Source organism: Rhodococcus sp. SG20037 (assembly GCF_031763325.1).
Taxonomy (GTDB): Bacteria; Actinomycetota; Actinomycetes; order Mycobacteriales; family Mycobacteriaceae; genus Rhodococcus_F; species Rhodococcus_F qingshengii.
In genome coordinates, this window is the sequence record NZ_CP134497.1 from 4,812,896 (window position 1) to 4,928,238 (window position 115,343).

115 protein-coding genes and 1 riboswitch (2 of these 116 running past the window's edge) are annotated in these 115,343 nt (G+C 62.9%); of the genes, 61 read left to right on the forward strand and 54 right to left on the reverse strand.

Annotation, left to right across the window (positions count from 1 at the left end; genetic code table 11):
• The 3 genes from RHP72_RS21960 to RHP72_RS21970 all read right to left on the reverse strand — a co-directional run.
• Positions 1-2,331, reverse strand: partial view of a cation-translocating P-type ATPase gene (locus RHP72_RS21960; protein WP_003940410.1) — the 5' portion only. The gene continues 174 nt to the left of window position 1, outside the view; only the first 2,331 of its 2,505 coding nucleotides appear in the window; its start codon is at positions 2,329-2,331; the stop codon falls past the left edge of the window.
• A 76-nt stretch (positions 2,332-2,407) separates the two neighbouring features.
• Positions 2,408-3,523: an MBL fold metallo-hydrolase gene (locus tag RHP72_RS21965; protein WP_007727770.1), complete on the reverse strand. Its 1,116-nt coding sequence runs from the start codon at positions 3,521-3,523 to the stop codon at positions 2,408-2,410.
• Positions 3,524-3,585: 62 nt separating this feature from the next.
• Positions 3,586-4,317 (reverse strand): enoyl-CoA hydratase, encoded by a 732-nt coding sequence (locus RHP72_RS21970; RefSeq protein ID WP_003940192.1) that lies wholly within the window; start codon positions 4,315-4,317, stop codon positions 3,586-3,588.
• Positions 4,318-4,429: 112 nt separating this feature from the next.
• Between RHP72_RS21970 and RHP72_RS21975 the strand changes: the two genes are divergently transcribed.
• Positions 4,430-5,533 carry an NAD(P)-binding domain-containing protein gene (locus RHP72_RS21975; protein WP_054188849.1) on the forward strand — a complete coding sequence of 368 codons (1,104 nt, stop codon included), beginning with the start codon at positions 4,430-4,432 and terminating at the stop codon, positions 5,531-5,533.
• Positions 5,530-6,972, forward strand: a complete 1,443-nt coding sequence (locus tag RHP72_RS21980) for a phospholipase D-like domain-containing protein (protein ID WP_161120147.1) — start codon at positions 5,530-5,532, stop codon at positions 6,970-6,972. Before RHP72_RS21975 ends, RHP72_RS21980 begins: the two co-directional genes overlap by 4 nt.
• 4 nt (positions 6,973-6,976) lie before the next feature.
• Here the strand turns inward: RHP72_RS21980 and RHP72_RS21985 are convergent, their stop codons facing one another.
• Positions 6,977-7,486, reverse strand: coding sequence for a hypothetical protein (locus RHP72_RS21985; protein ID WP_042451123.1), 510 nt, complete (start codon positions 7,484-7,486; stop codon positions 6,977-6,979).
• A 378-nt stretch (positions 7,487-7,864) separates the two neighbouring features.
• Between RHP72_RS21985 and RHP72_RS21990 the strand changes: the two genes are divergently transcribed.
• From RHP72_RS21990 to RHP72_RS22015, 6 genes are all read left to right on the forward strand, one after another.
• Entirely contained in the window at positions 7,865-10,711 is a 2,847-nt protein-coding gene (locus RHP72_RS21990) for an ATP-binding protein (RefSeq protein ID WP_311093799.1), read from the forward strand.
• Positions 10,708-11,124, forward strand: coding sequence for a roadblock/LC7 domain-containing protein (locus tag RHP72_RS21995; RefSeq protein WP_003940329.1), 417 nt, complete (start codon positions 10,708-10,710; stop codon positions 11,122-11,124). The genes RHP72_RS21990 and RHP72_RS21995 overlap by 4 nt, the downstream gene beginning before the upstream one ends.
• Before the next feature lie 5 nt (positions 11,125-11,129).
• On the forward strand, positions 11,130-11,504 hold the full coding sequence (locus RHP72_RS22000; protein ID WP_007727785.1) for a DUF742 domain-containing protein: 375 nt from the start codon (positions 11,130-11,132) through the stop codon (positions 11,502-11,504).
• On the forward strand, positions 11,485-12,072 hold the full coding sequence (locus RHP72_RS22005; RefSeq protein WP_003940118.1) for an ATP/GTP-binding protein: 588 nt from the start codon (positions 11,485-11,487) through the stop codon (positions 12,070-12,072). The genes RHP72_RS22000 and RHP72_RS22005 overlap by 20 nt, the downstream gene beginning before the upstream one ends.
• A gap of 40 nt (positions 12,073-12,112) precedes the next feature.
• Positions 12,113-12,907, forward strand: a complete 795-nt coding sequence (locus tag RHP72_RS22010; RefSeq protein WP_003939865.1) for an MHYT domain-containing protein — start codon at positions 12,113-12,115, stop codon at positions 12,905-12,907.
• Between the two features lie 63 nt (positions 12,908-12,970).
• Positions 12,971-13,507 carry an AAA family ATPase gene (locus RHP72_RS22015; RefSeq protein WP_054781217.1) on the forward strand — a complete coding sequence of 179 codons (537 nt, stop codon included), beginning with the start codon at positions 12,971-12,973 and terminating at the stop codon, positions 13,505-13,507.
• Between the two features lie 12 nt (positions 13,508-13,519).
• Here the strand turns inward: RHP72_RS22015 and RHP72_RS22020 are convergent, their stop codons facing one another.
• Together RHP72_RS22020 and RHP72_RS22025 are read right to left on the reverse strand one after the other, a co-directional pair.
• Positions 13,520-13,978 (reverse strand): GNAT family N-acetyltransferase, encoded by a 459-nt coding sequence (locus RHP72_RS22020; protein WP_007727787.1) that lies wholly within the window; start codon positions 13,976-13,978, stop codon positions 13,520-13,522.
• 56 nt (positions 13,979-14,034) lie between these two features.
• Entirely contained in the window at positions 14,035-14,661 is a 627-nt protein-coding gene (locus RHP72_RS22025; RefSeq protein WP_007727793.1) for a helix-turn-helix domain-containing protein, read from the reverse strand.
• Between the two features lie 33 nt (positions 14,662-14,694).
• On the opposite strand from RHP72_RS22025, the gene RHP72_RS22030 reads away from it, so the two are divergent.
• Positions 14,695-15,723 (forward strand): NAD(P)/FAD-dependent oxidoreductase, encoded by a 1,029-nt coding sequence (locus tag RHP72_RS22030; protein ID WP_397517594.1) that lies wholly within the window; start codon positions 14,695-14,697, stop codon positions 15,721-15,723.
• A gap of 9 nt (positions 15,724-15,732) precedes the next feature.
• Here RHP72_RS22030 and RHP72_RS22035 read toward each other — a convergent pair whose 3' ends face one another.
• The 3 genes from RHP72_RS22035 to ctaD are packed head-to-tail and all read right to left on the reverse strand — an operon-like array spanning position 15,733 to position 18,481.
• Positions 15,733-16,152, reverse strand: coding sequence for a DUF5313 family protein (locus tag RHP72_RS22035; RefSeq protein WP_042451127.1), 420 nt, complete (start codon positions 16,150-16,152; stop codon positions 15,733-15,735).
• A gap of 55 nt (positions 16,153-16,207) precedes the next feature.
• Positions 16,208-16,681: a MarR family winged helix-turn-helix transcriptional regulator gene (locus RHP72_RS22040; RefSeq protein ID WP_003939892.1), complete on the reverse strand. Its 474-nt coding sequence runs from the start codon at positions 16,679-16,681 to the stop codon at positions 16,208-16,210.
• 45 nt (positions 16,682-16,726) lie between these two features.
• The gene (gene ctaD / locus RHP72_RS22045) at positions 16,727-18,481 is read right to left on the reverse strand and encodes a cytochrome c oxidase subunit I (RefSeq protein ID WP_311093801.1); all 1,755 of its coding nucleotides are present in this window, start codon (positions 18,479-18,481) and stop codon (positions 16,727-16,729) included.
• Positions 18,482-18,683: 202 nt separating this feature from the next.
• Between ctaD and RHP72_RS22050 the strand changes: the two genes are divergently transcribed.
• A complete protein-coding gene (locus RHP72_RS22050) occupies positions 18,684-19,835 on the forward strand; it encodes an NADH:flavin oxidoreductase (RefSeq protein ID WP_007733403.1) in 1,152 nt (383 codons plus the stop codon).
• A gap of 64 nt (positions 19,836-19,899) precedes the next feature.
• Here RHP72_RS22050 and RHP72_RS22055 read toward each other — a convergent pair whose 3' ends face one another.
• Entirely contained in the window at positions 19,900-20,748 is an 849-nt protein-coding gene (locus RHP72_RS22055; RefSeq protein WP_037128502.1) for an aldo/keto reductase, read from the reverse strand.
• Positions 20,749-20,878: 130 nt separating this feature from the next.
• Between RHP72_RS22055 and RHP72_RS22060 the strand changes: the two genes are divergently transcribed.
• From RHP72_RS22060 to RHP72_RS22070, 3 genes are all read left to right on the forward strand, one after another.
• A complete protein-coding gene (locus tag RHP72_RS22060) occupies positions 20,879-21,475 on the forward strand; it encodes a class I SAM-dependent methyltransferase (RefSeq protein WP_064687575.1) in 597 nt (198 codons plus the stop codon).
• Between the two features lie 66 nt (positions 21,476-21,541).
• Positions 21,542-23,173, forward strand: coding sequence for an ABC-F family ATP-binding cassette domain-containing protein (locus tag RHP72_RS22065; protein WP_030535395.1), 1,632 nt, complete (start codon positions 21,542-21,544; stop codon positions 23,171-23,173).
• A 145-nt stretch (positions 23,174-23,318) separates the two neighbouring features.
• Positions 23,319-24,158, forward strand: coding sequence for an aldo/keto reductase (locus tag RHP72_RS22070; RefSeq protein ID WP_054827330.1), 840 nt, complete (start codon positions 23,319-23,321; stop codon positions 24,156-24,158).
• A gap of 12 nt (positions 24,159-24,170) precedes the next feature.
• On the opposite strand, the gene RHP72_RS22075 is transcribed toward RHP72_RS22070, so the two are convergent.
• The 3 genes from RHP72_RS22075 to RHP72_RS22085 all read right to left on the reverse strand — a co-directional run bounded on the left by RHP72_RS22075 (position 24,171) and on the right by RHP72_RS22085 (position 25,651).
• A complete protein-coding gene (locus RHP72_RS22075) occupies positions 24,171-24,746 on the reverse strand; it encodes a TetR/AcrR family transcriptional regulator (RefSeq protein ID WP_054827331.1) in 576 nt (191 codons plus the stop codon).
• The gene (locus RHP72_RS22080; RefSeq protein WP_021332241.1) at positions 24,747-25,160 is read right to left on the reverse strand and encodes a VOC family protein; all 414 of its coding nucleotides are present in this window, start codon (positions 25,158-25,160) and stop codon (positions 24,747-24,749) included.
• A 74-nt stretch (positions 25,161-25,234) separates the two neighbouring features.
• On the reverse strand, positions 25,235-25,651 hold the full coding sequence (locus RHP72_RS22085) for a hypothetical protein (RefSeq protein ID WP_083056918.1): 417 nt from the start codon (positions 25,649-25,651) through the stop codon (positions 25,235-25,237).
• Between the two features lie 109 nt (positions 25,652-25,760).
• Here RHP72_RS22085 and RHP72_RS22090 point away from each other — a divergent pair, with 109 nt between their 5' ends.
• The 6 genes from RHP72_RS22090 (at position 25,761) to RHP72_RS22115 (ending at position 31,371) form a co-directional block, all read left to right on the forward strand.
• Positions 25,761-26,084, forward strand: a complete 324-nt coding sequence (locus RHP72_RS22090; RefSeq protein WP_003940147.1) for a helix-turn-helix transcriptional regulator — start codon at positions 25,761-25,763, stop codon at positions 26,082-26,084.
• The gene (locus RHP72_RS22095; RefSeq protein ID WP_003939943.1) at positions 26,077-26,622 is read left to right on the forward strand and encodes a hypothetical protein; all 546 of its coding nucleotides are present in this window, start codon (positions 26,077-26,079) and stop codon (positions 26,620-26,622) included. Before RHP72_RS22090 ends, RHP72_RS22095 begins: the two co-directional genes overlap by 8 nt.
• Positions 26,623-26,665: 43 nt before the next feature.
• Complete coding sequence (locus tag RHP72_RS22100) at positions 26,666-27,562, forward strand: ABC transporter ATP-binding protein (protein ID WP_003939757.1); 897 nt, start codon at positions 26,666-26,668, stop codon at positions 27,560-27,562.
• Positions 27,559-28,752: an ABC transporter permease gene (locus RHP72_RS22105; RefSeq protein ID WP_007733417.1), complete on the forward strand. Its 1,194-nt coding sequence runs from the start codon at positions 27,559-27,561 to the stop codon at positions 28,750-28,752. Before RHP72_RS22100 ends, RHP72_RS22105 begins: the two co-directional genes overlap by 4 nt.
• A 94-nt stretch (positions 28,753-28,846) precedes the next feature.
• Positions 28,847-30,334, forward strand: coding sequence for a carboxyl transferase domain-containing protein (locus RHP72_RS22110; RefSeq protein ID WP_151098115.1), 1,488 nt, complete (start codon positions 28,847-28,849; stop codon positions 30,332-30,334).
• Positions 30,331-31,371: a hypothetical protein gene (locus RHP72_RS22115; RefSeq protein ID WP_020908745.1), complete on the forward strand. Its 1,041-nt coding sequence runs from the start codon at positions 30,331-30,333 to the stop codon at positions 31,369-31,371. Before RHP72_RS22110 ends, RHP72_RS22115 begins: the two co-directional genes overlap by 4 nt.
• Here RHP72_RS22115 and RHP72_RS22120 read toward each other — a convergent pair.
• Positions 31,360-32,631, reverse strand: coding sequence for an MFS transporter (locus RHP72_RS22120; RefSeq protein ID WP_311093802.1), 1,272 nt, complete (start codon positions 32,629-32,631; stop codon positions 31,360-31,362). The genes RHP72_RS22115 and RHP72_RS22120 overlap by 12 nt on opposite strands.
• A 178-nt stretch (positions 32,632-32,809) precedes the next feature.
• On the opposite strand from RHP72_RS22120, the gene RHP72_RS22125 reads away from it, so the two are divergent.
• The 3 genes from RHP72_RS22125 (at position 32,810) to RHP72_RS22135 (ending at position 36,476) form a co-directional block, all read left to right on the forward strand.
• Positions 32,810-34,726, forward strand: a complete 1,917-nt coding sequence (locus RHP72_RS22125; RefSeq protein WP_003940009.1) for a propionyl-CoA synthetase — start codon at positions 32,810-32,812, stop codon at positions 34,724-34,726.
• 93 nt (positions 34,727-34,819) lie between these two features.
• Positions 34,820-35,665 (forward strand): mycofactocin-coupled SDR family oxidoreductase, encoded by an 846-nt coding sequence (locus tag RHP72_RS22130; RefSeq protein WP_020970454.1) that lies wholly within the window; start codon positions 34,820-34,822, stop codon positions 35,663-35,665.
• 301 nt (positions 35,666-35,966) lie between these two features.
• On the forward strand, positions 35,967-36,476 hold the full coding sequence (locus RHP72_RS22135; RefSeq protein ID WP_223304422.1) for a hypothetical protein: 510 nt from the start codon (positions 35,967-35,969) through the stop codon (positions 36,474-36,476).
• A 7-nt stretch (positions 36,477-36,483) separates the two neighbouring features.
• On the opposite strand, the gene RHP72_RS22140 is transcribed toward RHP72_RS22135, so the two are convergent.
• A complete protein-coding gene (locus tag RHP72_RS22140; RefSeq protein ID WP_311093803.1) occupies positions 36,484-36,870 on the reverse strand; it encodes a DUF1304 domain-containing protein in 387 nt (128 codons plus the stop codon).
• Between the two features lie 87 nt (positions 36,871-36,957).
• Between RHP72_RS22140 and RHP72_RS22145 the strand changes: the two genes are divergently transcribed.
• Both RHP72_RS22145 and RHP72_RS22150 read left to right on the forward strand, forming a co-directional pair.
• Positions 36,958-37,542, forward strand: a complete 585-nt coding sequence (locus tag RHP72_RS22145; RefSeq protein WP_311093804.1) for a TetR/AcrR family transcriptional regulator — start codon at positions 36,958-36,960, stop codon at positions 37,540-37,542.
• Between the two features lie 57 nt (positions 37,543-37,599).
• Positions 37,600-38,220 (forward strand): GNAT family N-acetyltransferase, encoded by a 621-nt coding sequence (locus RHP72_RS22150; protein ID WP_063316060.1) that lies wholly within the window; start codon positions 37,600-37,602, stop codon positions 38,218-38,220.
• On the opposite strand, the gene RHP72_RS22155 is transcribed toward RHP72_RS22150, so the two are convergent.
• Entirely contained in the window at positions 38,178-38,768 is a 591-nt protein-coding gene (locus RHP72_RS22155) for a TetR/AcrR family transcriptional regulator (protein ID WP_007733425.1), read from the reverse strand. The genes RHP72_RS22150 and RHP72_RS22155 overlap by 43 nt on opposite strands.
• A 113-nt stretch (positions 38,769-38,881) precedes the next feature.
• On the opposite strand from RHP72_RS22155, the gene RHP72_RS22160 reads away from it, so the two are divergent.
• The 3 genes from RHP72_RS22160 (at position 38,882) to RHP72_RS22170 (ending at position 41,226) form a co-directional block, all read left to right on the forward strand.
• A complete protein-coding gene (locus RHP72_RS22160) occupies positions 38,882-40,120 on the forward strand; it encodes an MFS transporter (RefSeq protein ID WP_003940229.1) in 1,239 nt (412 codons plus the stop codon).
• Between the two features lie 134 nt (positions 40,121-40,254).
• On the forward strand, positions 40,255-40,701 hold the full coding sequence (locus tag RHP72_RS22165) for a hypothetical protein (protein WP_021332236.1): 447 nt from the start codon (positions 40,255-40,257) through the stop codon (positions 40,699-40,701).
• A 156-nt stretch (positions 40,702-40,857) separates the two neighbouring features.
• Positions 40,858-41,226 (forward strand): VOC family protein, encoded by a 369-nt coding sequence (locus RHP72_RS22170; protein ID WP_003939994.1) that lies wholly within the window; start codon positions 40,858-40,860, stop codon positions 41,224-41,226.
• Positions 41,227-41,230: 4 nt separating this feature from the next.
• On the opposite strand, the gene RHP72_RS22175 is transcribed toward RHP72_RS22170, so the two are convergent.
• Both RHP72_RS22175 and RHP72_RS22180 read right to left on the reverse strand, forming a co-directional pair.
• On the reverse strand, positions 41,231-42,577 hold the full coding sequence (locus tag RHP72_RS22175; protein WP_064113356.1) for a deoxyribodipyrimidine photo-lyase: 1,347 nt from the start codon (positions 42,575-42,577) through the stop codon (positions 41,231-41,233).
• A gap of 10 nt (positions 42,578-42,587) precedes the next feature.
• Entirely contained in the window at positions 42,588-43,175 is a 588-nt protein-coding gene (locus tag RHP72_RS22180) for a TetR/AcrR family transcriptional regulator (protein WP_064073988.1), read from the reverse strand.
• Between the two features lie 76 nt (positions 43,176-43,251).
• Between RHP72_RS22180 and RHP72_RS22185 the strand changes: the two genes are divergently transcribed.
• Entirely contained in the window at positions 43,252-43,629 is a 378-nt protein-coding gene (locus tag RHP72_RS22185; RefSeq protein ID WP_030535385.1) for a DUF952 domain-containing protein, read from the forward strand.
• Here the strand turns inward: RHP72_RS22185 and RHP72_RS22190 are convergent.
• On the reverse strand, positions 43,626-44,621 hold the full coding sequence (locus tag RHP72_RS22190; protein ID WP_030535384.1) for a hypothetical protein: 996 nt from the start codon (positions 44,619-44,621) through the stop codon (positions 43,626-43,628). The two genes, RHP72_RS22185 and RHP72_RS22190, sit on opposite strands and share 4 nt — an antisense overlap.
• 89 nt (positions 44,622-44,710) lie before the next feature.
• On the opposite strand from RHP72_RS22190, the gene RHP72_RS22195 reads away from it, so the two are divergent.
• From RHP72_RS22195 to RHP72_RS22205, 3 genes are read left to right on the forward strand one after another with little or no spacing between them, the layout of a single operon-like run.
• Entirely contained in the window at positions 44,711-45,286 is a 576-nt protein-coding gene (locus tag RHP72_RS22195; protein ID WP_003939888.1) for a TetR/AcrR family transcriptional regulator, read from the forward strand.
• Positions 45,287-45,326: 40 nt separating this feature from the next.
• The gene (locus tag RHP72_RS22200; protein WP_003939853.1) at positions 45,327-46,031 is read left to right on the forward strand and encodes a response regulator transcription factor; all 705 of its coding nucleotides are present in this window, start codon (positions 45,327-45,329) and stop codon (positions 46,029-46,031) included.
• On the forward strand, positions 46,028-47,371 hold the full coding sequence (locus RHP72_RS22205) for a sensor histidine kinase KdpD (RefSeq protein ID WP_003939972.1): 1,344 nt from the start codon (positions 46,028-46,030) through the stop codon (positions 47,369-47,371). The genes RHP72_RS22200 and RHP72_RS22205 overlap by 4 nt, the downstream gene beginning before the upstream one ends.
• A gap of 4 nt (positions 47,372-47,375) precedes the next feature.
• Here RHP72_RS22205 and RHP72_RS22210 read toward each other — a convergent pair whose 3' ends face one another.
• The gene (locus tag RHP72_RS22210; protein ID WP_311093806.1) at positions 47,376-49,652 is read right to left on the reverse strand and encodes a bifunctional SulP family inorganic anion transporter/carbonic anhydrase; all 2,277 of its coding nucleotides are present in this window, start codon (positions 49,650-49,652) and stop codon (positions 47,376-47,378) included.
• A 324-nt stretch (positions 49,653-49,976) separates the two neighbouring features.
• Here RHP72_RS22210 and mgrA point away from each other — a divergent pair, with 324 nt between their 5' ends.
• The gene (gene mgrA / locus RHP72_RS22215; protein ID WP_042451484.1) at positions 49,977-51,008 is read left to right on the forward strand and encodes an L-glyceraldehyde 3-phosphate reductase; all 1,032 of its coding nucleotides are present in this window, start codon (positions 49,977-49,979) and stop codon (positions 51,006-51,008) included.
• Between the two features lie 13 nt (positions 51,009-51,021).
• Here mgrA and ppk2 read toward each other — a convergent pair whose 3' ends face one another.
• The gene (ppk2, locus tag RHP72_RS22220) at positions 51,022-51,987 is read right to left on the reverse strand and encodes a polyphosphate kinase 2 (protein WP_311093807.1); all 966 of its coding nucleotides are present in this window, start codon (positions 51,985-51,987) and stop codon (positions 51,022-51,024) included.
• Positions 51,988-52,197: 210 nt separating this feature from the next.
• On the opposite strand from ppk2, the gene RHP72_RS22225 reads away from it, so the two are divergent.
• Positions 52,198-54,615, forward strand: coding sequence for a lysylphosphatidylglycerol synthase transmembrane domain-containing protein (locus tag RHP72_RS22225; protein WP_283376153.1), 2,418 nt, complete (start codon positions 52,198-52,200; stop codon positions 54,613-54,615).
• Between the two features lie 9 nt (positions 54,616-54,624).
• On the opposite strand, the gene RHP72_RS22230 is transcribed toward RHP72_RS22225, so the two are convergent.
• Entirely contained in the window at positions 54,625-54,915 is a 291-nt protein-coding gene (locus RHP72_RS22230) for a hypothetical protein (protein ID WP_204855470.1), read from the reverse strand.
• Between the two features lie 11 nt (positions 54,916-54,926).
• A complete protein-coding gene (locus RHP72_RS22235; RefSeq protein WP_230587458.1) occupies positions 54,927-55,151 on the reverse strand; it encodes a flavin reductase in 225 nt (74 codons plus the stop codon).
• A 192-nt stretch (positions 55,152-55,343) separates the two neighbouring features.
• On the opposite strand from RHP72_RS22235, the gene RHP72_RS22240 reads away from it, so the two are divergent.
• Positions 55,344-56,555 (forward strand): low temperature requirement protein A, encoded by a 1,212-nt coding sequence (locus RHP72_RS22240; RefSeq protein ID WP_193595030.1) that lies wholly within the window; start codon positions 55,344-55,346, stop codon positions 56,553-56,555.
• Between the two features lie 10 nt (positions 56,556-56,565).
• Here RHP72_RS22240 and RHP72_RS22245 read toward each other — a convergent pair whose 3' ends face one another.
• From RHP72_RS22245 to RHP72_RS22275, 7 genes are all read right to left on the reverse strand, one after another.
• Positions 56,566-57,804 carry a helix-turn-helix domain-containing protein gene (locus RHP72_RS22245; RefSeq protein ID WP_054781783.1) on the reverse strand — a complete coding sequence of 413 codons (1,239 nt, stop codon included), beginning with the start codon at positions 57,802-57,804 and terminating at the stop codon, positions 56,566-56,568.
• A 106-nt stretch (positions 57,805-57,910) separates the two neighbouring features.
• The gene (lpdA, locus tag RHP72_RS22250; protein WP_311093808.1) at positions 57,911-59,308 is read right to left on the reverse strand and encodes a dihydrolipoyl dehydrogenase; all 1,398 of its coding nucleotides are present in this window, start codon (positions 59,306-59,308) and stop codon (positions 57,911-57,913) included.
• Positions 59,309-59,314: 6 nt separating this feature from the next.
• Positions 59,315-60,832 (reverse strand): 2-oxo acid dehydrogenase subunit E2, encoded by a 1,518-nt coding sequence (locus RHP72_RS22255; protein ID WP_283376151.1) that lies wholly within the window; start codon positions 60,830-60,832, stop codon positions 59,315-59,317.
• Positions 60,833-60,834: 2 nt separating this feature from the next.
• Entirely contained in the window at positions 60,835-61,884 is a 1,050-nt protein-coding gene (locus RHP72_RS22260; RefSeq protein ID WP_283376150.1) for an alpha-ketoacid dehydrogenase subunit beta, read from the reverse strand.
• A 10-nt stretch (positions 61,885-61,894) separates the two neighbouring features.
• Positions 61,895-62,818, reverse strand: coding sequence for a thiamine pyrophosphate-dependent dehydrogenase E1 component subunit alpha (locus tag RHP72_RS22265; RefSeq protein ID WP_051649553.1), 924 nt, complete (start codon positions 62,816-62,818; stop codon positions 61,895-61,897).
• Between the two features lie 236 nt (positions 62,819-63,054).
• Positions 63,055-63,516 (reverse strand): hypothetical protein, encoded by a 462-nt coding sequence (locus tag RHP72_RS22270; RefSeq protein WP_003940038.1) that lies wholly within the window; start codon positions 63,514-63,516, stop codon positions 63,055-63,057.
• Between the two features lie 63 nt (positions 63,517-63,579).
• Positions 63,580-64,146, reverse strand: coding sequence for a hypothetical protein (locus tag RHP72_RS22275; protein ID WP_283376149.1), 567 nt, complete (start codon positions 64,144-64,146; stop codon positions 63,580-63,582).
• Positions 64,147-64,399: 253 nt separating this feature from the next.
• On the opposite strand from RHP72_RS22275, the gene RHP72_RS22280 reads away from it, so the two are divergent.
• The 4 genes from RHP72_RS22280 to RHP72_RS22295 are packed head-to-tail and all read left to right on the forward strand — an operon-like array spanning position 64,400 to position 67,576.
• Positions 64,400-65,056, forward strand: coding sequence for a hypothetical protein (locus tag RHP72_RS22280; RefSeq protein WP_003939689.1), 657 nt, complete (start codon positions 64,400-64,402; stop codon positions 65,054-65,056).
• Positions 65,049-65,612 (forward strand): hypothetical protein, encoded by a 564-nt coding sequence (locus RHP72_RS22285; protein WP_054781865.1) that lies wholly within the window; start codon positions 65,049-65,051, stop codon positions 65,610-65,612. The genes RHP72_RS22280 and RHP72_RS22285 overlap by 8 nt, the downstream gene beginning before the upstream one ends.
• Before the next feature lie 12 nt (positions 65,613-65,624).
• A complete protein-coding gene (locus RHP72_RS22290; protein ID WP_003939990.1) occupies positions 65,625-66,302 on the forward strand; it encodes a response regulator transcription factor in 678 nt (225 codons plus the stop codon).
• The gene (locus RHP72_RS22295) at positions 66,299-67,576 is read left to right on the forward strand and encodes a HAMP domain-containing sensor histidine kinase (RefSeq protein WP_311093809.1); all 1,278 of its coding nucleotides are present in this window, start codon (positions 66,299-66,301) and stop codon (positions 67,574-67,576) included. Before RHP72_RS22290 ends, RHP72_RS22295 begins: the two co-directional genes overlap by 4 nt.
• Positions 67,577-67,643: 67 nt before the next feature.
• On the opposite strand, the gene RHP72_RS22300 is transcribed toward RHP72_RS22295, so the two are convergent.
• From RHP72_RS22300 to RHP72_RS22310, 3 genes are all read right to left on the reverse strand, one after another.
• The gene (locus RHP72_RS22300) at positions 67,644-69,359 is read right to left on the reverse strand and encodes a glycerol-3-phosphate dehydrogenase/oxidase (RefSeq protein WP_007733473.1); all 1,716 of its coding nucleotides are present in this window, start codon (positions 69,357-69,359) and stop codon (positions 67,644-67,646) included.
• Positions 69,360-69,407: 48 nt separating this feature from the next.
• Positions 69,408-70,916 (reverse strand): glycerol kinase GlpK, encoded by a 1,509-nt coding sequence (gene glpK / locus RHP72_RS22305; RefSeq protein WP_007733474.1) that lies wholly within the window; start codon positions 70,914-70,916, stop codon positions 69,408-69,410.
• 64 nt (positions 70,917-70,980) lie between these two features.
• A complete protein-coding gene (locus RHP72_RS22310) occupies positions 70,981-71,808 on the reverse strand; it encodes an MIP/aquaporin family protein (protein WP_003940085.1) in 828 nt (275 codons plus the stop codon).
• Positions 71,809-72,047: 239 nt separating this feature from the next.
• On the opposite strand from RHP72_RS22310, the gene RHP72_RS22315 reads away from it, so the two are divergent.
• Entirely contained in the window at positions 72,048-73,031 is a 984-nt protein-coding gene (locus RHP72_RS22315; RefSeq protein WP_007733475.1) for a sugar-binding transcriptional regulator, read from the forward strand.
• Here RHP72_RS22315 and RHP72_RS22320 read toward each other — a convergent pair.
• Positions 72,966-73,769, reverse strand: a complete 804-nt coding sequence (locus RHP72_RS22320; RefSeq protein ID WP_007733476.1) for a TetR/AcrR family transcriptional regulator — start codon at positions 73,767-73,769, stop codon at positions 72,966-72,968. The two genes, RHP72_RS22315 and RHP72_RS22320, sit on opposite strands and share 66 nt — an antisense overlap.
• A gap of 93 nt (positions 73,770-73,862) precedes the next feature.
• On the opposite strand from RHP72_RS22320, the gene RHP72_RS22325 reads away from it, so the two are divergent.
• Complete coding sequence (locus RHP72_RS22325; protein WP_058037822.1) at positions 73,863-74,816, forward strand: ATP-binding cassette domain-containing protein; 954 nt, start codon at positions 73,863-73,865, stop codon at positions 74,814-74,816.
• Positions 74,813-75,574, forward strand: coding sequence for an ABC transporter permease (locus RHP72_RS22330; protein WP_162113728.1), 762 nt, complete (start codon positions 74,813-74,815; stop codon positions 75,572-75,574). Before RHP72_RS22325 ends, RHP72_RS22330 begins: the two co-directional genes overlap by 4 nt.
• Before the next feature lie 92 nt (positions 75,575-75,666).
• On the opposite strand, the gene RHP72_RS22335 is transcribed toward RHP72_RS22330, so the two are convergent.
• The 5 genes from RHP72_RS22335 to pdxH all read right to left on the reverse strand — a co-directional run bounded on the left by RHP72_RS22335 (position 75,667) and on the right by pdxH (position 80,721).
• Positions 75,667-76,029: an FKBP-type peptidyl-prolyl cis-trans isomerase gene (locus RHP72_RS22335; RefSeq protein WP_003940440.1), complete on the reverse strand. Its 363-nt coding sequence runs from the start codon at positions 76,027-76,029 to the stop codon at positions 75,667-75,669.
• A 70-nt stretch (positions 76,030-76,099) separates the two neighbouring features.
• Positions 76,100-77,398 (reverse strand): citrate synthase, encoded by a 1,299-nt coding sequence (locus tag RHP72_RS22340; RefSeq protein ID WP_003940509.1) that lies wholly within the window; start codon positions 77,396-77,398, stop codon positions 76,100-76,102.
• A 358-nt stretch (positions 77,399-77,756) separates the two neighbouring features.
• On the reverse strand, positions 77,757-78,704 hold the full coding sequence (locus RHP72_RS22345; protein ID WP_042921680.1) for an aldose 1-epimerase family protein: 948 nt from the start codon (positions 78,702-78,704) through the stop codon (positions 77,757-77,759).
• Positions 78,705-78,745: 41 nt separating this feature from the next.
• The gene (locus tag RHP72_RS22350) at positions 78,746-80,011 is read right to left on the reverse strand and encodes an MFS transporter (protein WP_021332219.1); all 1,266 of its coding nucleotides are present in this window, start codon (positions 80,009-80,011) and stop codon (positions 78,746-78,748) included.
• Positions 80,008-80,721: a pyridoxamine 5'-phosphate oxidase gene (pdxH, locus tag RHP72_RS22355; protein ID WP_007733483.1), complete on the reverse strand. Its 714-nt coding sequence runs from the start codon at positions 80,719-80,721 to the stop codon at positions 80,008-80,010. Before pdxH ends, RHP72_RS22350 begins: the two co-directional genes overlap by 4 nt.
• 244 nt (positions 80,722-80,965) lie before the next feature.
• Between pdxH and RHP72_RS22360 the strand changes: the two genes are divergently transcribed.
• From RHP72_RS22360 to RHP72_RS22375, 4 genes are all read left to right on the forward strand, one after another.
• Entirely contained in the window at positions 80,966-82,093 is a 1,128-nt protein-coding gene (locus RHP72_RS22360) for a citrate synthase 2 (protein WP_003940025.1), read from the forward strand.
• A 63-nt stretch (positions 82,094-82,156) separates the two neighbouring features.
• On the forward strand, positions 82,157-83,278 hold the full coding sequence (serC, locus tag RHP72_RS22365; protein WP_007733484.1) for a phosphoserine transaminase: 1,122 nt from the start codon (positions 82,157-82,159) through the stop codon (positions 83,276-83,278).
• Positions 83,279-83,478: 200 nt separating this feature from the next.
• Positions 83,479-84,420: a septation protein SepH gene (sepH, locus tag RHP72_RS22370; RefSeq protein ID WP_311093810.1), complete on the forward strand. Its 942-nt coding sequence runs from the start codon at positions 83,479-83,481 to the stop codon at positions 84,418-84,420.
• A gap of 52 nt (positions 84,421-84,472) precedes the next feature.
• Positions 84,473-85,258, forward strand: a complete 786-nt coding sequence (locus RHP72_RS22375; protein ID WP_042451221.1) for a DUF6928 family protein — start codon at positions 84,473-84,475, stop codon at positions 85,256-85,258.
• 20 nt (positions 85,259-85,278) lie between these two features.
• On the opposite strand, the gene RHP72_RS22380 is transcribed toward RHP72_RS22375, so the two are convergent.
• Genes RHP72_RS22380 through RHP72_RS22390 form a run of 3 tightly spaced genes read right to left on the reverse strand, consistent with a single transcriptional unit; the run spans position 85,279 to position 86,981 of the window.
• Positions 85,279-85,539 (reverse strand): DUF2537 domain-containing protein, encoded by a 261-nt coding sequence (locus tag RHP72_RS22380; protein ID WP_003940569.1) that lies wholly within the window; start codon positions 85,537-85,539, stop codon positions 85,279-85,281.
• The gene (locus RHP72_RS22385; RefSeq protein WP_003939731.1) at positions 85,536-86,342 is read right to left on the reverse strand and encodes an RNA methyltransferase; all 807 of its coding nucleotides are present in this window, start codon (positions 86,340-86,342) and stop codon (positions 85,536-85,538) included. Before RHP72_RS22385 ends, RHP72_RS22380 begins: the two co-directional genes overlap by 4 nt.
• 48 nt (positions 86,343-86,390) lie before the next feature.
• Positions 86,391-86,981, reverse strand: coding sequence for a TetR family transcriptional regulator C-terminal domain-containing protein (locus RHP72_RS22390; protein WP_311093811.1), 591 nt, complete (start codon positions 86,979-86,981; stop codon positions 86,391-86,393).
• A gap of 70 nt (positions 86,982-87,051) precedes the next feature.
• Between RHP72_RS22390 and RHP72_RS22395 the strand changes: the two genes are divergently transcribed.
• Positions 87,052-87,600 carry a hypothetical protein gene (locus RHP72_RS22395; protein WP_003940103.1) on the forward strand — a complete coding sequence of 183 codons (549 nt, stop codon included), beginning with the start codon at positions 87,052-87,054 and terminating at the stop codon, positions 87,598-87,600.
• Here RHP72_RS22395 and RHP72_RS22400 read toward each other — a convergent pair.
• The 3 genes from RHP72_RS22400 to RHP72_RS22410 all read right to left on the reverse strand — a co-directional run bounded on the left by RHP72_RS22400 (position 87,584) and on the right by RHP72_RS22410 (position 90,947).
• A complete protein-coding gene (locus RHP72_RS22400) occupies positions 87,584-88,891 on the reverse strand; it encodes an MFS transporter (protein WP_007733487.1) in 1,308 nt (435 codons plus the stop codon). The genes RHP72_RS22395 and RHP72_RS22400 overlap by 17 nt on opposite strands.
• A gap of 104 nt (positions 88,892-88,995) precedes the next feature.
• Positions 88,996-89,427, reverse strand: a complete 432-nt coding sequence (locus RHP72_RS22405; protein WP_003939901.1) for a MarR family winged helix-turn-helix transcriptional regulator — start codon at positions 89,425-89,427, stop codon at positions 88,996-88,998.
• Between the two features lie 65 nt (positions 89,428-89,492).
• Positions 89,493-90,947 (reverse strand): NCS2 family permease, encoded by a 1,455-nt coding sequence (locus tag RHP72_RS22410; protein ID WP_003940242.1) that lies wholly within the window; start codon positions 90,945-90,947, stop codon positions 89,493-89,495.
• Positions 90,948-91,049: 102 nt separating this feature from the next.
• Here RHP72_RS22410 and RHP72_RS22415 point away from each other — a divergent pair, with 102 nt between their 5' ends.
• Positions 91,050-91,307, forward strand: a complete 258-nt coding sequence (locus tag RHP72_RS22415; protein WP_007733492.1) for a DUF2530 domain-containing protein — start codon at positions 91,050-91,052, stop codon at positions 91,305-91,307.
• A 90-nt stretch (positions 91,308-91,397) separates the two neighbouring features.
• A complete protein-coding gene (locus RHP72_RS22420) occupies positions 91,398-92,438 on the forward strand; it encodes an iron-siderophore ABC transporter substrate-binding protein (RefSeq protein ID WP_058037819.1) in 1,041 nt (346 codons plus the stop codon).
• Here RHP72_RS22420 and RHP72_RS22425 read toward each other — a convergent pair.
• From RHP72_RS22425 to RHP72_RS22435, 3 genes are all read right to left on the reverse strand, one after another.
• Positions 92,428-92,979, reverse strand: a complete 552-nt coding sequence (locus tag RHP72_RS22425; RefSeq protein WP_042921691.1) for a phosphatase PAP2 family protein — start codon at positions 92,977-92,979, stop codon at positions 92,428-92,430. The genes RHP72_RS22420 and RHP72_RS22425 overlap by 11 nt on opposite strands.
• Before the next feature lie 6 nt (positions 92,980-92,985).
• The gene (locus RHP72_RS22430; RefSeq protein WP_311093814.1) at positions 92,986-95,658 is read right to left on the reverse strand and encodes a sacsin N-terminal ATP-binding-like domain-containing protein; all 2,673 of its coding nucleotides are present in this window, start codon (positions 95,656-95,658) and stop codon (positions 92,986-92,988) included.
• Positions 95,659-95,726: 68 nt separating this feature from the next.
• Positions 95,727-96,548 carry a DUF3027 domain-containing protein gene (locus RHP72_RS22435; RefSeq protein ID WP_030535360.1) on the reverse strand — a complete coding sequence of 274 codons (822 nt, stop codon included), beginning with the start codon at positions 96,546-96,548 and terminating at the stop codon, positions 95,727-95,729.
• A 38-nt stretch (positions 96,549-96,586) separates the two neighbouring features.
• Here RHP72_RS22435 and RHP72_RS22440 point away from each other — a divergent pair, with 38 nt between their 5' ends.
• The 3 genes from RHP72_RS22440 (at position 96,587) to RHP72_RS22450 (ending at position 99,675) form a co-directional block, all read left to right on the forward strand.
• Positions 96,587-97,417, forward strand: a complete 831-nt coding sequence (locus tag RHP72_RS22440) for a glutaminyl-peptide cyclotransferase (RefSeq protein ID WP_311093815.1) — start codon at positions 96,587-96,589, stop codon at positions 97,415-97,417.
• Positions 97,418-97,486: 69 nt separating this feature from the next.
• Positions 97,487-99,181 carry an MFS transporter gene (locus RHP72_RS22445; protein WP_223304424.1) on the forward strand — a complete coding sequence of 565 codons (1,695 nt, stop codon included), beginning with the start codon at positions 97,487-97,489 and terminating at the stop codon, positions 99,179-99,181.
• A 26-nt stretch (positions 99,182-99,207) separates the two neighbouring features.
• Positions 99,208-99,675: a DUF2771 domain-containing protein gene (locus RHP72_RS22450; protein ID WP_223304425.1), complete on the forward strand. Its 468-nt coding sequence runs from the start codon at positions 99,208-99,210 to the stop codon at positions 99,673-99,675.
• An 88-nt stretch (positions 99,676-99,763) separates the two neighbouring features.
• Here the strand turns inward: RHP72_RS22450 and RHP72_RS22455 are convergent, their stop codons facing one another.
• Positions 99,764-100,177 (reverse strand): cold-shock protein, encoded by a 414-nt coding sequence (locus RHP72_RS22455; RefSeq protein ID WP_007733502.1) that lies wholly within the window; start codon positions 100,175-100,177, stop codon positions 99,764-99,766.
• 215 nt (positions 100,178-100,392) lie between these two features.
• Between RHP72_RS22455 and RHP72_RS22460 the strand changes: the two genes are divergently transcribed.
• Positions 100,393-100,620, forward strand: a complete 228-nt coding sequence (locus tag RHP72_RS22460; RefSeq protein ID WP_003940194.1) for a hypothetical protein — start codon at positions 100,393-100,395, stop codon at positions 100,618-100,620.
• Positions 100,621-100,653: 33 nt separating this feature from the next.
• Positions 100,654-101,043: a YccF domain-containing protein gene (locus RHP72_RS22465; protein ID WP_003939919.1), complete on the forward strand. Its 390-nt coding sequence runs from the start codon at positions 100,654-100,656 to the stop codon at positions 101,041-101,043.
• Between the two features lie 94 nt (positions 101,044-101,137).
• Here RHP72_RS22465 and RHP72_RS22470 read toward each other — a convergent pair whose 3' ends face one another.
• Positions 101,138-102,535 (reverse strand): YncE family protein, encoded by a 1,398-nt coding sequence (locus tag RHP72_RS22470; protein ID WP_058226123.1) that lies wholly within the window; start codon positions 102,533-102,535, stop codon positions 101,138-101,140.
• 383 nt (positions 102,536-102,918) lie between these two features.
• A riboswitch (cyclic di-AMP (ydaO/yuaA leader) is annotated at positions 102,919-103,139 on the forward strand.
• Between the two features lie 8 nt (positions 103,140-103,147).
• Here RHP72_RS22470 and RHP72_RS22475 point away from each other — a divergent pair.
• Entirely contained in the window at positions 103,148-103,711 is a 564-nt protein-coding gene (locus tag RHP72_RS22475) for a transglycosylase family protein (RefSeq protein WP_003939675.1), read from the forward strand.
• 83 nt (positions 103,712-103,794) lie between these two features.
• Here RHP72_RS22475 and RHP72_RS22480 read toward each other — a convergent pair whose 3' ends face one another.
• Entirely contained in the window at positions 103,795-103,983 is a 189-nt protein-coding gene (locus tag RHP72_RS22480) for a hypothetical protein (protein ID WP_019744939.1), read from the reverse strand.
• Between the two features lie 60 nt (positions 103,984-104,043).
• Between RHP72_RS22480 and RHP72_RS22485 the strand changes: the two genes are divergently transcribed.
• Together RHP72_RS22485 and RHP72_RS22490 are read left to right on the forward strand one after the other, a co-directional pair.
• The gene (locus tag RHP72_RS22485) at positions 104,044-106,368 is read left to right on the forward strand and encodes a helicase-associated domain-containing protein (protein WP_030535357.1); all 2,325 of its coding nucleotides are present in this window, start codon (positions 104,044-104,046) and stop codon (positions 106,366-106,368) included.
• A gap of 87 nt (positions 106,369-106,455) precedes the next feature.
• Entirely contained in the window at positions 106,456-106,581 is a 126-nt protein-coding gene (locus tag RHP72_RS22490; protein ID WP_007733507.1) for a hypothetical protein, read from the forward strand.
• A gap of 424 nt (positions 106,582-107,005) precedes the next feature.
• On the opposite strand, the gene RHP72_RS22495 is transcribed toward RHP72_RS22490, so the two are convergent.
• Positions 107,006-107,656: a TetR/AcrR family transcriptional regulator gene (locus RHP72_RS22495; protein WP_003940633.1), complete on the reverse strand. Its 651-nt coding sequence runs from the start codon at positions 107,654-107,656 to the stop codon at positions 107,006-107,008.
• Between the two features lie 54 nt (positions 107,657-107,710).
• Positions 107,711-108,022, reverse strand: a complete 312-nt coding sequence (locus tag RHP72_RS22500) for a hypothetical protein (protein ID WP_166502550.1) — start codon at positions 108,020-108,022, stop codon at positions 107,711-107,713.
• A 215-nt stretch (positions 108,023-108,237) separates the two neighbouring features.
• Between RHP72_RS22500 and RHP72_RS22505 the strand changes: the two genes are divergently transcribed.
• The 5 genes from RHP72_RS22505 (at position 108,238) to RHP72_RS22525 (ending at position 115,260) form a co-directional block, all read left to right on the forward strand.
• Positions 108,238-109,431: an LLM class flavin-dependent oxidoreductase gene (locus RHP72_RS22505; RefSeq protein WP_064074070.1), complete on the forward strand. Its 1,194-nt coding sequence runs from the start codon at positions 108,238-108,240 to the stop codon at positions 109,429-109,431.
• Positions 109,428-110,504: an alcohol dehydrogenase catalytic domain-containing protein gene (locus tag RHP72_RS22510; RefSeq protein ID WP_311093816.1), complete on the forward strand. Its 1,077-nt coding sequence runs from the start codon at positions 109,428-109,430 to the stop codon at positions 110,502-110,504. The genes RHP72_RS22505 and RHP72_RS22510 overlap by 4 nt, the downstream gene beginning before the upstream one ends.
• Before the next feature lie 180 nt (positions 110,505-110,684).
• On the forward strand, positions 110,685-112,343 hold the full coding sequence (locus RHP72_RS22515; protein ID WP_003940219.1) for a DNA repair helicase XPB: 1,659 nt from the start codon (positions 110,685-110,687) through the stop codon (positions 112,341-112,343).
• A 102-nt stretch (positions 112,344-112,445) separates the two neighbouring features.
• Positions 112,446-114,524, forward strand: a complete 2,079-nt coding sequence (locus tag RHP72_RS22520) for a peptidase (protein ID WP_311093817.1) — start codon at positions 112,446-112,448, stop codon at positions 114,522-114,524.
• Between the two features lie 73 nt (positions 114,525-114,597).
• The gene (locus tag RHP72_RS22525; RefSeq protein WP_007733514.1) at positions 114,598-115,260 is read left to right on the forward strand and encodes a DUF3239 domain-containing protein; all 663 of its coding nucleotides are present in this window, start codon (positions 114,598-114,600) and stop codon (positions 115,258-115,260) included.
• A 9-nt stretch (positions 115,261-115,269) separates the two neighbouring features.
• Here the strand turns inward: RHP72_RS22525 and RHP72_RS22530 are convergent, their stop codons facing one another.
• Positions 115,270-115,343 carry the 3' end of an LLM class F420-dependent oxidoreductase gene (locus tag RHP72_RS22530; RefSeq protein WP_063315901.1) on the reverse strand. 913 nt of this gene lie beyond the right edge of the window, so only the last 74 of its 987 coding nucleotides appear in the window; its start codon lies beyond the right edge, outside the window; it ends in the stop codon at positions 115,270-115,272.

Genomic DNA, 115,343 nt, shown 5'->3' on the forward strand with positions numbered 1-115,343 from the left:
TTTGAAGAACTCACGGGTGAACGGCAGCGCGAACAGGATGAGGTATCCGGCCACCGACCCGCCGATCAGAACGAGCTTCCACCAGACGTACGGCCGAGCCACGACGGCCAGAACCCACACGGCGATCATGATCAACGTGATGAGCGCACTGGTTCCGGCCTGGATCTTCTGGGTTTCCGTCTGGTCCGGGCCTTGGTAAGCCAATACGTAGGAGATGAACGTGGTGATGCCGATGATCAGGCCCGACGGCAACGCCAGACGCATCACGCGCGAGACGAAACCGGTTCGCGCGCGCTCGTTGTTGGGTGCCAGAGACAAGATGAAGGCCGGGATACCGATCGTGAACCACGCTGCGATCGTGACGTGGCGGGGCAGGAACGGGTACGGCAGCGGTTCGAAGTCGAAGACCTGGGACAGGACGCCGGTGATGCCGATCAGGAACGCAAGCACCACCGAGTAGACGGTCTTGGTCAGGAACAGATTCGACACACGCTCGATGTTGCCGATCACTCGGCGGCCTTCCGCGACGACGTACGGGAGCGTCGCGAACTTGTTGTCCAGCAGCACGATCTGGGCCACGGCTCGGGTAGCCGGGCTGCCCGACCCCATCGAGACTCCGATGTCGGCGTCCTTGAGTGCGAGCACGTCGTTGACGCCGTCACCGGTCATCGCGACGGTATGTCCGCGAGACTGCAAGGCCGCGACCATTTCCCGCTTCTGATCCGGTCGCACTCGACCGAACGTCGTTGCTCCGTCGAGAGTGTCCGCCAGCTTTTCCTGATCGCTGGGCAGCTCTCGCGCGTCGATGGGGCGGTCGCCGCCTTCGAGTCCGAGGGATCCGGCAACGGCGCCGACGGAAACCGCGTTGTCGCCGGAAATGACCTTGACCGCGACCTTCTGGCTGGCGAAGTACTCCAACGTCTCCTGGGCGTCCGGGCGCACTTTCTGCTCGAGCACGACCAGAGCTTCGGGGGTGACGGTGCCAGGGGCGTCGGCGTCGTCGACAGGGAGGTCGCTGCTGCCGAGCATGAGGACACGAAGTCCGCTCGAACCCACTTCCTCGGCCTTGCGGGCCATTTCCGAGTCGGGATCGAGCAGCACGTCCGGGGCACCGAGTACCCAGTTGCCGTGACTGCCGTACGACTGGCCGCTCCACTTCTTCGCCGAGGAGAACGGCGCCACCGCTGTCGCTTCGCCCCACCCGGAGTCGTCGGAGAGAGACTCGCGAATCGCCAGGACACTCGCGTTGGGGCGAGGATCGGACGCGGCCATCGCGCTCAACGCGGACTTGACCGCAGTCTCCCCCGATCCACCCGGTGCGACGTCGACCTCGGACAGCCGCATACCGTTCTCGGTCAGCGTTCCGGTCTTGTCCGCGCACACCACGTCGACACGAGCCAGACCCTCGATCGCCGGCAACTCCTGAACGAGGCACTGGCGCTTGCCCAACCGGATCACACCGACCGCAAATGCAATGGACGTCATGAGCACAAGGCCTTCGGGAACCATCGGAACCAGAGCTGCCACCATGCCGTTGAGTGCCGGTCGGATCGGCAGGCCGATCGTGAAGAGCTGATTGAAGATGATCAGCGCACCCGCCGGAATCATCAGGTAGGTGATGAACTTCAGGATCTTGTCGATGCCGCTACGCAGTTCGGAATGCACGAGGGTGAACTTGCTCGCCTCTTCGGCCAGCTTGGCCGCGTATGCATCGCCGCCGACCTTGGTGGCGCGGTATGCACCGCTGCCCGCGGCAACAAAACTGCCCGACAACACTTGCTGGCCACTCGCCTTGTGAACCGGATCGGCCTCACCGGTGAGCAGCGATTCGTCGACCTCGAGTGCGGCCGAACTGACCACCTCACCGTCGACGACTATCTGGTCACCGGATCCGAGTTCGATAATGTCGTCGAGCACAACATCTTTGGGCGCCATCGCCACGGCGACGCCGTCACGCCTGACCATGGGCTTGGCCTGACTCACGATGGCCAGAGCGTCGAGCGTGCGCTTGGCGCGGATCTCCTGGATGATGCCGATACCGCTGTTCGCGATGATCAGCAGTCCGAACATGCCGTCGATGATCGAACCCGTCGCGAGCACGATCACCAACAACACGGTCAGGATCGCGTTGATGCGAGTGAAGACGTTGCCGCGAATGATGTCCTTGACCGAGCGGGACGCCCGGTCCGGTACATCGTTGGTTTGTCCCGACGCGATCCGGGCCGCAACCTGATCGGCGGTCAGACCGCGGGCGACGTCGACGTCGTCCGGCAATCGCTCAGGCGCTACCGCCACTGCTGTCTCTTCTGAACTGGTGTGCTCGTGAGCCATGGTCAAAGATTACGCACCCGGAGCAACTAATCAGGGTGCGACTCGACAGGCAACCACGTCCGCGACACTTCGCCGCTCAGCCCAGCGGTATCCACCACTTCGACGGCGGTGTCGGTGACAACGCGTCGATCCTGCCGCCCGGCATCGGGACCGACACTGTTGTGCCCGCATCTGCAGCCGACTCGTCGAGGCGAATGATCGGCTCCGACCACGAGTGAAACGCGAGGTTGAACGTCGCCCAGTGAATCGGGACGAAGACACCGCGCGACCCGTCGCCCTTGTTGAGGTCGATGTGCGTCTGCACTGCCTCTTCCGGATTCATGTGGATGTCCGGCCAGCGCACGTCGTACGCACCGACGGGGAGAAGCGTCAGATCGAAAGGCCCATAGGTTTCACCCAGCTGTTCGAAACGCGATGTGTATCCGCTGTCACCACCGAAGAAGACCCGGTGCTTCGGCCCGGCGAATACCCACGACGCCCACTGCGTCGTGTTCCGGACGAGGCCACGACCGGAGAAGTGACGAGCCTCCGTGCACGTGAGGACCAGGTCGTCGATTTTTGTCGACTCGTCCCAGTCCAATTCCACGATCCGGTTCTCGGGCACCTTCCAGTGCCGCAGGTGAGCCCCGATACCGATCGGCACGACGAACGGAGCGGTCTGTGTACGAGTCAGGGTCTTGACCGTAGCCATGTCGAGATGGTCGTAGTGATCGTGAGAGATGACTATCGCATCCACTGCAGGCAGTTCGGTCAAAGCCACCGGAGTGGGGTGCATGCGCGCGGGACCTACTGTGGCCGAGGGTGATACGCGTTCACTCCACACCGGATCGGCGAGAACGCGGTAGCCGTCGACCTCGACGAGAACGCTCGAATGGCCGTACCACGTCACCGCCGCGTCGCCGGCTGCCGCCGGTGCCAGCGGAGTGGCCAACGGAATCGGCCGACGCGGCCGACCCGTCGACCCTCGCGTGGCCATCGACTTGAACATTCCGACATCGGTGCCCGGAACCAGTGTGCTGCTGGGCTCCGAGTTGTGGAACTGGCGGTCCCGGTATCGCGGGGACATCGCCGCATACGGTTGCACCGTGTTTCGCGAGGCCCCGATCTGCGTCGGGATGCCCCATGCGGCTCGCGCCACCCACCCCGTCGCCGCGGCAACAGCAGCAACTCCGAGAACCGTCGTCTTCTTCATTCAGACGAGCGTAGCCACTATCTGCCCTGCGTGCCCGGCGCCTGTTTTCCCTGCAACCAGCTTTACTTACCCTTGAATACGGGAGGGCGGTTCTCGATGCGGGCAGCGCGGGCTTCCTGGACGTCCTCGCTGAGCCAGGCGGCGTGAAGCGCGTCGAGCTGCTCGGGAGACTGCTCCTCCATGGTGCCGTCGTCGTTGAGAACCATCTTCATGTGCCGCAACGACAGCGGTGCGAGATTCGCGATGCGGTGTGCCCATTCCTGAGCGTCGTCGAGGGTTCCGATTTTGTTGGCGAGGCCGCGAGTGAAGGCTTCTTCGGCGCCGATCTGTTCGATGCCGAGCAAAATGGTGCGCGCGGGACCGCCGCCGACCAGCGACGCGAGCCGACGCATCGTCCACTTGTCCACCGAGACACCGAGGGTGGCGGCCGGGATTCCGAAGCGAGCGCTCGGCGCTACGACGCGAAGATCCGACGCGATGGCCAGTTGCGTGCCCGCGCCGATGGCCGGACCGTTGACGGCAGCGATGACGGGGATGGGCGCCGTGTCGATAGAGCGAAGCATCTCGAACAGGCGATCGGTGAAGCCCTCCATGTAGACGTCGCCGGAAAGGTCCGCGCCTGCACAGAACGCCGATCCCTCACCGGTGATGACGACGACGTGCGCGTGCTCGGCTACCGCCGCGTTCATCGCGTCCCGTATTGCGATGCAGAGTTCCGCGCTGAGCGCATTACGACGCTCGTGACGCTGCAACTCGATGGTCACGACGTTGCCGTCACGGGAGAACCCGATCATGTCCGCTCACTTTCGTTTCTGGAAGGCTCGACACAGGGATGTTCCGAGGCGCCGATACCGTCCGCATACTTCTCTGCAGCTAAGTTCTGTACATCAGGAGGTTAGATTACCGATGAGTACAGACGACCTTGCCGCACAGCAACCACACCCGGTTGACGTGGTGGTGATCGGCGCCGGACAGGCCGGACTCTCCGCCGCGTACTACCTGCGCAAGTTCGGAATCGAGCCCGAATCGGGGTTCGTGGTGCTCGATCATGCGTCGGGGCCGGGCGGGGCGTGGCAGTTCCGTTGGCCGAGCCTGACACTGAGCACCGTCAACGGCGTCCATGACCTCCCGGGAATGTCCTTCGCGGAAACCACCGGTACAGACGCCGAACAGGTGCCTGCATCGGTGGCGGTCCCCCACTACTTCGAACTGTACGAAAAGCAATTCGAACTTCCCGTCCACCGCCCGGTACACACGCGAGTGGTGTGTCCGAGGGAAGAGCGCCTGCGGATCGAGACCGACCGGGGAGTATTCGCGGCGCGAGGCTTGATCAACGCGACGGGGACCTGGGAGCGGCCCTTCATCCCCCACTATCGCGGGGCCGAGTCGTTCCGTGGCCGACAACTGCACACGAAGGACTATCGAACCGCTGCCGAGTTCGAAGGCAAACATGTCGTCGTGGTCGGCGGCGGGATCTCGGCTGTCCAACTGCTCGACGAGATCTCACGCGTCACGACCACTACCTGGGTGACGCGGCGCGAACCCGAGTTCCGCGACGAGCCGTTCACGCCGGACATCGGCCGCGCTGCGGTTGCCATGGTCGAAGATCGTGTACGACGCGGCCTGCCACCGGGATCCGTTGTCTCGGTGACCGGCCTCCCGGTAACGCCTGCCATCCGGGCAGCACGTGAGCGTGGTGTGATGAATCGACTGCCGATGTTCTCCGAAATTCTTCCGAACGGCGTGAAGTGGGCCGACGGTACCGTCGCCGACGCCGATGTCATCTTGTGGTGCACCGGTTTTCGTAGCTCACTCGATCACCTGGCGCCGTTGCACCTGCGCGGACCGGGTGGCGGAATCCCGATGACCGGGCGCCTCGCCACGCAGGTCGAAGCCGACCCTCGCGTGCACCTGGTGGGATACGGACCGTCGTCGTCGACGATCGGAGCCAACCGCGCCGGCCAAGCGGCAGCGCGCGAACTGACCGCGTACCTGGGAATCGGCGAATGAACAGAATTCTTGTTCCGGGCGAAACCTGCTGGCGCATCGAACCGGCGGACAATCTTGCCTGCATCGTCGACGCCGCTGACTACTTTCATCATGCGAAGTCCGCAATGCTGCAAGCTGAAAAGCGAATCATGTTGATCGGCTGGGACTTCGACACGCGCATCAAACTCGAACCAGGCGAGCAGACTCTCGACGGCCCCAACCGGTTGGGAATGTTCCTCCGCTGGCTCGTCCGCGAGAAACCCGACCTCGAAATCCTCGTACTCAAATGGAACATCGGCGCGTTCACCGCAATCGGCCGCGGCATGACTCCCGTCTTCGTGTCCAACTGGCTGACCGACGAGCGCCTACGGTTCGAGATCGACGGCGCCCACCCGGTTGGTGCGGCGCACCATCAGAAAATCATCGTCATCGACGACGCTCTGGCGTTCTGCGGCGGCATCGACATGACTGTGGACCGCTGGGACACCTCGGATCACGTCGACCGAAACGATTATCGAATCACGCCGAGCGGAAGGCGTTACGGCCCTTGGCATGACGCAACCACGGCGGTCGACGGCAATGCGGCTGCGGCCATCGGCGAATTGGCGCGGGCACGCTGGAAATCCGCAACCGGCGAGGATCTGACACCGGTCAAGAGCACTGCGACTCCGTGGCCCGTCAATTTGGCTCCCACCTTGCGGGTGGTCGACGTAGCCGTCGCCAGAACATTGCCGGAGCTCGGCGAGCGCGCGGAGGTTCGTGAGATCGAGGCGCTGTATCTCGCGGCCATCGCCGGCGCCGAGCACACGCTGTACATCGAAAGCCAGTACCTCGCCTCACGCACGCTGGCCGAGGCGATTGCCGCGCGCCTGCGTGAGGACGACGGACCGGAAATCGTTCTGGTCATTCCGCGCAACGCCGACGGTTGGCTGGAACAAAAGGCGATGGACGGGGCGCGCCACGACCTGTTGCATCTGCTGTGGTCCGCCGATATCCACGACCGTTTCGGTGCGTTTTATCCCGTGACCTCTTCTGGCGCACCTATTTACGTCCACGCCAAGGTTCTCGTGATGGACGATCGCCTCCTGCGAATCGGGTCGTCGAATCTCAACAACCGTTCGATGGGCTTCGACACCGAGTGCGACATCGCCGTCGAATCCGACGACGACGCAGATGTCGAGTTGCGCGCCTCGATCATCGGATTGAGGCGCCGCCTACTCAGCGAGCACCTCGACGTCACCGAGGAAGAAGTCGACGACGCGTTGGGTGAGCAGTCACTGTTGTCGACGGTTCGCGCTCTCTCGACCTCCGACGCTCGCAGTCTGCGCGAATTCGACCGGAACACAGTCGACGGCGAAGACCACGTGCTCGCTGAAAATGCACTGATGGATCCCGAGCGCACGCCGCCCAGACTGAGCGATCGAATCGAAGGATTGCGCCGCCTGCTCGGCAAACGCTGAGACTCTAGAACACGCGCACGCAGTGCCCGGTTGCCAGCGCGAGTTCGACGAGCGTTGCACCGTGAACACTCGGGACGAGCGCGAGGAGAAACGTATCGCTGTCGCTGTCGAGCCAGGCAAGTGAAACGCCCGTATCGGTGATGTTGTCGACGATACGGGCGAGAAGCGATTCGAGTCCGGCAGCTCGATCGAAGCCCATGGCAAGACTGTCCGCCCACTCCCACGATCCTGCCGGCGCCGACGTGAGCACTCGCAGCTGACCCAGAACCTCGGCAGCGCCCTCGTTCCAATCCACCCAGACCAGGCGTTCTTGTTCGTGCAATGCGTCGACGAGAGCAAACCACGCCATTTCCGGGTGCGGCTTCTCGAGCGTCTGTGAGTATAACTCGTTCTGTACTTCGACATACCGTTCCGGCTGGTCGATCGCGAGAGTCACACGATCGATGACAACAGCGCTGTCAGGGGCGAGCAGTTCGGCGATCGCGCGCAACGCGTCGCGAGCAGTTCCACTCACTATGGCTCCAAGTTCAATTCGGTCATCGGTGCGGTTTCCACATTCTGACATGCGTGTGCGCCTCGTTCGGACGTGTCCTCGATGTCGGGACACGAGCCAGATGCTTGCCGTGAGTTCCACGAATTCCCGGGCAACACCGCTCGCCGAGCTACCAAATTTGACTTTCCGGCTATCCCATTCGCCGCACTTGTCCGTTTACCCTTTCACCTGGCCTTACAATCCGGATATAGTCATCGGCGATCCAAGAAGCCAACTGGGATGTAGCGAGCCAGCGAACAGTCTGTTACCGTTCAGCTAACTACCCCTTCTGGTCAAACCGGATCGAAGGGGTTCGGGCAATGACCCACGGGGGGTTGACGTGAAGGGGCCATGTTCCGCATGAAACACGATTCACACACGACAACCTCTTGGTGGTCGATCGGCGAATGGCGCCTGGGATGGAAGGTCATCGCCGTTCTCGCATTGCCGATGATCGTCGCCGTCGTCCTCGGAGCCCTTCGCGTTCAGACGGAACTCGAAGAAGCCGCACAGCTGAGTTCCTCGTCCGAGCGCGCCCTCGCTGTGCCCGCCGCGATCAATCTCGAATCCGCGCTGTACGAGCTCGCCGAAGCCGCATCGGCACGCACTGACACCGGCCCCGCCACACAAGCGGTTTCGGACGCAATGGATCAACTGGTCGACGCCGCGCGCGCGTTCCAGTCCGACGACGATCTCAACGACCAAGTGACTTCGGCGCTCGCAGAGAGCCGTTCCATCACGGAGGAGGTCGCCGCCGGCGCGGTGGCTCCCGCACGCTTGGTTTCGCGGGTCGGCGAAGTCTCTCGCGCACTCTCGAGCACCTTCACCAGCGTCGTCGAGCATTCTCAGCGTCCGGCGCTGCGCGAAGAGGGTGGCCGACTCTCAGCACTCTGGGATGCGCGACGAGCACTGGCCGAACAACGAATCCTCTTCGGCTCAGGTGATCCGGACCAGCAGGCTCGTACCTCGATGGTCAGTGCCGCCGGTGCCGAACTGGTCGCTCTGAACAACATTCTCGCCATCGACGGGAGCAACGACACCGTCCGGACCCTCAGCAACTCCGCTCAGAACCGGATCAACGCACTCGGATCAACCCCGTCGACCTCTCCTCTGGGGAGCCGCGTCGGTACCGATCTGAAATCCGGAAACGACCAGTACAACAGCCTGACCGACACCACCGTCACCGAGTTCGGCGATACCGTCACCGCTGAATCCAATGCAGCACGAACCGCAGCACTTCGTGACACTGCAATCGTGCTCGGCGCGGTCCTGCTGGCACTGGCCATCGCCCTCGTCATCAGCCGATCGCTCATCGATCCGATCCGTCGGCTGCGATTTGCCGCATTGCAAGCAGCACGACGCGGACTCCCCGACGCGATCGAACGAATTCGCGCAGGTGCCAGTATCGACGACGTCGACTTCGCCCGTGTACCGATCCGCACCCACGAGGAAATCGGCGAGCTTGCACGCGCGGTGGACGACATGCACGGTCAGGCCATCACGCTGGCCGGCGAGCAGGCCACCCTGCGGCGCCAGGTCAACGACATGTTCGAAACGCTGTCGAGGCGTAACAAGTCCCTCGTCGACCAGCAACTCGGTTTGATCGAACAGTTGGAGCAGGACGAAGACGACCCTCGTCGCCTCGAGAATCTGTTCCGGCTCGACCACATCGCCGCGAGAATGCGTAGAAACGGCGACAACTTGTTGGTTCTCGCCGGAACCGATGTACGCCGCGCCAGAACCGCCCCCGTCGCTCTCGGCGATATCCTTCGTGCGGCGGTATCAGGCGTCGAGGAATATCGACGCGTCGAACTCGGGCAGATACCGCCCGGAGTCGTCACCGGTCATGCTGCCCCGGACGTCGTTCACCTCATCGCTGAACTGCTCGACAATTCTCTGCGGTACTCCCCGCCGGAGACCACCGTCTCCATCAACGCTGCCCGCACCATCGACGGCTCCATGATCGTCGAGATCGCAGATCTCGGTATCGGCATGTCGCCTGCCGATATCCTCGATGCCAACGAGCGCCTCGCCGCCGGCGGCGAGATGAGCGCGGATACAGCGCGTCGCATGGGTTTGTTCGTCGTGAGCCGAATCAGTCGTCGCTACAACATCTCTGTGCGCCTGCGCCCGACGGCAACGTCGTCGACGCACAGCGGCATCACCGCAACGGTGCTCCTACCGACGTCGATACTCGATTCTTCTCGGGGACCCGAGATCCGCACGCCGCGAACCGGACCCGTGCCCACGCTCGATCGGACTCCGCCGCCCGCACCGTCTGAACCGTCCTGGTCAAAGCCCGTCCCGACCGAATTGGCACCCCCGCGGCCTGCGACCAGAAGTTTCGCAGATCTCCCGCGTCGAACGCCCAGCAACAGCACCGACCGGACTGAGACGTTCGCCCCGATCACACCGCAATCCATTCCCACGACAACAGCGCCTTCGGGGTTGCCACGTCGCACTCCGGGCACAAGTGGAGTACCGGCGGTCAGTACCTCGACTCCGACCACTGCTGCACCCGCCACCTCCGTGTCGTCCTTCGCTCCTCTGCCCGATCCCGAAGGCACAAGCGCATCGACGTCCCTTCCCGTGCGTACTCCTTCGCCGGAATTCACCTCGCCGGCACAGGGTCCCGAGATCCCGGTGGGTCCACACCCGTCGACAACCCCGCCGCCACGGCACCGGCTCTCAGCCCCGACGCCGACAAATACTGCGGCGTTCTTCTCCTCGCGCACCCGTGACGGGCTCTCTGCTCGCGCATCGGCGCGCGCTGACGGCGCGGGAGAGGGCAACTCGAACGGCGTACTCGCTGCCCCGACCACGATGCCGATTTTCGCCCGGATGGTGTCCGAGTGGCTCGTGGACCCGACGGCGGAGACTTCAGCTGCTTCCACCGGCAGTGCTTGGACCACCGACGCGGATCAAGGCTGGCTGGCCGCTCGGACCTCGTTCGAGATGCCGGTCACCAAGATCGCCGATTCCGGACTTCCCATTCGAGACCGCGGAGCCCGCCTGGTTCCCGGTGCCGTCGGGAGAGGCGGAACGACACAGCGCCATGCATCCAATCCGGCGGACGTCCAACGTGGTTGGAGCAGTTACCAATCCGGCGTACAACGAGGGCGTCGGCGCGCCGCCGACCATGAGCCCGATGGCGGACAGTCTTTCGAATCGTCCACGATGTTGCACAACGATGAAGGAGAACAGTGAACACTGTCGGAGCCCAAGAGACTCCCCGCGCACTCGACTGGCTGGTATCGGCTTTTGCCCGAGACGTGCCGGGTGTGAGTCACGCGATCATCGTCTCAGCCGACGGGTTGTTGACGGCCTCGAGCACACATCTTCCGCTCGATCGGGCCGATCAATTAGCCGCTGTCACTTCCGGACTCGCCAGCCTGTCCGCGGGGGCGTCACGCCTCTTCGACGGTGGAGCCGTCATGCAGTCCGTCGTCGAGATGGAGAACGGCTACCTGCTTCTCATGGGCGTCGGTAGTGGCGCTTACCTTGCCGCTCTCGCTGTCGCCGGATGCGACATCGGCCAGATCGGTTACGAAATGGCGACTCTCGTCGATCGCGTCGGCACCACCATGGACATTGCCCCGAGAACATCGCAGGGTATTTGAGTTCGATGCCTCACCATCAATCCGAGTACGACGACGCCGAACCGAGCTTGGTCCGGCCGTACGCGCTCACCGAAGGTCGGACCCTGCCGTCCATCGACCTCCCACTCGAAGCGATCATCGCGACGATCGAAGACGCGGTCTCGAACAATCTTGCACCGCAGGATATTCGTGCATCGATCGTCGCACTCTGCGAGCAGCGGATCTCGGTTGCCGAGATCGCTGCCCACCTGGGTGTTCCGATCGGAGTCGTGCGGGTACTGGTCGCCGACCTCGTAGTAGCCGGATCACTGGAAATACATGCCACTCTGCGAAGCGACGCATCTCGAGTCGAGCGACGCGAACTGATCGAAAGGACCCTCAGTGGACTTCGGGCACTCTGACTCATCGTCTCGCGTGAAATCGACAAAAATCGTGATCGCCGGGGGTTTCGGTGTTGGCAAGACAACACTTGTGGGGACCGTCTCCGAAATCGTCCCCCTTCGCACGGAGGCCATGGTCACCGACGCCAGCGACGGTATCGACAATCTCGGATCCACTCCCGACAAGAGCACCACGACGGTCGCGATGGACTTCGGGCGCATCACTCTCGCCGACGACCTGGTCCTCTATCTGTTCGGAACCCCGGGACAGCGCCGCTTCTGGTTCATGTGGGACGACCTGATCACCGGTGCGATCGGTGCGGTCATTCTGGTCGACACGCGTCGCCTGGAAGACAGCTTCGCCGCAGTCGACTTCTTCGAGGCGCGAGGCCTCCCGTTCATCGTGGCGGTCAACCGTTTCGACGGCGCACCAATCCATTCGGCGAGCGATCTCCGCCAGGCGTTGGCTCTACCCAACCGGGTTCCCATGATCGAGATCGACGCCCGAAACCGCGAATCAGCCAAACGCGCGCTGATCGCCGTCACCGAATACTCCCTCGAACGACTTGCAGCTGAAGCAGTCGTCTAGATGAATCACCAGATGCGAATCGTCGCCGAAAGGAACTGGCATGTCGGATGAAATGCACCATTTCTCGATGGGAATCTGGCTGCTCGGACTCGCCTACGTCGTGTCCGTGGTCGGGTCGGTAGTCGGCCTGGCGTGCACCAGGCATTCAGCGTCCGCGACGACAACCGCCACACGCATGCGATGGCTCGCCATGGCTGCCTTGTCGATCGGTGGCGTCGCCATCTGGCTCATGCATTTCATCGCCATGCTCGGCTTCGCGGTCCCCGGCAGTCCCATTCGATACAACCTCGGATGGACCGTGATCTCCGCGATCATCTCAGTAGGGGCCGTGTTTGTCGGCCTGCTGATCATCGGGACCGAATTTCGCTGGACGCGGCTTCTGATCGGGGGCGTGGTAACCGGTCTCGCCGTGAACATCATGCATTACACGGGTATGCGCGCCTTGCGCTTTCAGGGCGAGATCCACTACGACCTGCTCTTCGTTGCACTGTCGGTTCTCATCGCAGTCGTCGCCGGAACCGCTGCACTGTGGTTCACCATGGTGCTCGAGTCCACGATTCTGCGTTTTGTCGCCGGAATCATCATGGGCATCGCTGTCGTCGGTATGCACTACACCGGAATGGCCGCTGTCGAGGTTGTTCACGACGCGGCAGCCCCGGCGCCACAGGGACTCGAAGTGTTCTCATTCCTCTTCCCTGTCTTCGTTCTCGGCCTGCTGGCGTTGGCAGTTCCGATTGTCGCAGTGCTGACAGCACCCAACCGCGCGACGGCACGAATGGAATCCGCCGCCGACGATCTGGCGTTCGAAGCACGAGAGTTCGCGATCTCGAACTGAGCGAGTACGGGGCGAGTACGGGGCGAGTTCACGTAAATCGACAACGCCCCGTACATTTCGGGGATGGTGGATGCCGGACACAACCCCCAGCCATCGACTCGCGCAACGCTCGTCGTGATCGGTGGTTTGCCGGCCACCGGCAAGTCGACGATCGCGCGGGCGCTTGCGCAGCGTCACCAAATCCCCTTCGTGCGGATCGATACCATCGAACAGGCGCTGATCCGCAGCGGTATCGCTGACGGGTCCGGGACCGCCGGATACATCACCGGGTACGCGCTCGCCGCCGAACAATTGCGACTCGGACTTTCGGTCGTGGTCGAATGCGTCAACCCCGTCGAGGCGACACGAGACGCCTGGTCCGCTACCGCACAACATAATTCGGCGCGCCTGCTCGGTGTCGAGGTCATCTGTTCGGATCCCGACGAGCATCGCAGACGCGCTGAACGGCGAGTCGTCGACATCCCGGATCTCGTACCACCGACGTGGCAGGAAATTCTGGATCGAGACTACGAGCCGTGGACTACGGAACGGCTGGTGCTCGACACCGCAATCATGGACTCCGACAGTGCAGTACGACGCATCACAGCAAAGATGCTGTAGCGTGCGAGCTGCTCACAAGGTGAGAACGAAGAATGCGCTGTTCGGGTCTTCGCGGTAGTTCCCGAACGGTGGACAAGGCACGAACCCGAATTTCGCGTACAACCGGCGAGCTGGATCGAAGAACTCTTGCGTACCGGTCTCCAATTCGAGTTGCCGGTAACCTCGTTGTCTCGACTCGTCCACGACGTGTTGAAGAAGTCGCGTTCCCACGCCACGCCCCCTTGCTGCCGATGACGTTCGCATCGACTTGATCTCGCCGCCCGCCGACGACCGTTCCTTGAGCGCGACGCAACCGAGTAACTCGTCACCTTCGCTCCACAGCGTCCACATGGTCACAGAGATATCCATCAGCCCCGTGACGTCCAGCGCGTGAACGCTGTCCGAGGGCGAGGTCGCGTGCATGTCGGCGAGATGTTCGGTGAGTAGAGCACGGACCGCATCCCGACTCAGGTCGTCAATTTCGATTCGCACAGACCCTCACTGTCCTCTTCGCTTCCGGCAGCATCGAATGAAAGTATGACTGTCCGTCACTTCGCCGAAGGCCTGGCCCGAACGTGGATGCGTTCTCCTTGGGGGCCGAACAGACTCAGTACCTCGACCGGGCCGCGCCCGTCACTGCCGAACCAATGCGGGTTTCGGGTGTCGAATTCAGCAGCTTCACCCGTACCCATCACGATGTCGTGATCGGCCAACACCAACCGCAACCTCCCCGACAACACGTACAGCCATTCGTAGCCGTCGTGCACTTGGGGATCCGGTTCCGTCTGGCTTGCCGGGATGGTCATCTTGAATGCCTGCAACCCACCCGGTTGCCGAGTCAGCGGCAATACCGTTCGCCCACTGACGCTTCGAGGCGCACTCTGGATGCGTGGATCGGCGACCTGCGGTGCCGCCACCAGTTGGTCCAACGGCACTTGGTGGGCAAGCGCGATCGGAAGCAGCAACTCCAAGCTCGGGCGACGCTCCCCCGCTTCGAGCCTCGACAGGGTGCTCTTCGAAATACCGGTGGACTCGGACAGCGCTGTGAGCGTGACGTTCCTCTGTGTACGAATGCGTTTGAGGCGCGCGCCGATCTGCGAGATGGCGGCATCGATGTGCGGACCGTTGACATTCATGGTGCCGAGTCTGACGACGATTCCCAGAAATGGCAACATTAGTTGCTGAAGAACCCCCTCCGCGAGCAATCTGTGCTCATGCGAACACACACTGAAACTGAGATCCTCGACGCCGTGATCGTCGGCGGTGGCGCCGCCGGACTCAGCGCAGCCCTGGTGTTGGGTCGTGCTCGGCGCTCGGTCGCCCTCATCGATTCCGGCAAACCGCGCAACGCACCGGCAGCACACATGCACGGCTTCCTCTCGCGCGACGGCATGGCGCCACGTGAGTTGCTCGCCGTCGGACGCAGCGAATTGCAGACGTACGGAGTGGAATTGACACAAGATGACGTAGTCGACATCTCCTGGCGCGGTATCGAACCCGGCTTTGTCGTCGAACTTTCAGGAGGCACGACGCTCGAAACTCGTACTGTGCTGGTTGCCACCGGTCTACGGGATTCACTCCCGGAAATACCAGGCATCCAGGAGCTTTGGGGACAAAGCGTGCTCCATTGCCCGTACAGCCATGCGTACGAGATCAGCGACCAACCGATCGGCGTTCTCGGCGGCGACGCTCGCGAGATGTCACTTCACCAGGCGTTTCTACTCCGACAGTGGTCGTCGGATGTGACGTTCTTCCCCGACAAGATCTCGCTCACCCCCGACGAACGCGCGCGACTGGCTGCCCGAGGAGTGACGGTTGCCGACGGATCGGTATCTGGATTGGTCTGCGAGAAAAGCAAACTGAAAGCCGTCGAACTCGACAACGGCCAACTTGTTGCGCGCTCAGCACTGTTCGTTGCGCCGCGTTTCGTTCCGAACGACGCACATCTGACGCGACTCGGCTGCAAAACCAGCCCCACGGGATTCGTGGCTGTCGATCGTTCCGGCGCCACCGGTGTTCCTGGTATCTGGGGCGCCGGCAACGTCGTCGACCCTCGCGCCCAGGTAATCAATGCTGCGGCGGCAGGTTCGACCGCGGCAATCGCGATCAACGGATATCTGGTCGAGCAAGATGTCGAATCGGCTCTCCGTTCGACCGAGCCGGAAGGGGGCTTCTCGGCGACCGTGGAGCAACGCGTCTGCGAGTTGAACGGCGGCAGCGCCCTCCACGGCTTGTGACCGAGGTGTCTACGTCGCGGGGCCGCCGTGCAACTTCTCGTAGGCGGCCTTCTCGGCGTCGTGGCGCGAGATCTTCTTCGGGTTCTCGAGGTCGGAAGGCAAACCGTGACGCTCGAGGCGACGCGACCTGTTCTGAGCCATGTAGGAGACCGAATAGAACAGTGCCAGAAGCACTCCGAGCAGCACCATCGATGCCCGCAGGGCCCACGGTCCGGGGAAGAGCATGAAAGCCGCGAACACTGGAATGAACGGCACCATGCTTCGGATCAGGTGACGCGGCACGGCCCAGTCACCGATCAGGTCGTTTCGTACCCAGTCCTGCATCGAATCGGGCAGCTTGCGCCCCACTGAATAACCCAACCACTGAAGAGGATTCGGGCTCGTACGTTGCTTTTTGGAAGTCACGGAAGTCACCTGTTCGGTACGCATCGACGGTACTGACGCAGTCATCACGTTTCTTTCGGATGCAGTCATCACATTTCTCTCATTGGTCCAAGGCTCCGGCGCGGAGCGCGGCCTCGTTGACCCGCGTCAGAACGTTGTGGAGTTCTTCGAGTTCGGCGAGGCTGACGCCGAGCTTCGCGACAACCGCCGGCGGGATCTTCTCCGCCTCCGCGCGCAGTGCCACACCGGCTTCGGTGAGGTCCACGTCCAGTTGCCGTTCGTCGGCGCGGCTACGGGTTCGCGTGATCAGCCCGGACGCCTCGAGTCGCTTGAGGAGCGGCGACAGCGTCGGCGAATCGAGTTGCAGTGCCTGCCCGATTTCCTTGACCGCCATCGGCGACTTTCCCCACAGTGCCAGCATCACCAGGTACTGGGGATGCGTGAGGCCCATCGGCTCGAGCAGTGGCCGGTAGACGGACAGCACCGCCCGGTTCGCGACCGCAAGTGCAAAGCACACCTGCCGGTCGAGAGCCAGCGGATCATCCATCTGCGTCTGCGGAGCCTTCGTCGTCATGAATCCGATGTTATCAGATTAATTAGTGCAGCAACTATTATTGCACTAATCAATCTGGCGATGATCGTCACTCTTCTCCAACGTCGACGTGGGTTGCCCGGTGAGACCCACGTGCGCTTCCGCCCTCATTCGCTCCACCATGTGCGGGTAGTGCAGCTCGAACGCCGGACGCTCACCGCGGATGCGCGGCAACTCGGTGAAGTTGTGACGCGGCGGCGGGCAGGTGGTTGCCCACTCCAGCGAGTTTCCGTAACCCCACGGATCGTCGACGGTGACAACTTCGCCGTAGCGGTAGCTCTTGAAAACGTTCCAGATGAACGGAAGCGTCGAGGCACCGAGCACGAAGGCAAAGATCGTGGACACCGAGTTCAGCACCGTGAACCCGTCCGAGGGCAGGTAGTCGGCATAGCGACGCGGCATCCCCTCGCCGCCGAGCCAGTGCTGAACGAGAAACGTGCCGTGGAAACCGACGAACGTGGTCCAGAAGTGCCACTTGCCGAGACGCTCGTCCATCATGCGACCGGTCATCTTCGGGAACCAGAAGTAGATACCGGCGTACGTGGCGAACACGACCGTACCGAAGACCACGTAATGGAAGTGGGCGACGACAAAATACGTGTCGGTGACATGGAAGTCGATCGGCGGGCTCGCGAGAATGACACCCGACAGACCACCGAAGAGGAAGGTGATCAAGAAGCCGACCGAGAACAGCATCGGCGACTCGAAGGTCAACTGCCCCTTCCACATCGTGCCGATCCAGTTGAAGATCTTCACACCTGTCGGCACGGCGATCAGGAACGTCATGAACGAGAAGTACGGCAGGAGAACAGCACCCGTCGCGTACATGTGGTGAGCCCACACCGCGATCGACAGAGCTGAAATCGCCAGTGTCGCATAGACCAATCCGGTGTACCCGAAGATCGGCTTACGGCTGAAGACCGGGAAGATCTCCGAGACGATGCCGAAGAACGGCAGCGCGATGATGTACACCTCGGGGTGACCGAAGAACCAGAACAGGTGCTGCCACAACAGAACTCCACCCGACGCCGGGTCGAAGATGTGCCCACCGAGATGACGGTCGACGAACAGACCCATGAACGCAGCGGTCAAGAGCGGGAACGCCATCAAGATCAGAATGCTGGTGATGAAGATGTTCCACGTGAAGATGGACATCCGAAACATCGTCATACCTGGTGCGCGCAGGCAGATCACGGTGGTGATCATGTTGACCGCACCGAGAATGGTGCCGAGGCCACCGACCGTCAGACCGAAGACCCACAGGTCGGCGCCGACGCCGGGACTGTGCACCGCGCCCGACAACGGGGTGTACGCGGTCCAACCGAAGTCGGCAGCGCCGCCCGGCGTGAGGAATCCGCCGAGAACGATGAGACCACCAAAAGTGAAGAGCCAGAATCCGAATGCGTTCAGACGCGGGAACGCCACGTCCGGGGCACCGATCTGCAGCGGAAGTATGTAGTTCGCGAAGCCGAAAACGACGGGCGTCGCGTACAGCAGCAACATGATCGTGCCGTGCATGGTGAACAACTGGTTGAACTGCTCGTTCGAGAGGAACTGCATCCCGGGGACAGCCAGTTCCGCACGCATGAACAGGGCCATCAGGCCGCCGATCAGGAAGAACACGAAAGCCGTGATCATGTACATGATCCCGATCTTCTTGTGATCGGTGGTCTTGATCATGTCGAACATCCACGACCCCTTGGGATCACGGCGCTTCGGGTACGGCCGCTCCGGAATCGGCTCCAACTCTCCGGTCCGCTCGTCCGGCACCGTTGTCGTCATGCTCGCGCGTCCTCTTTCGTGCTCGATACCGCCTCAAGAACTTTCCGCACGACCATATCGCATGTTAATAGTTAATGCACAAACTAAGTGTGGTCGACGTGAGCAACTATCGAAAACCGAACGTACGCAACCTTTTGCAGATTTCGGTGAGATAAAGTCAGGCGGCGGAATAGGTCGAGGGTCCGCCGCGTTGAACAAACCCGTGACTCTTCCCGACACATCGACAGCACCCGAGGCCTCCGCGTTGCGCGGCCTCTTCGAGCCTTTCGAGGTCAAATCACTCTCGTTGCGTAACCGTTTCGCCATGGCCCCGATGACGCGCGCCTTCTCGCCGGACGGAATCCCCGGCGCCGACGTAGCCGAGTACTACCGTCGTCGCGCAGCAGGGGGTGTCGGCTTGATCATCACCGAAGGCACGTACATCCCGGACCCGGCAGCCGGCCCGCACACCCGCGTACCGCGCATCTACGGCGATTCGAGCCTGGGTGGCTGGAAGTCGGTCGTCGACGCCGTCCACGCCGAAGGCGGATCGATCATTCCTCAGCTGTGGCACCTCGGAGTCGAACGCGGCGAGAACTCACGCCTGAACCCCGAGGTCGAAACCGTCAGCCCCTCCGGCCTGGCACTGGACGGCACCCGCCTGGGACGAGAATTCACCACCTCTGACCTCGACGACTTGAAGCAGTCGTGGGTCGACGCCGCACTCAACGCGAAGAACACCGGGTTCGACGGTCTCGAGTTGCACGGAGCACATGGCTACCTGCTCGACGAATTTCTCTGGGCGGGAACCAATGTCCGAACCGACGGCTACGGCGGATCACTCGAGGCCCGCACCCGTTTCCCGGCCGAGGTCGTCGCCGCAATCCGAGAGGCCGTCGGGGACGAGTTCGCGATCGTCTACCGATTCTCGCAGTGGAAGTCCGGCCATTACGACGCTCGTATCGCCCAGAGCCCGGCAGAACTCGGCCGCATCCTCACTCCCCTGGTCGACGCCGGCGTCGACGTTCTGCATCCGTCCACGAGGCGTCATTGGGAACCGGCATTCGCTGAACTCGACGGTGAAGACGGCACACTCGGCCTCGCCGGTTGGACGAAGAAGCTGACCGGGTTGCCGACCATCACCGTCGGTTCGGTCGGACTCGATTCCGTGTTCACGACGGCATTCACCGGCGAAGCTGCATCTGCTGTCACCGGACTGGAGCGTCTCGAAGCTCAGTACGAGAGGGGTGAATTCGACATGGTTGCCATCGGGCGCGCGCTGCTCGCCGATCCCGAGTGGGTCGAGAAGCTCCGCACCGGACGCGCGGACGAGCACATCGCATTCACCGCAGAACATCGCACACACCTGAACTGACCTCGCACGACAAAACGGCACTCCCGCAATTGTGGGAGTGCCGTTTGTGGGTCTGCCGGAAGTACTAGCTGCCGAGCGTGACCGGGTCGGGGCCGATGCGGCCGGCCGGGTCGTCGAGAGCACCGATCGCGTTGATCTGTTCCGGTGTCAGTTCGAATCCGAAGACATCGAAGTTGGCGGCGATACGTTCGGGGGTCACCGACTTCGGAATCACCACGTTTCCGATCTGCAGGTGCCAGCGAATGATCACCTGAGCCGCGGTGACGCCATGAGCGTCGGCGATAGCGGTGATGACGGGGTCGCCGAGAACGGTTCCCTGTCCGAGCGGGCTCCACGCTTCCGTCGCGATTCCCTTGCCGGTGTGGAAGGCGCGCAGTTCGGCTTGGTTGAACTTGGGGTGAAGCTCGATCTGGTTGAGGACCGGCACCTCACCGGTTTCACCGATGACACGCTCGAGGTTCTCGATGGTGAAGTTGGAGACACCGATGGATCGAACCCGTCCGTCGGCCTTGAGCTTCTGGAATGCCTTGAACGTCTCGACGTACAGGTCCTTGGACGGAACCGGCCAGTGGATCAGGTACAGGTCGAGGTACTCGAGACCCAACTTGTCGAGGCTGGCGTCGAATGCCGCAAGCGTCGAGTCGTAGCCTTGGTCGTCGTTCCACAGTTTTGTCGTGATGTAGAGGTCTTCGCGGGCGATGCCGGATTCGGCGATCGCGCGGCCGACGCCCACCTCGTTGCCGTAGATCTTGGCGGTGTCGATACTGCGGTAGCCGGTCTTCAGGGCGGTGGAGACGGCTTCCTGCGTCTCGTCGTCCGGAACCTGGAACACACCGAATCCGAGTGCGGGGATCGTCTTACCGTCGTTCAGAACAATGGTCGGTACAGAGGTCACATCGTTGGTCTCGGTCATATGTGGATCCAACGCGCGAGGGCCGGGAGGCATTCCCCGCCGAACCTCCGGGCAGTGCCCTTGTACCGCCCGAAATGCCGGTCTACCTTGGAAGACAAGTATTGGAATCGCCTCGAGAAAAGAGAGAGCGATGAATCTTTCATATCGTCTCGCCTACAAGGTCGGCGTCACTCCGTGGGAGCACACCGGGCACGGGTTCGACGCTCAACTGTCCGGCCTTCTGGATGCGATTCCCGTCCCGGAAGGTGGCCGTGCACTCGATATCGGTTGCGGCACCGGACGCCATTCCATCGAGCTGGCGCAACGCGGGTGGCACGTCACCGGCGTCGACGCCGAACAGGAACCGCTGGACAAAGCGCGCATACGCGCGCGTGAAGCACACGTCGACGTCCGGTTCCTCCACGAGGACGCGGCAGACCTGCACATTGCTGTCGACGGCGGGCACATGCTGGTGCTCGACATCGGCTGTTTTCACGGGCTCACCGATCATCAACGACGGGACTACGGGAGATCCGTAAACGCGATCACCGCACCCGGGGCGTCCATGGTGATGTTCGCATTCGGACCGGGGCACCGTTGGCCGATGCCACACGGCGTCTCGGAGGAGGACGTCATGCGAGCATTCGACGGTTGGTCGATGGCCTCGAGCATGGCCGCGGACGTGAGTGAATCGCCACTTCCGGTCCGTGCGGCACATCCGTGCTGGTATCACCTGGTCCGTGGCTGACTGCTGTGCGCCTTTATTAACCGCCCGCGGTTAATAAAGGCGCACAGCACCGGGGATACTTCTCAGGTGACTGCAACACTGCGCATCAGCGGCCTCTCTGCTTCCCGGGGAGAACGCACCCTGTTCTCCGACCTCGATCTCACCGTTGCCCCCGGCGACGTCATCGGCCTCGTCGGCGCGAACGGCGCCGGCAAGTCGACGCTTCTCACCGCACTGGCCGGAATCGGAACTGCCGACGTCGAAGGTTCGATCATCCTCAGCCCGCCGGATGCTGCGGTCGGTTACCTCGCGCAGGAACCCGATCGCATCGAGGGTGAGACCGTCCTCGAGTTCCTCGGCCGCCGCACCGGCGTCGCCCACGCCGAGGAAGTCATGAACGCCGCAGCCGAAACCCTGGCCGAAGCCGAAGAGGATCTGTACTCCCCTGCACTGGAACGCTGGCTCGCTCTCGGCGGCGCCGACCTGCTCGAGCGCGCCGAGAAGGTGGTCGAAGAACTCGGTCTCGGAGTTCCACTCGATGCACATATGACGGCATTGTCCGGCGGTCAGGCCGCGCGCGCCGGCCTCGCGTCACTGTTGCTTTCGCGCTACGACATTCTCTTGTTGGACGAGCCCACCAACGATCTCGACCTACGCGGTCTCGAGCAGTTGGAGCGATTTGTCGCCGAGACGCGCGCAGCACTGGTTGTCGTGAGCCACGATCGCGAGTTCCTCTCGCGCACCGTCACCGGAATCGTGGAACTCGATCTGGCACAACAGGACATCGCCGTGTACGACGGCGGCTACGAGTCGTACCTCGCCGAACGCGAGATCGCCCGCCAGCACGCACGCGAGGCGTTCGAGGAATACGCAGGCACCCGCTCCGATCTCGAAGATCGCGCACAGATGCAGCGCAACTGGATGGAACACGGCGTCCGCAACGCGCGTCGTAAAGCCAAGGACAACGACAAGATCGGACGCGGATTGCGGACCGAGTCGACGGAGAAGCAAGCCGCGAAGGCCCGCCAGACTCAACGCCGCATCGAGCGACTCGAAGTGGTCGAGGAACCGCGCAAGGAGTGGGAACTTCGCATGGAGATCGCGGCGGCGCCGCGGTCCGGTTCCGTTGTCGCAACCACGAACGGCGCCAAGGTAACTCGCGGTCAGTTCACGTTCGGTCCGGTCACGACGCAGATCGACTGGGGTGATCGGATTCTCGTCACGGGCGCGAACGGGGCAGGCAAGACCACCCTCCTGAACGTCCTGCTCGGCAAACTCGTCCCGGACGAGGGCATCGCGTCGCTGGGTTCCGGTGTCGCGATCGGTGAGATCGATCAGGCGCGTGGATTGTTCGAAGGTGATCAACCAGTCGTGGAGGCCTTCGGTGCGCAGGTTCCGGACTGGCCCGATGCCGATGTCCGCACTCTCCTCGCCAAGTTCGGCCTGCGCGGACACCACGTACTCAGATCTGCCGCTTCCCTGTCCCCCGGCGAGAGAACAAGGGCTGCACTTGCTTTGCTCCAGGCTCGCGGCGTGAACCTACTGGTACTGGACGAGCCGACGAACCATCTCGACCTTCCGGCGATCGAACAGCTCGAGCAGGCAATGGAGTCGTTCGAGGGAACCCTCCTTCTGGTCACTCACGATCGACGCATGCTGCAGTCCACCCGAAGCACGCGCCGGTGGCGAATGGAGAACGGACAGCTCTTCGAGGAGTAGCCGATCGACTCTGCTTGCGCAGACAACCCGCGTGTGCAACTATTTATCAGGCGCACGCAATAGTTGCATGCGCGGCATAGGTGGCCCGCGGATGACATGATCCCCCGTCGAGCTGCCACATCCCAGTCCCGAAAGGCACTCTTCAATGTTGTCGATCCCCGACCGCACACTGACTCACGGAACCACCGGCGAGCCGATCACCATCCCGCAACTCGGGTACGGCGTTTTCCAGGTACCGGACGCACAGACCGAAGAGGTCACTGCCGCAGCTCTCGAGATCGGCTACCGCCACATCGACACGGCCGCGATCTACGGAAATGAAGCCGGAGTCGGCCGCGCCATCGCAGGTTCGGATATCCCTAGGTCAGAGCTGTTCGTCACCACCAAGCTGTGGAATGACGATCAGGGCCACGACCGAACACTCGCCGCTTTCGACACCAGCCTCGACAAGCTCGGACTCGACTACGTCGACCTCTATCTGATTCACTGGCCCGCGCCGGCAAAGGGCCTGTTCGTCGAGACCTGGGCGGCATTCGAGCAAATTCTCGCCTCCGGCCGCACCCGTGCGATCGGCGTGTCCAACTTCCTGCCCGAGCACCTCGAACTGCTGGCCCAGCACAGCGCGACCACCCCGGCCGTCAACCAGATCGAATTGCACCCCAGACTGCAACAGCACGCGTCACGGGAGTACGCGCGAAGTCGCAGCATCGAAATCGAGGCTTGGAGCCCATTGGGACAGGGAACTATCCTCGACGACCCGGCCATCGGGAAAATTGCTGCAGCACACGGCAAGAGCCCGGCACAGATCATTCTGCGTTGGCATCTCGAACAGGGCCACACCGTTCTGTCGAAGTCGGTCACGCCTGCCCGTATGCGCGACAACGCCGCAATCTTCGACTTCGCACTCGATACCGACGAGTCAGCTGCCATCGCAGCGCTGAACACCGACAGCCGTGTCGGACCCGATCCAGTCGAATTGAACTGAATCGAAACGGCTTCAAGAATTTTCGTGGGGAGTCAACGTCAGCAGCACAGAATCGACGGACTGCTCGGCCAGGAGCGCGTCCAGCGGTAGGTGACGGAACAACGCTCGGTAATAGATCGGCGACGCCAGCGCGTCCAGGACGAAGTCCAGGTCGAAGTCGCTCCGTATGTCGCCGCGTAGCCGCGCCGATTCCAGCACTGCCGCAGTGGAATCGCGTCGAGGCTGAAAGAATGCCGACTGGAAATCCCGCGCCAATTCCGGGTCCGCCGCCAGATCCGCGACCAACGCGGGCAAGATCCGACCGACTACCGTTTCACTCAGTCCCACAACCAATGTCGTGATGCCGGCGATCAGGTCTGCCCTGAGATCGCCGGTGTCCGGCGTTGGATCAGTACCGATGTGCGCCACGACAACGTCGACCACCAGATGCCGCTTCGACGGCCATCTCCGGTAGATGGCGGGTCGATGCACGCCCGCTCTCGTCGCCACCGAACCGATCGACAGCTCCGCATATCCGTTCTCCCCCAACAACTCCAGGGTTGCCGCCAGAACGGCGTCGTCGATCCGCTCGTCGCGGGCGCGCACCATCTACAGCACCGGCCGCGGCATGAGCACCAGACGCCAGCCGTCGGGATCTTCGAAAGTCATCCCCGCATTCTCCTCCCAGTACGGATTCTCGGCGCCAACGGGTTCGTGCCCTGCTTCCCCCAACCTCTGAACTACCTCGTACATCGCCGACTCGCCGGCGAAGTAGAGCACCAACAGGTTGTCCTGCGTCGGCGCCGGGCACGGGCTTCCGTCTTCGTGGGTCGTGAATTCGAGGTGATAGTTCGAATCCGGCAGACCCAGCATGATTCCGTCGTACCCGGCATGACCGGAGAACCGGTAGAGCTCTGGCAATCCCAGACAGTCGCGATAGAACGCAATCACGTCGTCGAGCCTGTCGGTGGGTCGCGCTACGCGCACTTGCACTACTGCGAGGTCGTTCGGCCAAGTTGTCATTCCAAAACAGTACAGTACGTACCGTAATGTTTCGAGAAAATGGCTGCCAGCCTCCCGACGGCAGCTCGCTTCAACTACAAGCGATCATTCTCCGGAAACGCCGCCTTGGGCATGAACTTCGGCCTGGCGAACAGCACAGACAGTTTAGTGGGCTGCGACTCCACCGGGCGATCGGACCGGTACAGCAACGCCTGCTGCGGGGTACTCACCCATTCACTGGCGAAGATCTCACCGAGGCGCGAAACCGGCACGTGCGACCCGTCCTCGAGTCGAACGGTGACGTCCGCCCCGATGTCCGACTGGCCGTACACGACCCACCACGATTCGCCTTCCACATCCCCCGGAGTGTGCTGCCCGATACCGATGACTGCACCCTTCTCCATCGGATCGCGCCAGACCGCTTCGCGCCCTTGCGGTCCCACGCAGTAGCTACCATCCTCGCACACCTGCACGACCAGGCCGGACTCTTCGAGCACCAACTGTTCGACCACTATGCCAAGCCCCTTCCGTTGCCCGAACCTTATCCGCCGGCACGCCCCAGAAGCGGAACAATCGCGGTTCGTGTTGACAAACTGTTGGGTTTTTACAACACTTTGATGCATGAGCCCAGTCCGGCGGGGAGACGCGCTCCCCATCTTCAATCGCATCGGAGTGCTTCGCGCCGAGCGGAAGATGAGCCGGGCACAGCTTGCGCAACTCGTCGACGTGAATCCGCAGACGGTGGGGGCACTCGAACGCGGTGACCACTACCCCAGCCTGGATCTTGCATTCCGAATCTGCTGGGTGTTCGACCTCCCGGTGGAGGCGGTGTTCTCCCGGACGGAGTTCGGGCCGCTGTCGACGGAGGTCTACCGGAATGCACCGTCGACGGAGGTCTACCGATCTGACCGCACTACCGAGGGGAGTGAAAAGCCAAGTGCCTGAATCAAATCTGATCGACCGCTACCAGGCCCACCGCACTCGGCGGTTCCTGCAGAACGAGGAGACGTTCCGACATTGGCTCCCGAATTGGCGAACCCGTCGACGTCGGCGCGTACTCGTCGTCGCCCTGGCGGTCCTGTTCACCACGATGGTTGCCGTCAGCACAGCATGCCTGTTCAATCCGCTCTTCGCCGTGGCATGGCCGGTCCTCACCCTGCTGTTCCTGCCGACGTGGTCCTCACTTCAAATCGTGTCGGGCCGGCAAGGGGATGCTCCGCGGCAGGCGTTGGACGAATGGGAGATCCAGCAACGCAACGACGCTCGCTCCGTCGGGCTCAGCGTGACCCAAACGTTGGTCTTCATTGTCGCCATTTTCCTCATTTTCACCTCGTCGGTGCAGTGGAATGTAGAGAGGCTGCCTTACACGGGAGGTTTATTGGCACTGACTGCAATGCTGATCGGCGCGTGCACGCCCGCGATGATTCTCTCGTGGACCAATCCAGACCCGGATCCGATTGATTCGGAAGAGTTCGATCTCTGACCCGTATTACCGAAGCGCACCACTCGACCGATGGGAAGGACCCATGTCAGCCACCCTCACGATCGACGGCATCTCGAAACGCTACGGCGACGTCGTCGCACTCGACAACCTGAGTTTCGAAGTGCGCCCAGGCGAGATCTTCGGATTCGTCGGCAGCAACGGCGCCGGCAAGACGACCACGATGCGCATTGCGCTGGGTGTGCTCGGAGCAGATTCGGGAGAAGTTCGCCTCGGCGGCAAACCTGTCGACCTCGACGTGCGTCGCACTATCGGATACATGCCGGAGGAACGCGGCCTCTACCCCAAGATGAAGGTGGGAGCGCAACTTTCCTATCTGGCCGAGCTACACGGACTCTCGAAGGCCGACGCGCACGCGGCCACTGAGCGGTGGACCGAACGTCTGGGCATCGCCGAACGCGTCAAGGACACCGTCGATTCCCTGTCCCTCGGTAATCAGCAACGTGTGCAGCTCGCAGCGGCGCTGGTTCACGACCCATCGGTACTCGTTCTGGACGAACCGTTTTCGGGCCTTGACCCCGTAGCGGTCGATGTCATGAGTGACGTGTTGGTCGAGAAGGCTCGCACCGGTGTTCCCGTAATCTTCTCCAGCCATCAGCTGGATCTGGTGGAGCGCTTATGCGATCGCGTGGGCATCATCAGCCGCGGCAGCATGCGAGAGATCGGAACCGTCGACGAGCTACGAGGCAAGGGTGACGGCCGAATCGAAGTCTTCGCCCCTGACGCGCCGGTCGGTTGGGCACACCATCTGATCGGTGTCACCACGCTGAGCCACCTCGACGGTCGAACGCTCCTGAGCGTCGACGGAACCGCCGACGATCAGCAGATCCTGCATGCAGCGTTGAAAACCGGGCCGGTGCACGAGTTCACGCTACGACGTCCGTCACTGACCGATCTGTTCCGAGAGGTAGTAGCCGCATGAGCAACCAGTTGAGCGGAGGTCGAGCCATCGGGTTGGTCGCCCGACGCGAATTCATGACGCAGATCTCGAAGAAGAGTTTTGTGATCAGCAACGTCATCATTCTGGTCGCGATCATCGGCGGCATCATCGCCTTCTCGCTCTTCTCCGGCGGCGACGAGGACAAGTCGAAGATCGGCTTGGTCGGCAACCAATCACTCAGTGCCACGATGGTGTCCATCGGCGACACCCTCGGAAATCCGGTGACGGTAACGGAGGTTTCCGACGACGGCACCGCGCGTGATCAAGTCAAGGACGGCGACCTCGACGTGGCCGTGATCGCTGGATCGGGCGGCGGCGTCACTGTCGTGACCAAGAAGGAAGTAGCCACGAATCTGCGGGCCGTCATCGAGAGTTCCGTTGCACAGCAGGCACAATCGAATGCGCTTTCCGCTGCGGGGATCGACCCGGCTCAGCTCGCCGAAGCCACGTCCACCGCAGTGGTCACCATCGATGCCATCGATCCCCCGGATCCCGAACAGGGCCAACGTATAGCGATGTCGATCGCTGCTGTGGTGCTCCTGTACATGCAGATCCTGTTGTTCGGAACGTACGTGGCGATGGGCGTCGTCGAGGAGAAGTCCAGCCGTGTCGTCGAGTTGCTGCTCTCCACTCTCCGTCCACTGCAGTTGTTGTGGGGCAAGGTTCTCGGAATCGGTGCTGTCGGCCTGATGCAGATGGCTGCCTATGCCGTCGCGGGCGTCGCCACCGGACTGGCGACGGGCGTCCTGACCGTGACGGGCACCGCAATCGGCGTTCTGTTCGGCACTCTCGGGTGGTTCATTCTCGGCTTCCTCTTCTTCGCCGTGCTGTACGCCGCCGCCGGGTCCATGGTCTCGCGACAGGAGGACGTCAACGCCACCGCGATGCCTCTCGCGCTGCTCGTCATGGCAATGGTCAGCGTGGCTTTCGTTTCGGTGAGCAATCCAGAAGGAACCCTGAGCAACGTGTTGAGTTGGATTCCGCCGTTCTCGGCAATCCTCATGCCCCTGCGCATTTCCGCCGGTGTTGCTTCTCCGTTCCAGATCGTGGGAACGATTCTGCTGATGCTGGTGGTGACCGCTGCGCTGTCGATGATCGCGGCAAAGATCTACCAGCGCTCCATCCTTCGCATCGGCAAGGTCGTTTCGTGGAAAGAGGCGTTCGGACGCTGATTTATCCGGCACACAACTGACGCCACACGATCCCGGCAGCACCCCGTCCAGGTAGGTTCATCCTGGACGGGGTGCTGCTTACTTGGAGGACGTTGTGCGAATCTCGGCCGAAGAACTACTCACTGCGGTACTCGATCCCGAGAGCTTCGTCTCTTGGGACTCCCCGCCCGTCGACGTCGGACCTGGCGCGAAATACGCGGAAGACCTGGCGAAGGCCCGCGAGAAGAGCGGAGTTGACGAGTCCGTCGTCACCGGTGTGGGTACGGTTCGGGGCCGTCGGGTCGCGGTAATTGCCTGTGAATTCAGCTTTCTCGCCGGTTCCATCGGAGTCGCCGCGGCCGAGCGGATCGTGACCGCCGTCGAACGTGCTACGGCAGAACAACTCCCGCTGCTCGCCTCGCCCACCTCCGGCGGAACGCGGATGCAGGAGGGCACCGTCGCCTTCGTTCAGATGGTGAAGATCGCTGCGGCAGTGGCTGTTCACAAAGCGGCACACCTGCCCTACCTGGTTTACCTGCGCAATCCCACCACCGGCGGGGTCTTTGCCTCGTGGGGATCCCTCGGCCACATCACCGTCGCGGAACCCGGTGCTCTGGTGGGATTCCTCGGACCCCGTGTCTACGAATCCCTGTACGGCGAACAGTTTCCCGACGGTATCCAGACGTCCGAAAACTTGTATCGCAACGGCGTGATCGACGGCGTCGTCCCCGTCGACCGCCTCCGTCTGCTGGTCAACCGAGCGTTGTGCGTGCTCACCGATCCCCCGGCCCCGGCGGCCACGGACCCGATTCCCTCACCCGAGATTCCCGATGTTCCCGCCTGGCAGTCGGTGATGCTCTCGCGCCGGGCCGATCGACCCGGCATCCGGCAGTTGCTCCGCCATGCCGCAACTGAACAGGTACCGCTCAGCGGCACCGGGCAGGGTGAAACCGACAAGACGATCTTGCTCTCGCTCGCCCGCTTCCGAGGCTTTCCGTGCATCCTGCTCGGCCAGGACCGCAGTGGCCAATCCGCGCTCACCACGATGGGACCGGCCGCGCTCAGGGAAGCGCGACGGGGCATGAAACTTGCCGAAGAACTACAACTCCCGCTTGTCCTCGTGATCGACACTTTGGGCGCGTCGCTGTCCAAAGAAGCTGAAGAACGTGGACTGGCCCCTGAGATCGCCCGTTGCATCGCCGACCTCGTGACGCTGAAGACCCCGACAGTGTCGGTGTTGCTCGGCCAGGGAACAGGCGGCGGGGCGCTCGCGCTGCTGCCCGCCGATCGGGTACTCGCGGCACAGAACGGGTGGCTCGCTCCCCTGCCGCCGGAAGGCGCAAGCGCGATCGTCCATCGCGACATCAGTCACGCACCGGAGATGGCGGCAGCGCAGGGCATTCGTTCGTTGGATCTGCTTCGAGACGGCGTGATCGACGCGATCATTCCCGAAACGCCTGACGCGGCCGACGAACCCGTGGAATTCTCCAAGAGGGTAGGGGCTGCGATAGCGCACGAACTCTTCGTGCTTGCCGAAGAGTCGGACACCGATCGCCAGTCCTCCCGTATCGCGCGCTATCGAAACCTGGGAGTTCCGCAATGACGACGAAGGACCGGAATGCGCTGACGCTGCCGCACAGTTACGACCGCGCGGCACTCGCTCGTTTCGAATTGTTCCTGTTCGCGGGCATCGCCACCGTGCTGATCACCCGCGCATATCTGGCGGCAACGGGCTATCCCCAGATCGGGGGCGGCGCCCTCCACATCGCACACGTTCTCTGGGGCGGATTGCTGATGGCCGTAGCCATCGTGGCGACCGCCATCACCGAAGGCTCTCGCACGCGTGACCTGGCCACGCTCGTCGGCGGAATCGGGTTCGGTCTCTTCATTGACGAGGTCGGAAAATTCGTCACCGCCGACGTCGATTACTTCTACCAGCCTGCCATCGCGATCATGTACGTCGTCTTCGTTCTCTTCTATCTTGCCGCGCGCGAGGTGGTGATTCGGCGCGGAATGAATGATCGTCATCGGCTCGCCATCGGGGCGCGAGCGCTCTCGGACCTCGCTCTCGGTCAGCTCGACGAGATCCAGTACAACCACGCCCTCCGCGTACTCGACGGCGTCGAAGACCGCAGCCTCACCGACCTCGTCGATTCGATCAAAGCCGGCCTGCATTCACAGACTCCGCCGACCGGCGGTATCGAATCGAAGATCACTCGTGGCCGCAACGCGTTCTTCCACCGTGCCGAGGAACTGCTCCGGCACCGGGTCGTCCGCCGACTGGTACTGACCCTGTTCGTACTGCAGGCTCTTCTGGCGATTGTCCAGGTGATCTACGCGTTGGTTTCCGAGAACGTCGTCGAGGCCGACGACGTCTCCGACCTGGTGGTCCAGATCTCCACCGTCGCAACCGGAGTTCTTGTGGTTCTGGGAGTGTGGTTCCTCTTCCGCGGTCCGTACCTGCGAGCCCTGAGACTCCTGCGTGCATCCCTCATCGTGAGCCTCCTGGTGACGCAGGTTTATCTGTTCACGCAGGACCAGTTCGGCGCGCTTTTCGGTTTCGCAGTGTCGCTGTTCATGCTCGCGACTCTTCGCATCGCGATTCGTAGCGAAGAGGCCGCCGCGGCTCTACCGCAGTGAGATCGCAGGCCGACTCGGTAGATCGCGGATTCCGCGGAGGGGGCTGAAGAGCAAGACCAATCCGCACGGCGCGATCAGGCAGGCCATGATCCACATCGTCCCGCGCGGTCCCACTGCGTCGCCGAGGTAGCCTGCCGTCAGCGCGCCGAGCGGAATGCTGCTGTGCAGCAGGAACATACTCGTTGCCACCACTCGTCCGAGGCGGTCCGGCGGACAGTAACTTTGACGGAAACTGCCGAGCACCACGTTGCACGACACGACGCCCGCAACCATCACCATGCCGCCGATGCAGAACCAGAACAGGCCGGCACCGTACGTCGTCAGAGGTGCTAACAGGATGAACGGTCCCGTCACCAACTGACAGGTGAGAACGCTTCGGGCAGTGCCGAATCTGCGGCCGAGCGGGCGCGCGATCATCGATCCGACAATTCCGCCCACCCCGGCAATCGCCAGGAGAAGCCCGAGTCCGAACTCCCCCACGCCAACCGTCTTTTCCAGGAACACGATCTGGATCGTGGAGTACCCGGTGAGACCGAAATTGAGCAGAGTGCCGTAGACGACGATCGACCGCAGATACGGATCACCGGCGACGAATCGCAGTCCGAGCGCAATCTGGCGTCGCAACGGTTCTCGCTGATTCTGTCCGCGATGGACGGTCTCCTGCACACGAATCAGCCAGATGCATACGAAGCAGAAGGCGAACGTGAACGCGTCGACAACCAGACCGGCCGCGAGCCCGACAGTTGCAACCACCAGCCCACCGACGCTTGGGCCGATCACCCGAGTTGCGGCCTCGGCGCCCTGAATCTTCGAGTTCCCTTCGACAAGATCCGCTTCGGCGAGCACCGTGGGGAGATACGAGTGATAGGCCGCCTGGAAGAAGACGGTGGCTGTACCGGTGAGCAGCGCGACCAGGAGCAGGTGGCCGTATGTCATCGCCTCCAGGAAGCCGGCGATCGCGAGGCTCGCGAAGAACAGCGCGCACGCAGCGTTCGCGATCATCATGATCGGGCGCCGAGGCAGCCGGTCGATCCAGGCACCGGCTGGTAGTCCGACGATCAACCACGGCAACCACACTGCTGATGCCAGCACACCGATCTGAAAGCTACTCGCGTCCAGTTCGCGAAGCGCGATCAGCGGCAGTACGACGGTCGTGACACCGTTTCCGATACCGCTGACTGCGTCGCCGGTCCACAGAAGTCGGAAGTCACGCAGAGCGAGGACTCCCCAGAAGCCTGCGCGTTGCGCTGCACCTGTCACATCGATCCCCCCTTTCAGTCCCTGGCCTATCCCACCCCTGCGCGCCACTGGCCGACGGGACAGGCCCGCCCGGCGCAAAGGGACGGTACCCGCACCGCTACTGAGGCGCACCGCACTGACGGTGACCTAAGGTGTTTCAGGTCACCGGTAAGCGAAGTTCACGAGAGGACACACGTCGATGAGCTCTTCCGAGCAGGCGTCCCACACCACGTATGCCGACGCATATCGCGAGAGCATGGATCAGCCGGAGAAGTTCTGGCTCGACGCTGCGCGGGCCGTCGACTGGGATGTCGCCCCCACCAAGGCTCTCGACGACTCTGCCGCGCCGATCTATCGCTGGTTCCCGGATGCTTCGCTCAACACCAGCTTCAATGCCCTCGATCGGCACGTCCGCGACGGCCGCGGCGATCAGACCGCGTTGATCTTCGACTCCGCGATGGTACCCACCAAGGCCACGTACACCTACGCCGAATTGCTCGAGCAGGTCTCACTCTTCGCCGGCGTCTTGAAAGATCAGGGTGTGGTGGCGGGCGACCGCGTGATCATCTACATGCCGATGATCCCCGAGGCTGCGATCGCGATGCTCGCGTGTGCGCGAATCGGCGCTGTGCATTCGGTGGTGTTCGGCGGCTTTGCGGCCAAGGAGCTCGCAACGCGAATCGACGACGCCGGTCCAGTGGTGCTCGTGACGGCGTCCGGCGGCCTCGAACCCGGACGAACAATCGAGTACCTGCCGATGGTCGAGAAGGCTCTGCAACTGTCCGCCACTCCCGCGCACACCGTGATCGTGAAGAATCGCGAGCAGATTCCCGGTGCAGCTTCCGACTACAAGTCAAGTGCCGCAGCCTGGTTCGACTGGGACGAGCTGATCGCCGACGCCACCCCGGCCGACCCGGTGTCGGTCGCCGCGACGGATCCGCTCTACATCCTCTACACCTCGGGAACGACCGGTAAGCCCAAGGGCGTCGTCCGGGACAACGGTGGCCATGCCGTTGCGCTGACGTGGACCATGAAGAATCTGTACGACATCAGCCCAGGACAGGTGTGGTGGACCGCCTCCGACGTCGGCTGGGTGGTCGGCCACTCCTACATCGTCTACGGACCGTTGCTCGCCGGAGCCACGACGGTCATGTACGAAGGCAAGCCCGTCGGCACCCCCGACGCCGGTGCGTTCTGGCGCATCATTTCCGAATACAACGTGTCGGCACTCTTCACCGCTCCGACAGCGATCCGCGCGGTCCGCAAGGCCGACCCGGACGCAAAAGAGCTTGCCAAGTACGACATCTCGTCGCTCGACACACTGTTCGCGGCCGGCGAGCGCTTGGATCCCGACACCTACGAGTGGGCTACTCGGATTCTCGATCGCCCGGTGGTCGATCACTGGTGGCAGACCGAAACCGGTTGGGCCATCTGCGCGAACCTGCGCGGCCTCGAACCGATGGAGATCAAAGCAGGCTCACCCACCGTCGCCTGCCCCGGATACCGCGTCGAAATCGTCGACGGCAAGGGCGAACTCGTGGGTCCGGGCACCGAGGGCAACATCGTGATCGGCCTGCCGCTTCCTCCCGGAACACTCGCCGGACTGTGGCGTGACGAGGACCGGTACGTGAAGTCCTACCTGTCGACTTTCGAAGGCTATTACCTCACCGGCGACTCCGGGTACATCGACGAGGACAACTACGTCTTCGTGCTCGGACGAAGTGACGACGTGATCAACGTTGCCGGACATCGCCTTTCGACCGGAAGCATGGAGGCCGTCGTCGCCGGCCACCCGGCTGTCGCCGAATGCGCGGTCATCGGCATTCACGACGAACTCAAGGGGCAACGGCCGAGCGGTTATGTCGTGCTCAAGTCCGGCGTCGACATCGATCCCGAAACACTCCGACAGGAACTGGTCGCGCGGGTGCGAGACCAGATCGGTGCCGTCGCCACGTTCCGGGACGTCACCGTCGTCGCCGCACTACCGAAGACTCGTTCCGGCAAGATCCTCCGCAAGACCATGCGGCAGATCGCCGACAACGAGGAGTACACGGTCCCGTCGACCATCGAGGACGCGAGCGTACTGGACGAGTTGTCCAAACTCCTTCGCGGATAAGGATTCAGAGAATTCCCCTGCCTGGCTCGCACCGAACGTAGCAGTATGAACACGTTCCAGTTTTCAACGATTCAGACGGGCAGGGGAAGTTCGATGGGCAATTTGGACGGTCAGGTCGCATTCATCACCGGAGCGGCGCGTGGTCAAGGGCGCGCGCATGCCGTCAAGCTCGCGTCCGAGGGCGCGGACATCATCGCGGTGGATCTGTGCGCGCCGGTCGCAACAGCGGGGTACGACATGGCCACCGAAGCCGACCTCGCCCAGACCGTCGCCCTGGTCGAAGCTCAGGGCCGGCGCATCGTCGCGTCCGTCGCGGACACTCGCGACCTCGATGCCCTGAAATCAGCGGTCGACGCGGGGGTCGAGAAGCTCGGCCGACTGGACATCGTGATCGCCAACGCGGGAATCGCGGCGTCGGCGAAATTGTCCTGGGACCTGAGCGCCGAAGAGTTCCGCGAGCTGATGGACATCAACGTCACCGGCGTTTGGTTGACGACCAAGGTGTCGATTCCGCACATCATGAACGGCAATCGAGGTGGATCCATCGTGTTGATCAGCTCGATGGCCGGGCTTCGAGGCGTGCCGGGGATTGCACATTACTCCGCGTCCAAGCACGCCGTTCGGGGGTTGGCGAAGTCTCTGGCCAACGAACTCGGCTGGGCAGACATCCGAGTCAACTCCGTACACCCGGGCAATGTGCGTACGACGATGATTGACAACGAACCGATGGTTCGTGCGTTCCGTCCAGACTTGGAGAATCCTGTCCTCGCCGATACCGCTCCGATCATGTCGAAGCTGAATCTGCTGCCCCACCCGTGGGTCGACCCCGAGGTGATTGCGGATGCGGTGTTCTATCTGGTGGGGCCGGCCGGCCGCGGGATCACCGGCATCGCGTTGCCGATCGATCTCGGCACCTCGGAAAAATTCGCCGGCGGCTGAAGGCCCGAACTGATGCAGAATTGCCTCTGCCGGATGGGTCTCGAGCACCATCCGGCAGAGGCAATTCCGGCTTGATCAAGCCTTCGTAGCAACAGAACAAGTAGTCGACAACCTCATAGGCGCTCCTCGTCTGGCGTGGGAAAAACCGTTGTGGGATGCGCAACAAACCCAAGACCCAGCGTAGAAGCATTTGGCCGCAAACGCGCGTCATTTGGCACTATTTTTTTGGATTCGGGCATACTGGACAACGCTCCCACCACGTATTATGGACCCGAGTTCACACTTACAGGGGGTAGGCACAGTGACGGTCAAATACGCCGTAATGGACCCGATTCACGGAAAAGTCGAGATCTCGTTCGATGTCGACACGGGGGTCGTCGACGTCCGAAACGGCAACTCACACGCTCTGTTGACGCGTCGAGTCGATGCCCCGCGCCGTGAAGGCACACCTATCGGAACGCGCGCCGCCGCCGACTTGTTCTTCACTGTCGGTGGCGACGAAGTCGAACTCACTGTCGGCAAAGGGTTTCTGTCCCGTCGCTCGTACTCTGTCTCGGCACTCGTCGACGGCGTGAGTTTGAACTTCGCCCCAGTCGACGACGCGAACAGTGCATTCACCCGCGACGGATTGCGGATCGGGCACTTCTCCAAGAACGAGGAATCCGATCCCAGACAGACCGACGCAGTCTGGTCGAGCACGCCGAGCACCGACGAACTTGTCATCGGTTACGCCCTGGCCGAAGCCTTCGATTGCGGAGCACTCAACGGGGCTTTTGCGTTGATCGAATCACTGGTGCTCGGCGGCGGATAGAGACCACTCAAAGCAGGTGGATTACCAGCAGAACAACGGCAATAGCTGGGAAAAGCATCTGCACGACGGCTGCACGGGCTTTGTCGGGAGACGAGAGAATCAGCACCAATCCCGCGGCAACCATCGATCCTGTGCCTGCCAGTACGAGGGCAATTCCGACCGACGCGGAGCCGGTCGCCGCAATCACGATGCCGACCGCCGACACGATCGCCAAGAAAAGGTTGTAAAAGCCCTGGTTGAAGGCGAGCGGCTGCGTGATGATCGCCTCTTCCTCGGACTTCACGCCGAACGTGGCGCGGGTCTTCGGGGCCGTCCAGAGAATCGATTCGAGGACAAAAATGTACACGTGCACTGCTGCGGCCAGTCCCGCGAAGATGTAGCCGGCGACGTTCATCGGTGAGCTCCTGTTGCTTCAAGTGAATTCTGTATCGTTCGGTCCAATATATACTGGACCGAACGATATAAAAAGAGCGAGGCTTTGATGGGCAGATCACAAGAATTCGACACAACAGCCGTGGTCGCTGCCGCGTTGGACGTTTTCTGGGCACGCGGATACGAAGGCGCCTCACTCGGCGACCTCGAATCCGCGACGGGGCTGAGTCGGTCAAGTCTCTACAACTCGTTCACCAACAAGCGCGGATTGTTCGACGCCGCCGTGCAGCTGTACCTCGAACATGTCATCCGGCCACGTCTGCGCAGCCTCACGACAAATCCCGGGGCAGACGCAGTCGACGACTACCTTTCCTCGCTTGCGCAAGCGATCGGCACCATGACCGCCGACTCGCCTCGGCGCGGTTGCCTACTTCTCAATACGGCTGCCGGACTCGGCGCGCACGACGATGCGGCGGCCGCAGTGATCCGCGCGTACCGCCGAGAACTCGCCGACGCGATCAACAGTGGATTACACGCCGCGTTTCCAACCGAGACAGACGCCACGCTCTCAGATCGCACTCGAATCCTTCTCTCCTGCACGGTAAGTGCATTGGTACTCGCACGAGTTGACACCGAAGAGGCCATCGCAACTCTCGAATCTGCGCGCCGACTGAACGCAGAGTGGCAGGGATAATGACCGGAGAGCTCACGCCATTGCCCGCCATCAGGCGGGTAGGCGATGATGCTTCACGTGCCCAAGTTGACCACGCCCGCTATCGCCGCTGGATATCTCCGGGGAATGGACCAACCCTCGATCCACGTCGGGACTTTCGCGATTCTCCGACCCTGGACCCGCGACGACGCACCGGCCGTCATGGAAGCCTTTCGCGATCCGTCGATTCAGCGTTGGCACATCCGCCGCGCCGACTCGATCGACGAAGCACGGGGTTGGCTCACCCAGTGGAGAGACGGGTGGGCAAGCGAATCCGAATGCCATTGGGCGATCGCCGCTCCCGAGACAAATGAACTCCTCGGCCGAATCGCAGCAAAGGGGGTGAATTTGTGGGACGGCACTGCCGAGCTCGCGTATTGGGTGACCCCAGCGGCGCGCGGCCGCGGACTGTGCACCCAGTCTGTAACCGCACTGTCCGAGTGGGCATTCCGCGAAGCGGGGTTTCATCGACTGGAACTCGAGCACTCGATCCACAACCCACGATCGTGCCGAGTCGCCACCAAAGCAGGGTTCAGCGAAGAAGGTGTTCGACGAAGCTCCGCCAGGCACGCCGACGGCTGGCACGACATGCACGTCCACGCCCGACTACGTAGCGATCAGCCTTCGGCAACGACTCGCGCCGCGAGGGCAAGCGTCTGATCCACCAATTCCGCAACTCGCTGCGGCACGACCGGTTCGAGGTCGAACAGAATTCGGTAGATGATCGGCGCCACTACATGGTCGACCACCGAATCACCATCCACGCCGGCAGCTTCCGGCCAACGCGCGAGGATCACGTCGATCTGCGTCCGACAGAAGAAGGCACACTTGAACTTCTTCGTACCGTCCGGTGCATGCGTCTGATCGTCGCTCATCAACACGTCACGCAACGAAGCACGACCGACAGGCGCAGACATCTCCTCGAGGTACTCCTGCGCCCAAATCGTCAGATCCCCTCGGAGCGAGCCCGTTTCACGCGGGTCGGCGTCCGGGCGCAATCTCTCGATCGAGACGTCGGCAAAGACTTCGTTGATGTCACCCCACCGCCGATAGATGGTCGACGGGGTCACTCCCGCATCGGTCGCGATCATCGGCACCGTGATCTCGGCTCGATCACGCTGTTCCAACAACTTGCGCGCCGACGCATGCACGGCCTGTTGGATGCGCGCACTACGGCCACCGGGGCGCGGACCTGCGGACGGACTCATAAATCCAATACTAACGCAAAGATGTTGCATTAGGCTACGGCCAGGCGTAGCGTCCCAAACGCAAAGTATTTGCGTTTGAAGTCTTCACCACCCGCACGGGAAGCGCTACGACAATGACAACGACCGTTTCACCTCAGACCGAGAGCACTTCACGCCCACGCCTTGGGCGAGGCGTCGCTTTCACACTCATCGCCGTCATCATCGCTACGTTCCTGGGCGCATCCGCGACCCCGACACCGTTGTACGAGCACTATCAACAGTTGTGGGGATTCTCCTCGCTGGCGTCGACGCTCGTGTTCGGCATCTACGCTCTCGCATTGCTCGCCACGCTCCTGACCGCCGGATCCCTGTCCGATCACATCGGCAGGCGCCCGGTCCTGCTCGGAGCACTCGCGCTCGAGGCAGTCTCGCTCGCGCTGTTCGCCTCGGCCGACGGGTTGACCATCCTGCTCATCGCCCGGGTCGTACAGGGTGTTGCCACCGGCGCTGCAATCAGTGCTCTGGGTTCGGCATTGATCGACCTCGAACGCACTCCGGGCCGAGGATCGATCATCAACAGCGTCGCTCCGACGATGGGGCTTGCAGTCGGAGCAGTGGGTTCGAGCCTCATCAGCGAGCACCTGCCCCGGCCCACCAGCACTGTCTACCTGGTCCTTCTCGTGCTTGTCATTCTCGAGATCTTCGGAGTATGGGCCGCTCCCGAGACTTCGGGCGGACGCCCCGGAGCCTGGCAGTCCCTGCGCCCCACACTGGCCGTTCCTCGTCAGGCGCGCACGATGATTGCCCTGACCGCACCGTGCCTGATCGCGGTCTGGGCGCTGGGAGGTTTCTACCTCTCACTCGGACCTGCATTGGCGCGCAACGCACTTGACGTTCACAGCTCCCTCATCGGTGCCATCATGGTTGCAACACTGACAGGATTCGGAGCGGCAGCAGTACTCACCTTCCGCAAACTCGGCGGCCGGACCGTGATGCTGATCGGAACCACCGCCTTGGTGCTCGGGGTGGCCGTCACACTCATCGGTGCTGAAACATCCTCTGCCGTATTGATTCTGGTCGGTACGGCTGTTGCAGGTATCGGCTTCGGAGCAGGATTCCAAGGAACTATCCTCACCGTCATGCCGCTGGCCGAGAACCACGAACGCGCGGGTTTGTTGTCCACCGTCTACGTCATCGCATATCTGGCCAACAGTCTTCCCGCCTTGCTGGCCGGCTACCTGGTCGGCAAGGTCGGATTGGTGGATACGACGCGTGGCTACGGAGCACTCGTCATGGTGCTCGCGGCGGCCGCACTGATCGGACTGCTGGTCACCGGCGAGCGAAAGGTCGAAGCCGTCTCGGTGTCGGAGTAGGTGTCCCCCGATCGGTGGACACACCGTTCCGCCTGCACAGGGTCCGGGGAGTGGACATACGACATCGATCTGCTCCGACATAGTTGTCTTCGAGAGAGCCAACCGAACGCTCACCCGGACAAAGGACACCGTCGATGACGAACCCACGCTACGTAGTTGCCGCAATCACAGCTCTGGCCGCCGGCGCCCTCACGTTGGGATTGAGCGGAATCGCCAGTGCCGGAACCCTTCCCACAACCGGCAACAGCATCACGATGACGATCAGCAACGACACCGAACAGACAATTCATCTCGAAGGCGCCGACAACCCCTACGGACAGTGGATGCAGAGCCCACGCCAGTCGCTCGCGCCCCACGAGACCGAAATCGTCACGGCGTACAACCAGGACCCGCGCGGCCTGACGGTCGACGTCGTCTATTCCACTCCCGGCGGCGGACAAGCCGTCTTCATGGCCAACGACTATCCGCAGTTCGACACCGACGGAACCCGCACCACCGACCCTGATCACTACTTCATCTCGAGCTACATCGACGGCTACTACCCGAACCTGAGCGTCGGGTACCACCTCAGTGCGGTGTGACTGCAGCAGTCGTCATAAGTAATCCATCTGCCTCTCAGACGCACTTGTTCTTGGACATTCGTCCGGCGCGCGGGGATTGTTGAACGCAGCCCCGCACGACCAGGCACACGCCCCGTTGCCGGTGGCCCGAACATCAACGGGAGAGGGAAAACCACAGTGCGACTACCCAACCAGTTTCTGATCTACGTCAGCGATGCCGCCTCCGCAGCAGCGTTCTACGGCGAATTGTTCGACGCGAAGCCTGAGGTCCTCAGCCCTCGGTACATGACCTTCGACCTCGGCGGCGGTGTGGTCCTTGCACTGTGGAGCGGCAAGTCCCGCGACCTCGATCCCGCGACACCGCGCAATTTCGAAGTCGGCATCTTGGTCGACGGCGGGAGCAACGAAATTCGGGCGATCCACGACGAGTGGGTGGCCAAGGGAGTCGAGGTCGTCGAAGAACCCAACGAAGATGTCTTCGGTCTGACGTTCGTCATTTCAGATCTGGACGGAAACCGCGTCCGCGTAGCGCCCGCAGATCACTGAGCACTCAGCCTTTGATCTCGCCGTACCGGCGCAAGGCCTCCTCACGCTCGTGCGCGTGATCGACTATCGGGTCCGGGTAGTCGACTGGGCGCATCGCCTTCAACGAGTGGACGGCCTTCCCGGGAACATCGCGAAGTTCGGGGACCCACCGACGGACGTATGTGCCGTCGGGATCGAACTTCTCCCCTTGCGTGATCGGGTTGAAGACGCGGAAGAAGGGCGAAGCATCCGTACCCGACCCGGCAGTCCACTGCCACCCGTGCTGATTGGAGGCCAAGTCACCGTCCACCAGTTGCGACATGAAGTACCGTGCGCCGCGCCACCACGGAATGTGCAGGTCCTTCACCAGGAATGACGCGACGATCATTCGGACCCGATTGTGCATCCAGTTCTCGGCGGCGAGTTGCCGCATGCCGGCATCCACGATCGGGAAGCCGGTCTTGCCTTCACACCAGGCCGTGAAGGCGGCGTCTGCGTCGACTCCCCCGTCGTGACGTAAACGGTCGAACTTGTCGTCGTAGTTCTTCCGCGCGCTGTCGGGGCGCTGAAATAGGATGTCTGCGTAGAAGTCTCGCCAAGCAAGCTGGCGACGGTACGCCTGAGCGCCGTCTCCGAGTCGCTTGGAGAGATCTGCCAACATAGTTCTCGGATGAATCGTGCCGTACTTGAGCGGGATCGACATCCGACTCGTGGTGTCGAGGTCGGGTCGATTTCGTTCGTCGTCGTACCGGTCAAGATCGTTCTCGCAGTATTCTTTCCACTGTTCGAGCGCACCGGCCTCACCGACGACATCGCTGACGGTGCCGGACGGCGCGGGGATACTCACCCGGCGCGGGCCACCGTCCTTCTCGCTCGGATCGAACCAACGGACCGTCCCCGCATCGGTCGACGCGGGGCCCCGCCAACCATGTTCCATCCACTGACGGAAGTACGGCGTGAACACCTTGTACGGATCACCGTCCGCCTTGGTGACGCGTCCGGGCGCCACGGCATATGGTGACCCGGTGGCGATCAACTCCACCTTCTCGGCCACGGCCGCGTCGCGCCGTCGGCCGTAGGGCCCGTAGTCGCCACTGATGTGAACTTCTTCGGCGCCAACGGATTCCGCCACGCGGGGCACCACGTCTGCCGGATCACCTCGAACAACCATCAATCGTCCGTCGAGCTGGTTGTCGAGTGCCGACAAGTTGGCGAACAGTTGATTCTGGCGGGGTGAGCCTGCCGGTCCGAGCAACTTCTCGTCGAGGACGAACAAACCCAACGTCTGTCCGCCGGCATCCGCCGCTGCAGTCAGAGTCGGAAGATCACCGACCCTCAGATCGCGTCGAAACCAGATCACAGAGTTACTCACCCAGTCGAGCCTACCGATCAGATCTCAGAACGCATCCCACCGCGCGGGCCGCCAGTTGCGCCGCTCTTTCGACTGTCGGTTCGGAGGTGAGCCCGAGCAGTCGCCGCCGGTGCTCCTCCCCGAGCAGCAAGGTGTACAACTGATCCGCGCACAGCGCAGCCTTCTGGCCGTGCTGATCGATCAATATCTTCTCCAGAAAGGCAATCGACTTGGCCGGGCCGGATTCGTAGAACGCTGCGGCCAATTCAGGGAACTGCACTGCCTCGCCGATCATCATGCGGTGCAGCGCAATCGAGTTGTCGCTGTGCAGGGCGATGACGATGTCCACTGCAGCGGCGAGCAGGTCGGACTGGCCCTCGCCGGCATTGTCGACGTACGCGTGCTGACGCGCAACCGCAGCTGCAAAGACCGCAGACTTGTCGCCGAAGTAGCTGTACACGGTGCGCTTGGCGACGCCGGCCACCGTGGCAATGCCCTCGATGGTAGTTCGGGCGAACCCGACATCTCGAAACGAGTCGACAGCGACGTCGAGAATCTCGTTGCGTCGTTCGGCGCGCTCGGCGTCACTGGTTCTCCCACGTCTGCGCGGTTGCTCCATCAAGTCCCCTGTTACCGTGCCGGTAAATTAATGCTACGTTGACGTTTCATTAATTCGAATACTACAGGAGCACTGCATGACCGGACAACGACTCGTCCACGTCGCTATCGCCGACGACTGGGAAGCATGCAAGCGTTTCGGTGAGTACGAGGTCTCGACGCGCGGAATCAGTTACGACGAGGCAGGATTCATTCGCGCAACGACCCCGGACGCACTCACTTCGGTGCTCGATCTGGTGTTCGGCGACCTCACATTGCCGCTGGTCGTCGCCGTCATCGATCAGGACGCCCTGACCTCCGCGGGCATCGACGTCGAATGGGAGGCGGAAAAGCCCCGAATCCTCCGACCTCTACCGATGGACGAGGACACCGTGGTCGCCGAACTGGCCGTGGAACGCGTTGACGGGGTCTGGCCGATTCCCGACCTGACCCCGTACGCAAGCTGCGCCGGCTAGACCAGCGCAGCCTCCGGTTCGATAACCGGCGCCGACGCCTTCTTCCGGCCGGCAGCCACGCACAGCGCGATCCCGACGGCAATCCAGCACACCAGCACCAGAAGTGGCGTGGTGGCGCCATGGCCGTCGAAGAACGCCATCGAACGGACGGATGCTCCTGCGGCGCCAGGTGGGAGCAGCTGCCCCAATGCGCCCCAGCCTGCGGGCAACCACGCGGCAGTTGTCGCCATCCCCGAGAGTGGGTTTCCGATGAACATCATCGTGACGGCGCCCAACGCGAACCCCTTCATCCCGAGCAGGGATTCGAGCCCCAAAATGGGAAGCGAGATGGCCGACATGCCCATGGTGAGTGCGAGCGCGGTGAGCAGGTAGTTTCCGTCAAGACTGTTGGTGCCGAACTGCAGAATGGCAGTCAGTGCAAAACCCGCGACCACCGCGACGCCGGCAGCGCCCAACACTCGCTTGACGATGCTGCGCGGAAACAGTTGCACGAGAACAACAGCGGGCATGATTCCGCCGAACACCAAGGGCAAGGCCAATGCCGTGAGCCCAGCACCGGTCGGGTCGTCCGCCGTCAACGGCACAACGTCTTCGACGGGAACCTTTGCCCCCGAGGCCTCCGAGAGGCCGTTGGCCACCCCGGTCAGGGTCTGGGCGATCGGGGTTCCGCCTGCAGTCGCGATCAACACGTGAGGACCGTTGGCATCAACGGCGATTCCGCCGACCACGTCGCGATTCCGAATCGCGTCACGCAGGGCGTCGGCGTCGGCGAATTCTCGAGTATCGAAGGCGCCTTGCTTACTCGCCTCGAGCGAGGTGCTGATCTGTTCGGTTGCCGCAACTGGACCGGTGATGCCCAACTTCAGTTCGTGCGGGCCACTGTTGACCGAGGGCAGTACGAAGGCAAGCAGCATCAGCCCGATCACGGCGGACAAGCCCAACACCACAGCCACCAACTTCTTGCGGTCCTGTGCTTCAACTTCGGCGTTCATAACTACCCTCCCTAAGTGGAAGTTTTTCCTCCACTATTTGTGGAAGATATTCCTCCGGTTATGATGAACTGTCAATACCGGAGGTGGATGTGCGAGCCGATGCACGTGAACGCAGAAACGCAATAGTCGACGCCGCACGAGCGGTGTTCACCGAACGCGGGCACGACGCGCCGCTCGATGCAGTCGCAGAACTCGCGAAAGTGGGCATCGCCACGCTGTATCGAAACTTTCCGACGCGCGAGGACCTCGTGACCGCCGTCGCCGTCGCAACACTGACCGATGTCCGCGAGGCTGCCGACATCGCACTCACGGCAATGTCCACCGATCCGGCAAACGCGTGGCACACGCTGGTGGACCGCCTCGTGGAACTGCGCCTGGGTGCGCTCATTCCTGCACTGGTGGAACGCAGTTTCACCGAGCTGGCGCCCGAAGTTCTGGCGGTGCGTGAGGTGACGAAAACGAAGATGACCGCGACGATCGGCGCCGCTCAGAGCGCCGGACTGGTTCGCGCCGATCTGCAACCGCTCGAATTCGTCATGGCTCTGGCCAAACTGACGCGCCCGCAAATCGAGTTGTCCGACGAGGCCATGCCGAACCTGGTCCCGCGGTTGGTCGCGGTGTTCATGGCCGGTCTGCGTCCGGACGGTACCGACTTGCCGGTCTGATCGGCGAAACCCGACGTACCAGGCAAGGCACAATGGGGCTGTGACCGAGATACCGAAAATCCTCGTAGTCGACGACGACGCAGACGTCCTGACCTCACTCGAACGCGGATTGCGGCTCTCGGGATTCACCGTACTGACGGCGGTGGACGGCGCCGACGCGCTCCGAGTGATCTCCGACAAACGACCGGACGCGGTAGTCCTCGACATCAACATGCCGGTGCTCGACGGCACCGGTGTGGTGACGGCGCTTCGTGCCGCCGGCAACGAAATCCCGATCTGCGTGCTCAGTGCGCGCAACTCGGTCGACGATCGCATCGCCGGGCTCGAATCCGGTGCAGACGACTACATGGTCAAACCGTTTGTTCTTGCCGAACTGGTTGCCCGGATCCGCGCAATGCTCCGTCGCAGCAACACTCCGGCCGGCGATCACTCCGAGGGTACGAATACCCTGCGGGTCGGAAACCTCGACATCGATCTCTCCGGTCGCCGGGTTCGTGTCGACGGCAAGGAAGTACCGCTCACCAAACGCGAATTCGAGCTACTCGAAGTGCTCGCACACAATTCCGGCATCGTGCTCACTCGCGAACGTCTCCTCGAACTGGTGTGGGGCTACGACTTCGTCGCCGACACGAACGTCGTGGACGTCTTCATCGGCTATCTGCGTCGAAAGTTCGAATCCGGTGGTTCACCTCGTCTGCTGCATACGGTTCGCGGCGTCGGGTTTGTGCTTCGGGAGAACCCGTGAAGCGTCGCCGCTTCTCACTACGAACTCGCGTTGCCGCGGCCGCGGCACTGGGGGCGACGTTCATCGTCATCGCACTCGGTGTGGTCGTTGCACTGGCTATCGCACGAAATAATCTAGCGCAATTGGACCGCCGACTCGAGACGGCATCGACGGTCATCGTGGCCAATGCTGCAACAGCGGGACCTTTTCTCGGCGCGTTCGGAGACGGCGGCGCCTTTTCCGTGACCATCCGCTCCGATACCGACGGAACCGTCAAATCCAGTACCCCGACGCGACTGCCCGAACTACCGGTCGGCTCGGCGACCGTCGACGTGGACGGTACGAAGTACCGGGCATATACCGCCGAGGCCGACGGGATCAATGCCCTTGTCTCGCTGGCGGTTCCCTATGCCGAAGCGCGAGACATCACAGTCGACCAACAGCGACAGGTTGCGTTCTTCGGCGTCGGGGCCGTAGCGGCCGCAGCTGCGTTGGGATGGTTGTTCGGTGGCCCGGCGGTGCGCCCCCTCGTGGAGTTGACCCGCCGGATCGCCAGGCGCGATCCCGATCTCGCCACCGAGGTTTCCGGAATCCGTGAAGCGGACGAGCTTGCCGCAGCAGCAGAATCGATGCTCAGCGACGTCGCTCGAGCGCAAGCCGCAACCAACTCCGCCCTTGCCGCCGCCCGAGATTTTGCGTCCGCCTCGGCTCACGAACTCCGAACTCCGTTGACAGCAATGCGAACCGACATCGAAGTGTTGTCCATTCACGACCTCGATCACGAACAAAGACGCGAGATCCTCACAGATCTGGCCCGCGCGCAGGGCCGCGTCGAGTCAACTCTGAGAGACCTCGAGCGCCTGGCGAAGGGTGAACTCTCGACGGCCGAGGATTTCAAGGACACCGATTTGACCGAGGTCTGCGACATCGCTGCCGACGACGCACGCCGACATCATCCTGGGCTCGACGTCGGCGTCGTCACGGTGGATTCCCCACTCCCCTATTGCATCCGGGCCCTTCCCGGCGGAATCCGGTTGATCCTCGACAACGCGATCACCAATGCAGTCCGCCACGGCGGCGCGAGCGCGGTGCGCATCACCCTCGCTCGCCCGGCCGATTCACCGGACACCGTCACGATCACGATCGACGACAACGGTTGCGGAATACCGGCCGAGGAACGCTCGAGCGTGTTCGAGCGCTTCACTCGCGGATCGACGGCAGGCAAGACAGGCTCCGGTTTGGGCCTGGCGCTGGTGGCGCAGCAGGCGGCCCTGCACGGCGGACGGACGACATTTCACGACAGTCCACTCGGCGGGGCTCGCCTGCTGGTCGAACTCAGGGATCAGCCCGGACCCGAATAGCCCTTCAGGTCTCGATCAACTGGCCGATCCCCGACGCTGTCACTTCGATGACCCGAGCCGAGCCGATGTCGAAGAACAGTCCGGCGATACGCAGGCGACCATCCACACGGGCCTGACCGACGAGAGGATGGCGTTCGAGAGTCTGCAATTGGACTGCGACATTGACCATTCCGAGCTGATCGACCTCCGAGAAACCTGCCTCGGCCGCAGCACGCGCGACCGGATGGCCACTCGTATAGGCCTGCAAGCTCGTCTCCGCATGCCGCAGCCATTCACCGACGACTCCCGATTCCGACGGACCGTTGGTCAGGAGTGCTTGCATCGCGCCGCAGCCCGAATGTCCGCACACGACCACCGAACTGACACCCAACTCGTCGATCCCGAAGGCCAGCGCCGCTTCCACCGACGTATCGCGGCCGCCGGCAGGAACCAGGTTTCCGACATTGCGCACGGTGAACAGGTCGCCGGGGCCACTGCTCGTGATTATGTTCGGCACCACTCGCGAATCTGCGCAGGTAAGGAAAAGGGAGTCGGGGTTCTGCCCCTCGCGCAACTGATCCATGTGCGGCCGTATCGCTTCGGCGCGATGGCGATGATAGTTGGACACCCCGTCGAGAATGGGCCGCAAGGCCGGCGGGCTGCTCAGATTCCTCCCCGAAGCCTGTGGTTGCCAACTGCCCCACGGCGCGAGCAAGCCGCGCAGGTCGGTGACTGCGGCGCCGCGCTTCGGCGGACCGGTGGTCGCGCTCTCCATACTCACCGAGCCGACTTCGTCGATGACCACCGAACCACCTGCCAACTCGTACTGCCTCGCCCACTCTTCGATGACGTCGAAGACGGCATGGTCGAGGAAATCGACAGACAGCTCGACGGTGACGTCCGACCGCGGTGGGAGTCCGGCGAGCACCGACGTCAGCTTGGGCAGCACCAGGAAGGTGCACGAGCCTTCGACCAGGATGCGCCACTTCCCGGAATCGTTGTCGCCCAACTCTTCTGCGGTGACAGTTGCGCGGATGACACGCCACACCAGGAGGGCGATGGCCAGCGCCAACCCGATCAGGACGCCCTCGAGCAGATTCAAGAACACGACGCCGACCACCGTGATGCCGTACACCCACAGATCACCGGTCCGTCGCGCCAACCGAATGTGCGCCAGCTTGACCAGTTGAATACCGATGACAATCAACAGTCCGGCCAGTGCAGACTTCGGAATCTGCTGGACCAACCCGGCGAGCGCAGCCGAGAACAGCAGAATCCACAGGCCGTGCATGATCGACGACGCGCGGGACTTCGCCCCGGCCTCGACATTGGTCGCACTGCGCACGATCACCCCGGTGACCGGAAGGCCGCCGATGGCCCCGGACACCATGTTCGCGGTGCCCTGGCCGAGCATCTCGCGATCGAAGTTCGACCGCGGGCCCGAGTGCATCTTGTCCACGGCCACGGCCGAGAGCAGACTCTCCACACTGGCGATCAGGGCGATGGTGAGGATGCCGGTTGCGACGCCGAGCCACTGGCCGTCGGGCAGAGCGGGGAGTCCGATCGAGTCCAGCAAAGATCCGTCGAGAGCAATACGCTCGACGTCGATCGGCAGCGCCAGCGAAGCGAGAGTTGCCAATACGATGCCCACCAACGCCGCCGGAACCTTACGGACACCGGCAGGGAGATAGCGCCACCCGAGAAGGGTGGCGATGACAACGAGTCCGATCATCAGGTCCTCGACATGCAAGGCACCGATCTGTGCGGGCAACTGCCGTAGATTGTCCAGCGCCGAGCTGGCCGAGCTTCCACCCAACAACACGTGAACCTGTTGTAGCGCAATGGTGATGCCGATACCGGCGAGCATCGCATGCACCACCACTGGAGCAATAGCCAGCGCCGCACGGGCAATTCGGCTGAGCCCGAACACGATCTGCAGAATTCCGGCGCCGACGGTGATCAGGCAGGTGACTTTCCACCCGAACTTGCCGATCAGTTCGGCGACCACCACGGTCAGGCCGGCTGCGGGACCACTGACTTGCAGCGGTGAACCTCCCACAGCTCCGGCCACCACTCCGCCGACGATTGCGGCGATCAGACCTGCCATGATCGGCGCCCCGGAGGCGATCGCAATTCCCAATGACAGGGGAAGCGCCACCAGGAATACGACCAGCGACGCCGGCACGTCGTATCTGATCAGTTGCTCGAGATATCGCCGGCTTCCACCACCCGGCGGAGACGAATCCCCCACGACGCTCTCGTCTGCGGATGATTGTGCGTGCACTACGGACTGCGTCGACATAGATCTCCTCGCCGGACCCCGGATCCGGCTGCTGGGCAACATGTTCGAAGCGAATCGGCGATCGGTATCGCCGATCGACTGTGACCATGGTAACCGCGATTCCTTACCGTTCCCTTAGATGCGAGCCCAGACGTGGTCGACGTCACCGCCGCCCGGCACTGTGACTCGAACCTGAACATCGGTCCAAAAGATCGATCGAATTGCTTTAAACCGCAAGCATTTTGACTGACACACCTCCAGCGGCCGGCACACCTGAGCGCCGTCGGCGATAATGGTCGGGAGTGAACGCTCAACCGCAGACACAACGATGTGAAGGCAGGCACCATGTCCGATCAGTACGTCGCCACGCAGGACCGCTACGAAGCCATGCCGTACCGCCGAACCGGTCGGAGCGGTCTCAAACTCCCGGCCATCTCGCTGGGCCTCTGGCACAACTTCGGCGACGACGTACCGATCGAGAACCAGCGCGCAGTTCTGCGGCGGGCATTCGATCTCGGAATCACCCACTTCGATCTTGCGAACAACTACGGTCCCCCGTACGGAAGCGCCGAGACGAACTTCGGCAGGATCCTGCGTGAGGATTTCTCTTCGTACCGCGAGGAATTGGTCATCTCGTCCAAAGCCGGCTGGGACATGTGGCCCGGCCCCTACGGATTCGGTGGTTCCCGAAAGTATTTGCTGTCGTCCCTCGATCAGTCGCTCGGACGACTCGGCGTCGACTATGTCGACATCTTCTACAGCCATCGCCCTGACGCCGAAACTCCGATCGACGAGACCGCAGGCGCCCTGATCAGCGCTGTCCAGCAGGGCAAGGCCCTGTACGCGGGTATCAGTTCGTACTCGCCGGAGCGCACCCGTGAAATCGCCGCACTGCTCGCCGCTGCGGGGGTTCCGCTCTTGATCCACCAGCCGAGCTATTCGATGCTGAACCGCTGGATAGAGCAGGACCTGCTGTCGGCTGTCGACGATCTCGGCGTCGGCGTCATCGCGTTCTCACCACTCGCTCAAGGCATGCTCACCGATCGCTATCTGAACGGCGTCCCCGAGGATTCCCGTGCAGCTCAAGGTAAGTCACTGGATCCGTCGTGGTTGACCGACGACGCTCTCACCCACATCCGCGCGCTCAACGACATCGCGGCAGACCGCGGCCAGTCGCTGGCTCAGCTGGCACTGAGCTGGGCACTCCGCGATTCGCGGGTCACCTCGGTACTGATCGGTGCGTCCAGTGTCGCCCAACTCGAAGCCAACGTCGGCGCGCTCGACAATCTCGAATTCAGCGCAGCCGAACTGGCCTCCATAGATCAGCACGCCAAGGACAGCGGCATCAATCTGTGGGCAGAGGCCAGTTCGATCTGAGCGATCACCTGCGCTAGAGCTGAGGCAACTCCACGTTCACGTGCTCGCCCTCTTCGAATACCGCCGACGCCGGCCCGACGATCAAGGAATCCGGAGTACCGACAGCCCGGTGATCCTTGTTGGGATAGTCGAAGCTGGCGAGCACGTGACGCATCGCCTCGAGGCGAGCGCGCTTCTTGTCGTTGCTCTTGATCACCGTCCAGGGCGCATCCCCGGTATCGGTGTAGAAGAACATGGCTTCCTTGGCCTGGGTGTAGTCGTCCCACTTGTCGAGCGAAGCCAGATCGGTCGGTGAGAGCTTCCACTGACGCACCGGGTCCGTTCGGCGGGCCGCGAACCGCGCCAACTGCTCTTCGCGGCTGACCGAGAACCACAGCTTGTGCAGATGAATCCCGGAGTTGACGAGCATCCGCTCGAAGTCCGGGGTCTCTCTCATGAACTCGAGATACTGCGTCGGCGTGCAGTAACCCATCACTCGTTCGACGCCGGCGCGGTTGTACCAGGACCGGTCCATCATCACTATCTCGCCGCCGCTGGGTAGGTGTGCGACATAGCGTTGGAAATACCACTGCGTCCGCTCGATGTCGGTGGGCTTCTCGAGCGCGACCACGCGGGCTCCACGGGGATTGAGATGCTCGGTGAATCTCTTGATCGACCCGCCCTTACCGGCAGCATCGCGACCTTCGAAGATGATGAGCACCTTCTGACCGGTTTCCTTGACCCACAACTGCAGCTTGAGCAGCTCGATCTGCAGACGCCGCTTCTTCCGCTCGTACTCGCGGCGCGACATCTTCTTCTCGTAGGGGTAACCCTGCTTCCAGGCATCCGCGAACTCCGAAGGCTCCAGCACGCCGAGCTTGTGCTTGAGACTCGACAGCTCGTCGATCTCGGCCGCGTAATCCTCGGTGACGGAAATTCTGGTCGACGGGGTCGGCAGGTCAGGAACCCGACCGTCCACACCGCTGGCGTCGGGGCTCATGAATACGCACTCCCTGTCGTCGAAATGAACGAACGTCCGGAAAGTGAATTTTACGCGCCGAAGCCCGCTCCCGCGGGTCCGAAGAGAATGTTGCTTGGCATCGAGGAGGTAACGACAGGTCCGGCTTCCCAGTCGCCGAACCCTCACGCGGTACCTTGATCGAGGTAACTGAGACGGTCGGTAACCCCGAGAGAAGAGAGTTCTGGCGAGATGCGAGTAGACGGACGGGAGATCCCGGTAACGGGAAGCCTCCTGCCACCACTGCACCGCCGTACGAGCGACATCATGCGGGTTGCGATCGCTGCTGTGCTGCTCGGCGGCGTGATCGCGGGATCTCTGATCACTCGAAGTCAGTGGGACGCCCTCGAAACGTCAGTGTCCAACATCGTCGGTGTTCTCTCGCCGAGCCTGTCAGACACTGTGTACCTGCTCTACGGCATCGCAATTCTGGCGCTACCGTTCGCCATCCTGATCGGCCTGATCGTCGGGCGCCGGTGGAAGTTGCTGGCCGGATACGCCGCCGCCGGCCTGTGCGCCGGTGTCGCGCTGTCCTTCACCGGAACAGGCCTGGCGGCACCGAAATGGCACCTCGACGTGCCGGACCGACTCGACGCCACCTTCCTGTCGCAATTCCTCGACGATCCGCGATGGATCGCGATGCTCGCGGCGGTGCTCACCGTCTCGGGCCCGTGGCTTCCGAAGAAGTGGCGACGAGCCTGGTGGACGCTGCTTCTGCTCTTCGCTCCCATCCATCTGATCGTCAGCTCGATCGTTCCCGCACGATCGATGCTGGGTCTCGCCGTCGGTTACCTGATCGGCGCGGTGATCGTTCTCGCCGTCGGCACCCCTGCCCTCGAAGTGCCGTTGGACTCGGCAGTACGCGTACTCGCGCGGCGCGGTTACCGCGTCACCGCGTTCCGCGTCGTGAGTCCCTCGGGAATCGGGCCTCTTGTCATGTCCGCAGCCATCGACCAAGCACCGGACGACGAACCTTTCGACGAACTCGTCGTCGAGTTGTACGGACAGAACCAGCGAAGCAGCGGAGCAATTCGACAGACGTTCCGTTGGATCTCGTTCCGGAACCGTGAAACTCCGCCGCCCTACGGATCACTTCGTCGCGCCGTCGAACACCGAGCGCTCATGGGTATCGCGTTCGCCGACATCGGTCTGGCCAGTTCCAAGGCCGTCGCAATCTCGGTACTCGATCGCGGGTGGGAGATGTACGCGCGCCCGAGTCCTCGTGGCATCCCCCTTGCCGTCGCCGTCGAGAACCAGGCGGGCGAGGAAGAATCCACCAAACTGATCGACTTGCTGTGGCAAACATTGCATACCGCTCACGTGCACCAGATGGCGCACGGCGACCTGCGCGCTTCCGAGATTCGTGTCGAAGGCGGAACCATCCTCTTCGGCGGGTACGCGTACTCCGAATTCGGCGCCACCGAAGTTCAGATGCAGTCCGACAACGCACAACTTCTCTTCGCCACCGCATCATTGTTCGGGGTCGATGCAGCGGTGGACGCCGCGATTCGAGCGCAAGGCGCAGACACGATTCTCGCCGCCTCCGGCCGATTGACCACCGCTGCATTGCCCAACCGAATTCGGCGGACGGTCACGGATTCCGCGAAACTGATGACCGAGATCCGAGACGAGGTCGGTGCCAAGAACGGGATCGAAAAGGTCGCTCCCGCACAGGTCACCCGATTCAGTCGCAACCAGCTGATCCAGCTCGTTCTGCTCATCGGTCTGGTCTACGTCGCCTACCCCTTCATCAGCCAGGTCCCCGCGTTCATCACCGAGCTGAAGACGGCCAACTGGTGGTGGGCACTGCTCGGCCTCGGCGTCTCCGCACTGACGTACGTCGGCGCGGCAGCGGCCCTGTGGGCCTGTGCGTCGTCGATGGTCAGTTACCGCAACCTCTTGATCATGCAGGTGGCCAACACCTTTGCGGCGACGACAACTCCGGCCGGAGTCGGCGGGCTCGCGCTGAGCGTGCGGTTCCTGCAGAAGGGCGGGCTCGGTACCGTCCGTGCAACGGCCGCAGTCGCGCTGCAGCAGACGGTCCAGGTGGTCACCCACGTCGGCTTGCTGATCTTCTTCTCGATCGTCGCCGGACGTGATACGAACCTCTCGCACTTCATCCCGGGATCCACTGTTCTGTACCTGGCGGGCGGCGTAGCGCTCGGAGTTCTCGGTGCATTCATGTTCATTCCGAAACTCCGTGGGTGGCTGCGCGACGATCTGCGTCCTCAGATCACCGAGGTGTTGGGTGAACTGAGCCAACTCGCGCGAAATCCCACGCGCTTCCTCATCATCGTGGGCGGAAGCGCCGCAACAACTCTGGGTGCCGCCCTGGCTCTGTGGGCGAGCGTCGAAGCATTCGGCGGCGGAACGACGTTCATCACCGTCACCATCGTGACGATGATCGGTGGGACGCTCGCCTCGGCGGCTCCGACACCGGGTGGCGTCGGAGCCGTCGAGGCCGCCCTCATCGGTGGTCTGTCCGCATTCGGACTGCCGGCAAGCATCGCGGTCCCGTCGGTCCTGCTCTACCGAGTGCTGACCTGCTGGCTCCCGGTGTTCTGCGGTTGGCCGACACTGCGGTGGCTGCAGAAGAACGACATGGTCTGAGCCGTTCCGCTACTTTTGGCGAACGACGTGAGCCTGCAGTGCTTCACCGTCCTCGTCCACCCAGCCTTTGCTCTGGGCGTAGTCGACCATCGCGGCAACACCTTCGACGTCCGTGGTGCTCTCGCGAACGCGGGCTACCGAGATGAATGCACTACCACCGCTGACGTATCCGTAATCCTGAAGGCGCAAGAGTTCGTCCAGTTCGGCTTCGGAGATGTGGGCACTCACCTCGACGTGAAAGGCCTTCAGGTTGTCCACATCGTGGATGCTGACGCGGCCGTCGTCCACCAGTACATACATGGCTCTCCTTCCTAGAGCACTGACGTCGGTGCGTGCGTACCGAATACACGCCGGTGGTAGGTCAGTGGATTCGACTCGCGGTGCTCGACCTCGTCCACCGATCCTGTCACGATCTTGTGATCACCACCGTCCACAGTGCACACGATCCAGATGGGAGCGTCCGGCAGTCTCGGTGAGCACACGTGCGCCATGGCTTCTCGAAAACACAACGCCCGGTTGCCCTGTGGGACATTCACGATGTCAGCCCTTGTCTGCCAACTCTTGTGCGTACTTTTTTGTCATGTGGTCGACGGCGTCGACTTGCGCCTTCGCATGCCCCTCCCTGACGGCGCGCGCGTGAGCGCGGACAGCATAAACACTACTTCGAAAAAACGGACAACTTCGCCGCCTACCAGCACTGTTGATGCCGATAACCGATACTGAGCTGTATGTCGGAACTCGGAAATGAACCAGACTCGAAGCAGAAGGCGGTGCTCGAGCGACACGCGTCATGGATCGAATTGTTCTTCGACCTCGTCGTGGTTGCCGGTATCGGTCAGCTGGCTCACCTGCTCCACGGTTCGCCGTCGTGGTCGGATGTCGCGCTCTACGCGTTGCTCTATCTCGCGTTCTGGACCGCGTGGGCGACGTTCACGATGTACGGCAACGTTGCCGGTGACCGTGTCCGGATCCCGAGCATGCTGATCGCCATGTTCGGACTGGCCGTCATGATGGCGGCCGTGGCCGGCATCCACGACAACCATGCGCTGGCCTTCGCTGTCGCCTACGTGGCCGTACGTCTGCTGGCGAGTCGGGTGTGGCACAACGGCCAGATAGTCGTGGACTGGCCGATCGCCCAGATGTCTCTCGGTGTGATCCCGTGGATCGTCTCGTTCTGGTTCGAGGGCGAAACTCGGTTCTGGCTCTGGACCGCCGGTGTGACCATCGACCTGCTGATCATGTTCGTCGTCTCCGGCAGCGCGATCATGGAAGACGCGCAGGAAAAGCTCGACCGCATCATCAAGGTTCGGGGGTTCAAGGACGACCGGATTCCCGAACTCGAAGCCCTGCACTCCGATCGGGCTCACCTTGCCGAGCGCTTGGGCCTGTACGTCATCATCGTGCTGGGCGAGGGTGTGATCCTCGTGATTTCTGCGGCCTCGAAGCTCACCTGGGACTCGACGGTGGTCAGCCTCGCAGTCGGATCGTTTGTCCTGCTCTCGGGCATGTGGGCTCTCTCGCTTCTCTACGGCCACGCCGGTGTTCCGCACCTGCAGGCCGAGAAGTTTCCCGCTCGCATCGACATGGCGCTGCACTGTTTCACCACCGGCGCTATCGCGGTTCTGGTCGCAGGGCTCGGAGCGGCAACCGAACACGGTGCGGAGCACACGCCCGCGAACCTGCGGTGGTTGTTGTGCGGAAGCATCGCAGTCTATTTCGGAATCAGCCTGGTGGCAGGGCTGTTCGCGCGATCGGACCGACGGTGGCTGCTCGGCTGGGCGCTCCCGTGCACCGCCATCCCCATCGTCATGGGCATCGTCGGCACGCACATGAGCGCCACCTGGATCATCTGGGTGCTGGTGGCCACCGTGACCTGGCAGAACGGCTACGAGTACGCGCAGGTGCGGCGTTCGCGCCGCTCTGCTGTGCGCCTTTATTAACCCCCCGCGGTTAATAAAGGCGCACAGTAGGGGCGGTTTTTACCCTCACCGCCGGGTCGAAGCGATAGGGCTGAGCCAACAGGATTCCGGCCAATCGCTTACGCAACCTCGACATCTCGGCCCGGACGGTCACCGTCTTGCGCGGATCGCCGAACAACTGTGAGGCGAGCTGCGAGGCCGTGAGGCCCTCGGGCGCCTGTGTCAGAGCCACGAGGATCTGCGAATGGCGCGGGCTGAGGTCGATACTCCAGCTCCCCATTGCCGAGGAGTACCGCAATTCCATCGCATTCGGATCTTGCACATCCAATTCGACTTCTGCACAAACCGTTCCGGACGCCGGATCCATCTGAGGGCGGACGAGCCAACCACCCGGAAGCGGCTCGCACATACATAGTCCGAGCGACGGGAGCCAATGCTCGCCGCTGCTCATCACTTTCGGCAGTGCGATTCTGTAGATCGGCGCCATCGAGTCCACCGCCGCGACCCAGCCACTGCGGTCCACGACCACTGTCGGCTGACTCGCACGAGCCAGCGTCGATGCCGAGATCATCCGGAGCTGATCCAATCCGATTCGATGCTTCTCCCGCAGTGCGGATTCCGCCAGCCTGGCCACACTGTCCACCAGAGCGAGAGTCGACGGGTGGACCGTGTCTGCTGCGCCGGCGACGTTCACGACGGCGATGGCCCGGCGACTACGCGGATCTCGAACCGTCGCCCCGGAGCAGGTCCACGGATGCTGCGAGCGCGAGTAGTGCTCGGCCGAGAACACCTGCACTGCCGAACCTGATGCCAAGGAAGTGCCGATCCCGTTGGTACCAACAGCTTCCTCGGTCCACGACGCACCCTCGATCATCCCGAGCCGTTCGGCCCGATCCAACATTCGACTGGACCCGTGTCGCCAGAGGATACGTCCGTAGCGGTCCGCCACCACGATCAGATTCGCGTCGTCCGGGCCGACGAGTGGTGCCAGACCGTGCACCGCCTCGTCGAAGATCTCCGCCATGCCGGCTGCGCGTCTGCCTTCTTCGATCTCGGATTCGCGGCCCGTCTCGGTGATCGAGCACCGGTCCGGATCGAGTCCGAGCGCACGCAAACGCGACCACGAATTCGCGATGACGGAGCGCGGACGCGCAGGCGGCTTGCGTCCCGACATCGTTGCTTCGTACACGGATTCGAGAACACGTGCGTACTGCGCCGGGTCTTCACCACTGGCCAGGGCCGGTTCGAGTCGATTCGTTTCGCCGATCACACTCCAGTCCTATGTGACGGGGTCATCGAAAGCGAGCGTTGCACCCGGTTGCAGAGTTGTTCGCGTGCGTGAACGAAAGGACGGCGTTCACGCACGCGAACGGTGCTCACGCGTTGAGGGGTCTCCCCAGCGCCGAGAGCACAGACTCGTGCATTGCCTCCGAGAGCGTCGGATGAGCAAACACGACCTCGGCGAGATCCTCGCCGGTGGCTTCGAGGGATCGAGCGATACCGAAACCCTGAATCTGCTCGGTCACATCCGGACCGACCATGTGCGCGCCGAGAAGTTCCCCGGTATCGGCGTCGAAGATCGTCTTGACGAAGCCTTCGGCCTCGCCGATCGCCAGTGCCTTGCCGTTCGCCTGCAGGTCGAAGTGTCCGACCCGCAGCGCGCGACCAGTACCGGCGCACTGCTTCTCCGTCAGGCCCAGGCTCGCCACCTGTGGGCGGGCATACGTGCATCCCGGAACGTAGTCGCGATCGAGCGGATGAACGTCGGGCACGCCTGCCAACTTTTCGACGCACAGGACAGCTTCGTGGCTTGCCTTGTGCGCCAGACATGGAGCGCCCGCGACGTCGCCGATCGCATAGATCCCGAAAGCGCTGGTACGGCACCACTGGTCGGTGACGATCGCACCGCGCTCGATCTCGACGCCCAGAGCCTCCAACCCCAGATCCTCGACGTTGCCGGTGATTCCGGCCGCCACCAACACCCGGTCCACGGTCAACGACTCGACACCGTCGCTCGTCTGCACATTCACCTGGACGGCGTCGTCGCCGACGGTCACTGCCGACACCGAGGCTCCGGTGTGAATCGTGATGCCACGCTTCTCGAACTGCTTGCGAACGAAGGCCGAGATCTCTTCGTCCTCGACCGGCATGATGTGTGGTGCCATCTCGACGATGGTCACCTCGGTTCCGAGATCGCCGTACAGGCTGGCGAATTCGACTCCGATCGCGCCGGACCCGATCACGAGCAGCGACTTCGGCAGTTCCTTCGGGACGAGCGCGTCGAAGTAGGTCCATACCCGATCACCGTCGGGGGCAACGCCGGGAATCGAACGCGGCCGGGCACCGGTTGCAATGATCACGTGGTCGGCTCGATACGTCTGTCCTCCCACGGATACGACGCCTTTGTCCACCAACTTCGCGGCGCCTGAGATGACGTCGACGCCGTTCTTCTTCATCAGATAGGCAACACCGCCGGACAACCTCTCCGAAACCCCTCGGCTGAACGACACCAACTTCGAGATGTCGAACTGGACAGACGCCGAACTGAATCCGTATGTGTCGAGTTCACTCAAGGTATGCGCAACGTCCGCGCCGTGCAGCATCGCCTTGGTGGGGATACAACCCCAGTTGAGGCAGATACCTCCGAGGCGATCACGTTCTACCAGCGCGACGCTCAACCCCAACTGGGCAGCCCGGATCGCCGCCACGTAACCACCGGGGCCGCCACCGATGACAAGAACGTCGTACTTATGCGACGTATTGTTTTCCACCACAGCCCCTTACACCAACATCAGCGCGGGAGAAGCGACAAAGCGCTGGAGCTCCCGAAGGAAGGTCGCACCCAGGGCTCCGTCGATAACCCGGTGATCGCACGAGAGGGTCACGGTCATCACGGTCCGGGCAGAAACACTGTCACCGACCACCACCGCGCGCTTCTCCCCCGCACCTACGGCAAGGATCGCTCCCTGGGGCGGATTGATGATCGCGTCGAATGCCTTGATCCCGAACATGCCGAGGTTGGACACCGTGAAGGTTCCGCCCTGGAATTCTTCGGGACGAAGTTTGCCGGTCTTCGCCTTGGTGGCCAACGAGAGCACCTCACCCGAGATGTCCGCCAACGACTTGGTATTCGCGCTACGCACGATGGGCGTGATCAGCCCGGTCGGAAGTGCAACTGCCACCGAGACATCCGCCGACGCGAATCGAAGAACCGATTCGTTCGCGGCATCGAACTGGACGTTCACGTCCGGCACCTTCATCAGTGCAGCGGCGCAAGCCTTCACGATGAAGTCGTTGACCGACAGCTTGACCGCCGGGACGGTCGAATTGATCTCCTTGCGCAGAGCGAGGAGCGCATCGAGCTCGAGGTCTGCGGTGAGCCGGAAATGGGGTGCCTGCTGCTTGGACGCCTGCAACCTACCGGCGATTGCCGATCGCATGGGGGTGAAAGGAACTGTGTCGTACTCGGGTTCGGCCGCAACAGATTCGGTCTCAGCCGCCGCCTCGGGCAGGAGCTGCGCGGAACGAGCGGCGTCGTGCACATCGGCGACGCAGACGCGCCCCCGCGAACCCGTCGGACGACAGTCATGCAGGTTGACGCCCAGTGATCGGGCAGTTCTGCGTGCGACCGGGGTGGCAGGCACGGCACTGTCGTCGGCGGTCGATCGCAGCGGGAGTCCGGATCTCGCGGCCGGCACTACCGGCGCAACAGTGCCACCGGCGTCACGAATCGCGTCGTCGATGTCGCGGACACTGATCCGCCCGAGGGGACCGGTACCCACTACGGCGGCGAGATCGATTCCGAGCGATTCCGCACGTCGGAGTGCGCGAGGACTCGCAAACACATCGTCCTGCGTCGTGCCTTGCAGAACGCTCGGTACGACGGTGGAACCGGTTGGTACAGGTTTCGGTGCAACAACCACCTTCGCAGCCGGTGTAGCCGCAGGTGTCACGGGAGCCGCCGGCGCAGCAGCTGGTGACGGTGCCGGCTCTTCCGCCGGCGCGGTTGCGCCGCGGGCGGCGAGGAACTGCTCGATCTCCGCATCCGTCGCGGACGCATCGGCGGATACACCGATCACGGCGCCGACGGGCAGAGTCTGCCCAGGCGTGCCGACGATCTTGCGGAGAACACCGTCGAACGGCGCCTCGAGCTCGTTGGTGATCTTGCTGGTCTCGATCTCACAGATCAACTGGCCCTTGGTGAACGAGTCACCTTCCCCGATGAGCCAGGCGTTGACCAACCCCTCCTCCATGGAGAGCCCCCATTTGGGGATGTCGATAGCTTTGATGTCAGCCATGATCAGGCTCTCACCAGCTTGCGAACCGACTCTTCGATGCGCGCCGCGTCAGGCAGCCAGGCAGTTTCGAGGGTCGGGGAGAACGGAACCGGCGTGTGCGGCGGAGTGATCAGTTCGATCGGCGCTTTCAGGTAGTTGAATCCCTTGGTGGCGATCAGCGCGGCTACGTCGTGCCCGAAACCGCAGCGGGCGGCGGATTCGTCGACGATCACGACGCGTCCGGTCGATGCGACGGATTCGAGGATGCCGTCCTCGTCCAATGGTGAGACGGTACGAGGATCGACAACCTCGACCGAAATACCCTCGGCGGCCAGCTTGTCTGCTACGTCGTTGGCGCGGTTCACCATTGCGGACAACGCGATGATCGTGACGTCGTCGCCCTGCCTGGTGTAGTTGGCGACGCCGAACGGAATCGCGTACGGATCGTCCGGCACTTCGTCCTTGAGGTCGTAGAGAACCTTGTGCTCACAGAAGACGACGGGATCGTCGTCCCGGATGGCTTGGATGAGTAGGCCTTTGGCGTCGTAGGCGTTGGACGGCGCGACCACTTTCAGGCCGGGCACCGCGGCAAATACGTTGTACGGAGACTGAGAGTGCTGCGCAGCGGCGGAGAAGCCTGCGCCGATCATGCCTCGCACCACCAGCGGGGTTCTGGCCTTGCCACCGAACATGTAGCGGAACTTGGCAGCCTGGTTGTAGAGCGCGTCGTAGGAGACTCCGAAGAAGTCCATGAACATCAGCTCGGCGACCGGCCTCAGTCCGGTCAGTGCGGCTCCGGCAGCCATTCCGATGATCGCGGATTCGGTGATCGGGGTATCGATTACACGCTCCGATCCGAACTCCGTCCACAATCCCTTGGTGACACCCAGGACACCGCCAAATGCCTCGATCTTCTTCGTCTCCAGATCGGGATTGGTACCGGCATGCCCACCCCGTACGTCCTCACCGATGAGAACGACGCTCGGGTCGCGTTGCATTTCTTGGGCGATGGCCTCTTTGACGGCCTCGCGGTAGGTCTTCTTCGACACGTTCTCGGCTTCCACGCTTGTCATCTCGGGCTCCTCAGTACGACACGTAGACATCGGTCAGCAGATTCTCGACGGGTGGATACGCCGCGGCACGCGCCTTCGCTACCGCCTCGTCCACCAGCACTCGCGACTGCTCGTCCACCGCGTCCAGATCAGCGGTGCTGACCTTCTTCACATCCACGCTGCTACGGAAATTCTTGAGCGGATCCTTGGTTTCCCGTAGTTGCGCAACCTGTTCCGCCGTGCGGTACAGCTGCGCGTCACCCTCGAAGTGGCCGTGCCAACGGAATGCCGCCGCCTCGATCGTGGTGGGGCCACCGCCGGTCCTGGCGCGCTCCGATGCTTCCGCCATCGCGTCGTAGACCGCGAAGAAGTCGGTGCCGTCCACCTTGACGGCAGGCATTCCGAAGGATGCAGCGCGGGCGGCGATGTCGGGTGCGCCCACCGCGTAGTCGGTTCCTGTTGCTTCACCGAATCCGTTGTTCTCGATCACGAAGACGATCGGAAGATCCAGCACCACAGCCATGTTCATCGCCTCGAAGACGGTTCCCTGGTTGGATCCACCGTCTCCCGTGAACGACGCTGCGATGACACCGTTTCGAAGCGTCTTGCCACTCAGTGCAGCGCCGATCGCCAACGACGGGGCTCCGCCGACAATCGCGTTGGCGCCGAGCATTCCCACGGACAGGTCGGCGATGTGCATCGAGCCGCCCTTACCGCGACACAGGCCGTCGTCCTTGCCGAAGATCTCGGCCATCATGCCGTTCAGATCGCAGCCCTTGGCGATGCAGTGCCCGTGACCGCGGTGAGTGGATCCGATGTAGTCGGCGTCGCTCAGGTTCTCGCACACTCCCACCGCGATGGCTTCCTGGCCCGAGTAGAGGTGAATGAAGCCGGGGATGTCACCGGTTGCATTCTCTTCGTGCAGTCGATCCTCGAACGCACGGATGCGCGACATCTTCTCGTACGCCTTCAGCAATGCATCCCGGTCCAGCCCTGAATGAGGCTTGGCGCCGGTCCTTTTCGATCCTGGGGTTGTCGGCTTCTGCGCCGTCCGTTGAACCACAGTCACACTCCTCGTTCTCGATCACTCGTCGCCATGCAGTGTCGTGTAGGTCACGGGCGAAGGGAAAGAGTTGCGTGAGGTTGCCGGGAGTTGCGAAGGGTTGCAGCTGTTGACTTTCGAGCGTTGATTCAGGCGCCGCTCAGGCTGCCGCGTCTGATCTTGGCCAGCGCGCGGTGTTGGGCGAGTTCGACGGCGCTCGTTGTCGTTCTCAGTGACAGCGCCGTCTCGCGCACGTCGAAGCCGACAACGATGCGAGCTACCAAGACGTTGCGTTCTGCGGCCGACAGATCACCGAAGGGCAGAGTGAGTCGACTGGAGGCGGGTAGCGAATCGATTTCGCGACTGATCGCGTCGTACAGATGCGCGAGGAACGCTTCTCCGGCACGTCTACGTCGCCGAATGTCGGACAGGACGGATCGGCAGATACCGACGGCAATACGATCAGCGTCGAGCGGTCGCAGTTCGGCACGGCAGCGCCGCGTCACCAGAGGCACGATGCGTTGAAGGAGTTCTGCAATCGCGTCCCGATCCCCTCGGGACGCATCGTCGGCAACACTGTCGATCGAACGTCCACCTGCCCTGCTTGTCATTCCGATCTCCCCCTGGTTCGGCTCTTGGTCGAATTCCCGACTAATGCTCAGGTTTTGAAGTCGCTAGGGGCGTATCGGCTCGGGGCAGATCCCGGTTTGTTCCCCGATGATGTTGATCTCGGCGTTGGAACGAGGGTCAGCGCCGTAGTTGATCTGGTCGGTGCACTTCTCGGAGGGCTCGACGGCATCGGGCGGGAGGGGCGCCGGGCACGAACCCATCCGCTCTCCGATGCTGTTGATCTCCGCATTCGAACGAGGGTCACCCACATAGTTGATCTGATCGGTGCACTTGGTCGACTCGGTAGCCGGACCAGGGGCCGCAGGGGCAGCCGCGCTGGTCGAGACCGGTGTCCAGGCCGGCGCAGCTCCGCCCGCCGGGACTCCGGGGGTGGATGCGTCCGTACCGCCGCCCACCGAGTTCGAGCCTTCGACTGTCTCCGAAGTGGTCGCTGCGGTCAGCGGCGGTGGGGTCGTAGACGCCGCAACCACCGATGTAGTCGTCGGTTCGTCTCCTGGAGCGCTGTTGTCATCACTCGAACACCCTGTCATCGCGCACACCACCCCGATCGTCAGTACGGCGAGCAGCACTCGCAGACGCCGAGTCTTGTTGGTCAGCAATAGTTCAGGCATTTGCTCTCACACTCCTCGATACGCGGATCAGCTCGTTCCGCCCAAGCGGTGAACACCGACGTGACTCACTCTAGGAGCCTGATTCCATCGGTTTCGTAACAGAATTCCGTCGGTCGCGTACCAACTCTCGACGGTCCTGACATTCATACGATTACGTAACGGTGGGTGGCAAAACTCCGATATCGAGATCACCTGTGATCGTATGAAAACGCACATGCCGATGAGAGGGTTCGCAGCGGCCGGGGAGGGGAAAGTGTTGTATCGGAGTGACATCTGCGGCGGTCGATCAGACCGTACTCGCAGCCTGTTCGGTACAGCGCTCGCGGCAGCAACCCTCGGAGCGTCCGTGATCACCGGTTGCGCGTCCACCCAGGGCGTTGTGATCGAAGGCGATGTCGCTTCCACCGGGTTGCCCGTCACACAACCTGCAGACCTGGCCAGACGGGTTGCCGAAAACTCGAGGTTGGGCCGGGCACTCCTCGACGATCCTGGGGTGTCCGAGGGAGTGAAGACAGAACTTCGGTCGTGCCCTGACTGGTATCCGATCTCGGTCGGGTCCATCCTTCTCGATCCAGGCGCACCGCGTATCGTGCCGGAGACCGAACTCGTCGTCATGAATGTGTATCCGTGCCAACCGGCCCACCAACCCGGGACCGGAGTGTCGATTTCGGTCAACCTTGCCGGCTACGTCTACCGCAGCGGCAAGGCCGGTTCGAGTGAAGACGATCCCGAACTGGGTGAGCGCCTGTTCTCCGTCGAAGAGCGCGGAAAGTTCATCGTCAGCGGTCAACGCGCCGCGAGTTTGTCTGTCCTGGAAACGGATCCGCGGCCACCGGAGTTCGAATGTTGCCCCCGTCCACCGCTTCGGACCGAGTTCCACTGGGATGGAATGGAGTTCATCCGTGATTGATCGCCGTCGCCGCGCAATGCTCGCCGGTGTTTGCCTGCCGGTCGCGTTTGCTCTCGCCTCCTGTTCCACCGAGCCTGAATCAGAACCCACTCCGAATATCGCAGCATCACTCGACCCCTCGGATCTCTCACAGGGCTTGAGCATCGATCCTGTTGCCCTCCTCAGAGCAGACCCGGAAGTGTCCGATGCGGTCAAGGACAGTCTCCGACTGTGCGGTGATGCGAACTTCCCCTACGAAATCCGGTACTCCCCCGTGACAGGCGCCGTTTGGCAAGATGCCGTCGTCAATGTCTTCACCTGCGAGTCTGTCGGCATCTGGGGACGACCGGCCCCACCGGTCAGCTTCATGGTCGCCGGATTCGTCTACCAGATCGACGAATCGGGCGCTCACAAAGTCTTCGGAGTGCAAGACCCAGGACGCTACGTCGTCGGCTCAACCGGAGGATTGTCGGTCATGGTCGACCTGTGCAAAGACCCCGGCATTCCGGAGTTCTGTCAATCGTCGACTGCATACAAGTGGACCGGTGAAGGGTTTGAGAGTGTTCCGTTCCCATGAAAGCGAAGGCCGATGACCGATCCGTTGATTTTGCTGGTCGAAGACGACGCTGTCATCCGCGAAGCAACGCAATTGAATCTCGAACGCAACGGGTTTCGGGTGATCACCGCATCGGGTGGGTTGACCGGAATGGATATGGCGGTCGACGCCAAGCCGGATATCGCCGTCCTCGACGTGATGCTTCCCGACCTGAACGGAATCAGCCTGTGCCGACGCATTCGTGAGGAACTGTCGGTGCCGGTCATCATGCTGTCCGCGCGCGACGACCCGGTCGACATCGTTCTCGGATTGGAAGCCGGTGCCGACGACTACGTCACCAAGCCCTTCGACAGCGGTGTCCTGGTGGCCCGTATCCGAAGTGTGCTCCGGCGGGTCGAATCCCATTCCGGTACGGAGAAAGACATCGTGACTCTCGGCGATCTGGAGATCGATCGCGAGTTGGTGACCGTCACGCGTTCGGGCGCCGAAGTGGCTCTCACACCCACCGAAATGAAGCTGCTCCTGGTCATGGTGAGTGTGCCGCGCAAAGTCTGGTCTCGCTCCGAACTGCTCTCGGACGTCTGGGATTACGACTGGGGCGGCGATACGCGCATCGTCGACGTTCACGTTCAGCGATTGCGCACGAAGATCGGCTCCGAACAGATCCGGACCGTCCGGGGGTTCGGCTACACGATGGACAACCATCGGTGAGATCGCGGGATCTCGCCGCCAAGCTCCCGTCCACCGGGAGGCGGTTGTCGTTTCAGTGGAAGATCGCGGCGGCCATCACGTTCGTGATTGCCGTCGCCTCGATCACGCTCAGTACCGTGATGCATCAAACCTTTTCACACAACCAAGAGGATGCAGCGCGGGCGGCAGCTGATCGCAATCTCCAACTGGTGCTGCAGGACGAAACGGGCAGCATGCGTGCACTGTTCCACGCCACCACAGATGGTCTCGACGTTCCGGAAGAGTTGCGTCAGGCCGTGGCGGGCGGCAAACGTGCCACCTACCTTGTCGACAGCGGGGACCAGCCATTTGTCTGGGCTGCTGCCGACGTCAACACTCAGGTGGTGGCGATTCGCGTCCCGTACACCGCGCAGCGGGAATCGATCGCCAGCGTCGATCGGACACTTCGCAACGCCACCATCGCAGTGATCGCAGCGGGTGCCGTCCTGGGTGTTCTGCTTGGACTCGCGATGTCGTATCGATTGCGCTCGGCCGCCCGTGCGGCTCGCAAAGTGTCTACCGGAGCGGACATCCGCGTCCGCTCGGTCACCTGGTCGCTTTTCGACGACGAGATCACCGAGCTGGCGGATGCGGTCGACGCGATGTCCGATGCTCTACGGGGACAATTGGACGCCGAGAAGCGCGTGACAGCCAACATCGCGCACGATCTCAGAACACCCATCTCCGGACTGGTCGGCGCCGCAGAGCTCCTGCCACCCGGTAGGCCAACCGAATTGGTGCGCGACGGCGTCCATAAACTCAGGAGGCTCGCCGAGGACGTCATCGAAGTGGCACGCCTCGACACCACCTCCGAGCAGGCTGACATCCAATCGGTGGAACTGGCACCGGTGGTGCGTCACGCGATTTCCACCACAGGAGTCGAGTGTGAAGTGAGTGTTCACGGCACCCCCGTGTCGTACACCGACGCGCGCAGACTGGAGCGGATCATCGCCAACCTGATCTTGAATGCTCGCAATCACGGAAAGTCGCCGATCAATGTCCACGTCGACCACTCCCGCATCACGGTCCGGGATCGGGGCGTCGGGTTCACTGAAGAGTGGCTTCGCCAGGGGCCGAAGAGATTTCAGACCAACTCCGTCGAACGCGGCCCGAACTCGGGCCTGGGCCTCGGCTTGACGATCGTAGTGGGACAAGCGGCGGTCATCGGCGCTCGTATCGAATTCGCGAACCATCCGAACGGGGGCGCGGTGGTGACGATCGACCTCCCCGAATGTTCGGCAGACGAGTTCGATTGACACCGAGGCAGTTCGGTCGATCGGCCGGGACACAGGGTCCCGGCCGATCATTGGTGGTGTCTCGGACTCAAACCTGTCCGACAGCGACTCCGGTGCGAACGTCCGGTGCACCGAGGCGCGCCGCATCAGCGGTCAGGTCATCGGGCTGCTCCTGAGATTCCCGCTCGGCTGCGACACGCAACCGGTAGTGTTCGATCTCCTCGGCAATGTGCTCGGGAGTCCAACCCAGCACCGGCGCAACCAGTTCGGCTACTTCCGCTGCTGCCGCGTCGCCGCGATCGGTAACCTCGATGGAGATGCGGGTACGACGGGTAAGGATGTCGTCGAGATGCTGTGCACCCTCATGGCTCGCAGCGTAGTGGACCTCCGCCTTGAGGTACTCGGGGGCGGAGTCCAACGGCTGCCCCAGTTCCGGTCGCGCCTCGACGAGTTCGAACAACTCGTCAGCCAGAGTGCCGTACCGACCCAGTAGGTGCTCGATGGTCGAAACGTGCAGTCCCGTGCGCTCAGCGGTGAGATGCCGATTGTTGTGCGCGGCAAAGTAGCCGTCGGCACCCACAAGTTGGATACGCTCGGTGCAGGACTTCGGCACCTTCTGTTCCAATCCGTGCACCGCGGAATCGACAGCGTCCTTGGCCATCACGCGGTAAGTGGTGTACTTGCCACCGGCGACCACCGTCAAACCTCGGACCGGACTCGACACCGCATGCTCACGCGAGAGAGTGCTGGTCGAATCCGATTCGCCGAACAGCAACGGACGCAACCCCGCGTACACACCGACGACGTCCTCGTGCGTCAACTCGTCCTGAAGGAGCTTGTTGACATGTCCGAGGATGTAGTCGATATCGCTTCGGCTCGCTGCCGGATGGGCGAGGTCGAGGTTCCAGTCGGTGTCCGTCGTACCGATGATCCAGTGGCTTCCCCACGGAATCACGAACAGCAGACTCTTCTCGGTCCGCGTGATGATTCCGGTCGCAGAGTTGATGCGGTTTCGCGGGACGACCAAATGCACACCTTTCGAAGCGCGAACCTGGAATTGTCCTCGACCACCTACCATTTCCTGAATCTCGTCAGTCCACACACCGGCGGCGTTGATGACCTGACGAGCACGGATCTCGAACGCGCGACCTGTTTCCAGATCCACGGCCTTCACCCCGACTACGCGGTCCTCCTCACGGAGAAAGCCGATTACGCGGGTGCTGTTGACGCACAGCGCGCCGTACTCGGCCGCCGTGCGCGCCAGCATCATCGTGTGGCGGGCGTCATCTACCTGACCCTCGTAGAACTTGACCGAACCCCGGATAGCAGATCGCTTTCCGGAAGGGAACGATTCGAGAGTCTTCTTCTTGCCCACATGCTTGTGGTGTGAGGGAACCCCGCGGCCTGCGCCCATCACGTCGTAGACGCCGATGCCCAGACCGACGTACGGCCGGTCGATCAACTTCTCGAGTGGGTAGATGAACGGCACCGGCTTCGCGAGATGCGGGCACAGCGAATTCAGAACCAGCGACCGCTCACGCAGTGCCTCGAACACGAGCGCAAAATTGAACTGCTCGAGGTAACGCAGTCCGCCGTGGAACAGCTTGCTCGACCTGCTCGAGGTTCCGGACGCGAAGTCACGAGCCTCCACCAAGCCCACCTTCAGACCGCGAGTTGCGGCGTCGAGCGCGCTACCCGCTCCGACCACGCCACCGCCGATAACGAGGACGTCGAGTTCGGTTTCTTCCAACTTCTTCAGCGACTCCGCCCGCGAGGACGGACTCAATGCTTGTGCTGTGCTCATGAAAACTGTTCCTTCACTTGAAAATAGGTAGAAATGGGGGCGCCGCGATCAGTCTGCGTCGACCCAGTCGAGTGTCCGAGTGACGGCTTTCTGCCAGCCTGCATACAGGCGCTCACGCTCGGCCGAATCCATCGACGGCGTCCAGCTCTTGTCCTTCGCCCAGTTGCTGCGAATGTCGTCCTCGCTCTCCCAGTACCCGACCGCGAGACCAGCGGCGTACGCAGCGCCCAATGCCGTGGTCTCCGCAACGACAGGGCGGATCACCTCGACGTCGAGCAGATCGGCCTGGAATTGCATGAGGAGTTCGTTCGCGACCATTCCGCCGTCGACCTTGAGAACCTTCAAGTCGACACCCGAGTCGAGGTTCATCGCCTCGATCACCTCACGACTCTGGTACGCAGTCGCTTCGAGCACCGCCCGGGCAAGGTGCCCCTTGTTCACGAACCTTGTCAGACCGACGATCGCACCGCGTGCATCCGCGCGCCAATGCGGTGCAAACAGGCCCGAGAACGCGGGCACGAAGTACGCGCCACCGTTGTCGTCCACAGAGCGCGCGTTCACCTCGATGTCGGCCGCGTTGTCGATCATGCCGAGGTTGTCTCGAAGCCACTGGACCAGCGAACCGGTCACGGCGATCGATCCTTCCAGTGCGTAAACCGTTGGCTGCTCACCGATCTTGTAACAGACCGTCGTCAACAAGCCGTTCTTGCTCATCACCTTTTCGGTGCCGGTGTTGAGGAGCACGAAGTTGCCGGTTCCGTAGGTGTTCTTCGCTTCTCCGGGCGAGAGGCAGGCCTGACCGAAAGTCGCTGCTTGCTGATCGCCGAGGATTCCGGCGATCGGCACGCCGGACAACGTTCCGCGTTCGCGCACGAATCCGAAAGTTTCGGACGAGCTGCGAATCTCGGGGAGCATCGATTCGGGGATGCCCATGTCGGCGCAGATCGCCGAATCCCAAGCGAGAGTGTCGAGATCCATCAACAGGGTGCGCGACGCGTTGGTGGGGTCGGTAGCGTGCACTCCGCCGTCGACGCCGCCGGTCATGTTCCACAGCACCCAGGTGTCCATCGTGCCGAAGCACAACTCGCCTGCTTCGGCCTTCTCACGCGAGCCCTCGACGTTGTCGAGAATCCACTTGACCTTGGGGCCCGAAAAGTACGTGGCCAACGGCAATCCGGTGACTTCGGTGTACTTCCTGGGGCCGTCTTCGCCGGCGAGTGCAGTACAGATTCGATCGGTGCGTGTGTCCTGCCAGACGATGGCGTTGTAAACGGGCTTTCCGGTTGCTCGTTCCCAGACCACTGCCGTCTCACGCTGATTGGTGATGCCGACGGATGCGATGTCGGCCGCGGTCAGATCTGCGTTGGCCAAGGCGCCCGCGGTGACGTTGCGGACGTTGTCCCAAATTTCGATCGGATCGTGTTCGACCCAGCCTGCCTGCGGAAAGATCTGTGTGTGCTCGTGCTGTTCGACAGCGACTACGTGCCCACTGTGATCGAAGATCATGCATCGCGTGGAGGTGGTTCCCTGGTCTATCGCGGCTACGAACTGCGCCATCGTGCTACCCCTTTGGTGTCGAAGAAAGTGCGAAAGATTTACTGTCAGAGATGATGATTCGCCATCAGGCCGGTATCGTGGCCGGCTCCTCGGCTGCCTTCTCCACCGACTCGTCAGGCAGGAATCGACCAATCAGCTTGTCGTAGAGGAACACCCCGATCGGAGCGCCGATCAGCGGCCCCACGATGGGCACCCAGAAATACAGGCTCCCGTACTGATCTCGCCAGGCGCTGCCGTAACCGGTGAGATACGACGCCAGCCGCGGACCGAAGTCACGGGCCGGATTGATGGCGTAACCCGCGTTGGTCGCCCATGCGAATCCGATTGCCACCACGATCAAACCGACGACGAAGGGCGCAAGATTCGCGAGCGGCGGAGTTCCCCGAGTATCGGTCACCGCAACGATGAGGAACAACAGGATCGCCGTGCCGATGATCTGATCTATCAGCGCTGATCCCAGACTGACCGGGAGCGTTCCGTTTCCGGGCATCGTCGAGAAGATCGTCTGAGTCGCCGTTGTGTGTCCGGGATCGATGGCATTGAGCATGTCGTTGTAATTCCACCGGACGATCAGGGCCGCGACAAAGGCTCCAGCGGTCTGCGCCAGCGTGTAGGGCAGGACCTTGCGCCAGGAGAATCCCCGGAAGATCGCAAAGGCGAAGGTCACTGCGGGGTTCAGATGAGCACCCGTCACCCGGCCTGCGACATAGATGCCGAACATGACGCCGAGTCCCCAGGCCCACGCGATACTGTCGTGTCCGCCGAGACCCCCACCGCTCCCGCCGGACACAACCTGCGCCACAACTCCGACGCCGAACAAGATCAAGATCATCGTTCCGGCGAACTCGGCTGCCAACTCGCCTGGAAGCCCTAATCGCTTGGCTTTCTCCATCCCCACCCTCACTTCGTTGTGATGCATGTCATAGTTTGGATTGCTGCACCCGTAGCGTAAGGCGGTTTGCACATTCACGCATAGCTCGTGCACATATGTGCAAATGCCCCATTTGCGCACCGTAACGCGGGTAACAGACACACTTCTGGGACTTTGCGTGATCGAGCGCCTCAGCCTGGGCCTACTCGGATATGATTCGGTTCAATGCTCTTGCACGTACGTGCAGACAGGACGAACCCATGGAAACTCCCACTTCGGACTCCGCTACCTCCGATCCGGCGGACCCGCGCATCGCCGACGCAGTTCAGGCCGCACGCCTCTACTACTTCCAGGACCAGACCATGGCTGCCATCGGCCGCGACATGGGGGTGTCCCGATCCACCGTCTCCCGATTGATCACCTACGCGCGCACCTCGGGTCTCGTCGAGATCAAGATCAGCACCCCGCACGGCCAGGCTCCTCGCATCGAACGCGAGTTCTCGGAACGGTACGGAGTGCGCGCCCACGTGGTGACCGTGCCGGAACTGGTGGGAGATCTCGAGCGACTCGAAAAGGTCGCAACCTTTGCCGGACGCCTGCTGGCGTCGTTCTTCGACAGCGACATGGTGATGGGGATCGCCTGGGGAACCACACTCAGTGAAGTCAGCAAGCACCTTGCCCCCAAACGCACGTACAACTCGTACGTCGTGCAACTCAACGGCGCCGCGAATACTCGCACCACCGGAATCTCTTACGCCAGCGACATCATCAGAACCATCGCCGACGCCTACGGTGCTCTGCCACAAGGATTTCCGGTGCCTGCCTTCTTCGACTACCCGGAAACTCGGGAGCAACTGTGGCGCGAACGAAGCATCAAACGCGTCTTGGACATGCAGAAGCGAATGGACCTGGCAGTCTTCAGCATCGGCGTACCAGGCGGCAACGTACCGAGTCACGTCTACACCGCCGGATACCTCGAACCCGATGAAGCAGAAGCACTTCGACGCGACGGAGTGGTCGGCGACATCGCAACCGTCTTCTTCCGGTCGGACGGGAGCTACCGCGGAATCGAACTCAACGAGCGCGCGAGCGGCCCGCGACTGGACCTTTTCGAGAAGGTCGCCAGGCGCGTGTGCATCGTCGCCGGAACAGCAAAACTGCCGGCCCTGGAGGGAGCACTACGGGGCGGGCTGATCACCGATCTGATCATCGACGACGTCAGCGCCACCGCGCTGGTGTCCTGACCGCTGCACCAGCTTCTCGATTCCGTCGAGAAGTAAGCCGAGCGAGAAACTGAAATCGAAGGCATCGTCGCCGGCGGCCTCACCCTCCGGGCTGCCGTCCTCGAAGCCGCCTTCCTCGATTGCGGCACTCAGGTAGGGGAATCCCTCCCGATTGATGACACGAGCAATGAGAGCGCCGTATGCGACGTCGTCGTCTGCCGACTGCGCTGAACGAGACGCCAGGTCAGCCGAGAATCGAGCGCGGCCGATGACGAACAACGACACGTTGGTCACCACCTGGAACTTCGACGCGGCGCTCAGGGCGACCCCGTCGAGGGCGCTCAGACCCGCGTCGAGCCACGCCATGTTGTTGGGCCCGGTCGGTGGAGCCGTGATGGGCAGCTTGAGCCACCACGGTCGACTCAGCATCGTGGCGTACTCCTGATTCGCCCACGCCTCGAGCTTGACGCGCCAGGTCACGCCGTCGGGAATTACCGGCGGCGGCCCGATCACCCGATCCGAAATCAGTTCGATCAGTTCGTCTTTGCTTGCCACGTAGCGGTAGAGCGACATGGTCGTGAACCCGAGCGCTTTGGCCACGCGGCCCATCGACAGAGCGGTGACGCCTTCTGCGTCGGCCAATTCGATCGCGGTGTCGAGAATTTGCTCGAGACTGAGCCCCTTCTTCGGACCCCGCGTTCCCGGCTGGTCCAGTCCCCAGGCCAGTTCAACTGCTCTCGGTAGCGCTCCGCGATCCATAAGCTCCCACTCTTCACTCTTGCCATCATCCTAGAACTGTGTACGCTATAAACACGAGTTTATGACATACACAGTTCTTACTTGGAGGTCTCGATGTCAGGAACGATCCCCGCAATCTCGGTCCGCGGACTCCGTAAGCGCTACGGCGATCAACAGGTACTGGCTGGACTCGACCTGTCGGTCCCGGCCGGATCGGTGTACGCCCTCCTCGGCGCGAACGGCGCCGGAAAGACCACGGCCGTAAGAATTCTCACCACCCTCATCCCCTTCGACGGAGGTGAGGTCACGGTCGCGGGGCATTCACTGCCCGGAGATCCACAGAACGTTCGGCGACGCATCAGCGTGACCGGGCAGTACGCAGCCGTCGACACCTTGCTGACCGGATTCGAGAACCTCACCCTACTGGGCGAACTGAATCACCTGGGCCGGAAGAACTCCCGTCGCCGTGCCGAGGAATTGCTCGACCAGTTCGTTTTGACGGACTTCGGCGACAAACGCGCCGGCAACTACTCGGGCGGCATGCTCAGACGACTCGACATCGCAATGAGCCTCGTCGCCCGACCGGACGTCGTCTTTCTCGACGAACCCACCACCGGCCTGGACCCGCGAAGCCGCCACGACATGTGGTCGATCGTTCGAGGACTCACAGCGTCAGGCGTCACCATCTTCCTCACCACCCAATACCTCGACGAGGCAGACGAATTGGCCGATACGGTCGGCGTGCTGAGCGGCGGCCGCATCGTCGCCGAGGGAACACCGGACGAACTCAAACGCCTTGTTCCCGGCGGCCACGTCGCACTGCAATTCGAGAACCTGGCCCAACTCGAACTCGCCGCGGCATCACTGCCGCAGGCGCATTCGAATGCCGAGACCTTGACCCTGCACATCCCTTCCGACGGGGCAGTTCCGTCGATCAAAGCGATCCTCGACTCGATCGACGATCCGTCGATCACCGTCGAGAAGTTCTCCGTTCACACTCCGGATCTGGACGACGTGTTCTTCGCGCTCACCGGATCAGGCCAACCCGAGATTGCGAGCGTTCGATGACCTCCACCGTTGCAATCGATTCCGCGGTGATGCTCCGCCGGAATCTCAAACACGTTCTGCGCAGTCCGGATTCGATGATCACCGCGATAGCCCTTCCGGTCATGCTCATGCTGCTGTTCGTCTACGTCTTCGGCGGCGCCATCAACACCGGTAGCGAGTACATCGACTACGTAGTGCCCGGAATAATCCTTCTGTGCGCCGGTTTCGGCGCCTCGACCACCGCGGTCAGCGTCTCGAGCGACATGAAGGACGGGATCATCGACCGTTTCCGGACCTTGGCGATCTCTCCGTCGTCGGTCCTGACCGGTCATGTACTGGCCAGCGTCGTCCGCAACGTCCTGACTACGGCGATCGTGGTCGTCGTTGCGCTGATCATGGGATTTCGCCCGACAAGCGATCCGTTGCGCTGGCTCGGCGTCGCCGCTGTGATCGTCGCCTTCGTCTTTGCCATGTCGTACCTCTCGACAGCTTTGGGACTCTTGGCCAAGAACCCGGAAGCTGCAAGCGGATTCACCTTCGCCATCATGTTCCTGCCCTACGTCAGCACTGCTTTCGTACCGGCTGAGACCATGCCGTCCTGGCTGCAGGGGTTTGCCCGGCACCAACCGGTGACTCCGATCATCGAGACTGTGCGCGGACTCCTGATGGGCACGCCGATCGGGAACAGCGCGGCCATCGCCCTCGCGTGGTGCCTGGGCATCGCCGCCGTGGGATTCGTGTGGTCCAACTGGCTCTACCGACGAAAGACCGCGAGCTGACCACACAAGAAAGCCCCACACCTGACGGTGCGGGGCTGCTTGTGCTGTGCGCCTTTATTAACCGCGGGGGGTTAATAAAGGCGCACAGTGGATTACTTGGCGTCCAGCAGATCGATCACGAAGACCAAGGTCTTGCCGGAAAGCTGGTGCCCTGCACCGGCGGGGCCGTATGCCAGCTCCGGCGGAATGGTGAGCTGACGGCGTCCGCCGACCTTCATGCCCGGGATGCCGTCCTGCCAGCCCTTGATCAGGCCACGAAGCGGGAACTGAATGGACTCGCCACGGCTCCAGGAAGAGTCGAACTCTTCGCCGGACTCGAACTCGACACCGACGTAGTGAACGTCGACGGTGCCACCGGGAACGGCTTCGGCGCCTTCTCCGACAACCAGATCCTTGATGACCAGATCGGTCGGCGCGGGGCCTTCCTGGAACTCGATTACGGGCTTGCTACTCATGGGTCCTCCTCGTTGAGGCGAAATGTTGGGTACAGAAGACTAGCGGGTGGTGATATCGCTAGGTCACGCGTCAGCGGGACGTGATGTCTCTGTAGTCACGCTCGGTGTAGCCGGTGTAGATCTGGCGCGGGCGGCCGATCTTCGTAGCCGGATCCTCGTGCATTTCACGCCAGTGCGCAATCCAGCCGGGCAGACGGCCCATGGCGAACAGCACCGTGAACATGCGCGGCGGGAAGCCCATCGCGCGGTAGATGAGGCCGGTGTAGAAGTCGACGTTCGGGTAGAGCTTGCGCTCGATGAAGTAGTCGTCCGTGAGGGCGGCCTCTTCGAGTTGCATTGCGATGTTGAGCAGTTCGTCGTCGCCGCCGAGCTTGGCGAGGATGGTGTGCGCGGTTTCGCGGACCAGCGCAGCGCGCGGATCGTAGTTGCGGTAGACGCGGTGCCCGAAGCCCATGAGCTTCACGCCGTCTTCCTTGTTCTTGACCTTGCGGACGAACTCGGCTGCGGTGCTGCCGCTGGCCTTGATCTCGTCGAGCATCTCGAGCACTGCCTGGTTGGCGCCGCCGTGCAGCGGGCCCCACAGTGCGTTGATGCCGGCAGAGACGGAGGTGAACAGGTTGGCGTCCGACGAGCCGACCATACGCACGGTCGACGTGGAGCAGTTCTGCTCGTGGTCGGCGTGCAGGATCAGCAGCATGTCGAGTGCCTTGGCGACCTCGGGATCACCCTGGTACGGCTCGGCGGGGAAGCCGAACGTCATACGCATGAAGTTCTCGACCAGGTTCAACGAGTTGTCCGGGTACAGGAACGGCTGTCCGACGGACTTCTTGTACGCGTACGCAGCGATGGTCGGCAGCTTCGCGAGAAGACGGATGGTGGACAGTTCCACCTGCTCCGGATCCTCGGGATCGAGCGAATCCTGGTAGTACGCCGACAATGCGTTCACTGCGGACGAGAGAACCGGCATCGGGTGAGCGTTGCGCGGGAATCCGTCGAAGAACCGCTTGAGGTCCTCGTGAAGCAGGGTGTGTCGACGGATGCGGTCCGTGAAGGACTCGAGCTGGGCGTCGGTCGGCAGTTCGCCGTAGATCAGCAGGTAGCTGACCTCGATGAACGTCGACTTACCTGCCAACTGCTCGATGGGATATCCGCGGTAACGCAGGATTCCCTTCTCACCGTCGATGTAGGTGATTGCAGAACTGGTGGATGCAGTGTTCACAAAACCGGGGTCAAGGGTGGTGTACCCCGTTGTGGCCAGCAGCTTTCCCAGCTCGATGCCGTCATTGCCCTCTGTTGCCCTGGCAATGGACATCGTGTACTCACCACCGGGGTAAGTAAGCGTGGGCTTTGTGTCATTGTCAGCGGGCACGAAGGATCCCTCTCAAGCTCGAACCAACGAGTAACTACATGCGATCAACTAGAAACTAGTCGCACGGGAGAGATCGTGCCGAAGGAGGGTCGCTCCACGGCTATTTTTCGGGTACTCACGAACCCGACATACCCACCGAAACTGAAACATGTTCCAGTCTGGGCTTTCCCACTCGCGTGACCGGTACTCCAGTCTACGGAATCGCGCATTTACCCACACTGATCTGCAAATCTCGGCTGCAATTCGCAAATGGGAGCAACGTCGGACCTTCCGGACCACTGACACGGGGTACCGAAAACCGATTGTCATCGGCTGATGCCTACTTGGTGTTACACGATCCCACGGTATGAGAGCCGGATCACAGCGCCTTGATGCCCCAGCTACCCGTCCACGTCTGACCCGGATGAAGCACCAGGAGATCGATGCCCGAGTTGAAGGCGTCAGGCGGGCAGGTCATCGGCTCCAAAGCCAATGCGCGGCCGCGATCGGGATACCCCTTGTCGTTGGCGGGATCTGCGACGAATGCCTGAATCCACGGGAACTCGCGGTTGGTCCACAGGGCAGTGCCCGTTCCATCCGGAGCCAGCAGCTCGTGTTGCGTGCGACCACTGCCGTCGACGACGTCCAATGCGCTGTACGGAGTGTCCAACTGCACCCCGGCAAGCAGTCTCGGTGTCCGGAAGTCGTAGTCCGTACCGGCGACTGCCTGCGAATACGCGTTCGGCAGCATCCTCGCCGGATCGATCGGCAACCGCGTGCCTGCTGCCAGATGCAGAGCACATTCGTCGAGCGGAAAGTCGCCGGCGCGAATGAAGGTGTGCATTCCGAGCCCGAACGGCGACGAGGTCGCACCCTTGTTCGTGGCCGTGTGCGTGACGGTCAGTCCGTCGGCACCGACCTCGTAGGCGACCGTCAGCTGCAACGGATAGGGCCAACCCTTGTGAAGTCCCACGTCGACCGACAGTTCGACGCGCTCGTACGTGTGGTCCACGAGGCTCCAATTGCGACGCCGGACGAACCCGTGGCTCGCGTTCCCCAGCGCAGGTTCGGTGATCTCGAGTTGATGCTCGATCCCGTCGAACATGAAGTGCCCGTCGCGAATTCGGTTGGGCCACGGCGCGAGAACCAATCCGGCCGACAGCGGTGGCTTCGATCCGAGTGCCCAGGTCTCGGTCAGCGCGCGCTGACCGTTCGGTCCTTCGTGATCGAGTAGCCGCAACCCGGCACCGGCCGCGGCGATCTCGGCTCGATAGCCTCCACCACGGATCTCGAACCCTCCCCTACCCGTGCTGTGCGGCGCAGTCATACGTACCAGTTTCCACCACGAGCGACCGGTTAACCAGGACGTCAGACGGCGCGTCCCACCTTGTAGCGAACGAATGCCGGAAATGCGAGGGCAGAAAGGACAACACCGACAATCACCAGGAAGCCGCCGCCCGCTGCCGCGACACCGGTCCCGAACAGGAAGGCTGCACCGCCGTGCAGCACGTCACCGATACGCGGACCACCCGCCACGACCACGATGAACACGCCCTGCAGTCGTCCGCGCATGTCGTCGGTTGCCACTTGCTGGAGCATCGTGCTGCGGAAAGCCGCCGAGACCATGTCGACGGCTCCGCCGAATGCCAGGAATGCGACCGCCACCCAGAGCAGAATCACACTGGAACCGGGACTCGCGAAGTACACGGCAACGCCGAAGCCGACCATGGACAGCCCCCACAGCGCGATGCAGACCAGAACGGCTCGCCCCTGGTACTGAACCCGTGGCAACCAACCCGAGAAGACTCCGCCCAGAACGGCTCCCACCGACATCGCCGCGAACAGCAGTCCCAGCGCAAAACCGCCGCTGGCGGGGTCACCGAAGGATTCGTGAGCGATCTCCGGGAACAGTGCTCGCGACATCCCGAACACCATCGCGATGATGTCCACCACGAACGACGCGAGCAGAACCTTCTGCGTCGCGAGATACGTGAAACCGCCGAGGACCTCGCTCAATCCGGCTCGCCGAGACGTTCCGGTCGGCGGAATCGCCGGGAGCTTCCATACCGCCCACAGTGTGGCGAGAAGAAAGATCGAGTCGAGCAGGTACAGCAGTTGCAGACCGGCCGACGGTATGAGGACACCCGCCAGTAGCGGGCCGGCTATCGCACCGAACTGCACGACAGTCATGTTCAGCGAGTTCGCGGCAGGTAACTGCCTGCCCGGAATCAACCGAGGGATGATCGCCGCTCGCGTCGGCTGGTTCACCGCGAAGAACGCCTGTTGAACCGAGAACAATCCGAGCACCAACCACACGTTGTTCACGTTCAGGGCAGCCTGGATCCAGAACAGCACCGACGTGACGCCGAGTCCGATCGAGGTGATCATCAACAGCCGTCGTCGATCCATGACGTCGGCCAGTGCGCCGCCCCACAGACCGAAAACGACCAGCGGGACCAGACCGAAGATTCCCGTCAGACCGACGTAGGCCGAGCTTCGGGTGATCTCGTACACCTGTTGCGGTACGGCGACCACGCTGAGCTGAGCGCCGATGACGGTGACGATGCCGGCCGTCCACAGCCGTCGATAGTCGCGATTCTCGAGCGGAGTCGTGTCCGCGAGTAGCCGGCTCACGGCTGGAGACGGACGGCGGACCACTGTCCGTCGACCAGGCTCGTACGAACTCGATTGTGCATGCGGTTCGCGCGTCCTTGCCAGAACTCGACAGACTCGGGCCGAATCAGAATCCCGCCCCAGTTCGGTGGCACCGGAATCTCACCGTCCACGCCGAATCGAGCAGCGACCTCACGCAGTTGCTCGTCGAGATCGGCACGCGAGTCGATCGGACGAGACTGCGACGACGCCCACGCGCCGAGCTGTGAACCTCGAGGCCTGGTTCGCCAATACTCCTGCGTCAGTTGAGCACTCACCCGCTCGGTGGTGCCGCGGACGATCACCTGCCTGGCAAGGGTCAGCCACGTGAAGTTCGCCGACGCGTACGGGTGGGCGTCGAGGTGACGAGCCTTGTCGGATCCGTAGTTGGTGAAGAAGAGGACGCCGTCCTCGCTGAGCCCTTTGCAGAGCACGGTGCGCGACGCCGGACGGCCACCGTCGTCCACCGTCGACAGAGTCATGGCGTTGGGCTCCGGCGCGTCAGCTTCGACGGCGTCCACGAGCCATTGGCGCATGAGGGGCAGCCAACCGGTTTCGACAACCGAAGTATCCAATTCCGCACTCATGCGGTCCTCGACGGACTCCGATTCGCTGCCTGCTTGCGGATAGCCCACACGCATGGCCGCGAGTTCGTTGTCCACCGCCTGCGGGTCCTGACGTTCATTCGACACAGCCGAGAACGCTACTCCCGGGTACTCACTGGCCAACGGCTACGCGGCACGCGCTAAAGTTTGCCGTGGCTAGACCCGACCCGGACCGCGAGCCGCACCAGCGACAGCGCCGAATCGGGACGAGACGATTGCGCAGTACAAAACACGGTGCGTGCTCATCCCTGCGAGCACCGAGGCGCAGTCACTGAAGCTGAGGCAGTGCGACTGTAGACCTGGCGCACTCGAACGAGGAGAGTCCACGAGAATGGCAGCGAGCGCAGCAATACCGGACGATTTTGTGAGCGGACTCGAAGGCGTCGTCGCCTTCACCAGCGATATCGCAGAACCTGACAAGGACGGCGGCGCACTGCGCTACCGCGGAGTCGACATCGAAGACCTGGTCGGCCAGAGGGTCACCTTCGGCAACGTATGGGCCCTTCTCGTCGACGGCCGCTTCGGCCCCGGCCTCCCGCCGGCCGAGCCGTTCCCCCTCCCCATTCACACCGGCGACGTCCGTGTCGACGTTCAGGCCGGACTGGCGATGCTGGCTCCCATCTGGGGCTACCAGCCGCTCCTCGACATCGATGACGAGACCGCCCGCGACCAGCTCGCCCGCGCATCCGTCATGGCGCTGTCGTACGTCGCGCAGTCCGCTCGCGGCATCTACCAGCCGGCAGTCCCGCAGAGCCGCATCGACGAGGCCAAGACCGTCACCGAACGCTTCATGGTTCGCTGGAAGGGTGAGCCCGATCCGGCACACGTCGAGGCAATCGACGCGTACTGGGTCTCGGCAGCCGAGCACGGCATGAACGCCTCCACCTTCACGGCCCGCGTCATCGCCTCCACGGGCGCCGACGTCGCGGCTTCGCTTTCCGGCGCCATCGGCGCGATGTCCGGCCCGCTGCACGGCGGCGCACCGGCCCGCGTTCTTCCGATGATCGAAGAGACCGAGAAGACCGGCGACGCCCGCGCACTGGTCAAGGGAATCCTCGACCGCAAGGAAAAGCTCATGGGCTTCGGACACCGCGTCTACCGCGCCGAAGATCCCCGTGCACGCGTGCTCCGCGCCACGGCCAAGCGCCTCAACGCTCCCCGCTACGAGGCTGCCGCAGCTCTCGAGCAGGCTGCACTGGCAGAACTGCGTGAGCGTCGTCCCGATCGCGCGATCGAGACCAACGTCGAGTTCTGGGCCGCCGTCATCCTCGACTTCGCCGAGGTTCCCGCGCACATGATGCCTGCCATGTTCACCTGTGGCCGCACCGCCGGCTGGTGTGCACACATCCTCGAGCAGAAGCGTCTCGGTAAGCTGGTACGCCCGGCCGCCATCTACACCGGCCCGGCGCCCCGTACTCCGGAGTCGGTCGAGGGCTGGGACCAGATCAGCCACGCGTAGTACCCCGCTCGAATTCGCCAATCACGGTAGTACAGAACACAAGTGAAGGAACAGAAAGAAGCGATGACCTCCACACCGATCATCCCCGCCGACCTCAAGCCCGCCGACGGACGCTTCGGCTGCGGTCCTTCTAAGGTTCGCCCCGAGCAGCTGCAGTCCCTGGTCGAGGTGGGCGCTTCGGTGTTCGGCACCAGCCATCGCCAGAAGCCGGTCAAGAACGTTGTGGCCAGCATTCGTTCCGGCCTCGCCGATCTGTTCTCACTGCCCGAGGGCTACGAGGTCGTCCTCGGCAACGGCGGAACCACTGCGTTCTGGGATGCGGCCGCATTCGGCCTCATCCGCGAGAAGTCGCTGCACCTGACCAACGGCGAATTCAGCTCCAAGTTCGCTTCGGTCGCCAAGGCCAACCCGTTCATCGGTGACCCGATCGTCGTTTCCGCCGATCCGGGCAGCGCACCGGTGCCGGTCTCCGACCCGTCCGTCGATCTCATCGGCTGGGCGCACAACGAGACCTCCACCGGTGTGTCGATCCCCGTCTCGCGTCCCGCGGGTTCGGAGAACGCACTGATCGCCATCGACGCCACCTCGGGCGCCGGCGGACTTCCGGTCAATGTCGCCGATTCCGACGTCTACTACTTCGCTCCGCAGAAGTGCTTCGCTGCAGACGGCGGACTGTGGATCGCGCTGATGAGCCCGGCCGCCCTCGAACGCGTCGCGGAGATCAAGGATTCGGGACGCTGGACGCCTGACTTCCTCTCGCTGCCCATCGCCGTGGACAACAGCTCCAAGGATCAGACGTACAACACCCCGGCCCTGGCCACCCTCTTGCTCTTCGCCAACCAGATCGAGTGGATGAACAGCAACGGCGGCCTCGACTGGACTACCGCTCGCACCGCGGATTCGTCCTCGCGCCTGTACAACTGGGCCGAGGCCAGTGAGTTCGCAACGCCGTTCGTCGCTGATCCGGCACACCGCTCGCAGGTTGTCGGCACCATCGACTTCAACGACGACGTCGACGCTGCCGAGGTGGCAAAGATCCTGCGCGCCAACGGAATCGTCGATACCGAGCCGTACCGCAAGCTCGGCCGCAACCAGCTGCGCGTCGGCATGTTCCCGGCCATCGACCCCGATGACGTCACCGCTCTCACCAAGAGCATCGACTGGGTCGTTTCTCAGCTCGGCTGATTTTCACATTTGCTTCACCGCTCGGCCCCCGGCATGACGTCGGGGGCCGAGCGTCGTTTGCGCCAGGCCTTGTGAGCTACCACACCGGTGGGCGGATCCGAGGTCATCTCGCCCTGCGTGTCCTGCCGAGTCCATGGTCACGAATGAATTACAGTTGAGCGCGGCGCAAAGTCGCGAGCCGGCGCGATAAGGAGGTCAATGTGCGAGAGCTTCGAGTGATCGGACTTGAACCCGATGGATCGCATGTGGTGTGCGCAGATGCTGAAACCGGCCAGAAATTCCGGCTTCCCGCCGATGACAAACTTCGTGCAGCTTCCCGCGGAGACGTGGCTCGACTCGGCCAGATTGAGATCGAAATGGAAAGCCAACTCCGTCCCCGCGAAATTCAGGCGCGCATTCGTTCCGGTGCTTCCGTAGAGCAGGTCGCCGAAGAAGCGAAGATCCCCATCAGCAAGGTCGAGCGCTTTGCGTACCCCGTTCTGCTCGAGCGCTCCCGCGCCGCGGAAATGGCGCAGGGCGGACACCCGGTGCGCGACAACGGTCCGACAGTTCCCACCCTCTCCGAAATCGTGACCCACGCATTCCGCGCCCGCGGCCACAGTATCGACGAGGCCACCTGGGATGCCTGGCGCGACGAGGACAATCAGTGGGTCGCGCAGTTGCAGTGGCAGGCCGGCCGCACCACCAACGCCGCGCACTGGCGCTACCAGCCCGACGCGCACGGCGGAACGATCGTCGCACTCGACGACGCGGCATTCGACTTGATCGATCCCGACTTCGGTCGCCCGCTCCGCGGCCTGGTACCGGTGGTCTCGAACGAACCGGAACAGCTCGAACTGTCCCGATTCGACGTCGAACCGGTGGCGGAGATCGAGCCCGGGCCCGCAGCAGTTTCCGAGCGGACAGCAGTTTCCGAGCGCACAGTAGTCCCCGAGCGGACGGTGGTGGCGGAACGGATCGTGGCGCCCGAACCGATTGCTGTCGAGCCGGAAACCGTCGTCACCGAAGAGGTTCCCGAACCCGCACCGGATGTGACCCCGAAAACCGCTCCGCAGCAGACGCAGACCAAGGACAAGCGCGGACGGCCTGCTCTTCCCTCGTGGGACGACGTACTCCTCGGGGTCCGCAGCAGCGGTCGCTGACCCGAAGGAAAGTATTCTTCTTTCGAGCGAGGCTGAGGAGAGAGGGCTGCCGGTGGCTGCACGGGTATCGACGATCTGGTTTCTGGGCGGCGCAGACGCTCGCACCGAATTGAGCAGGTACCCACAGCCGGATCAGACCGAGGCCCTGAAAATCGCCATGTCGCTGTACCCGGACAAGGAGTTCGAGTCGCTCGGGCCTCAGCCGCTGTCGATGGCCGCGACGGTGAGCCCCGGCTACGTCTTCGTCGGCGCGTACGGTCGAGTGAGTGTCGTCTGCAGCTCCGAACTCAGCACCTTCGTCCCCTCGAAACTGCCTGATTCCTGGCACCTTTCGGCAGAGGGTGGCTCGACGCTGTTGATCAGCTCCGTCCCCGAAACCGCGCAGGGTTCGTTTGCACTGTGGGAGGACGGCGAGCTACGACGCTCGTTCAGTGCCATCCCGATCGACATCGTCGAAAATCTGGGGATCCCACAGACCTGGGAACTGGAATTCTGGGCCGGCAACCATCCCCTGCGTTACCCGCCCGGGATCCTGCCTGATCCGCAGTCACTTCCGTTCCACCCGCAACAGTTCGCGGAGTCCGCCAACCTCGAGTGGCTGGGATTTCGATACACCGGCGCGCCGCGAGAACACGAACTCGACACAACGCAGATTCTCCTGTGGGGCTTCAAGATTCACCGACCCGGCGAGGCACCCAAACCTGCACCCCCAGCCCCCGCGCCGATGCCCGAGCAGGCGCCGACAGAGGTACCCATGCCCGAAAACATGCCGCCGATCCACGACGCACCGGTGGCCAAGCCGCGCGGCCGCCTCGCTCGGTACTTCGGCTTCAAGTAGCGCCGAGCAGCCTCACAGGTTCACGCGGCTATCGCTGCGATCCACCCGAGCGGTACGCCGACTACCGCGCCGTAGACCACCCATCGCCAGACGGGGACGGCTCGCCAGCGCCAGACGGTCGGCGCAAGTCCGCCTACCGCAATGACATTGACGACAACCGCCAGGAGCACGTTCACGTTGCCCAGCGCGACACAGAACGCCGCGACGGCACTGGTCGAGAGCATGGCTGCGAACACCGACACCGCGATTCCGGTGAACCAGGGCGTGCGGTCCTGAGTCACCGGCCGGTCCTGACACGTTCGTAGAAGGCCATCGCCGCTGCGGTCGCGACGTTGAGCGAGTCGGTGCCGGGCGCCATGGGTATCTTGGCACGAATATCGGTGGCCCGCATCGCATGTTCGGTCAAACCTGGCCCCTCGGCGCCCAGCAGTAGCGCTACCTTCTCCCCGGTCATCGCTTCGGCCAAAGTGACCGCTTCCGGATTCGGAGTCAAGGAAATGAGCTGAAAACCGTTGCCACGCAGCTCATCCAAGTCGTGTGGCCACTTTGCCACATGCGCGAAGGGCACTCGCAGCACGTGCCCCATCGACACACGGACCGACCGCCGGTACAGCGGGTCGGCACAACCCTTCCCGAACAGAACTGCATCGACACCGAGCCCCGCCGCGTTGCGGAACATCGAGCCGAGATTCTCGTGATCGTTGACGCCTTCGAGAACCACGACGGTCTTCGCGTCCTTCAACACGTCCGAGACCGCGAGCGGTGCCGGGCGTGCTGCTGCAGCGAGGACGCCGCGGTTGAGGTGAAATCCGACGACCTCGGCCATCACTTCGGCGCTCGTACGGTAGAACGGCACGTCCACTCCGTCGAGATCGTCAGCGAGCTCCAGGAGCCGTCGTTCGACGCCGAGGAGACTGATCGGCTCGAACCGCGAAGTCAGCAGTCGCTGAGTGACGAACACTCCCTCGGCGATGACCAGTCCCTTGCCCTCCGGGAGGTCGGGGCGCCGATCCGAAGAGTTGAGATCGCGAAAGTCATCCAGCCGGGGGTCGGCGGGATCTGAGATGTCGATGACGTGAACCACGGGTCTATCGTGCCGTACGCACCGCGAGCCCCCACCACTACTCCCGACCTAACGCAACAGCGTGACAAAATGCGCGTCGAGCACCTGGCTGATCACCTCTGGATTGGTTCGCTCGGGATTGTCGACGCCGTGCGACGCGAGCCCGTCGGCGAGCGCATGCAATCTCATCGCCTCGATGTCGACCGAGGCACCCGGCCGTAGAAAACCCGCTCGATGCGCCGCTTCCACGAACGAACGAAAGTGCTCGAACAAGGTCCGGTCTGTCTCGTCACGCACGGCCGTCAACGCCGAATCGGTCTGGGCGGCAGCAGCAAAGGCCTCCCAAACCTGCATTTCTTCACGCCGATCTTGGTCGAGGGGAACGAACTGATCGGTGAACTGACGGATCGCGCGGCGGATGTCGGGATCGAAGTCGATGCCGGCAATCCTTTCCTCCACCCGGACGGTCACGAGCGTCATCGCGAACAGCAAGAGTTGGGACTGCGTCGCGAAGAAGTGCCGTAGCGACCCCGTCGACATCTTCGCCTCGTCCGCGACCGCCCGGACGCTGGCGCTCGCCACACCGTCTCGACGGATCACACGCCACACGGCCTCGGCGATCTCTTCACGCCGCTCATCCGGACTGCTACGTTTCACCACTTCACAAAACTAACACAGCTGTGCTAGTTTTCGATCACTAACACAGTCGTACTAGAAATGAGCTGATGTCATGATCGTCCACTTGATTATCGCGTGCGAAATCATGTTCTGGGTGTTCATCGCCGCAGGTCTCGCGGCCCGCTATCTACTGCGCCGCAAAACGCTGGGCGCCGCACTGCTCATCTGCGCGCCGCTGGTGGATGTCGTACTGCTCGTCGCCACAGCCCTCGATCTTCGTGGCGGTGGCGAGGCGAACTTCACCCATGGGCTTGCCGCGGCCTACATCGGATTCTCCGTCGCGTTCGGACACAGCCTCATCTCCTGGGCCGACGCCAGGTTCGCCTACCGATTCGCCGGCGGCCCGGCTCCCGTCGCACCACCCAAGTACGGGAGTGCGCGAGCACTGCGCGAATGGCGCGAGTTCGGCAAAGCCGCGATCGCCTGGGCCGTCGCGTGCGGACTTCTCGGCGCGGCCATCTTCCTCGTCGACGACCCCACCCGTACTGGAGCCCTCGACGGATGGATCAGCAAGCTCACAGTGGTGCTCGCAATCTGGGGAGCAATCGCCCTGAGCTACACGGTGTTTCCCAAGCGTGAGAAGGTCACGGCGCGCGGCTAGCCTCGACCGCCTGTTCGGTCGCGTCGCATACGATCACCGGACGCAGGACGAAAACCGGCAGCCTGCCACCGTCTTCCGGTCGCGCAAGACGAAGTTTCAGCCCTTCGCTGCGTAGCAGGTACACCCCGGCCACAGTGCCCGAGACGAGCGAGATCACTCCGCCCACGATCAAGGGCGCACGTGGGTCCACGGAGTCGGCGAGCCAACCCAGCAACGGGCTTCCCAGCGGTGTGCCACCGAGGAAACTGAGCATGTAGATACCCATCACCCGCCCGCGCATCTCGGAAGGCACCGACATCTGCAGGATGTTCATCGCGGACGTCGTGAACGTCAACGTCAGTGCGCCCGTGGGGATCAACATCAGCGCCACCAACGCGTAGGTGGGCATCAATCCCACCGCGACCTCGAACACACCGAAAGCCACGGCGGCACCGAGGAACGTCCGCAACCGCGGCGCTTCCTTCCGTCTTGCGGCGTACGCAGCGCCGGCAAGGGTGCCCACGGCGAGCGTCGTGGACAGCAATCCGTAACCGTCGGCCTCGAGGCCGAACGTGTTGCGCGCCATCACCGCCAGGCTGATCGCGAAGTTCAGGCCGAAGGTCGAGACCATGAAGACCGACACCATGATCACGCGAAGGTCCTTGCGGCCCCATACATATCGGAACCCGTCGCGCACCTGCCCCTTGGTGCGCGGGGCCGGTTCCGACGGGATCAACTCCTTCTTGTTCATCAGGTAGAGCGCGATGAGCACCCCACCGAATGTCGCGACGTTGAGCAGGAACACCCACCCTGTTCCGATCAGGTTGATCAGCACACCCGAGATGGCCGGACCGACGATGCGGGCCGTGTTGAACGTCATGGAGTTGAGCGCGATGGCGTTGGACAGGTGCTCCTTGCCCACCATTTCGATGGTGAACGATTGACGCACGGGTGCGTCGAGCGCCGAGACACAGCCGAGGGCAAAGGCAATCAGGAAGACATGCCACAACGCGACGAGCCCACCGACGTCCAGCAGGCCCAACACGAGTGCGCATACCGCACTCGCCCACTGCGTGAAGATCAGGATCCGACGCTTGTCGTACCGATCGGCCAGCACCCCACCCCACACCGACAAGAACAGCGTCGGGCCGAACTGCAAGGCCATGACGATGCCCACCGCCAGCGCGTTGCCGTCCGAGAGCGTCAGTACCAGCCAGTCCTGCGCGATGCGTTGCATCCACGTGCCGACCAGAGAAACGATCTGTCCGGAAGCCCAAAGGCGGTAGTTGCGGTTGTGGAGCGCGGCAAACATGCCGGAATCGGGGTCTCGGGGCACCCCACTATCTTGCCCCTCGAGTAATTCGTTTGGGCAACGACCTCTAGGTAGCGGAGCTACGCGTCCTCTAACTCACGGAGCTACTCCGTCTTGTTGACCATCTCGGTGATGATCTCGACGGCACCGCGCAGCGTCGCGAGTTCTTCGCCACCCAGCCCGGCCAGCTGCTCGTTCATCCACGCCTCACGCGCATGGGTTTCGTCCGCGAGCAACGCCTGCCCGGCGTCGGACAGATTCACGATGATCTGACGACCGTCCGTGGGATGCGGCGAGCGCTCGACCAGACCGAGCTCGGCGAGAGAAGCAACAACGCGCGTCATCGACGGCGGCTGCACTTTCTCACGTGCTGCGAGTACGCCAGGAGTCATCGGGCCGTACTGATCCAGGCTCGCCAAGGCGGACAGTTGCGTCAGCGATACCTGAGCGTCGACTCTGCGGCCGCGCAGATGCCTGGTGAGACGCACTACAGCCAGGGAAAGATCGCTGGCCAGCGCACGAGTTTCGGTGGTCACGCGTCAGACAATACGTCAAGAGCTGGCCGGTAGCTCACGTAATCGAATACCGGTCAACCCTGATTTCACGTAAGGGCGTCGGTAATGGGTCCGACAGTGAAGTAGGCCACAAAAAGTGCCGCCACGATCCAGAGCAACGGGTGGATCTTCTTGATACCACCGCTGGCAGCGTGCAGGACCACCCATGAAATGAAGCCGACGCCGATGCCGTTGGCGATCGAGTAGGTGAACGGCATGACGATCATGGTCAGGAACGCCGGGAGAGCAACCGAGAACTTGGTGAAATCGATGTCTCGGACCTGCCCGATCATCAGCGCACCGACGACGACGAGGGCAGGCGCAGCTGCCTCGATCGGCACGACGGAGTAGAGCGGCGTCAGGAACATCGCGACGAGGAAGAGCAGTCCGGTCACGACGTTTGCCAGGCCCGTGCGGGCGCCTTCGGCGATACCCGACGCGGATTCCACGAACACGGTGTTCGACGACGCCGAAGCGCCACCGCCCACGATCGCGCCCGCGCCTTCGACGACAAGCGCGCGACCGACGTTGGGGAGGTTTCCGTCCTTGTCGGTCAGGCCGGCTTCCTTACCGAGACCCGTCATCGTGCCCATGGCGTCAAAGAAGTTCGCCAGCACGAGAGTGAAGACAAGCAGGCTGGCGGCCAGAACACCGATGCGGGTGAATGCGCCGAAGATGCTGACGTCGCCGACCAGGCTCAGATCAGGCATACCACCGAGCATCTCCGGGATCGCGGGGATGCTGAGGTTCCAGCCCTTGGGGTTGGTTCCGAGCGAGGGTCCGACGTCGGCAACTGCCTCGATGATCGCAGCGAGGATCGTCGTGACGACGATGCCGATCAGCAGTCCACCACGAACCTTGCGCACTACCAGAACACCCATGAGCAGCACACCGAAGATGAACACCACGGTCGGCCACGAAGCGATGGAGCCGTTGATTCCGAGTCCGACGGGAACCGTCGTACCGGCGGCATCGGGGATACGGCGGACGAATCCGGCGTCGACCAGTCCGATGAAGGCGATGAACATGCCGATACCGGCCGCGATCGCGGACTTCAATGCCGAGGGAATCGCATTGAACACCGCAGTTCGGAAACCGGTGAGTGCCAACAGAACGATGATCACACCGTCGATGACCACCAGGCCCATCGCCTCGGGCCAGGTGACCTGAGGTGCGATTGTGACGGCGAGCAGGCTGTTGATGCCGAGACCCGCGGCGATGGCAAACGGATAGTTGGCAACGACACCGAAGACGATGCTCATCAGGCCGGCAACCAGAGCGGTGACCGCAGCCACCTGGTTGACCGGAAGGATGTTGCCGAGAACGTCGGTCTTCGCTGCAGCGTCGTCAGCCGAGAAACTGCCGAGGATCAGGGGGTTGAGGACCACGATGTAGGCCATCGCCACGAAGGTGACGACACCGCCGCGAATCTCGGTCGAGATCGTCGACCCTCGTTCGCTGATCTTGAAATAGGTGTCGAGGATCTTGCCGGGTGCCGCCATGTTTGTTCTTTCCCCATCGCTGTAGGTCGCCGTGTGCCGGCGCACATGAAGCCGGTCGCACTAGGGAGAGTAGGCCACCGGGGTACGGGTAGCGTTAATTTTGTGACGGAGACTCGCAACACAACAGGCCTGATCGGCAAATTGTCCGCACCCGCGCCGGCACTGATCATCGGCACCGCGTTGTGGGTGATCGCCACGATCGTGGTCGCGGTGAGCGGCGATCGTTGGTCGGATGCACTCCCGATCTGTTACGCGGGTATCGGAGTCGGCTTCCTCGGCTTCGCTCTGTTCTCCATTCAACGACGCGCAGCTGTGCGCGGTGACAAGGGCGCACAGCAGGGCGCCGGTCTGGTCGACTGAGCAGGTCGATTCACCCTTTAAGTATGGTAAGCCTACCCTGCACTCCAGTGTCGGTCTTAGCTTGTCAATGCTGAAAGGAACCACGTAGCCGTGAAGATCTCCCACCGAAATCGTTGGAAGAGCCGAGGACGTTGGACGAGACTGACATCCGTTGCTGTGGTCGCCCTGGTCGGCACAGCACTCGTCTCCTGCAGTTCGAACGACGACGCAGCAAGTAGTCCGTCGAGTTCCGGTGGTGGCGCCTTCCCCGTCACGATCGATCACGCTTTCGGCAGCACCACGATCGATTCCGAACCACAACGGATCGTCACCGTCGGTTACAACGACGAGCAGGCTCTGTTGGCTCTGGGCATCAAGCCCGTCGGAATGGTCAACCAGTACCCGGGCGAACCGGACGTCAACCGCACGTGGCCATGGGTCACCGGCCCTTGGGGCGGAACCGAACCGACCGTCGTCGGCAGCAATCCCGAAACCACGATCAGCGTCGAAAAGATCGCTGCGCTCGAGCCCGACCTGATCCTCGCGCTCTACTCGAGCATCGACAAAGACCTGTACAGCACACTTTCCGCGATCGCCCCGACCGTCGCGAAGGATCCGGCCTACGGCGACTACGCAACTCCGTGGCAGATCACGACGAAGACCGCAGCGAAGGCAGTGGGTCGCGAAGCCGACGGCGAGAAGTTGGTCGCCGATATCGACAAGCAGTTCGCCGACGCCAGAAGCGCTCACCCGGAATTTGCAGACCAGACCGCGGTGATCATCAGCGTCGACGCGACCCCGGAGTTCTACGCCTTCTCCTCCGAGGACGCCCGCGGACGGGTTCTCGGCAGTCTCGGATTCAAACCTGCTCCCGCGGTCGAGGCCTTGATGAACGGTGAGTTCTACGCGCCGATCTCCACCGAACGACTGGATCTTCTCGACGTGGACCGTCTCGTTGTCATCGGCAATCCCGATGCCGCACAGGCGGTCCGAAACAACCCTGGCTTCCAGCAACTCGACGTGGTCAAGGACAATCGCGTCGTCTACGTCAACGACGATCAGGCTCCGCAGGTCGGTGCGGCCTTGACCGCAAGCTCGGCACTGAGCTTGCCGTGGGCCACGAGCCAACTACTCGCCGAGCTCACGAAGTAACCAGCGCCCGGCGCTTTCTGATCTGCGCGGTTCCCCAGATCCACACCCCTGCCCACATCATCCCGAACGCCCAACCTGCCAGTACATCGGTCATCCAATGGGCAGCCAGGTAGACGCGGGAGAATCCGACGGCGATCGTGTACAGGCCGAGGCTCGCGAGCATTGCCGTCTTCGCGAGCCTCGGCAAGGCAAGCCGAAGGATCACGGCGGCAACCGAAGTCGCGAGGATCGCGCTCATCATCGCGTGGCCCGACGGGAACGAATACGAATCGATTTCGATCAACCGCTCCGGCAGGGGTGGACGGGTTCGCGTGAAGATGCGCTTCAATCCGCTCATTACGAGCAGACCGGTCAACATCGATCCGGCGATCAGCAGAGCTTCGGTGCGTAGTCCCCGAACCAGAAGCACGATCGTGAGCAGCGTCGCGATCAGCCACGACGCGAGGGTTCCGCCGCTGTCGGTGATGACGTCGACGACGTCCACGAGCCACGCCGTCCGCTGACTCACTGCGCTGTCGAGTACCCACTGATCAAAAGACATCTGCCCTCACATTCCTTGCGGCAGAGTCCACGTACGCATCACGTGATGAACGCCGTCCGAGTCCACCCACCACGGCACGATCACCGTCGTCTCGACCGCCCCCGTCAGTTCCACCGTCAGTTCGTGATGGATCACTACCTCGCCGCTGGGTACCTCACGGCCGAGGGCTGCGAAGCCGAGAACTGCCTGCGGTTCGTTCGCCCACGTCGTCACGACGCCGGTGCTGCTCACTCGTCCATGGACTGACGTGGACGCCGTCGCGACGTCGAGCAGATCTGCCAGTGCGTCGGCCGTCTCGAAGCTGCCGAGCACGACTCGTTGTGCAGGTAGTGCCGCTCCCAGCCACGGTCGGTCGAGGACAAGGGCGTCGCCGGGATCGACCAGATCGCCGGAAAGGCCTCGCACGAACGGAGGCAGGTGCAGTTCCTCCAGGTCGAGAACCCGTCGCTGCGCTGCCTCACCCAGCAGTCGGTGCGTCCGCGCGACGACGGCGGAGGCCGGCATCCGTAGTGGGTCGGCAAGCCGATCGAGCAGCAGCTGAGCCAGTTCCGGATCGTCGACGGTATCCGATGCCAGCAATCCGGAGAAGAATCCGGCGTCGGGGTGTTCGGCAGCATCGAGCAATCCCTCGAAGGTGCGATCGCCCGGAGCGCGCAGCAAGCCCAGCACCTCACCGCCGAGTTCGGCATTCGAACGCAACCACCACGCCGTGTATCCACGACGGTCGGTGAGCAGCGCCCGTGTCGCCGGCGACTCGACCAGCAGCGACAACGCCTGCGGCCAGCGGTCTTCGTCCACGAGGTCGAGATCGCGCACGGCTTCGATGTATTCGGGGTCCTCGTCGAGGGTGTCCCACCATGCGTCTTCGGCGTCGAGATCGTGATCGGGGCCGGAAGGCAATTCCTCACGGACCACCGTGAAACCCCACCCGACACCGACTACCCGTAGCGCCTGCTCCCCCACCTGCTGAGCAAAATCAGCGTCGACGATGCCGAAGGGAGAATCCTCGACCAGGACGCTTGCAAGGGGAGCTCCCGGAAGCAGAAGTTGGTCGGCGGACCGCAATTCGCCCTCCGAATCAGGAAGTAGCACTTCACCGATCCACGACGGCAGCGCCCCTGGCGCCACGTGGGCCGCCAATCCGAGCACCACTTGCGCCAACTCCGTCGCTACCGAATCATCTTGGTCCGCAGCATCTTCGATCAATGCGCGCAGCGCCGGATCGGACAGCAGGTCGGTGGCACTCGCGGTCTGCGCTCCCAATCGAGACAGCAACGGGTGAACCGCGACGGGATGAACCAACCTCGTCCACTCCACCGACGGCGCGTCTTCGCCCAGTTCGACGCCGACGACGACGGTCCGCGGCCCGGTCACCGTCCGTCCGTCGGAGAGCGGAACCGGCAGTGTTCCAAGCTCTTCCACCGCAAGAGTGTCGATCACCAGAGGCTCGAGAGCCGAATAGAGGCGATTCCACCACTTGGGTTCACGTTCCGAACCGCTGAGCAGTTCGGCGATGCGCGCGAGCCCGATGCGGTGTGTCGACACCGCCGCGAGCGCTCGCTCGTGCTTGGGGCCGGAGAGCTCGGGGACAACCAGGCCACCGATGATGTCGGTGAGCAACTCGGCAAGGTCATCACTGAGCCCGGGCACCACGGACGCTCGCTGCGGCGCGCGGTCGGGCTCACCGACCACCGGAAGCCACTCGTTTTCCTGCAGCTCCTTCAGAAGCGCTTCGCGCAGAAGCGAATCCGTTTCACTGCGGGCAAAGGCAGGGATCGGAACGAGTGCCGTTCGCTGCCGAGGAGGTAGTGCAGCAAGGAACTTCGCGTACCCCTCGGCAAGCGGAGCGATCGGTGCAGCGGGCATGAGGCGTCGCCGATCGGGTTGCATTGCAATGTCGGCAATGATGATCGCGGGGATCGACAGTTCCTCGTCGGATCGCGTCGGCGCCCGCAGGACGTCGTCTGCGACCGGCTCGACGACCCCGTCGCGGACCGGCACCAACCATCGCGCGTTCGGCGCGGTGTACTGCCACCACGTGCGATCACCGATCGCGATCTCGACGAGGCCGGAATCCAGCACCCGTTCCGATCGCCGAAAAGTCTTCTCACCCAGACGAATTGATCCGAGAGCCGGGAGTTCGAGCAGCAGGTCGACTGCCTCACGTGTCATCTGCGAAAGCAGCGCCGCGGCATCGACGTCCGGCCGAAGCGTCAGCACCACTTCCGAATCAGCACCATCGCTCGGCAATTCGCCAGACGGCCACACCAAACGAAGTACGGGGACACCGGTTTCCGGCACCGGGAGTTCGCGAGACTCGATCTCGCGCAGAGTGTGCGAGGCAGAGAATCGAATCGATCCCGTCGACGAGCGCAGTTCCACCTCGTCACTGACCGAGAGAACTGCCGAGAATCCGACGCCGAACCGTCCCGTCACACCTTCGTCGGCGTCGACCTTGTTCGACGCGCGCAGCGCGGTCAGCGCATGTACACCGGATTCGTCCAGTGGACGGCCCGTGTTCGCCACCGTCAGCGTCCGACCGTCCACATCCACCCACAAAGAGCCCTGGACGCCCTCGCGTGCAGCTGCATCGGCAGCGTTCTGCGCCAGTTCGGTGAGCAGACGGTCGCGGTACCCGGCCTTTGCGAGGTCGGATTCCGCAGCCGCGTCTTCACGCAATCGCGTCGGAGATTCCGACCACGCGCGCAGCGTCGCCTCGCGGAGTGCGTCCGTACCGAACGGATCTTCTACTCGGTGGATACCGAATCCTCAACTGCAACAGCGCTCGACGGGCGAGCGGGCACCGCAATCAGCTCGACGGCCCCGTCGTCGAATGCGTCGAACTGCGGCGAGCCCGCACCGAGCGGCAGGCTGGTGTCCGAGTGCGCGCCACAACCGTAGGACACGCTGACCACACGGCCGTCTGCGGAGAGTTCGTTTCCGCACACACCGAACGCTGCGTGCAGCGAACCGGCGAGTGGAAGGAAGAATCCACACAGTCCACACGTCGACGGCGCGGCCTTCGCCATCTCCGACTCCGGGCCGAAGTCACCGTCGAACCAACGCTGCGCGGCATCGAGTCGGCCCTCGCGGCTCATGACCTGTTTGCGGCCGAGCCCGATTTCGAGAGCTACCTCGTCGACTTCCGGGTCACCGGTGGCGACGTAGCCGGGAACGAGGCGAGGATCCTCGGCCGGCGGGGCGAGTAGGTCACCGACGGACAGATCGCCGGGACGAATCCGCTGATCCCATGGCAGCCATTCCGGCGCAACCAACGCGTCGGGACCCGGCAACAGCGCCAACTCACTGATCGTGGCGTGGGTGTCCTCCGGTCCGGCAGCGACGACAACCGCCCACTGCCAACCGCGGTATCCCGGAATGTCTGCTGCAAATCGATGGGTGGCGGCAAATTCGTCCTCCGACGTCACGCCGAGGTATGCCCCCACACCGCCTTCATGCAGGTCGACGACTGCCTTTCGGGCAAGCTCGACCGCATCGGCCAGTACTGGGCGCGGCACTGCACGCTCTGGAGAAGTAGCAACACTCACTCCTCCAGTTTGCCGCACCACCGCAAGTCCGCAACGCACTGGGCTGCCATGCTGGGCAGATGAGTAGGTCACACGCCAATTCCGTGCGCACTTTTGCAGTGGTCGCCGTGATCGCCTCGGCCTTGGCGGGGTGCTCCGATTCCCCCGGCGCTCCCGACAACCTCACGTCCGAAACCGGCTCCGTCGAGATCGTTCGAGTGTCCGCGCACGATCCCGACGCGTTCACGCAGGGCCTCGAGATCGACGGAAACCGGTTGTACGAAAGCACCGGACGCGTCGGGCAGTCCTGGGTGCGCTCGAGCGAGATCTCCGACGAGCAGTCCCCCGCCTCGGGACCGGAAGTTGCGCGTGCCGATCTCAACCCGCCGTTGTTCGGTGAGGGCATCACGGTCGCCGGAGACACACTGTGGCAACTCACCTGGAAAGACGGCGTTGCCATCGCCCGTGACAAGGACACCTTGACCGAACGGGGGCGGTTCCCACTCGACACCGAGGGATGGGGAATCTGTTCGCTCGGGGATCGGCTGGTCTCGAGCGACGGTTCGGCCACGTTGACCTTTCGCGATCCCGAAACCTTCGCGCCGATCTCGACCGTCGACGTCACCAGATCTTCGGAGTCCGTCGGCAAGCTGAACGAATTGGAATGCGCCGAAGACGGCTCCGTCTACGCCAATGTCTGGACCACGGACACCGTCGTCCGAATCGACCCGTCGGACGGCAGCGTCACGAACGTGTACGACGCTTCGCCGCTACGCGAAGAACTCGTCGCGGACGGATCGACCAGCACCGTCGACGTTCTCAACGGCATCGCGCAGATTCCCGGTACCGATCGATTCCTGCTCACCGGCAAGTATTGGCCGCAGATGTTCGAAGTCCGTTTTGTTAACTGAGTCCGACATGACACAGGACTCGCAGGGGTGTGCGTGGTAGCCGCGCCGACACTAGGACAGAATTGAGTGGTGACCGGACCGCGCGAACCCTACGACCCCGAAACTCGGCGAATCCACGACGAGCCGGAGGGGCAACAGGTGCACCCCGGTTACGACAATTACCCACCCGCGGCCCGCCCGGACAATTACCCACCTTCGGCCCGTCCCGCTGCCCGTCGCACGCCTTTGCCACCGCTGCATCCGATTCCCGAATCGCGGGGAGACTCCGAATCCGCGGCCGGTTCGAAGACGCCGGGGGCGGACGCTCCCAAGGCTCCACCGATGCCTCGCAAGCTCACCGTCACTCGCGTCGCAGCGATGCGCAGCCGCGAACTGACGAACAAGGGCATCGCGACCTTCCAGCGCGCGGCGAAGGCCGACGGCGCGGACAAGTCCGGTCTGACCGCTCTCACCTACGCGGTGATGACGAACAACGCGACCGACGCGGCGATCTCCGTCGCTCTGGCCAACACGCTGTTCTTCTCGGCCGCGACGGGCGAGGACAAGACCAAGGTCGCGCTCTATCTCCTGATCACGATCGCACCGTTCGCGGTCATCGCACCGCTCATCGGCCCCATGCTCGACCGGTTGCAGCGCGGACGCCGCATCGCACTCGCGTCGTCGTTCGGAATCCGGACGCTCCTCGCGGTGATCCTGGTCTTCAACTTCGACAGTTGGATCCTCTATCCGGCCGCGCTCGGCATGATGGTGCTCAGTAAATCGTTCTCGGTGCTCAAGAGCGCAGTGACACCACGCGTCCTACCACCGGAAATAGACCTGGTGCGCGTGAATTCGCGTCTGACGGTCTTCGGGCTGATCGGTGGAACGATCGGGGCCGGCGCTGTCGCAGGTGCGCTCGCGCTGGCTTTCGGTTCCACCGGCGCCTTGTGGTTCGCGGTCGCCGTCACCGTGTTCGGCGCATATCTGAGCATGCGAATCCCGTCGTGGGTCGAGGTCACCGAAGGTGAGGTTCCCGCGACCATCACCTACCACCCGGACGAAGCGCATCACGCCGGCAGCGCCCCACCGCAGCCGGACGCCAAACCTGCCAAGGTCCGTCAGCCTCTCGGACGCGCCGTGATCATCGGACTCTGGGGCAACGGCACCATTCGCGTGCTCACCGGCTTCCTGACGCTCTACATCGCGTTCGTCGCCAAATCACGCACCGATCACGAGCCGCTTCAGCAGGCCATGATGCTCGGCCTGGTCGGCGCAGCAGCCGGTCTGGGTAACTTCGCCGGAAATGCCACGGGTGCGCGCCTCAAGCTCGGCCGGCCTGCCTTGATCGTGCTCCGGTGCACTGCGTCGGTGTGGATCATCGCGGTGATCGCAGCGCTGACGGACAACCTCATGACGGCAGCGCTTGCCACGCTCATCGCATCGGCCGCCAGCGCACTCGCCAAGGTCTCACTCGACGCGTCACTCCAGCACGACCTGCCCGAGGAATCGATCGCGTCCGGATTCGGTAGATCCGAGACGGTTCTGCAGCTGAGCTGGGTACTCGGCGGCGCATTGGGGGTTCTGCTTCCGACCGAATACTGGATCGGGTTCACTGTTGTATCGGTGTTCCTGACGATCGGGCTTCTGCAGACCTTCCTGAGCTACCGAGGAAGCAGCCTCCTGCCCGGCCTCGGCGGGAAGCGACCCGATCTGGCCGAACAAGAAGTGACCGAAGTGATTTACACCGGTAAATCCAACCGAGGACAAGGAAGTACTCCGCAGTGATGATGCGCTCGAGAACAAAGAAGATCGTGGCAGCGATCAGTGTCCTGATGGTGGTGGCACTGGTTGCTTACGTCTCCGTTCTTTTCGTGATCATCAAGAACATCAACGACGACCCCGACAAGCTACCGGTCATCACTGCATACGCACACGGCAAGACGATCGAAACGAACCCTGCCGGTTTCTGCACCATCGACCTGTCCCAGTGCGCCCAGGTGGGCGACATCTACGCACTCGACGTTCCAGCGGGCTACCCGCTGCAGCTGTCGTTGTCGACGGACGTCTCGGATGCGCAGTGGGCACTGCTCGCCGTCTACGAGGATGCCGACGGCAACCAGACCGGTGAGCCCCGAGTCTTCGAGCCCGGCGAGGCCCTGGCAGTGACGGTCGAGTCTTCGAGCGATCCCGTCAAGCAACTCGTCGGCGTCGAAATCCACCTCGCCGTCGGTGAGGGAAGCGAACAGGGACTGCTGATCTGGTCGATCAAGACCGCCTGATCCCCGGAACGTCGAAAATGCCCTGCACACCGATTGGTGTGCAGGGCATTTTGTTTCGAAGCCGTGTACGGCAGCTCCTATCGAGCGATCAGGTGTCGAGCTCGCGAGCGACGGCCCGGACGACCTCGGAGATCCGCTGAGCGGTCTTGCGGTCCGGGTACTTGCCGTTGCGCAGATCCGGCTGGACCTTCGCCTCGAGCAACGTGATCATGTCCTCGACCATGCCGTGCAACTGATCAGGGGTGTGCTTACGCTCGACGGGCTCACGACGCGTCGCCGTCGCGCCGCGCAACGACGGCGCCGGCTCGAGTACCTTCAGGCTCAGTGCCTGCGGACCGCGGCGGCCCGCAGCCATTCCGAACTCGACGCGCTGGCCGGCCTTCAAGCCTTCGACGCCCTCGGGGAGAGCGGAAGCACGGACGTAGACGTCCTCGCCCTCTTCCTGCGACAGAAAGCCGAAACCCTTTTCGACGTCGTACCACTTCACCTTGCCGGTCGGCACCGCGTTCACCTGCTCATCACTCGACTGGGGCGTCTGCCCCAATGTGCTCGGGAGGCTCTCGGAAGAGCCTCATGGCCTTGCTCGCATCGCTTCCGGTGGAAGAATGCAAAAGAACGCGCCCCACACTTGCTTCAGCGGGGCGCGCAGTCTGTTAACAGTCTACCTGTGACGAACCCGGGTCGGCACCCAGGTTTACAGGCACTATCCTCGTAGGTGTGGACCCTCAACCGAACCCGCGCACTTCCGGCACCGGAAACGGTCTGTTCCGTACGGCGATGGCACTGTTCATCGTCGGATTCCTGGCGATCGTGGCCATCTTCGCAGTCCATATCTTCAGCGACACCCCACCCGGCCTGGCGTTGTACCTGGTAGCACTCGCGTGCCCGATCGGCTTCCTCCTGGCCATCGTCTACACGCTCAGATCCGGTCGACGGGTGCGCTGATCACTCCCGCCTCCAACCGAAAGGTCACTGACCATGAGAATCCTCCTGAACGTGATCTGGCTGGTCTTCGGCGGCTTCTGGCTGGCGTTGGGTTACTTCGCCGCAGGCATCATCTGCTGCATCCTCATCATCACGATTCCCTTCGGAATCGCGGCATTCCGCATCGGCATCTACGCACTGTGGCCGTTCGGTAAGACCGTCGTCGACAAGCCGACCGCTGGTGTCGGTTCGATGATCGGCAATGTCATCTGGGTGATCATCGCCGGTATCTGGTTGGCGATCGGACACATCGTCACCGCCGTCGCGATGGCGATCACGATCATCGGAATTCCGCTCGCGGTCGCGAACCTGAAGATGATTCCGATCTCGCTGATGCCGCTCGGCAAGGAGATCGTCGACGTGGACCGGGTGAATTACGCATAGTCGTGGACCGCGTCGATTACGCATAGCGGGCCCGCGGACCGAAGAACCCGACCACAGCAGTTGCTGTGGTCGGGTTCTCTGGTATCAGGTCGTATCAGCGGCCGAGGCTACCGAGTCCGGGGAGGTTACCGAGCGAACCGGTACCCGTTCCCGGGTTGCCCGGATCGACGGGGCCGACCGGCCCCTCGGAGACCACGATGGTCACGCTCGAAGCACGCGAAAGCACGCTCTTCGCAGTGACCTCGACGGTGACGCTGCCGACAGCGGTGGGGGTACCCGAGATGGTGCCGTCCTGTGCGAGGGACAGTCCGCCGGGCAGAGTGCCACTGGTGAGTGCAAAGGTTGCGCGCGCATCGGCGGCAGTGAGCTTCTGCGAATACGCCTTACCTACCTGAGCGGCAGGCAATTCGACGGTCGCGGGTAGCGGGTACGCAGCAACGACTGTCACCTTGCCCCCGTTGGTCGTCGACGCGATGGCGCCGGTCGAGGTGTCGAGCGCGAGGTTTTTGACCTTCTCCAGTGCCGGAACCTTGGTATCGGTCAGAGCGGTGGTGGCGCGGGTCGTCAGATCGACCGACCACAGGTGTCCGTTCATGACGTCCGCGACATATGCAATGCCTGCCGCAGCGTCGACGACCACGCCGTTGGGAATCGCGGTCGGAGACAGCGTGGTCTTCGACAGAACCGCGCCGGCCGGGGTGATCGCCCACAGGTTGGTTGCCCGGGTGTCGGTCATGTAGATGTTGCCGGTGTTCGTGTCGACATCGACGTCGACCGGGTAGAGGTTGTCGGCACGCACGATCGACTTGAGTGCTCCGCCCTTGCGTACGTCCGCCTGCCACAGCGTGCGGCCGTAATTCTCGTCGAAGAAGTTGGTGTCCGCGATGTAGAGGAAGCCGCGGACACTGTCGAAGGCGAGCTTGGTCGGCGTTGCCGACTTGTGGACCAGAATGCTCGACACGGCGTCGGCGGCGTTGGGGTCGACGACTCGGATGTTGCCGGACTTGTAGTCCGAGAAGTACGCGCGGTGTGTTGTGGGATCGACGACGACATCGTTGATCTGCGGACGCGAGCCGTCGGGGTTCTTCTCGCTCAGCGTGACCGTCTTTTCGACCTTCCCGGTCTTCGTGTCGACAATCGAGATCGCGCCGCCGTAGGAGGAGGACACGTATGCGCGTCCGAGGCCTGAGTCGACGGCAAGTGCCGACGGGTAACCGACGACGCCGTCGATGGTGCCGACGGACTTGCCGGTGTTCGTGTCGACGACGGACAACGAGCTGGTCGGTCCGCCGTACTGCGTGATGTATCCGCGGTGGGTTGCCGAGTCGACGACGATGTCGCCGGGCTGGGTTGCGGAATAGCTTCCGACAACACCGTGTGTCGGATCCTCGGGTGAGGCGTGTGCAGCGGGAGCAGTGACGGCCAGGCCGACAGCAGCAGCGGCGACGGCGAGTGATGCGGTGACCGCACGCCGACGGTATTGCAGTTTCATGAGGGGTGCCCTACTTCTTTGGAAGACTCTGCGAAACCTGCCCAATCGAGGCAAGTCAGGCAAACCTAACCTAAGTTTCGATCTCGATGTTGAGACACGGGCCACACCTTGGGCCCGGATCGACACACCTCTCAATCGCCCGAAATTGTATTTCCACATAACGTGTGACCTTGCTCACATTACGGATGGATAACGGAACGGACACAACCGGACATTCACTCGGGCACCCCCACCTACCTGGGAAGAGTCTCCTGCGCTTTGTGTGACGCGTTGTACGGCTTTCGCCACGCCGCGTTATCAAATGGTGACACGAGCGACTCGAGCCGTTACCGTCGTTTTCGGCCGGGAAACTCGGCCACCTCCGGCCCGCCGCGCCAAGCCTTGTCCCGCGGGTACCGGACTTCCGACAGAGCATTCCAGGGACGAGGACGGGGGACCCAAAGTCCTCTGTGAGAACAGAAAAGTTCTCCAGTGGACACCGGTTCGATCGCAAGACCGAATCTTGGGGTGAAGCCAGACCCTTTCCAGCCAGGAAAGGCGAGGCCGGGCGACCTCTCAGCCCGAACCCGACAGCTGACCTCGCAGGCGCGTGTGGAGAGGATTTCGACCATCATGAGCGGACGCCATCGCAAGCCCACCACCACCGGCCGCACTGTCGCCAAGGTCGCCGTCACCGGCGCCATCATGGGCGTAGCAGGAATTGCAGCCACCGGAACCGCAAACGCTGCCCCCGACTCCGACTGGGATCGTCTCGCCCAGTGTGAGGCCGGCGGAAACTGGGCCATCAACACGGGCAACGGTTACCAGGGCGGACTGCAGTTCTCCCCCAGCACGTGGAACGCACACGGCGGCGGACAGTACGCAGCCACCGCAAACCAGGCCACTCGCGAGCAGCAGATCGTTGTTGCCGAGCGTGTTCTCGCAAACCAGGGTTGGGGCGCATGGCCGTCCTGCTCCTCCAGCCTCGGGCTGAGCAGCGGCGCCACCGAGCGTTCCGCTCCGGCCACGACGGCTCCTCAGGCAGCTCCGGCTCCGGCGCAGCAGGTCGCACAGACCGTTGCACACCCGGTCGCCGACGCCATCGATCAGGCAATCGCATTCGCCGAGGCCAACGGTATCCCGGTCGACCCGCAGATCCTCGCAGTCGCCGACACCGCGAAGTCGTTCCTCAAGTAACACCGGCAAGACTGTCCGCTCGGACGCTCGAACATCAAGAAGGCCCGCACCGATTCGGTGCGGGCCTTCTTCGTGTCGAGTTGTTATCGGTTGATGACGGTGTGCGGGTGTACGTAAGGAAGTGACTCCACCGGAACCGGAAAGGTGGTGTCCTCGCCGAAGGGTGAAAGTCCACCTGCGCGGGTCGATGACAATTCGGTCACTGCGTGATCTCCGTCTGCAGTTTCCGGCCATCCTGGATCTACATAGTGTTGCTTCGAATTGTTGGCCACGAAGTCATTTTGACAGGACGCCGTTACGCCGTACAGACCAGGTCTCTAATCTGATACCTGATGACCGAAACACGTGGCACCCCGGCGGGCAGTTCCGCAGCCGAAAGTCTGACCGATTGGCTCTCGGCGCGCAGTGACGCCGAGTTGACGGAGTTGCTGCGTCTGCGCCCCGATCTGGCCGTACCGCCGCCGAGCACGATGGTGGTTCTCAGCGGTCGGGCACAGCAACGCGCGTCGGTCAGCCGAGCGGCGGACGAACTCGACACCCTCGATTTCGGTCTTCTCGAATTGTTGGCACTGGCCGGCGCCGAGGAAACTCCGATGACGCGGGCGGAGCTCAACAGTGCGATCGCCGAACGAGCGCTGACCGGCAAGGGCAAGGTCACCAAGAAGGCCGTCGACAAGTCTCTGTCGAAGATGCGCGCGTCCGCCCTCATCTGGGGTGTCGATCCCATCAGCGTCGTCCCGGCAGTCATCGGGATGATTCCGTGGCGTGTGGGGCGCGCCCTCGAACCTGCCGAGGCGATGACCGAGACCGAGATCTCGGCTGCGCTCAACGCTCTGGACACCCGCGAGCGGGATCTCCTCGAGACACTCGCCAACTCCAGCCCGATCGGTCGCACCCGCGACGCTGCCCCCGGAACGCCGCCTGAGCGCCCGGTTCAACGACTGCTGGCGGCCGGCCTGCTGCGGTGGCTCGACGAGCAGACCGTCGAGCTTCCGGCGACGGTTCGTCAGGTCATCCGCGGCGAGCCGGTTTTCGATCCGACGACGCTGACCGCACCTGTCATCGGGGGCGACAAACTCAAGCCGGCGGACGTGAACGCCGCAGCAGCCGGCGAGGCGCTCGAGTTGGTACGCCAATGCGAGAACGTGATCGCCGTTCTGGGCGCAGCGCCGGCTCCCGCACTGCGAGCCGGTGGGCTCGGTGTTCGAGAACTACGACGCGTGGCCAAGACGGCCGATCTCGACGAAGCGCGCGTGAGCCTACTTGTCGAGTTGCTCTCGGCAGCTGGACTCATCGCCAGTGGAACACCAGACCCGGCGCCGGTCTCGGACAACGCGGACGAATACTGGACGCCCACGCTCGCGGTCGACGGCTGGCTGAACGCATCCACAGCGCGACGGTGGGAGGTCCTGGCGTCCGCCTGGGTCGACGTACCTCGAGTCCCGTGGATGATCGGGCTGCGCGATTCCACCGACAAGCCCATCGCGGCGTTGTCCGAGGAGGGCCGCGCTCCGGCGGCTCCGCGAGATCGTCAGGCCATTCTGGGGCTGCTCTCCGAACTCGACAGCGGCCAGACTGCATCGGCCGTCGAGGTAAGTCGGCTGCTGGCGTGGCGACGCCCGCGATGGAGCGGGCGCCTGCGGACGTTCGCGATCGAGCGGACTCTGGACGAGGCCGCTGCTCTCGGGCTGGTGGCCCGCGGCGCGTTGTCGTCACCTGGACGAGCCTTGCTGCACGGCGGGGACGCCGAAGCCGAAATGCAGTCCGCGCTACCCGAGCCCATCGACTACATCCTGGTCCAGGCGGATCTGACTCTGGTTGCGCCCGGCCCGCTGGTACCGGACCTGCTCGAGCAGGTGAGCCTGGTCGCAGACATCGAGTCGGCCGGATCGGCGTCCATGTACCGCATCAGCGAGGACAGCGTGCGTCGTGCGCTCGACGCCGGTCTGACGGCCACCGAACTGCATGCGATGTTCGCTTCGAAATCGAAGACTCCTGTCCCCCAATCACTTTCGTATTTGATCGACGATGTCGCCCGTCGACACGGACGACTGCGTGCCGGAGTGGCGGCGTCGTTCATTCGATGTGAGGACGCGTCACTGCTGGCGGAGGTCCTCGCATCCGCAGTGGCCGAGCCGTTGGCACTGCGCGCCTTGGCTCCCACCGTCGCGATTTCGCAGGCCCCTCTCCGCGAAGTCCTGACCGAGCTGCGAGCCGCCGGATTCGCGCCGGCAGGTGAGGACTCCTCGGGCACGTTGGTCGATCTCCGCCCACGTGGGGCACGTGTACCCAACCGTCGCAGCCGACCGGCGTCGAGGATGCCGGCGAGCCCGTCGGCGGATCAGCTGGCGTCGTTGGTCCGCACGATGCGGGCCGGAGACCGTGCTTCCGCCCCCGGCCGCGGCGGAGTGCGAACGGACGGTTCACGGGAGAACAACGCCGCCACCATCGCCTTGCTGGCCACGGCGGCCCGAGACAATTCGAGCGTCAACATCGGCTACGTCGACGCCCAGGGGGTCGCGACGCATCGCATCGTCGACCCCGTCAGCGTGGGCGGCGGACAGCTGGACGCCTTCGACCCCGCGAGCGGCGCGGTTCGCCGTTTCACGTTGCACCGAATTACTTCCGTCAGCCCCGTCGACTCCGGAAAAAAGTAGCAAAAAAGAAGCAACTGGCTTTTTTCTGTAAATGAAGTATGGTCGAGGTCAGTTTGTGATTGCCACTTCGAAAAATGAGGAGCGACAATGGCTGACAAGGCGCCGGGTAAGAACATGAAGAAACCCGCCCAGTCGATCAAGGAACGCCGCGCGGAGAAGCGGGCGAAAACTGCGGAGTCTTCCGAGTTCATCCGTAAGCGGAAGCGGAGCTGACAGCAAAGTCCAGAGAAGACGAGCTGATTGCGAAGCTGACCAATGCCTGCCTCCACCGACACCCTCGTGCACCTGCACGAAACGTTCAACCTGTTCAAGTCACGTAATCGAGGAACTGACGCACGCTCGCGCGGGTACGCAGCGGGCATGACCCTCGCTTCACTCTGCGTCCTCGACGAACACGCTCGGCAATCCGGAATACTTCTATCGGATTTACCGCAGAAAGAGAATCAACCATCGTGAAAAGAACAATCCATACCCTGGACCGCATTCAAACGAGACTCGAATCGGAGCTTGATTCCACTCCGGGTGATTCCGAAAAGAATATCGGTTACCGGTCCGGAATTTCCGAAGCTATTACTCATGTAATGGAAATGCGGAAGTCAGTGGTCGCGCAGAAATAGGAGACGCATCGATTAGGCGCTCACCCCAATAACTGCCGCACACCACCCACCAGAAAGACGACCTGGTCCTCGTAGAAGTCGGCAAGCCGCTCCGGCGCGAGCGGCTTGCCACTTCCGCTCCAATCGTCCGCCCGGCTCAACGCCTGGAGGAAGCCCATCAAGGCAATCGCCCAGCGAGTCTCGAGCCGTTCGGGATCGGTAGCAGGAAAAGTACGACGGACCTGGTCGAGGAGATGTTCACGCAGGTGCAGCTCGGTCGCCTCGAGGGCTGGATGGCCCGGTCGTGACATCTGCGGCTGCGAGATCTGCGTGACGATTCTGATCCATCGCATTCCCCGCGTGCGATGGCGAAGGAGCAATGCCTTGTAGGGCGCAGTGACGGCCCGTACCAGCGCCTCCACCGTCGGCGGCGTCTTGTCGGCGGAGAGGGCGTCGACGTTCGCGCTGATCTGATCTCGCACCGACGTTCCCATGTCCAACAGCACCGCTGCGACCAGATCGTCCTTGGTTCCGAAATGGTAGTGGACCGATGACGGCCCGAGACCGGCCGCGGCGTTGACCGAGCGCAGCGAAACTGCATCCAATCCCTCTGTCGCGAAAAGCCTTTCAGCAGTTTTGAGCAAACGCAGACGCGTCGCGTCGCCTTGACGGTTCTGCCGGGAGTCGGTCATACGAACGAGCTTCGCACGGGCTCGACAAACGTCTCAACCGTGGCGAACGCGGAGTCAGAGTGATTCACGGTGTGCTCGCACCCTGTTGTCGCGATCCACCCAGCCGTGGGCGCGTGCGTAGACCACCATCGCGGAGAACTTCTGTCTCCACTCGGTGTTTCCGATCCGGGCAGCGACGGCTTGCTCCAAGTGGCCGATGTCGAGCCAGACGTGATCCCCCTCGAGTTCCCCCCACGGTTCCAGTACCCGACTCAGAGTCTCGGATCGATCGTCGCCGCCAAAGACGACCGAGAGACTGGTGAAGTCGTCGACACTGTTCAGTTCGACGGTCGAGGAGTCGGGGGTGATTGTGACGTCCAGTTGCATACCTCTTCAATACTCCTTCGGAAAGTACTTGGTTCAGTCGATCGACTCGCAACAACGATATCCGACGTCATTGCACCAGATAACGTTGAACTACAGGTGATTACAAATCTCCCACTGTGCGGGAGGCTCAACTTATTGGATCAGTTGATCCATGTTAGACATCTCGATCAGAGCGAGTGATCCAAATCACTCCCCTGTCGACAGGAGTTGTCATCGTGTGGTCCGCATCGTCCATCCGCTTCGGAGCCTTCCTCGCCCCGTACCATCCGCTCGACGCCGATCCCGCCCTGCAACTCAGACGCGATATCGACCTCATGACACACCTGGACCACCTCGGATTCGAAGAAGCGTGGATGGGTGAGCATCATTCGACCGGCGCCGAGATCGTGCCTGCCCCGGACATGTTCATCGCGGCCGCCGCAGAGCGAACCGAGCGCATCCAGTTCGGCACAGGCGTGACGTCTCTGCCCTATCACCACCCGTTGATCACGGCCGACCGCATCACTCAGCTCGATCTGCAGACCCGCGGACGGCTCATCTTCGGCACCGGCCCGGGCAAGATCCCCCTCGATGCACACATGATGGGCATCAACCCGTCGGACCAGCGTCGTCGCCAGGGCGAAGCGCTCGAGGCCATTCTCGCGTTGCTTCGCGGCGAGGTCGTCAACATGGAAACCGACTGGTTCACGTTGCGTGACGCACGCGCACAGCTGCCCACCTATCGCGCGGACGGCATCGAGACCGTGACAGCGTCCACGATTTCCCCCAACGGTTCGGTGCTCGCAGGCAAGAACGGCCTCTCCCTGCTCTCATTGGCGGCGAGTTCACCCAGCGGCTTCGACGCACTGGATCGCAACTGGGATGTGTACGAGAAGGTCTCGGCCGAACACGGCCACCGCGCCGACCGAGCGACGTGGCGTGTGGTCAATCCGATGTTCATCGCCGAGACCCGAGCCGAGGCCGAGCGCGCCGTGAGCCGGCGGATCGGATCGATGGCTTCCTACGTGAATCGACAGACCGGCCAGAACCCGGCCTGGGCAGATACACCGGCCGGAGTCATCGATCAGTGGCGCAACGACACGCTCGGCGAGTTCGGTCAGGCGATCATCGGTACCCCCGAAGATGCGATCGCACAGATCGAGCGTCTGATCGAGAAGACGGGAGGGTTCGGCACGTTCTTGATCCTTCACGTCGACATGGCGAGCTGGGAGGACACCAAACGCAGCTACGAATTGTTCGCCTCCGAGGTGGTCCCGCACTTCCGGAAGCGAAATGTGGGGCGTCAGGCGAGCATGCAGTTCGCCGAGGACAATCGCGAGTACCTGATCGGCGGGCTGGTCGGAGCGATCACCAAAGCCCATACCGACTACTACGGCCGGCCGGCCGAGACGGGAGCCGTGCGCGCATGAGGGCCGTCCGTTTCCAGCAGGGAGAATTCGCGGTCACCGAGATCGCCGACCCGCCGCCGTTGGCACCCCATCAGATCCGCATCGACGTCGTCGCCTGCGGGATCTGCGGCAGTGACCTGAGCATGTCGAAGGACCCGTGCCGCTTCGTTCAGGTCGCGCACGACGGGGGCTACCCGCTCGCCACCTTCGATCCGGACGCGCCAGTGGTGCTGGGGCACGAATACGCGGGTATCCTCTCCGAGACCGGTTCTGCAGTAGACGATTTCGCGATCGGCGATCGGGTGGCCGGCATCGGCTTGGCCACCGACACCGCTACCGGGATCCCGACGATCATCGGCTACTCGAACGAGTACCGCGGCGCGTTCGGCGATCACATAGTCGTCGACGCGTTCTGGGTCCGCAAAGTTCCCGACCACCTGTCACTCGAGCACGCCACACTTGCCGAACCTCTCCACGTCGGCGAGATGCACCTCCAACAGTCCGGCCTCACCTCGGCCGATTCGGCGCTCGTCATCGGTTGCGGAACGATCGGACTGGGCGCCATCGTCGCCGCGAAAGCGCGCGGAGCGCAGATCGTCATCGCGTCGGAGCCCTCCCCCAAACGACGCGAGCTCGCCGCGAAGATGGGCGCGGACATCGTCGTCGATCCGGCCGAGCAGGATCCGATCGAACTGTGGAATCGAATGATCGCCGAAGGCAACCAGCTTGTCGGTCAGGCCGCGAACGGAGTTCTGATCGCCTACGAATGCAGCGGCCGGGCGGGAGTCATCGGAGAACTGATGCACACTCTGCCGTTCAACTCGAAGATTCAGGTTCTGGCTGCGCCGTTCGGCGACGAGACGATCATTCCCGTCGTCGGGCAGTTCCGGAGGATCTCGATCAACTTCGGTCACGGTCCTTACGAGAATGCCTACGACATCACCCTGCAGAGGCTCGCCGACGGCGAGATCGACGCCGAAGCGATCATCACCGGCAGGGTCGGTCTGGATGGAGTCTCGGACGCTTTCGCAGCTCTGCGCGCACCCGACGAACACGTGAAGATCCTCGTACTACCCGCGGGCCTCCCGGAATAGCGGTCGATCCTGCCCTGTTGACGTAGGGGTGCTCGCACTCGGGCACCTCTACTTCGGGCTGTGCGAGCGTCGCCTGTTGGCGTCTGCGCCCCGATACCAGGACAATGGCAGGGTTGGCGTCAGCCGACAACGCGGCGCAACGCTCTGTGGCTGCCGCGTTAGCTTCACTAGGAGGATTCCGTGACCGACGGACCGTTGATCGTCCAATCCGACAAGACGCTGCTGTTGGAGGTCGACCACGAGCGCGCCGGCGATGCCAGGCAGGCAATCGCCCCCTTCGCGGAACTCGAACGGGCCCCCGAACACGTCCACACCTATCGCATCACTCCCCTGGCCTTGTGGAATGCCCGCGCCGCCGGACACGACGCCGAGCAGGTTGTCGACGCGCTCGTGTCGTACTCACGATTCGCGGTTCCACAACCGCTGCTGGTCGACATCGTCGACACGATGGCCAGGTACGGACGCTTACAGCTGGTCAAGAGCCCGGTGCACGGCCTCATCCTGGTCAGCCTCGACCGCGCAGTCCTCACCGAGGTGATGCGACACAAGAAGATCTCGCCGATGCTCGGTGAGAAGGTCGACGACGACACCGTGATCGTCCACCCGAGCGAACGCGGCCGCCTCAAGCAGATGCTGCTCAAGGTGGGCTGGCCGGCCGAGGACCTCGCCGGCTACGTGGACGGCGAAGCGCACCCGATCGATCTCGCTTTCGAAGAGGGCCACTGGGAACTGCGCGACTACCAGCAGATGGCAGCGGATTCGTTCTGGGCCGGCGGTTCGGGCGTCGTCGTGCTGCCGTGTGGCGCCGGCAAGACGATGGTGGGCGCCGCAGCGATGGCAAAGGCCAAGGCCACCACCCTCATCCTCGTCACCAATACCGTTGCCGGTCGTCAGTGGAAGCGTGAGTTGATCGCGCGTACATCGTTGACCGAGGAAGAAATCGGCGAATACTCCGGCGAGCGCAAGGAGATTCGGCCGGTCACGATCGCCACGTACCAGGTGATCACACGTCGCACGAAGGGCGAGTACAAGCACCTCGAACTTTTCGATTCCCGAGACTGGGGATTGGTGATCTACGACGAGGTCCACTTGCTCCCCGCGCCGGTCTTCCGGATGACGGCAGACCTGCAGTCACGCCGCCGTCTCGGCCTGACCGCGACGTTGGTTCGTGAGGACGGACGCGAAGGCGACGTCTTCTCGCTCATCGGCCCCAAGCGCTACGACGCTCCGTGGAAGGACATCGAAGCGCAGGGCTGGATCGCGCCGGCCGACTGCGTCGAGGTGCGAGTGACGATGACGGACGCCGAGCGCATGTCCTATGCCGTCGCCGAACCGGAGGAGCGCTACAAACTGTGCTCGACGGCTCACACGAAAATTGCGGTCGTGAAGTCGATCCTGGCCAAGCACCCCGATTCTCCGACTTTGGTGATCGGTGCGTATCTCGATCAGCTCGACGAACTCGGCGAAGCCCTGAACGCCCCGGTGATCAAGGGATCCACCAAGAACAAGGAACGCGAGATCCTCTTCGATCAGTTCCGTAACGGTGAGATCCAGACGCTGGTGGTGAGCAAGGTCGCGAACTTCTCGATCGACCTTCCGGAGGCATCTGTCGCCGTGCAGGTTTCGGGAACCTTCGGGTCGAGACAGGAAGAGGCTCAGCGACTCGGACGCCTACTGCGACCCAAGCACGACGGCGGTCAGGCTCACTTCTATTCGGTGGTCTCGCGCGACACTCTCGATGCGGAGTACGCGGCACATCGTCAGCGATTCCTCGCCGAACAGGGCTACGCCTATCGGATCACCGACGCCGATGACCTGCTCGGACCTGCCATCGGCTGAGCATTTCTGCAACACGTTGCAGAATCAAATGGACATACGTCCAGTTATCTGTAGAGTGTCCCCTGTCACAGTCGTGTCCATCGGCCGGGGGTCACCAGCACCATGCGCTCAGTTCCACGTCTACGGGGTCGGCTCGCCGGAACCATCTCGCTGCTGACTGCCGCCGTCGTCGTCGCCGCGACCGGCGTCAGCGCCGCGGCACCGAGTCCTGCTCCTACTGCGCAGAACTCGGTGTACGCACTTGCGAACGGTTGCTTCGCGCTGCGCACCGAGTCTGGTGATTTCGTCCGTCGTGACGGGTCGGCGTACCTCACCGACGTAACGAAAGCCGCAGACGCCGAACCGTTCCGGCTACATGCGGCCCAGTTGGGTCGTTTCATGCTGTACGGCCCGGACGGGTCGATGCTCTCGCACGACGGCGCGGACTCGGTACTCGCCACTTCCGAAGCAACTCCCTCCACCGACTGGACCGTGATGTCCACCGGTGAATCGCTCGTTCTGACCGCGACCTCGAACGGCCGTCAACTGATCTCGCGCGACTTGATGCTCACGATGTCCGATCCCGGTGACGTTCCCGAATCTGCGTTCACGCTGATCCCGCGCGACGGCTGCGCCGACTTCCCCGAAGCGGAGGTGGGCGCAAACGGCGTTCCGGGAGAAATCGGACCGAACGGTGAAGTCACCGGATTCATCGACACACACGTGCACATGAATGCTTCCGAGTTCATGGGCGGAAACCTGCACTGCGGCCGACCTTTCGATCCTCAGGGCGTCACCGCAGCGCTCGTCGACTGCCCGGACCATCAACCTGACGGGATACCGGCGCTCCTCGAAAACGTTCTGTCGTACGGCAATCCCTTCGAAACTCACGACACCACCGGCTGGCCGAGTTTCGCCGACTGGCCGGCGCACGATTCACTGACGCACGAGCAGACGTACTACAAGTGGGTCGAGCGGGCCTGGCGTGGCGGGCTGCGAATCTTCACCAATCTCTTTGTCGCCAATCGTGTCCTGTGCGAGCTGTATCCGAGCAAGCGAAATCCCTGTGACGAGATGGAGACCGTCCGGATCCAGGCGCAGCAGACACGCGAACTCCAGGACTACATCGACGCCCAGTACGGCGGTCCCGGCCGGGGTTGGTTCCGCATCGTGAGCTCGCCGGAACAGGCCAGGCAGGTGGCCGCCGACGGAAAGCTGGCCGTCACCCTCGGGGTGGAGGTGTCCGAACCCTTCGGTTGCTCTGTGCGCAACGGTATTCCGCAGTGCACCGAGGACGACATCGACCGCGGCCTGGACGAGTTGTACGACCTCGGTGTCCGGCAGATGATCGTCACGCACAAGTTCGACAACGCCCTCGGCGGTGCCCGTTTCGACGGCGGCGTCACCGGAGTGGCCGTCAATATCGGCAACTACCTGGGCACCGGGGAGTTCTGGCAGTCGGAACCATGCACCGGCGTTGCCGAGGACAATGTGCTGCCCACCAAGGTCGACGGCGCACAGAATCTTCTCGCGGTACTCCCACCCGGAGTGACGCTTCCGGTGTACCCCTCTGGTCCGCAATGCAATTCGCACGGCCTGACCGACCTCGGCGCGTACACGATCCGAGGTTTGATGGACCGAGGGATGATCGTGGACATCGATCACATGAGCGTCAAGACCGCCGAAGCGGCTCTCGATATTCTCGAAGCTGCGAACTACTCCGGCGTCGTTTCCAGTCACAGCTGGAGCGACCCGAGCCTGTACAAGCGGATCTACGCACTCGGCGGATTTGTCGCCCTGTACGCCGGACAACTCGACGCATCGGACGAAAAGCCCGAAGAGCGTGGGTTCATCGACCAGTGGCGGGACGCACGGGCGATGCGAAGCGAGAACTACTACTTCGGTTTCGGCTACGGCGCCGACACCAACGGCTTCGGGCCGCAGGCCGCACCGCGCGGCGACGCCGCAGAAAATCCGCTGCAATATCCGTACACCGCCTTCGACGGCACGGTCATGGACCAGCAGCGCGCCGGCACCCGGGTTTTCGACGTGAACACCGAAGGCGTGGCGCAGTACGGGATGATTCCCGACTGGATCGCGGACATGCGCATCGCCGCGGGAGCCGACGGCGACACCATCATCGAGGACATGAGCCGCGGCGCCGAGGCTTACCTGCAGATGTGGGAGCGCGCGCGAAACTAGCTACCCTGGTGGACGGTCCCCGGGCGATCGGGGGCCGGTCCTAGATCGTCCGGCACCACCGAAGGAATTTTTCGTGGCTGACTTCCAGTTCACCGTCGACAAGGCTCACGCCAAGTCGGTCAACGACACACTGGCCGATGTACGCCGCCTGCAGATTTCTGCGGTGATCTTCGCGATCGTCCTCGCCGCGGTCGGGGCCTGGTTGATCAGCATGGGCGAGGTGTGGTCCATCATCATCGGCGCAGTCCTCGCCATCGGTGCGGCCAGTTCCCTGTGGGTTGCCGTGTGGGCACCTCGCAAGGTGGGAAGCGTCGAATCTCTGTATGCGGACAACCCACTGGTTCCCGCGATCGTCACCGAGGTTCACCCTCGAGCGGCGACCTTGACGGCATTGATCGACATCGCGAAGCCGGCGGCCGGAGCACCGCAGTACGCGCTCGTCAGCCGCAACGTTCGACTCAATCCGAAGTGGCGAGTCGGCGACCGCATTCCGTCGGTCGCACTGCGTTCGGATCGTTCCACCCGCAGCAAGGCTGACACGTGGCAGATGGTCAGTCCCATGCCGATCGAGTGGGGGACCAAGGACTCGGCAGTGCTGGCACGCGCGATCGCTGCTGTCAGTGCGAGCGAGTGGAACTTCCTGCAGAGCCGGATTCCCGATTCCGAAGAAGTTCGCACCCACCCCGATCGCCGGGTTCTGATCAACCCGGCCGATCTTCCTGACTCGCTGCGCTAGCCCCAACGGTTACGCGAGCGCGGGCAGCACTTCCTTCTCGAACATCTCGATTCCCGACGTGTCGTACGCGGCCTCGGGGAAGT

Coding starts and splice junctions, on each gene's coding strand:
- RHP72_RS22520 (WP_311093817.1), top strand. CDS start 112,446: ATGCGCTCAGTTCCACGTCTACGGGGTCGGCTCGCCGGAACCATCTCG.
- RHP72_RS22190 (WP_030535384.1), bottom strand. CDS start 44,621: ATGAACGCCGAAGTTGAAGCACAGGACCGCAAGAAGTTGGTGGCTGTG.
- RHP72_RS22060 (WP_064687575.1), top strand. CDS start 20,879: ATGAATCTTTCATATCGTCTCGCCTACAAGGTCGGCGTCACTCCGTGG.
- RHP72_RS22160 (WP_003940229.1), top strand. CDS start 38,882: ATGACAACGACCGTTTCACCTCAGACCGAGAGCACTTCACGCCCACGC.
- RHP72_RS22485 (WP_030535357.1), top strand. CDS start 104,044: ATGACCGAAACACGTGGCACCCCGGCGGGCAGTTCCGCAGCCGAAAGT.
- RHP72_RS22075 (WP_054827331.1), bottom strand. CDS start 24,746: ATGGTGCGCGCCCGCGACGAGCGGATCGACGACGCCGTTCTGGCGGCA.
- RHP72_RS21990 (WP_311093799.1), top strand. CDS start 7,865: ATGAAACACGATTCACACACGACAACCTCTTGGTGGTCGATCGGCGAA.
- RHP72_RS22425 (WP_042921691.1), bottom strand. CDS start 92,979: ATGTCTTTTGATCAGTGGGTACTCGACAGCGCAGTGAGTCAGCGGACG.
- RHP72_RS22260 (WP_283376150.1), bottom strand. CDS start 61,884: ATGACAAGCGTGGAAGCCGAGAACGTGTCGAAGAAGACCTACCGCGAG.
- RHP72_RS22180 (WP_064073988.1), bottom strand. CDS start 43,175: ATGGAGCAACCGCGCAGACGTGGGAGAACCAGTGACGCCGAGCGCGCC.
- RHP72_RS22325 (WP_058037822.1), top strand. CDS start 73,863: ATGTCAGGAACGATCCCCGCAATCTCGGTCCGCGGACTCCGTAAGCGC.
- RHP72_RS22320 (WP_007733476.1), bottom strand. CDS start 73,769: ATGGATCGCGGAGCGCTACCGAGAGCAGTTGAACTGGCCTGGGGACTG.
- glpK (WP_007733474.1), bottom strand. CDS start 70,916: ATGGCGCAGTTCGTAGCCGCGATAGACCAGGGAACCACCTCCACGCGA.
- RHP72_RS22300 (WP_007733473.1), bottom strand. CDS start 69,359: ATGAGCACAGCACAAGCATTGAGTCCGTCCTCGCGGGCGGAGTCGCTG.
- RHP72_RS22270 (WP_003940038.1), bottom strand. CDS start 63,516: ATGACAAGCAGGGCAGGTGGACGTTCGATCGACAGTGTTGCCGACGAT.
- RHP72_RS22125 (WP_003940009.1), top strand. CDS start 32,810: ATGAGCTCTTCCGAGCAGGCGTCCCACACCACGTATGCCGACGCATAT.
- RHP72_RS22080 (WP_021332241.1), bottom strand. CDS start 25,160: ATGACAACTTGGCCGAACGACCTCGCAGTAGTGCAAGTGCGCGTAGCG.
- RHP72_RS22225 (WP_283376153.1), top strand. CDS start 52,198: ATGCGAGTAGACGGACGGGAGATCCCGGTAACGGGAAGCCTCCTGCCA.
- RHP72_RS22240 (WP_193595030.1), top strand. CDS start 55,344: ATGTCGGAACTCGGAAATGAACCAGACTCGAAGCAGAAGGCGGTGCTC.
- serC (WP_007733484.1), top strand. CDS start 82,157: ATGACCTCCACACCGATCATCCCCGCCGACCTCAAGCCCGCCGACGGA.
- RHP72_RS22000 (WP_007727785.1), top strand. CDS start 11,130: ATGCCTCACCATCAATCCGAGTACGACGACGCCGAACCGAGCTTGGTC.
- ppk2 (WP_311093807.1), bottom strand. CDS start 51,987: ATGAGCCCCGACGCCAGCGGTGTGGACGGTCGGGTTCCTGACCTGCCG.
- RHP72_RS21970 (WP_003940192.1), bottom strand. CDS start 4,317: ATGATCGGGTTCTCCCGTGACGGCAACGTCGTGACCATCGAGTTGCAG.
- ctaD (WP_311093801.1), bottom strand. CDS start 18,481: ATGACGACAACGGTGCCGGACGAGCGGACCGGAGAGTTGGAGCCGATT.
- RHP72_RS22015 (WP_054781217.1), top strand. CDS start 12,971: ATGGTGGATGCCGGACACAACCCCCAGCCATCGACTCGCGCAACGCTC.
- RHP72_RS22310 (WP_003940085.1), bottom strand. CDS start 71,808: ATGGAGAAAGCCAAGCGATTAGGGCTTCCAGGCGAGTTGGCAGCCGAG.
- RHP72_RS22255 (WP_283376151.1), bottom strand. CDS start 60,832: ATGGCTGACATCAAAGCTATCGACATCCCCAAATGGGGGCTCTCCATG.
- RHP72_RS22440 (WP_311093815.1), top strand. CDS start 96,587: ATGAGTAGGTCACACGCCAATTCCGTGCGCACTTTTGCAGTGGTCGCC.
- RHP72_RS22210 (WP_311093806.1), bottom strand. CDS start 49,652: ATGTCGACGCAGTCCGTAGTGCACGCACAATCATCCGCAGACGAGAGC.
- RHP72_RS22010 (WP_003939865.1), top strand. CDS start 12,113: ATGTCGGATGAAATGCACCATTTCTCGATGGGAATCTGGCTGCTCGGA.
- RHP72_RS21975 (WP_054188849.1), top strand. CDS start 4,430: ATGAGTACAGACGACCTTGCCGCACAGCAACCACACCCGGTTGACGTG.
- RHP72_RS22040 (WP_003939892.1), bottom strand. CDS start 16,681: ATGACGACGAAGGCTCCGCAGACGCAGATGGATGATCCGCTGGCTCTC.
- RHP72_RS22500 (WP_166502550.1), bottom strand. CDS start 108,022: ATGCAACTGGACGTCACAATCACCCCCGACTCCTCGACCGTCGAACTG.
- RHP72_RS22400 (WP_007733487.1), bottom strand. CDS start 88,891: ATGTTTGCCGCGCTCCACAACCGCAACTACCGCCTTTGGGCTTCCGGA.
- RHP72_RS22275 (WP_283376149.1), bottom strand. CDS start 64,146: ATGCCTGAACTATTGCTGACCAACAAGACTCGGCGTCTGCGAGTGCTG.
- RHP72_RS22495 (WP_003940633.1), bottom strand. CDS start 107,656: ATGACCGACTCCCGGCAGAACCGTCAAGGCGACGCGACGCGTCTGCGT.
- RHP72_RS22105 (WP_007733417.1), top strand. CDS start 27,559: ATGAGCAACCAGTTGAGCGGAGGTCGAGCCATCGGGTTGGTCGCCCGA.
- RHP72_RS22475 (WP_003939675.1), top strand. CDS start 103,148: ATGAGCGGACGCCATCGCAAGCCCACCACCACCGGCCGCACTGTCGCC.
- RHP72_RS22490 (WP_007733507.1), top strand. CDS start 106,456: ATGGCTGACAAGGCGCCGGGTAAGAACATGAAGAAACCCGCCCAGTCG.
- RHP72_RS22330 (WP_162113728.1), top strand. CDS start 74,813: ATGACCTCCACCGTTGCAATCGATTCCGCGGTGATGCTCCGCCGGAAT.
- RHP72_RS22265 (WP_051649553.1), bottom strand. CDS start 62,818: ATGTCGCGCATCCGTGCGTTCGAGGATCGACTGCACGAAGAGAATGCA.
- RHP72_RS22510 (WP_311093816.1), top strand. CDS start 109,428: ATGAGGGCCGTCCGTTTCCAGCAGGGAGAATTCGCGGTCACCGAGATC.
- RHP72_RS22290 (WP_003939990.1), top strand. CDS start 65,625: ATGACCGATCCGTTGATTTTGCTGGTCGAAGACGACGCTGTCATCCGC.
- RHP72_RS22090 (WP_003940147.1), top strand. CDS start 25,761: ATGAGCCCAGTCCGGCGGGGAGACGCGCTCCCCATCTTCAATCGCATC.
- RHP72_RS22115 (WP_020908745.1), top strand. CDS start 30,331: ATGACGACGAAGGACCGGAATGCGCTGACGCTGCCGCACAGTTACGAC.
- RHP72_RS22165 (WP_021332236.1), top strand. CDS start 40,255: ATGACGAACCCACGCTACGTAGTTGCCGCAATCACAGCTCTGGCCGCC.
- RHP72_RS22230 (WP_204855470.1), bottom strand. CDS start 54,915: ATGTATGTACTGGTGGACGACGGCCGCGTCAGCATCCACGATGTGGAC.
- RHP72_RS22070 (WP_054827330.1), top strand. CDS start 23,319: ATGTTGTCGATCCCCGACCGCACACTGACTCACGGAACCACCGGCGAG.
- RHP72_RS22025 (WP_007727793.1), bottom strand. CDS start 14,661: ATGTTGCCATTTCTGGGAATCGTCGTCAGACTCGGCACCATGAATGTC.
- RHP72_RS22345 (WP_042921680.1), bottom strand. CDS start 78,704: ATGACTGCGCCGCACAGCACGGGTAGGGGAGGGTTCGAGATCCGTGGT.
- RHP72_RS22100 (WP_003939757.1), top strand. CDS start 26,666: ATGTCAGCCACCCTCACGATCGACGGCATCTCGAAACGCTACGGCGAC.
- RHP72_RS22035 (WP_042451127.1), bottom strand. CDS start 16,152: ATGCGTACCGAACAGGTGACTTCCGTGACTTCCAAAAAGCAACGTACG.
- RHP72_RS22055 (WP_037128502.1), bottom strand. CDS start 20,748: ATGACCGAGACCAACGATGTGACCTCTGTACCGACCATTGTTCTGAAC.
- mgrA (WP_042451484.1), top strand. CDS start 49,977: ATGTCCGATCAGTACGTCGCCACGCAGGACCGCTACGAAGCCATGCCG.
- RHP72_RS22145 (WP_311093804.1), top strand. CDS start 36,958: ATGGGCAGATCACAAGAATTCGACACAACAGCCGTGGTCGCTGCCGCG.
- RHP72_RS22140 (WP_311093803.1), bottom strand. CDS start 36,870: ATGAACGTCGCCGGCTACATCTTCGCGGGACTGGCCGCAGCAGTGCAC.
- RHP72_RS22470 (WP_058226123.1), bottom strand. CDS start 102,535: ATGAAACTGCAATACCGTCGGCGTGCGGTCACCGCATCACTCGCCGTC.
- RHP72_RS22155 (WP_007733425.1), bottom strand. CDS start 38,768: ATGAGTCCGTCCGCAGGTCCGCGCCCCGGTGGCCGTAGTGCGCGCATC.
- RHP72_RS22360 (WP_003940025.1), top strand. CDS start 80,966: ATGGCAGCGAGCGCAGCAATACCGGACGATTTTGTGAGCGGACTCGAA.
- RHP72_RS22395 (WP_003940103.1), top strand. CDS start 87,052: ATGATCGTCCACTTGATTATCGCGTGCGAAATCATGTTCTGGGTGTTC.
- RHP72_RS22130 (WP_020970454.1), top strand. CDS start 34,820: ATGGGCAATTTGGACGGTCAGGTCGCATTCATCACCGGAGCGGCGCGT.
- RHP72_RS22465 (WP_003939919.1), top strand. CDS start 100,654: ATGAGAATCCTCCTGAACGTGATCTGGCTGGTCTTCGGCGGCTTCTGG.
- RHP72_RS22315 (WP_007733475.1), top strand. CDS start 72,048: ATGGAAACTCCCACTTCGGACTCCGCTACCTCCGATCCGGCGGACCCG.
- RHP72_RS22185 (WP_030535385.1), top strand. CDS start 43,252: ATGACCGGACAACGACTCGTCCACGTCGCTATCGCCGACGACTGGGAA.
- RHP72_RS22335 (WP_003940440.1), bottom strand. CDS start 76,029: ATGAGTAGCAAGCCCGTAATCGAGTTCCAGGAAGGCCCCGCGCCGACC.
- RHP72_RS21965 (WP_007727770.1), bottom strand. CDS start 3,523: ATGAAGAAGACGACGGTTCTCGGAGTTGCTGCTGTTGCCGCGGCGACG.
- RHP72_RS21980 (WP_161120147.1), top strand. CDS start 5,530: ATGAACAGAATTCTTGTTCCGGGCGAAACCTGCTGGCGCATCGAACCG.
- RHP72_RS22410 (WP_003940242.1), bottom strand. CDS start 90,947: ATGGCGGCACCCGGCAAGATCCTCGACACCTATTTCAAGATCAGCGAA.